This window comes from Nonomuraea salmonea, from assembly GCF_042428605.1.
GTDB lineage: Bacteria > Actinomycetota > Actinomycetes > Streptosporangiales > Streptosporangiaceae > Nonomuraea > Nonomuraea salmonea.
The window spans coordinates 1-112,450 of sequence record NZ_JBHMCF010000034.1; the positions used below are offsets into that span (position 1 = coordinate 1).

The 112,450-nt window shown below is 71.3% G+C and carries 102 protein-coding genes, 3 tRNA genes, 3 pseudogenes and 1 riboswitch (1 of these 109 cut by a window edge); of the genes and pseudogenes, 65 read left to right on the forward strand and 43 right to left on the reverse strand.

Annotated elements, in window-relative coordinates; all coding sequences use genetic code 11:
- Positions 1–297 precede the first annotated feature (297 nt).
- The 6 genes from ACFFR3_RS27760 to ACFFR3_RS27785 all read right to left on the reverse strand — a co-directional run bounded on the left by ACFFR3_RS27760 (position 298) and on the right by ACFFR3_RS27785 (position 6,129).
- A complete protein-coding gene (locus tag ACFFR3_RS27760) occupies positions 298–1,752 on the reverse strand; it encodes a sensor histidine kinase (protein WP_379484099.1) in 1,455 nt (484 codons plus the stop codon).
- Entirely contained in the window at positions 1,749–2,441 is a 693-nt protein-coding gene (locus ACFFR3_RS27765) for a response regulator transcription factor (protein ID WP_345389305.1), read from the reverse strand. Before ACFFR3_RS27765 ends, ACFFR3_RS27760 begins: the two co-directional genes overlap by 4 nt.
- A 28-nt stretch (positions 2,442–2,469) precedes the next feature.
- Positions 2,470–3,234 carry a hypothetical protein gene (locus ACFFR3_RS27770; RefSeq protein WP_364376525.1) on the reverse strand — a complete coding sequence of 255 codons (765 nt, stop codon included), beginning with the start codon at positions 3,232–3,234 and terminating at the stop codon, positions 2,470–2,472.
- Positions 3,231–4,130: an ABC transporter ATP-binding protein gene (locus ACFFR3_RS27775; RefSeq protein ID WP_345389301.1), complete on the reverse strand. Its 900-nt coding sequence runs from the start codon at positions 4,128–4,130 to the stop codon at positions 3,231–3,233. Before ACFFR3_RS27775 ends, ACFFR3_RS27770 begins: the two co-directional genes overlap by 4 nt.
- Before the next feature lie 120 nt (positions 4,131–4,250).
- Positions 4,251–5,450 carry an MFS transporter gene (locus ACFFR3_RS27780; protein WP_364376519.1) on the reverse strand — a complete coding sequence of 400 codons (1,200 nt, stop codon included), beginning with the start codon at positions 5,448–5,450 and terminating at the stop codon, positions 4,251–4,253.
- 169 nt (positions 5,451–5,619) lie between these two features.
- Positions 5,620–6,129, reverse strand: coding sequence for a TetR/AcrR family transcriptional regulator (locus tag ACFFR3_RS27785; protein ID WP_345389297.1), 510 nt, complete (start codon positions 6,127–6,129; stop codon positions 5,620–5,622).
- 53 nt (positions 6,130–6,182) lie between these two features.
- On the opposite strand from ACFFR3_RS27785, the gene ACFFR3_RS27790 reads away from it, so the two are divergent.
- Positions 6,183–7,346: a cysteine desulfurase family protein gene (locus tag ACFFR3_RS27790; protein ID WP_364376516.1), complete on the forward strand. Its 1,164-nt coding sequence runs from the start codon at positions 6,183–6,185 to the stop codon at positions 7,344–7,346.
- A gap of 147 nt (positions 7,347–7,493) precedes the next feature.
- Here the strand turns inward: ACFFR3_RS27790 and ACFFR3_RS27795 are convergent, their stop codons facing one another.
- Positions 7,494–8,546 carry a DUF695 domain-containing protein gene (locus ACFFR3_RS27795; RefSeq protein WP_379484100.1) on the reverse strand — a complete coding sequence of 351 codons (1,053 nt, stop codon included), beginning with the start codon at positions 8,544–8,546 and terminating at the stop codon, positions 7,494–7,496.
- Positions 8,547–8,612: 66 nt separating this feature from the next.
- On the opposite strand from ACFFR3_RS27795, the gene mnmA reads away from it, so the two are divergent.
- Entirely contained in the window at positions 8,613–9,671 is a 1,059-nt protein-coding gene (gene mnmA, locus ACFFR3_RS27800) for a tRNA 2-thiouridine(34) synthase MnmA (protein ID WP_345389291.1), read from the forward strand.
- Here mnmA and ACFFR3_RS27805 read toward each other — a convergent pair.
- Entirely contained in the window at positions 9,664–10,296 is a 633-nt protein-coding gene (locus tag ACFFR3_RS27805) for an MBL fold metallo-hydrolase (RefSeq protein ID WP_345389289.1), read from the reverse strand. The genes mnmA and ACFFR3_RS27805 overlap by 8 nt on opposite strands.
- Positions 10,297–10,320: 24 nt before the next feature.
- Between ACFFR3_RS27805 and ACFFR3_RS27810 the strand changes: the two genes are divergently transcribed.
- From ACFFR3_RS27810 to gatB, 6 genes are all read left to right on the forward strand, one after another.
- Positions 10,321–11,322, forward strand: a complete 1,002-nt coding sequence (locus tag ACFFR3_RS27810; protein ID WP_345389287.1) for a methionine synthase — start codon at positions 10,321–10,323, stop codon at positions 11,320–11,322.
- Positions 11,323–11,387: 65 nt separating this feature from the next.
- On the forward strand, positions 11,388–13,577 hold the full coding sequence (gene ligA, locus ACFFR3_RS27815; protein ID WP_345389285.1) for an NAD-dependent DNA ligase LigA: 2,190 nt from the start codon (positions 11,388–11,390) through the stop codon (positions 13,575–13,577).
- 485 nt (positions 13,578–14,062) lie between these two features.
- Complete coding sequence (locus ACFFR3_RS27820) at positions 14,063–16,126, forward strand: putative bifunctional diguanylate cyclase/phosphodiesterase (protein WP_379484101.1); 2,064 nt, start codon at positions 14,063–14,065, stop codon at positions 16,124–16,126.
- Positions 16,127–16,213: 87 nt separating this feature from the next.
- The gene (gene gatC / locus ACFFR3_RS27825; RefSeq protein WP_101787882.1) at positions 16,214–16,513 is read left to right on the forward strand and encodes an Asp-tRNA(Asn)/Glu-tRNA(Gln) amidotransferase subunit GatC; all 300 of its coding nucleotides are present in this window, start codon (positions 16,214–16,216) and stop codon (positions 16,511–16,513) included.
- Positions 16,510–18,003, forward strand: coding sequence for an Asp-tRNA(Asn)/Glu-tRNA(Gln) amidotransferase subunit GatA (gene gatA / locus ACFFR3_RS27830; RefSeq protein WP_345389279.1), 1,494 nt, complete (start codon positions 16,510–16,512; stop codon positions 18,001–18,003). Before gatC ends, gatA begins: the two co-directional genes overlap by 4 nt.
- A 31-nt stretch (positions 18,004–18,034) precedes the next feature.
- Complete coding sequence (gene gatB / locus ACFFR3_RS27835; protein ID WP_345389277.1) at positions 18,035–19,540, forward strand: Asp-tRNA(Asn)/Glu-tRNA(Gln) amidotransferase subunit GatB; 1,506 nt, start codon at positions 18,035–18,037, stop codon at positions 19,538–19,540.
- Positions 19,541–19,675: 135 nt separating this feature from the next.
- On the opposite strand, the gene ACFFR3_RS27840 is transcribed toward gatB, so the two are convergent.
- The 3 genes from ACFFR3_RS27840 to ACFFR3_RS27850 are packed head-to-tail and all read right to left on the reverse strand — an operon-like array spanning position 19,676 to position 22,633.
- On the reverse strand, positions 19,676–21,175 hold the full coding sequence (locus ACFFR3_RS27840) for a tripartite tricarboxylate transporter permease (protein ID WP_364376496.1): 1,500 nt from the start codon (positions 21,173–21,175) through the stop codon (positions 19,676–19,678).
- 1 nt (position 21,176) lies between these two features.
- Positions 21,177–21,662: a tripartite tricarboxylate transporter TctB family protein gene (locus tag ACFFR3_RS27845; protein ID WP_379484102.1), complete on the reverse strand. Its 486-nt coding sequence runs from the start codon at positions 21,660–21,662 to the stop codon at positions 21,177–21,179.
- Positions 21,662–22,633 carry a tripartite tricarboxylate transporter substrate binding protein gene (locus tag ACFFR3_RS27850; protein WP_379484103.1) on the reverse strand — a complete coding sequence of 324 codons (972 nt, stop codon included), beginning with the start codon at positions 22,631–22,633 and terminating at the stop codon, positions 21,662–21,664. The genes ACFFR3_RS27845 and ACFFR3_RS27850 overlap by 1 nt, the downstream gene beginning before the upstream one ends.
- Positions 22,634–22,770: 137 nt before the next feature.
- On the opposite strand from ACFFR3_RS27850, the gene ACFFR3_RS27855 reads away from it, so the two are divergent.
- The 3 genes from ACFFR3_RS27855 to ACFFR3_RS27865 all read left to right on the forward strand — a co-directional run bounded on the left by ACFFR3_RS27855 (position 22,771) and on the right by ACFFR3_RS27865 (position 27,183).
- The gene (locus tag ACFFR3_RS27855) at positions 22,771–24,345 is read left to right on the forward strand and encodes an ATP-binding protein (RefSeq protein ID WP_345389275.1); all 1,575 of its coding nucleotides are present in this window, start codon (positions 22,771–22,773) and stop codon (positions 24,343–24,345) included.
- Positions 24,346–24,433: 88 nt separating this feature from the next.
- Positions 24,434–25,102, forward strand: a complete 669-nt coding sequence (locus ACFFR3_RS27860; RefSeq protein ID WP_345389273.1) for a response regulator — start codon at positions 24,434–24,436, stop codon at positions 25,100–25,102.
- A 92-nt stretch (positions 25,103–25,194) separates the two neighbouring features.
- Positions 25,195–27,183, forward strand: a complete 1,989-nt coding sequence (locus tag ACFFR3_RS27865; protein ID WP_379484104.1) for a VanW family protein — start codon at positions 25,195–25,197, stop codon at positions 27,181–27,183.
- Positions 27,184–27,627: 444 nt separating this feature from the next.
- Here ACFFR3_RS27865 and ACFFR3_RS27870 read toward each other — a convergent pair whose 3' ends face one another.
- Complete coding sequence (locus ACFFR3_RS27870; RefSeq protein ID WP_379484105.1) at positions 27,628–28,677, reverse strand: PQQ-dependent sugar dehydrogenase; 1,050 nt, start codon at positions 28,675–28,677, stop codon at positions 27,628–27,630.
- Positions 28,678–28,805: 128 nt separating this feature from the next.
- Here ACFFR3_RS27870 and ACFFR3_RS27875 point away from each other — a divergent pair, with 128 nt between their 5' ends.
- From ACFFR3_RS27875 to ACFFR3_RS27920, 10 genes and pseudogenes are all read left to right on the forward strand, one after another.
- Positions 28,806–29,624 carry a 2-hydroxyacid dehydrogenase gene (locus ACFFR3_RS27875; RefSeq protein ID WP_355414478.1) on the forward strand — a complete coding sequence of 273 codons (819 nt, stop codon included), beginning with the start codon at positions 28,806–28,808 and terminating at the stop codon, positions 29,622–29,624.
- A gap of 237 nt (positions 29,625–29,861) precedes the next feature.
- Positions 29,862–32,480, forward strand: a complete 2,619-nt coding sequence (locus ACFFR3_RS27880; RefSeq protein WP_364376478.1) for a putative bifunctional diguanylate cyclase/phosphodiesterase — start codon at positions 29,862–29,864, stop codon at positions 32,478–32,480.
- A gap of 199 nt (positions 32,481–32,679) precedes the next feature.
- Positions 32,680–34,425: pseudogene (locus tag ACFFR3_RS27885) on the forward strand (acetolactate synthase large subunit); the annotation flags it as partial.
- 48 nt (positions 34,426–34,473) lie between these two features.
- The gene (ilvN, locus tag ACFFR3_RS27890; protein ID WP_345389261.1) at positions 34,474–34,998 is read left to right on the forward strand and encodes an acetolactate synthase small subunit; all 525 of its coding nucleotides are present in this window, start codon (positions 34,474–34,476) and stop codon (positions 34,996–34,998) included.
- Between the two features lie 13 nt (positions 34,999–35,011).
- Positions 35,012–36,004 (forward strand): ketol-acid reductoisomerase, encoded by a 993-nt coding sequence (ilvC, locus tag ACFFR3_RS27895; RefSeq protein ID WP_512699781.1) that lies wholly within the window; start codon positions 35,012–35,014, stop codon positions 36,002–36,004.
- Positions 36,005–36,147: 143 nt separating this feature from the next.
- Positions 36,148–37,122, forward strand: coding sequence for an NAD(P)-dependent alcohol dehydrogenase (locus ACFFR3_RS27900; protein WP_364376475.1), 975 nt, complete (start codon positions 36,148–36,150; stop codon positions 37,120–37,122).
- Between the two features lie 44 nt (positions 37,123–37,166).
- On the forward strand, positions 37,167–37,694 hold the full coding sequence (locus ACFFR3_RS27905) for a PadR family transcriptional regulator (protein WP_345389255.1): 528 nt from the start codon (positions 37,167–37,169) through the stop codon (positions 37,692–37,694).
- Complete coding sequence (locus ACFFR3_RS27910; RefSeq protein WP_345389253.1) at positions 37,691–38,407, forward strand: siderophore-interacting protein; 717 nt, start codon at positions 37,691–37,693, stop codon at positions 38,405–38,407. The genes ACFFR3_RS27905 and ACFFR3_RS27910 overlap by 4 nt, the downstream gene beginning before the upstream one ends.
- An 82-nt stretch (positions 38,408–38,489) precedes the next feature.
- Complete coding sequence (map, locus tag ACFFR3_RS27915; RefSeq protein ID WP_364376467.1) at positions 38,490–39,257, forward strand: type I methionyl aminopeptidase; 768 nt, start codon at positions 38,490–38,492, stop codon at positions 39,255–39,257.
- A 245-nt stretch (positions 39,258–39,502) separates the two neighbouring features.
- Positions 39,503–39,748 carry a hypothetical protein gene (locus ACFFR3_RS27920; RefSeq protein ID WP_345389249.1) on the forward strand — a complete coding sequence of 82 codons (246 nt, stop codon included), beginning with the start codon at positions 39,503–39,505 and terminating at the stop codon, positions 39,746–39,748.
- 64 nt (positions 39,749–39,812) lie between these two features.
- On the opposite strand, the gene ACFFR3_RS27925 is transcribed toward ACFFR3_RS27920, so the two are convergent.
- Positions 39,813–40,739, reverse strand: a complete 927-nt coding sequence (locus tag ACFFR3_RS27925; protein WP_364376464.1) for an adenosine deaminase — start codon at positions 40,737–40,739, stop codon at positions 39,813–39,815.
- A gap of 87 nt (positions 40,740–40,826) precedes the next feature.
- Here ACFFR3_RS27925 and ACFFR3_RS27930 point away from each other — a divergent pair, with 87 nt between their 5' ends.
- Positions 40,827–41,984 carry a helix-turn-helix domain-containing protein gene (locus tag ACFFR3_RS27930; RefSeq protein ID WP_345389247.1) on the forward strand — a complete coding sequence of 386 codons (1,158 nt, stop codon included), beginning with the start codon at positions 40,827–40,829 and terminating at the stop codon, positions 41,982–41,984.
- On the opposite strand, the gene ACFFR3_RS27935 is transcribed toward ACFFR3_RS27930, so the two are convergent.
- Positions 41,946–43,136 (reverse strand): metal-dependent hydrolase family protein, encoded by a 1,191-nt coding sequence (locus ACFFR3_RS27935; protein WP_364376458.1) that lies wholly within the window; start codon positions 43,134–43,136, stop codon positions 41,946–41,948. The genes ACFFR3_RS27930 and ACFFR3_RS27935 overlap by 39 nt on opposite strands.
- Before the next feature lie 217 nt (positions 43,137–43,353).
- On the opposite strand from ACFFR3_RS27935, the gene ACFFR3_RS27940 reads away from it, so the two are divergent.
- Genes ACFFR3_RS27940 through ACFFR3_RS27955 form a run of 4 tightly spaced genes read left to right on the forward strand, consistent with a single transcriptional unit; the run spans position 43,354 to position 46,686 of the window.
- On the forward strand, positions 43,354–44,409 hold the full coding sequence (locus ACFFR3_RS27940) for an ABC transporter substrate-binding protein (RefSeq protein ID WP_364376455.1): 1,056 nt from the start codon (positions 43,354–43,356) through the stop codon (positions 44,407–44,409).
- Positions 44,406–45,158, forward strand: coding sequence for an ABC transporter ATP-binding protein (locus ACFFR3_RS27945; RefSeq protein WP_345389239.1), 753 nt, complete (start codon positions 44,406–44,408; stop codon positions 45,156–45,158). Before ACFFR3_RS27940 ends, ACFFR3_RS27945 begins: the two co-directional genes overlap by 4 nt.
- Positions 45,155–45,907 (forward strand): ABC transporter permease, encoded by a 753-nt coding sequence (locus ACFFR3_RS27950; RefSeq protein WP_345389237.1) that lies wholly within the window; start codon positions 45,155–45,157, stop codon positions 45,905–45,907. Before ACFFR3_RS27945 ends, ACFFR3_RS27950 begins: the two co-directional genes overlap by 4 nt.
- A complete protein-coding gene (locus tag ACFFR3_RS27955) occupies positions 45,904–46,686 on the forward strand; it encodes an ABC transporter permease (protein WP_379484106.1) in 783 nt (260 codons plus the stop codon). Before ACFFR3_RS27950 ends, ACFFR3_RS27955 begins: the two co-directional genes overlap by 4 nt.
- A 336-nt stretch (positions 46,687–47,022) precedes the next feature.
- Here the strand turns inward: ACFFR3_RS27955 and dacB are convergent, their stop codons facing one another.
- Together dacB and ACFFR3_RS27965 are read right to left on the reverse strand one after the other, a co-directional pair.
- Positions 47,023–48,567: a D-alanyl-D-alanine carboxypeptidase/D-alanyl-D-alanine endopeptidase gene (dacB, locus tag ACFFR3_RS27960; protein WP_379484107.1), complete on the reverse strand. Its 1,545-nt coding sequence runs from the start codon at positions 48,565–48,567 to the stop codon at positions 47,023–47,025.
- Between the two features lie 286 nt (positions 48,568–48,853).
- Positions 48,854–49,402 carry an FHA domain-containing protein gene (locus tag ACFFR3_RS27965; RefSeq protein ID WP_345389231.1) on the reverse strand — a complete coding sequence of 183 codons (549 nt, stop codon included), beginning with the start codon at positions 49,400–49,402 and terminating at the stop codon, positions 48,854–48,856.
- A gap of 88 nt (positions 49,403–49,490) precedes the next feature.
- Between ACFFR3_RS27965 and ACFFR3_RS27970 the strand changes: the two genes are divergently transcribed.
- A complete protein-coding gene (locus ACFFR3_RS27970) occupies positions 49,491–49,997 on the forward strand; it encodes a PadR family transcriptional regulator (protein ID WP_364376443.1) in 507 nt (168 codons plus the stop codon).
- A 6-nt stretch (positions 49,998–50,003) separates the two neighbouring features.
- On the opposite strand, the gene ACFFR3_RS27975 is transcribed toward ACFFR3_RS27970, so the two are convergent.
- Positions 50,004–51,365, reverse strand: coding sequence for an MFS transporter (locus tag ACFFR3_RS27975; protein ID WP_364376441.1), 1,362 nt, complete (start codon positions 51,363–51,365; stop codon positions 50,004–50,006).
- A gap of 63 nt (positions 51,366–51,428) precedes the next feature.
- The gene (locus ACFFR3_RS27980; protein WP_364376439.1) at positions 51,429–52,283 is read right to left on the reverse strand and encodes a hypothetical protein; all 855 of its coding nucleotides are present in this window, start codon (positions 52,281–52,283) and stop codon (positions 51,429–51,431) included.
- Positions 52,284–52,524: 241 nt separating this feature from the next.
- Here ACFFR3_RS27980 and serA point away from each other — a divergent pair, with 241 nt between their 5' ends.
- Positions 52,525–54,114, forward strand: a complete 1,590-nt coding sequence (gene serA, locus ACFFR3_RS27985; RefSeq protein WP_364376437.1) for a phosphoglycerate dehydrogenase — start codon at positions 52,525–52,527, stop codon at positions 54,112–54,114.
- Between the two features lie 492 nt (positions 54,115–54,606).
- Here the strand turns inward: serA and ACFFR3_RS27990 are convergent, their stop codons facing one another.
- Positions 54,607–55,236 carry a C40 family peptidase gene (locus tag ACFFR3_RS27990; protein ID WP_379484108.1) on the reverse strand — a complete coding sequence of 210 codons (630 nt, stop codon included), beginning with the start codon at positions 55,234–55,236 and terminating at the stop codon, positions 54,607–54,609.
- Positions 55,237–55,287: 51 nt separating this feature from the next.
- Positions 55,288–55,429: riboswitch (cyclic di-AMP (ydaO/yuaA leader) on the reverse strand.
- 99 nt (positions 55,430–55,528) lie between these two features.
- Between ACFFR3_RS27990 and ACFFR3_RS27995 the strand changes: the two genes are divergently transcribed.
- Positions 55,529–56,575: a 3-isopropylmalate dehydrogenase gene (locus ACFFR3_RS27995; protein WP_345389221.1), complete on the forward strand. Its 1,047-nt coding sequence runs from the start codon at positions 55,529–55,531 to the stop codon at positions 56,573–56,575.
- A 244-nt stretch (positions 56,576–56,819) separates the two neighbouring features.
- A complete protein-coding gene (locus ACFFR3_RS28000) occupies positions 56,820–57,917 on the forward strand; it encodes a branched-chain amino acid aminotransferase (protein WP_379484109.1) in 1,098 nt (365 codons plus the stop codon).
- 57 nt (positions 57,918–57,974) lie between these two features.
- Here the strand turns inward: ACFFR3_RS28000 and ACFFR3_RS28005 are convergent, their stop codons facing one another.
- Complete coding sequence (locus ACFFR3_RS28005; protein WP_379484110.1) at positions 57,975–58,958, reverse strand: aldo/keto reductase; 984 nt, start codon at positions 58,956–58,958, stop codon at positions 57,975–57,977.
- 123 nt (positions 58,959–59,081) lie between these two features.
- Here ACFFR3_RS28005 and ACFFR3_RS28010 point away from each other — a divergent pair, with 123 nt between their 5' ends.
- Together ACFFR3_RS28010 and cimA are read left to right on the forward strand one after the other, a co-directional pair.
- On the forward strand, positions 59,082–59,726 hold the full coding sequence (locus tag ACFFR3_RS28010) for a DsbA family protein (protein ID WP_345389219.1): 645 nt from the start codon (positions 59,082–59,084) through the stop codon (positions 59,724–59,726).
- A gap of 235 nt (positions 59,727–59,961) precedes the next feature.
- Positions 59,962–61,536: a citramalate synthase gene (cimA, locus tag ACFFR3_RS28015; RefSeq protein ID WP_364376425.1), complete on the forward strand. Its 1,575-nt coding sequence runs from the start codon at positions 59,962–59,964 to the stop codon at positions 61,534–61,536.
- 35 nt (positions 61,537–61,571) lie between these two features.
- On the opposite strand, the gene ACFFR3_RS28020 is transcribed toward cimA, so the two are convergent.
- Positions 61,572–63,152: a heparinase II/III family protein gene (locus tag ACFFR3_RS28020; protein ID WP_379484111.1), complete on the reverse strand. Its 1,581-nt coding sequence runs from the start codon at positions 63,150–63,152 to the stop codon at positions 61,572–61,574.
- Positions 63,153–63,313: 161 nt separating this feature from the next.
- On the opposite strand from ACFFR3_RS28020, the gene ACFFR3_RS28025 reads away from it, so the two are divergent.
- A complete protein-coding gene (locus tag ACFFR3_RS28025) occupies positions 63,314–63,973 on the forward strand; it encodes an HD domain-containing protein (protein WP_364376419.1) in 660 nt (219 codons plus the stop codon).
- Between the two features lie 65 nt (positions 63,974–64,038).
- Here ACFFR3_RS28025 and ACFFR3_RS28030 read toward each other — a convergent pair whose 3' ends face one another.
- The 7 genes from ACFFR3_RS28030 to ACFFR3_RS28060 all read right to left on the reverse strand — a co-directional run bounded on the left by ACFFR3_RS28030 (position 64,039) and on the right by ACFFR3_RS28060 (position 67,352).
- Positions 64,039–64,434, reverse strand: coding sequence for an antibiotic biosynthesis monooxygenase family protein (locus ACFFR3_RS28030; RefSeq protein ID WP_345389203.1), 396 nt, complete (start codon positions 64,432–64,434; stop codon positions 64,039–64,041).
- A gap of 16 nt (positions 64,435–64,450) precedes the next feature.
- Positions 64,451–65,038: a hypothetical protein gene (locus ACFFR3_RS28035; protein ID WP_345389201.1), complete on the reverse strand. Its 588-nt coding sequence runs from the start codon at positions 65,036–65,038 to the stop codon at positions 64,451–64,453.
- Positions 65,035–65,619, reverse strand: coding sequence for a DUF6286 domain-containing protein (locus ACFFR3_RS28040; RefSeq protein WP_379484112.1), 585 nt, complete (start codon positions 65,617–65,619; stop codon positions 65,035–65,037). The genes ACFFR3_RS28035 and ACFFR3_RS28040 overlap by 4 nt, the downstream gene beginning before the upstream one ends.
- Positions 65,620–65,729: 110 nt before the next feature.
- Positions 65,730–66,092, reverse strand: coding sequence for an Asp23/Gls24 family envelope stress response protein (locus ACFFR3_RS28045; RefSeq protein ID WP_345389197.1), 363 nt, complete (start codon positions 66,090–66,092; stop codon positions 65,730–65,732).
- A complete protein-coding gene (locus ACFFR3_RS28050; protein WP_364376411.1) occupies positions 66,089–66,277 on the reverse strand; it encodes a hypothetical protein in 189 nt (62 codons plus the stop codon). The genes ACFFR3_RS28045 and ACFFR3_RS28050 overlap by 4 nt, the downstream gene beginning before the upstream one ends.
- Positions 66,274–66,492: a hypothetical protein gene (locus ACFFR3_RS28055; protein WP_379484113.1), complete on the reverse strand. Its 219-nt coding sequence runs from the start codon at positions 66,490–66,492 to the stop codon at positions 66,274–66,276. Before ACFFR3_RS28055 ends, ACFFR3_RS28050 begins: the two co-directional genes overlap by 4 nt.
- 347 nt (positions 66,493–66,839) lie before the next feature.
- The gene (locus ACFFR3_RS28060) at positions 66,840–67,352 is read right to left on the reverse strand and encodes an Asp23/Gls24 family envelope stress response protein (RefSeq protein ID WP_379484196.1); all 513 of its coding nucleotides are present in this window, start codon (positions 67,350–67,352) and stop codon (positions 66,840–66,842) included.
- A 187-nt stretch (positions 67,353–67,539) separates the two neighbouring features.
- Between ACFFR3_RS28060 and ACFFR3_RS28065 the strand changes: the two genes are divergently transcribed.
- Together ACFFR3_RS28065 and gltX are read left to right on the forward strand one after the other, a co-directional pair.
- Positions 67,540–68,316, forward strand: coding sequence for a fumarylacetoacetate hydrolase family protein (locus ACFFR3_RS28065; RefSeq protein ID WP_355428339.1), 777 nt, complete (start codon positions 67,540–67,542; stop codon positions 68,314–68,316).
- A complete protein-coding gene (gene gltX / locus ACFFR3_RS28070) occupies positions 68,309–69,682 on the forward strand; it encodes a glutamate--tRNA ligase (RefSeq protein ID WP_379484114.1) in 1,374 nt (457 codons plus the stop codon). Before ACFFR3_RS28065 ends, gltX begins: the two co-directional genes overlap by 8 nt.
- A gap of 132 nt (positions 69,683–69,814) precedes the next feature.
- Here the strand turns inward: gltX and ACFFR3_RS28075 are convergent, their stop codons facing one another.
- Positions 69,815–71,785, reverse strand: a complete 1,971-nt coding sequence (locus ACFFR3_RS28075; protein ID WP_345389191.1) for a M3 family metallopeptidase — start codon at positions 71,783–71,785, stop codon at positions 69,815–69,817.
- A gap of 166 nt (positions 71,786–71,951) precedes the next feature.
- Here ACFFR3_RS28075 and ACFFR3_RS28080 point away from each other — a divergent pair.
- Positions 71,952–72,023, forward strand: a tRNA-Gln gene (locus ACFFR3_RS28080).
- 39 nt (positions 72,024–72,062) lie between these two features.
- Here the strand turns inward: ACFFR3_RS28080 and ACFFR3_RS28085 are convergent.
- The gene (locus ACFFR3_RS28085) at positions 72,063–72,986 is read right to left on the reverse strand and encodes an alpha/beta fold hydrolase (RefSeq protein WP_379484115.1); all 924 of its coding nucleotides are present in this window, start codon (positions 72,984–72,986) and stop codon (positions 72,063–72,065) included.
- 449 nt (positions 72,987–73,435) lie between these two features.
- On the opposite strand from ACFFR3_RS28085, the gene ACFFR3_RS28090 reads away from it, so the two are divergent.
- From ACFFR3_RS28090 to ACFFR3_RS28110, 5 genes are all read left to right on the forward strand, one after another.
- Positions 73,436–74,893, forward strand: a complete 1,458-nt coding sequence (locus ACFFR3_RS28090) for an ATP-binding protein (protein WP_379484116.1) — start codon at positions 73,436–73,438, stop codon at positions 74,891–74,893.
- A gap of 111 nt (positions 74,894–75,004) precedes the next feature.
- Positions 75,005–75,625: a response regulator gene (locus tag ACFFR3_RS28095; protein ID WP_379484117.1), complete on the forward strand. Its 621-nt coding sequence runs from the start codon at positions 75,005–75,007 to the stop codon at positions 75,623–75,625.
- A gap of 315 nt (positions 75,626–75,940) precedes the next feature.
- On the forward strand, positions 75,941–76,522 hold the full coding sequence (locus tag ACFFR3_RS28100) for a hypothetical protein (RefSeq protein ID WP_379484118.1): 582 nt from the start codon (positions 75,941–75,943) through the stop codon (positions 76,520–76,522).
- 80 nt (positions 76,523–76,602) lie between these two features.
- Positions 76,603–76,678: transfer RNA gene (locus ACFFR3_RS28105), tRNA-Glu, on the forward strand.
- Positions 76,679–76,697: 19 nt separating this feature from the next.
- Positions 76,698–76,770: transfer RNA gene (locus ACFFR3_RS28110), tRNA-Glu, on the forward strand.
- Between the two features lie 104 nt (positions 76,771–76,874).
- Here ACFFR3_RS28110 and ACFFR3_RS28115 read toward each other — a convergent pair.
- Positions 76,875–78,587 carry a hypothetical protein gene (locus ACFFR3_RS28115; protein WP_345389183.1) on the reverse strand — a complete coding sequence of 571 codons (1,713 nt, stop codon included), beginning with the start codon at positions 78,585–78,587 and terminating at the stop codon, positions 76,875–76,877.
- Positions 78,588–78,645: 58 nt separating this feature from the next.
- Complete coding sequence (locus ACFFR3_RS28120) at positions 78,646–79,362, reverse strand: IclR family transcriptional regulator (protein ID WP_355428362.1); 717 nt, start codon at positions 79,360–79,362, stop codon at positions 78,646–78,648.
- A gap of 62 nt (positions 79,363–79,424) precedes the next feature.
- Here ACFFR3_RS28120 and leuC point away from each other — a divergent pair, with 62 nt between their 5' ends.
- The 4 genes from leuC to ACFFR3_RS28140 all read left to right on the forward strand — a co-directional run bounded on the left by leuC (position 79,425) and on the right by ACFFR3_RS28140 (position 82,030).
- Positions 79,425–80,810 (forward strand): 3-isopropylmalate dehydratase large subunit, encoded by a 1,386-nt coding sequence (leuC, locus tag ACFFR3_RS28125; protein ID WP_364369696.1) that lies wholly within the window; start codon positions 79,425–79,427, stop codon positions 80,808–80,810.
- A 14-nt stretch (positions 80,811–80,824) separates the two neighbouring features.
- Complete coding sequence (leuD, locus tag ACFFR3_RS28130; protein WP_345409370.1) at positions 80,825–81,412, forward strand: 3-isopropylmalate dehydratase small subunit; 588 nt, start codon at positions 80,825–80,827, stop codon at positions 81,410–81,412.
- Positions 81,391–81,630: an SCO5555 family protein gene (locus ACFFR3_RS28135; RefSeq protein WP_364369702.1), complete on the forward strand. Its 240-nt coding sequence runs from the start codon at positions 81,391–81,393 to the stop codon at positions 81,628–81,630. The genes leuD and ACFFR3_RS28135 overlap by 22 nt, the downstream gene beginning before the upstream one ends.
- 100 nt (positions 81,631–81,730) lie before the next feature.
- Positions 81,731–82,030: an HU family DNA-binding protein gene (locus ACFFR3_RS28140; RefSeq protein WP_355428372.1), complete on the forward strand. Its 300-nt coding sequence runs from the start codon at positions 81,731–81,733 to the stop codon at positions 82,028–82,030.
- Between the two features lie 57 nt (positions 82,031–82,087).
- Here ACFFR3_RS28140 and ACFFR3_RS28145 read toward each other — a convergent pair whose 3' ends face one another.
- Positions 82,088–82,303, reverse strand: coding sequence for a hypothetical protein (locus tag ACFFR3_RS28145; RefSeq protein ID WP_345389181.1), 216 nt, complete (start codon positions 82,301–82,303; stop codon positions 82,088–82,090).
- A gap of 17 nt (positions 82,304–82,320) precedes the next feature.
- Positions 82,321–82,965: a 2-phospho-L-lactate guanylyltransferase gene (gene cofC / locus ACFFR3_RS28150; RefSeq protein WP_364369705.1), complete on the reverse strand. Its 645-nt coding sequence runs from the start codon at positions 82,963–82,965 to the stop codon at positions 82,321–82,323.
- A 79-nt stretch (positions 82,966–83,044) separates the two neighbouring features.
- Between cofC and ACFFR3_RS28155 the strand changes: the two genes are divergently transcribed.
- Positions 83,045–83,755 carry a lysophospholipid acyltransferase family protein gene (locus tag ACFFR3_RS28155; protein WP_379484119.1) on the forward strand — a complete coding sequence of 237 codons (711 nt, stop codon included), beginning with the start codon at positions 83,045–83,047 and terminating at the stop codon, positions 83,753–83,755.
- Between the two features lie 4 nt (positions 83,756–83,759).
- Positions 83,760–84,770 carry an NAD(P)H-dependent glycerol-3-phosphate dehydrogenase gene (locus ACFFR3_RS28160; RefSeq protein WP_345389175.1) on the forward strand — a complete coding sequence of 337 codons (1,011 nt, stop codon included), beginning with the start codon at positions 83,760–83,762 and terminating at the stop codon, positions 84,768–84,770.
- Here ACFFR3_RS28160 and ACFFR3_RS28165 read toward each other — a convergent pair.
- A pseudogene (locus ACFFR3_RS28165) lies at positions 84,667–85,002 on the reverse strand (zinc ribbon domain-containing protein); the annotation flags it as partial. The gene ACFFR3_RS28160 and the pseudogene ACFFR3_RS28165 sit on opposite strands and share 104 nt — an antisense overlap.
- A gap of 54 nt (positions 85,003–85,056) precedes the next feature.
- A pseudogene (locus ACFFR3_RS28170) lies at positions 85,057–85,113 on the reverse strand (helix-turn-helix domain-containing protein); the annotation flags it as partial.
- Between the two features lie 223 nt (positions 85,114–85,336).
- On the opposite strand from ACFFR3_RS28170, the gene ACFFR3_RS28175 reads away from it, so the two are divergent.
- Positions 85,337–86,431 carry a D-alanine--D-alanine ligase family protein gene (locus ACFFR3_RS28175; protein ID WP_364369712.1) on the forward strand — a complete coding sequence of 365 codons (1,095 nt, stop codon included), beginning with the start codon at positions 85,337–85,339 and terminating at the stop codon, positions 86,429–86,431.
- Here the strand turns inward: ACFFR3_RS28175 and ACFFR3_RS28180 are convergent, their stop codons facing one another.
- Positions 86,432–86,863, reverse strand: coding sequence for a DUF3515 family protein (locus tag ACFFR3_RS28180; protein ID WP_345389171.1), 432 nt, complete (start codon positions 86,861–86,863; stop codon positions 86,432–86,434).
- Positions 86,864–86,872: 9 nt separating this feature from the next.
- Positions 86,873–87,106: an Lrp/AsnC family transcriptional regulator gene (locus ACFFR3_RS28185; RefSeq protein WP_345389169.1), complete on the reverse strand. Its 234-nt coding sequence runs from the start codon at positions 87,104–87,106 to the stop codon at positions 86,873–86,875.
- Positions 87,107–87,153: 47 nt separating this feature from the next.
- Between ACFFR3_RS28185 and ACFFR3_RS28190 the strand changes: the two genes are divergently transcribed.
- Both ACFFR3_RS28190 and ACFFR3_RS28195 read left to right on the forward strand, forming a co-directional pair.
- Positions 87,154–88,131 carry a thiamine-phosphate kinase gene (locus ACFFR3_RS28190; RefSeq protein ID WP_364369716.1) on the forward strand — a complete coding sequence of 326 codons (978 nt, stop codon included), beginning with the start codon at positions 87,154–87,156 and terminating at the stop codon, positions 88,129–88,131.
- Positions 88,132–88,398: 267 nt separating this feature from the next.
- On the forward strand, positions 88,399–90,084 hold the full coding sequence (locus ACFFR3_RS28195) for a chromosomal replication initiator protein DnaA (protein WP_379484120.1): 1,686 nt from the start codon (positions 88,399–88,401) through the stop codon (positions 90,082–90,084).
- A gap of 304 nt (positions 90,085–90,388) precedes the next feature.
- Here ACFFR3_RS28195 and rpmB read toward each other — a convergent pair whose 3' ends face one another.
- Positions 90,389–90,574 carry a 50S ribosomal protein L28 gene (gene rpmB / locus ACFFR3_RS28200; RefSeq protein WP_043618345.1) on the reverse strand — a complete coding sequence of 62 codons (186 nt, stop codon included), beginning with the start codon at positions 90,572–90,574 and terminating at the stop codon, positions 90,389–90,391.
- A gap of 302 nt (positions 90,575–90,876) precedes the next feature.
- Between rpmB and ACFFR3_RS28205 the strand changes: the two genes are divergently transcribed.
- The 8 genes from ACFFR3_RS28205 (at position 90,877) to mutM (ending at position 99,329) form a co-directional block, all read left to right on the forward strand.
- Positions 90,877–92,418 (forward strand): fatty acid kinase ATP-binding subunit FakA, encoded by a 1,542-nt coding sequence (locus ACFFR3_RS28205; RefSeq protein WP_379484121.1) that lies wholly within the window; start codon positions 90,877–90,879, stop codon positions 92,416–92,418.
- Positions 92,419–92,547: 129 nt separating this feature from the next.
- On the forward strand, positions 92,548–94,719 hold the full coding sequence (recG, locus tag ACFFR3_RS28210) for an ATP-dependent DNA helicase RecG (RefSeq protein WP_364369725.1): 2,172 nt from the start codon (positions 92,548–92,550) through the stop codon (positions 94,717–94,719).
- Positions 94,720–95,268: 549 nt separating this feature from the next.
- Entirely contained in the window at positions 95,269–95,835 is a 567-nt protein-coding gene (rsmD, locus tag ACFFR3_RS28215) for a 16S rRNA (guanine(966)-N(2))-methyltransferase RsmD (protein WP_364369728.1), read from the forward strand.
- Positions 95,836–95,849: 14 nt separating this feature from the next.
- Positions 95,850–96,326: a pantetheine-phosphate adenylyltransferase gene (gene coaD / locus ACFFR3_RS28220; RefSeq protein WP_345389163.1), complete on the forward strand. Its 477-nt coding sequence runs from the start codon at positions 95,850–95,852 to the stop codon at positions 96,324–96,326.
- Positions 96,327–96,380: 54 nt separating this feature from the next.
- Positions 96,381–96,950: a YceD family protein gene (locus ACFFR3_RS28225; protein ID WP_379484122.1), complete on the forward strand. Its 570-nt coding sequence runs from the start codon at positions 96,381–96,383 to the stop codon at positions 96,948–96,950.
- 1 nt (position 96,951) lies between these two features.
- Complete coding sequence (gene rpmF / locus ACFFR3_RS28230; RefSeq protein ID WP_082535183.1) at positions 96,952–97,131, forward strand: 50S ribosomal protein L32; 180 nt, start codon at positions 96,952–96,954, stop codon at positions 97,129–97,131.
- 216 nt (positions 97,132–97,347) lie between these two features.
- Complete coding sequence (gene rnc / locus ACFFR3_RS28235; protein WP_379484197.1) at positions 97,348–98,067, forward strand: ribonuclease III; 720 nt, start codon at positions 97,348–97,350, stop codon at positions 98,065–98,067.
- Between the two features lie 416 nt (positions 98,068–98,483).
- Positions 98,484–99,329, forward strand: coding sequence for a bifunctional DNA-formamidopyrimidine glycosylase/DNA-(apurinic or apyrimidinic site) lyase (mutM, locus tag ACFFR3_RS28240; protein ID WP_379484123.1), 846 nt, complete (start codon positions 98,484–98,486; stop codon positions 99,327–99,329).
- Here the strand turns inward: mutM and ACFFR3_RS28245 are convergent.
- Positions 99,277–100,452: an MFS transporter gene (locus ACFFR3_RS28245; protein ID WP_379484124.1), complete on the reverse strand. Its 1,176-nt coding sequence runs from the start codon at positions 100,450–100,452 to the stop codon at positions 99,277–99,279. The genes mutM and ACFFR3_RS28245 overlap by 53 nt on opposite strands.
- Before the next feature lie 94 nt (positions 100,453–100,546).
- Here ACFFR3_RS28245 and ACFFR3_RS28250 point away from each other — a divergent pair, with 94 nt between their 5' ends.
- The 6 genes from ACFFR3_RS28250 (at position 100,547) to ACFFR3_RS28275 (ending at position 109,169) form a co-directional block, all read left to right on the forward strand.
- On the forward strand, positions 100,547–101,449 hold the full coding sequence (locus ACFFR3_RS28250; RefSeq protein ID WP_379484125.1) for a LysR family transcriptional regulator: 903 nt from the start codon (positions 100,547–100,549) through the stop codon (positions 101,447–101,449).
- 17 nt (positions 101,450–101,466) lie between these two features.
- Complete coding sequence (locus ACFFR3_RS28255) at positions 101,467–101,754, forward strand: acylphosphatase (RefSeq protein ID WP_355428421.1); 288 nt, start codon at positions 101,467–101,469, stop codon at positions 101,752–101,754.
- Positions 101,755–101,944: 190 nt separating this feature from the next.
- Positions 101,945–102,139 (forward strand): hypothetical protein, encoded by a 195-nt coding sequence (locus ACFFR3_RS28260; protein ID WP_090938435.1) that lies wholly within the window; start codon positions 101,945–101,947, stop codon positions 102,137–102,139.
- 170 nt (positions 102,140–102,309) lie between these two features.
- Positions 102,310–105,990 carry a chromosome segregation protein SMC gene (gene smc, locus ACFFR3_RS28265; RefSeq protein ID WP_345389148.1) on the forward strand — a complete coding sequence of 1,227 codons (3,681 nt, stop codon included), beginning with the start codon at positions 102,310–102,312 and terminating at the stop codon, positions 105,988–105,990.
- Positions 105,991–106,061: 71 nt separating this feature from the next.
- Complete coding sequence (gene ftsY / locus ACFFR3_RS28270; protein WP_417629286.1) at positions 106,062–107,225, forward strand: signal recognition particle-docking protein FtsY; 1,164 nt, start codon at positions 106,062–106,064, stop codon at positions 107,223–107,225.
- Between the two features lie 258 nt (positions 107,226–107,483).
- On the forward strand, positions 107,484–109,169 hold the full coding sequence (locus tag ACFFR3_RS28275; protein WP_345389146.1) for a tetratricopeptide repeat protein: 1,686 nt from the start codon (positions 107,484–107,486) through the stop codon (positions 109,167–109,169).
- 1 nt (position 109,170) lies between these two features.
- On the opposite strand, the gene ACFFR3_RS28280 is transcribed toward ACFFR3_RS28275, so the two are convergent.
- The 3 genes from ACFFR3_RS28280 to ACFFR3_RS28290 are packed head-to-tail and all read right to left on the reverse strand — an operon-like array spanning position 109,171 to position 112,024.
- Complete coding sequence (locus ACFFR3_RS28280; RefSeq protein WP_379484126.1) at positions 109,171–109,950, reverse strand: ABC transporter ATP-binding protein; 780 nt, start codon at positions 109,948–109,950, stop codon at positions 109,171–109,173.
- The gene (locus ACFFR3_RS28285) at positions 109,947–110,990 is read right to left on the reverse strand and encodes a FecCD family ABC transporter permease (protein WP_345389144.1); all 1,044 of its coding nucleotides are present in this window, start codon (positions 110,988–110,990) and stop codon (positions 109,947–109,949) included. The genes ACFFR3_RS28280 and ACFFR3_RS28285 overlap by 4 nt, the downstream gene beginning before the upstream one ends.
- Positions 110,990–112,024: a FecCD family ABC transporter permease gene (locus ACFFR3_RS28290; RefSeq protein ID WP_345389142.1), complete on the reverse strand. Its 1,035-nt coding sequence runs from the start codon at positions 112,022–112,024 to the stop codon at positions 110,990–110,992. Before ACFFR3_RS28290 ends, ACFFR3_RS28285 begins: the two co-directional genes overlap by 1 nt.
- 99 nt (positions 112,025–112,123) lie before the next feature.
- Between ACFFR3_RS28290 and ACFFR3_RS28295 the strand changes: the two genes are divergently transcribed.
- Positions 112,124–112,450, forward strand: partial view of an ABC transporter substrate-binding protein gene (locus ACFFR3_RS28295; protein WP_379484127.1) — the 5' end (the start) only. It continues 639 nt past the right edge of the window; 327 of the gene's 966 nt are visible here — the first part of the coding sequence; the start codon lies at positions 112,124–112,126; the stop codon falls past the right edge of the window.

Here is a 112,450-nt window from a genome sequence, read left to right on the forward strand (position 1 = left end):
TCCGTCGCCCTTCCGCCTCCGCGCGGCTGCGCTCCCGCGCCCCCTCCGGGCCTCCGCGCCTCAGGGCCTCCGCGCTTCTGCGCTTCCGCGTTTTCGCGCTTCCGCGTTTTCGCGCGTCTGCGCTTCCGCGCGTCTGCGCTTCCGCGCGGACTCCGTGTGTCTGCGGTCGTGTGTCTGCGCGCCTTGGGGTTCCTGCGTCTTCCGACCCCGTCCCACGCGCCTGCGCGTCCCGGCCGCTGCGTGGCGGCGCGGGTGTCAGGCGGTCTTGTGGTGGCTCAGCGGGTTGGTGGGGTGCGGTCAGGGTGAGGGGTCTTCGTGGGTGGGGAGGCGGATGCGGAAGGTCGCGCCTTGGGCGGGGGCCGTGTGCAGGTCCACGTGGCCGCCGTGGGCGGTGATGATCGAGCGGACGATCGCCAGGCCCAGGCCGGCGCCGCCCGTTGCGCGGGCGCGGGAGGCGTCGGCGCGGTAGAAGCGGTCGAAGGCCCGGGCGGCCTCCTCCGGGGTGAGGCCGGGTCCCTCGTCCTCGATGACCAGCACCGACTCGCCGCCCTCGGTGCCGACGCCGATTCTGATCGGGGTGCCGGCGGGGGTGTGGGTGATGGCGTTGCCGACGAGGTTGCTGACGACCTGGCGCAGGCGGGCCTCGTCGCCCAGGACCGGTGCGGTGCCGGCGGGGCCGCCGGACGGGCCGGTGAAGGTGATGGGCCGGGTGGGGTCGAGGGCGGTGACGTCGTGGCGGGCGTCGGCGGCCAGCGTACGCAGATCCATGGGCGTCAGCTCCAGCCCAGGCCCGTCGTCCTCGTCGAGCCCGGCGAGCAGCAGCAGGTCGTCCACCAGCTTGGCGAGCCGCCCTGACTCGCTCTCGATGCGGGCCAGCGCGGGCCCGGCCTCGGTGCCGCCCATGCGGTACAGCTCGGAGAAGCCCTTGATGCCGAACAGTGGCGTACGCAGCTCATGGCTGACGTCCGCGACGAACCGCCGCATCCGCGCCTCGGAGTCGACCCTGGCGGTGACGCCCTGCTCGATCTGGGCGAGCATCGCGTTGATCGAGCGGGCCAGCCGCCCGACCTCGGTGGTGGCGGGCCCTGGCGAGGGCACCCGCCTGGACAGGTCGCCTCCGGCGATGGCCGCCGCCGTCTCCTCCACGCGCCGCAGCGGGGCCAGCCCGGCCCGGATGGCCAGCCCGCCGAGCAGGGCGAGCACGGTGAGCAGGATCCCTCCGGCGACGTAACAGACGACCCACATGCGATCGACGGTGGAGTGCAGCCCGTCCAGCGACACCGCCGCCACCACGCCCGTGTGCCCGACCTCGGCACTGGTACGCCGGGCCGGCAGCGCCACCGCCCGCCACTCGGTGCCGTCCGCGTCCCGCACGGTGAACGGCCGCCCGCCCCGTTCGGCGATGGCCGCCGTGTCGAGCCGGGGCAGGTCGATGCCGCTCTCGCCGAACGCGCGCAGCACCCGGCCGTCGGGCGCCAGGTAGGCCGCGTGGATCCGGCTGACGAGGTCGAGATCGGTGAGGACCATCGGAGTGTCGCCTGCCCGGGTGCTGAGCGCGGTGGCCAGCTCCGGCGGCACCGCCGACATCGCCACGCCCATGGGGGCGAGCTGGGCGTCCACGCGGGCCATGAGCTGCGTTTCGAGCTGGCGTACGAGCACCGACCCGATCACCGCCAGCCCCACGACGAGCAGCAGGACCGTGATGGCCAGCAGCCGCGCGCGCAGCGAGAGCCCGCGCAGCCGGGCGATCACGGCTTCGGGCGGCGCAGGACGTAGCCGACGCCGTGCACGGTGTGGATCAGCTTGGGCGAGTCGCCGGAGTCGAGCTTGCGACGCAGGTAGCTGATGTAGGTGTCGACGATGCTGGTGTCGCCCGCGAAGTCGTAACGCCAGACGTGGTCGAGGATGCTCGCCTTGGGCAGGACGCGGCCCGCGTTGAGGACGAGGTGGTGCAGGAGCCTGAACTCGGTGGGCGACAGGCGTACCGGCCGCCCGGCTCTGGTGACCTGGTGGCCGTCGGGATCGACCTCCAGGTCGCCGACCACCAGCGTGTGGTCGCCGGCGCCGGTGCGCCGGAGGATGGCCCGGATCCGCGCCAGCAGCTCCTCCAGGTCGAACGGCTTGGTGACGTAGTCGTCGCCGCCCAGCCGCAACCCGTTGATCTTGTCGGTCTTGGCGTCGCGGGCGGTCAAGAAGAGCACCGGCACCGGCCGGCCGTCGGCCCTGGGCAGGGCGCGCAGCCGGCGCAGCACCTCGAACCCGTCGAGGTCGGGCAGCATGACGTCGAGCAGCACCAGGTCGGGCGGCTCGCGCCGGGCCTCCTCCAGCGCCTGGACGCCGTCGGCCGCCGAGCCCACCTCGAAGCCCGCGAAGCGCAGCGTCGCCGACAGCAGCTCTCTGACGGTGGGCTCGTCGTCGACCACCAGCAGCCGCTCGGCCAAGTGAGCCACCTCCCGAGGTCCAGGGTATTCAGGCGTCCCGGTTCCTGAACCGGGCGAAGGCCACGGCCACCATGACCGCGACGAAGGTCACGACGATCCCGTACGCCACCGGATCCGGCAGCACCGACGACCCGTAGATCGCCTTGAAGGGCGCAGCGTTGGGCCAGAACGATTCGACGAAGCCCCCCACGGCGGCGGGCATCACGTCCGACAGCGCGGGCAGCAGCAGGAAGGCGACGGCGATGTTGACCGCGGCGGCGGTGCCGCGCAGCAGGAAGCCGAGCGCCAGGCCGAACAGCGCGATCAGCGTCAGCACGACCGGCCCGATGAGCAGGAAGCGCATCGCGGCCGGCTCGCCCGGCATCGCGGCCGGCACGCCGTTCGACGCCAGTGTGCTCTGCCCGACCGTGAACATCAGCACGACCGACGCCACGCTCACCGGCAGGGCGGTCAGCACCGTCATGCCCGCCTTGGCGGCCAGCAGCCGGCTGCGCCTGCCGACCGCGGCCATGCTCGCCGCCATGGTGCCGGAGCCGTACTCGGAGGAGACCACCAGCACCCCGATGCCGGCGATGAGCAGCTGGACCAGGAACACCCCCCGCATGCCGCTCTCGACGGGGGAGAAGTCGAGCTGCTCCTGCGGGGTGGAGGTGACGTAGTCGGTGACGCCGGCGTTGCCGAACATCCAGCCCAGGAACGCCGACATGGCGACCGCCGCCACCGCCAGCACCATGGTGGCCCGGACGCTGCTGAACTTGGTCCACTCGGCCTTGAGCACCGGGGTCTCGATCATCGGGCCGCTCCGTACTCGACGGCGTCGCGGGTCAGCTCCATGAACGTCTCCTCCAACGAGGGGCCGCGGGTGCTCAGCTCGTGCAGGGTGACGTTCTCGGCGGCGGCCAGGCGGCCGACGTCGGGCGCGGTCATGCCGGTGACCAGCAGCTCCCCGGAAAGGCCCGGATCGACGCGGGCGCCCGACAGCTCCAGCCGCCGGGCGAAGGAGCCGGCGTCCGGCGTGCGGACCACCACCAGCTGGTCCGACCCGGTGAAGTCGGCGATGTCGCCCTCGGCGAGCAGCCGCCCCTTGCCGACCACCACCAGCCGGTCGGCGGTCATCGCCATCTCACTCATCAGGTGGCTGGAGACCAGCACCGTACGCCCCTCGGCCGCCCATCCCCGCATCAGCGTGCGCGCCCACCGCACGCCCTCCGGGTCGAGCCCGTTGACCGGCTCGTCGAGCAGCAGCACCGGCGGGTCGCCCAGCAGCGCGGCGGCGATGCCCAGCCGCTGGCCCATGCCCAGCGAGAACCGGCCCGCCCGCCGGTCCGCCGCGTCCGCCAGCCCGACCAGGTCGAGCACCTCGCGCACGCGGGTGTCCGGGATGCCGTTCGTCTGGGCGAGGAAGAGCAGGTGCTTGTACGCGGACCTGTTCGGGTGCACGGCGGAGGCGTCCAGCAGCGAGCCGATCGTGTGCAGCGGGTGCCGCAGCTCGCGGTACGGCCGGCCCATGACCGTGGCAGAACCGGACGTGGGCAGGTCGAGGCCCAGGATCATGCGCATGGTCGTGCTCTTGCCGGCGCCGTTGGGGCCGAGGAAGCCGGTGACGAGGCCCGGCCGTACGGTGAAGGTGAGATCATCTACGGCGGCGTGCTCGCCGTAGCGTTTGGTCAGTCCATTGAGCTGGATCATGCGACCCAGCCTGCGGCGGCCGTCTGGGGGCGTTCTGAACGGTTCTGTGAGTTCTCTGTGAGCGCGGACGGCCCCACATGGTGACGTGGTGACCGCCCGCGCGTAACCCACAGAGAATTCTCAGGCGGCGGCCCTGACCGGCTGGGGCTCGGGCTCGGGCTCCGGCAGGTGGGTCACCGTGGCCGGCTCGCGGCCCGGGAGCAGCCGCGACGACAGCGCGATCAGCAGCCCCAGGAGGACGCCGATGCCCAGCGCCGTACGCAGCCCCGCGGCGTCCGACAGGAACCCGATCACCACGGGGCCGAGCAGCAGCCCGGCGTACCCCATGGCGCCGGCCTGCGCGATCGCAGGACCAGGCGTGCCGGTCGCGGTGCCCGCGAGCGACAGCGTCAGCGGCGAGATCGTCGCCACGCCGAGCCCGACGAAGAACATCGCCGCCACGGCCACCACCGCCGCGGGAGCCAGCAGCACGACCGCGAAGAACCCGGCCGTCGCCACCCCCGACACGGTCAGCATGCCGCGCACCCCGAACCTGACCCGCAGCCGGTCACCGGTCAGCCGGGCGATGAGCATGCCCACCTCGAACACCGGGTAGCCGAGCGCCGCCACGGCCTCGGGCGCGCCCAGCTCGTCGCGCAGGTAGAGGCCGTTCCAGTCGGCCACCGTGCCCTCGACCATGAACGCGAAGAACATGATCGCGCCCAGCAGGTAGACGACCGGCGGCAGGCGGCGCCGCCCTTGCGCGGGGGTCTCGACGGCCGGCGGCTCAGGCAGGTACGTGCGGCCGAGCAGCACCATGACCGGCAGCGAGAGCAGGCCGATCAGCGTGACGTGCACGGTGAACGGCAGCCCGGCGGCGATGGCCAGGGCGCCCAGCGCGCCCGCCGAGATGGCGCCCACGCACCAGCCGGCGTGCATGCCGTTCATCAGCGGCCGCCGGTACGCCTGCTCGACGGCCGAGCCCTGGGCGTTCATGGCGACGTCCATGACGCCGAAGGCCATGCCGAACAGCACCACGGCCGTCAGCAGCAGCGGCAGGTCGGGGGCGAGGCCCACGCCGAACAGGCTCAGCGCCGTCAGAGGACCACCTGCCCGCAACACCGCCCTGCTGCCCACGCGCGCCATGACGCGGCGCATGGACTGCATCGTCACCAGGGCGCCCAGGCCCCATGCCAGCAGGATCGTCCCGACCATGGCCTCGGACAGGCCGAGTTTGTCGGTCAGGGCGGGGATGCGCACGGTCATCGTGCCCACCATCAGGCCGGCAAGGACAAAGGTGAGGACCGCCCCGTGACGGGCACTCCTCAGCTCGCGGGTCATAAGGCCACACCTCACTGAAGTCGTACGTGTTCTTGGTCATGCGTCAGAGCGCGCCGGATCGTTCCGGCACGCCGAGCGCCGCACCGGGAGCCGGTGCGGCGCACGTCAAAGGGGCGCCGTCAAGGCGCCCTGCGGGGGGAGGGGGAAGGTGCCCGGAAGGGGCGTCGGCTCAGCCGGGGGTGAGCAGCGCGGACAGGCGGCGTTCGAGAGCCTGGAGGTCCTCTTCGCTGTTGAGCTCGGGGTCGTGGCTCGCGACGTCCCACAGCCCTTCACAGGCCAGCCGGACGATCTGCGCGGCCAGCGGATCGGGCTCGTCGCTCAACCCCTCGCGGTGCCATCGGGCCATCGCCTCGCGCAGCGGAGCGAGCAGGAACAGGTTGCCCGACGCCCCCGTGACGACGGCCCACCGTCGCAGGCGGCCGGAACGTACGGCGGCCAGCGTCGCGCCCAGATAGCGCTCGGTGTAGGTGGCACCCGGCTGGGCGGCCACGAGCTCGTCGAAGTCGTCGATCAGCCGCTCCACCATGCCCCTGATCAGGTCATCCTTGGAGCCATAGTGATAGAGCAGGCCGCCTTTGCTCACGCCCGCCCGTTCGGCCACCGCGGCCAGGGTGAGCGCGGTCGAGCCCTGGTCGCAGAGGAGCTCCTCCGCCGCGTCCAACAGCTCGTCCCTTCGCATGCCTTAACTGTACCGTCCGGACGGTACAGTCGCAAACGAGATACCCTGGGCGGGTGACCAGACCGTCGGCCTATCTTGATCATGCAGCCACCACCCCCATGCTGCCCGAGGCGATCGAGGCCATGACGGATCAACTCAAACGCGTCGGAAATGCTTCCTCGCTGCACGCGGCGGGTCGCCAGGCGCGCAGGGTGGTCGAAGAGGCCCGGGAGACGATAGCCGACGCGCTCGGCGCCCGGCCCAGCGAGGTCGTCTTCACCTCCGGCGGCACCGAGGCCGACAACCTCGCCATCAAGGGCCTCTACTGGGCGCGCCGCCCGCGCCGCCGGGTGCTCATCAGCTCCGTCGAGCACCACGCCGCGCTCGACCCCGCCCACTGGCTGGCCGACAGCCAGGGCGCCGAGCTGGAGCTGCTCGAGGTCGACGAGCTCGGCCGGGTCCACCCCGAGACGCTGCGCGCCGCCATCGAGCGCGACCCCGACGACGTCGCCATGGTCAGCATCATGTGGGCCAACAACGAGGTCGGCACCGTCCAGCCGGTCCACGTGCTGGCCGCCATCGCCCACGACCACGGCATCCCGTTCCACAGCGACGCCGTGCAGGCCGTCGGGCAGCTGCCGGTGTCGTTCTCCGGCTCGGGCGCCGACGCGGTCACCATCAGCGGCCACAAGGTCGGCGGGCCCATCGGGGTCGGGGCGCTGCTGCTGGCCAGGGGGGTCACCCCGGTGTCGGTGCTGCACGGCGGCGGCCAGGAGCGCGACGTGCGCTCAGGCACGCTCGACGCGCCCGCCATCGCCGGGCTCGCCGCCGCCGTCTCCGTCGCCGTACGCGAGCAGGAGACCCTCGCCCGCCGTCTGTCGGCGCTGCGCGACGAGCTCATCCTGCGCGTCCGCGACGCCGTGCCCGACGTGGTGCTCAACGGCGACCCCGACGACCGGCTGCCCGGCAACGCCCACTTCTCCTTCCCCGGCTGCGAGGGCGACGCGCTGCTCATGCTGCTCGACGCCAAGGGCGTCGAGTGCTCCACCGGGTCGGCCTGCTCGGCCGGGGTGGCGCAGCCGTCCCACGTGCTGCTGGCCATGGGCGCCGACGCGGCCACCGCCCGCGGCTCGCTCCGCTTCACCCTCGGCCACACCTCCACCCGCGAAGACGTGGACCGCCTGATCGAGGTGCTGCCCGCCGCCGTCGAACGCGCCCGCCGCGCCGGCCTCAGCTGACTTCCCCGCCTCAACCGGTCCCGCGCCGGCCTCGGCCGACCCCGCGCCGGCCTCAGCCGGCCCCGCCTCAATCAGCCCCGCGCCTGCCTCGGCCGACCCGGTCTCAACCGCTCCCGCGCCTGCCTCGGCCGGCCTCCCGCCCCAGGCTCAGGTCAGGAAGGGGGCGATGGCCGTCCAGGCCGGGTCGTGGGCGACGTCGACCCGCGGCTTGCCCTCGTCCCAGCCGGCGGCCAGCTCCTCGGCGTGGGTGACGGCGTCGCCCGCAGGGTCGGCGTAGACGTGGACGACGCGATGCCCCTCGGCGCTCAGGTGCACCGCGATCACCGCCTCGTCGCGCCGCTTGGCCAGCCGCGCGGCCAGGCGCTCCTCGAAGTCGCGCAGCGCGGTCACCGAGTCGCCCGCGGGCAGGCCGTTGTCGTCGCGGTGCGCGTACGGGAGCGTGATCGCGATGTGCCGGTCGCAGAGCGGATGATCGACGGGGCGCAAGGGATAGCGGACGGTGGCCACCAGCGCGGCGCCGCCGCCGGTCTGACCCTCCATCAGCACCCACTCGTCCTCGCCGGCCCCGCCGGCCACGTCGGCGACGACGGCGGGCAGGTGGACGGCCGCGACGGCGTCGATCGGCTCGAACGTGACCGCCGTGATCTCGCCCACCCACCGGGCGACGTCGTCCTCGCCGAGCAGCCAGTCGAGGGCGAGCAGCGCGCTCTCCAGCCGGGTGTCCTCGTCGAGCTCGCCGAAGATCGGGTGGTAGGCGGCGACGTCGACCCGGGCCTGGTTGCGCGGCACCCGCAGCCCCAGCGTCAGCTTGTCGAGCCCGAACGTCAGCCCGCCCACGTCGAGGGCCAGCTCGCCGGCGCGCGGATTGGCCTGGCGCGACGGGTGGAACTCCCACAGCAGGTCGGCGGGCGGCGCCCCCTTGACCCAGCGGTGGGCCAGCGAGCGCAGCTCGGCGTCGCCGGCCGCGGTCACCACGAGGGCGTGCGCGGCCTCCTTGCCGGGCGCCACCTCCCAGACCAGCCCCGGATCGATCGCGGAGACCGCGGGAGCCAGCAGCTCCTCGAGGTCGCCGGTCTCGCCGGATGCCACCAGTGAGTCGAGCCGCGGCCTGGTCTCCTGCCACCACGTCCAGAATCCGGCGATGGCCTCGCCCTGCCGGCCCGCCCCTTCGTCTGCGTCTTTGCGCCCGAACAGTCGCATGGCCGAATCCTTCCAGACCGAGCCCATGGTCGCGCACTCCCGGCCGGACAGTACGCTGGAAGCGTCATGGGACTGCGAGTGCTTGCCGCCATGTCGGGCGGCGTCGATTCAGCGGTGGCCGCTGCCCGCATCGCGGAGGCAGGTCACGACGTCACGGGTGTGCATCTCGCGTTGTCGGCCAACCCCCAATCCCATCGCACGGGGGCCAGGGGCTGCTGCACGATCGAGGACTCCCGTGACGCGCGCCGCGCGGCCGACGTCATCGGCATCCCGTTCTACATCTGGGACATGGCCGAGCGTTTCCAGCGCGACGTGGTGGAGGACTTCGTCGCCGAATACGCAGCGGGCCGCACGCCCAACCCGTGCCTGCGGTGCAACGAGAAGATCAAGTTCTCGGCGGTCCTCGACCGCGCGCTGGCGCTGGGCTTCGACGCGGTCGCCACGGGCCACCACGCCAGACTGGTCGACGGCGTGCTGTCGCGCAGCGTCGACGAGGGCAAGGACCAGTCCTACGTGCTGGGCGTGCTCACCCGCGAGCAGCTCGGCCACGCGATCTTCCCGCTGGGCGACTCCACCAAGGCCGAGGTGCGCGAAGAGGCCGCCCGGCGCGGCCTGACCGTGGCCGACAAGCCCGACAGTCACGACATCTGCTTCATCGCCGACGGCGACACCCGCGGCTTCCTCGCCGAGCGGCTCGGCTCGGCCGAGGGCCCGATCGTCGACCAGAGCGGCGAGGTGGTGGGCAGCCACCAGGGCGCCCACGGGTTCACCGTCGGCCAGCGCAAGGGCCTGCGCATCGACCGCCCGGCGCCCGACGGCCGGCCCCGCTACGTGCTGTCCATCGAGCCGGTCTCCAACACGGTCACGGTGGGCCCGCGCTCGGCGCTGCAGGTCACCACGATCGTCTGCGGCCGCCCGGTGTGGAACGGCCCGTCCCGCTTCGACGATCTGACCGTGCAGCTCAGGGCGCACGGCGAGGTCTATCCCTGCCGGCTCGACGAGACCGGCGGCGGGCTGACCATCGAGCTCGACCGGCCCGCCACGGGCGTCGCCGCCGGGCAGGCCGCCGTGCTCTACTCCGGGCCGACGGTCATCGGGTCGGCCACGATCATGTCGGCTAGCTGATCGTCACCGACTCGCCGACCGGGATGCGGCGGATGTCGGCCTGCTGCTTGTCGGCCTCCATGCGCAGCCAGTTGTCCACGAGGCCGAGGCCGATCTCGCCGTAGAGGGCGTCGTGCGTCGAGTACGCCCGCGCCGGCCGGAGCTTGCGCAGATATTCCACCACCTCGCCGAGCTTGAGCCACGGAGCACTCGTCGGCACCAGCAGCGTGGGCACCTCGACGCCGGGGTCGGTCAGCGCGTCACCCGGGTAGAACACCTCGTCGTCCAGCAAAAAACCGACATTCTGGACGATCGCCATGTCGGGGTGGTTGAAGGCGTGCCACTCGCCGAACACCTCAACCCTGAACCCGGCCGCCTCGAAGCCGTCACCCGCGCGGACGACCTGGACCTTCCCCGGCACCTCGGTCAGCCCGGCCGCGACGGCCTCGCACGTGTAGATCTCCAGGCCGGGCGATGCCGCCTTGAGCTTGTCGACGTCCACGTGGTCGGCGTGCTCGTGCGTGATGAGCACCGCGTCGGCGCCGTCGAGCACCGGGCCCTTCGTGAACGCGCCCGGGTCGATGACCAGCACCTTGCCGTTCTTCTCCACGCGTACGCAGGCGTGGTCGTGTTTCGTGAGCTTCATGCGACAGAGCCTACGCTTGTGCCCATGTCTACTGAGCCCGTGTCCACATGGGAAGCCTCAGGGGTCGGCTCGCACCCCGGCACTGATCATCTCGAGGCTGTCAGGGTCGTGTTCGGCGAGGTGCCGGGGCTGCCGTACCTCCCCGAGCTGCCCGCCAGGGGCGTCGGCGCCGACATGGTCGGACGGACGGCGGCGCTGCTCGTCGACCTGCCCGTCGAGGTGCAGCCGTCGGGCTGGCGGCTGACCGACCGGCCGGGGCGCGACCACCAGCGGGCCGTCGATCATCTGCGGCGTGACCTCGACGGGCTGGAGGAGGTCGGCCACGACTACGCGGGGCCGCTGAAGCTGCAGGTCTGCGGGCCGTGGACGCTGGCGGCGACGATCGAGCTCAAGCACGGCGACAAGATGCTCTCCGACGCGGGCGCCGTACGCGACCTGACGGCCTCGCTGGCCCAGGGGGTGGCCGAGCACTGCACGGAGGTGCGCAGGCGGCTGCCCGGGGTGACGGACATCGTGCTGCAGCTCGACGAGCCGGGGCTGCCTGGGGTGCTGGCCGGCACGGTGCCGACGGCGTCCGGGTTCGGGCGGCTCGCGGCGGTCGAGGAGTGGCGGGTGGAGGAGTCGCTGCGCTCGTTCGAGGCCGTGGTGGTGCACTGCTGCGCGCCCGGGGTGCCGTACGCGCTGCTGCGGCGGGCCGGGGTGCGCGGCGTGTCGGTGGACGCGTCGCTCATGCGGCGGCGCGATGAGGACGAGCTGGGCGAGCTGTTCGAGGCGGGGATGACGCTGTTCATGGGCGTCGTGCCCGGCAGGGACACCCGGCTGCCCGACGTGGGCGTGGTCGCCAAGCCGGCCGTCGAGCTGTGGCGGCGGCTCGGGTTCGCCGCCGACCGGCTGGCCGGGCAGGTCGTGCTGACCCCGGCGTGCGGGCTCGCGGGCGCGTCTCCCGCGTACGCGCGGGCGGCGCTGGCGGCGTGCAGGAGGGCGGCTCAGGTGCTGCGTGACGATCCCGCGAACCAGGGCGGCTGAGCCATGGTTTTGTCGGTGGTCGGCGGTAGCGTTTGCTCAGGTCGTCGTACGGAAGGAGACGCTGCGTGAGTGAGCCAGGCGCCGAGGTCGAGGGCGTGCCGGTGGCCGCGCTCAAGCGGCATGCCGAGCTGAGTGATCTGGTCGAGGACGCGCGCTGGCGCTACTACGTGCTCGACCAGCCCACGGTGAGCGACGCCCAGTTCGACGAGTGGTTCAGAGAGCTCCTGGCGCTGGAGGAGGCGCACCCCTCGCTGCAGACGCCCAAGTCGCCCACCCAGAAGGTGGGCGCGCCGGTGTCGGGCGACTTCGCGAAGGTCCAGCACCTCAACCGCATGGAGAGCCTCGACAACGCCTTCAACGCCGACGACATGCTCGCCTGGATGCAGCGGGCCGAGCGCCTGGCCGAGGGCGACCCTGGCCCCTATCTCTGCGAGCTCAAGATCGACGGGCTGGCCATCGCGCTGGTCTACCGCGACGGCAAGCTGGAGCGCGGCGCCACCCGCGGCGACGGCCGCACCGGCGACGACGTCACGGCCAACGTCCGCACGATCAAGGGCATCCCCCACCGGCTCAAGGGCGACGACGTGCCGAGCCTGGTCGAGGTGCGCGGCGAGGTCTACATCCCGGTCGAAGACTTCCAGAAGCTCAACGAGCAGCTCGTCGAGCAGGGCAAGCCGCCGTTCGCCAACCCGCGCAACTCCGCGGCCGGCACGCTGCGGCAGAAGGACCCGCGCATCACCGCCCAGCGGCCGCTGCGCATGCTGGTCCACGGCATCGGCGTGTGGGAGGGCGCGGCGGAGCCGCGCGCCCAGTCCGAGGTCTACGACCGGCTGCGCGAGTTCGGGCTGCCGGTCAGCGACCTCTACAGGGTCGTGCCGGGGCTCGACGAGGTCAACGAGTTCATCGAGCACTACCGCGTGCACCGCCACGACCCGCCCTACGAGATCGACGGCGTCGTGGTCAAGGTCGACGACTTCCGCACCCAGCGGGAGCTGGGCTCCACCTCGCGGGCGCCGCGCTGGGCGATGGCGTACAAGTATCCGCCCGAAGAGGTCAACACCAAGCTGCGCGACATCCAGGTCGGGGTCGGGCGCACGGGGCGGGTGACGCCGTTCGGGGTGATGGAGCCGGTGTCGGTGTCCGGCTCGACGGTCGAGCGGGCCACGCTCCACAACGCCGCGATCGTGAAGAAGAAGGGCGTGCTCATCGGCGACACGGTGGTGCTGCGCAAGGCCGGTGACGTCATCCCCGAGATCGTCGGCCCCGTCGTGCCGCTGCGCGACGGGTCGGAGCGCGAGTTCGTGATGCCGACCCACTGTCCCGAGTGCGGCACGCTGCTGGCCTACGAGAAGGAGGGCGACGCCGACCTGCGCTGCCCCAACGCGCGCGGCTGCCCCGCGCAGATCCGCGAGCGGCTGTTCTTCGCCGCCGGGCGGCGCGCCCTCGACATCGACGGGCTCGGCTACGTCGCGGCCACCGCGCTCTCCCAGCCGCTGCCGCCGCAGGAGCCGGTGGTGCGCACCGAGGCCGACCTGTTCGACCTGACCCTCGATCGGCTCATCCCGATCAGGTCGGTGGTGCGCGACCAGGAGACCGGGCTGCCCAAGATCGACCCGAAGACGGGCCAGGAGAAGGTCGTCACGTTCTTCTCCAACATCAACGGCGAGCCCAGCCAGAACGCGCTGCGGCTGATGGAGGAGCTCGAGCGGGCCAAGCAGTCCTCGCTCGCGCAGGTGCTGGTGGCCCTCTCGATCCGGCACATCGGCCCGCCCACCGCCCGCGCGCTGGCCGACGCCATGCGCTCGATCGACGCGATCATGAACGCGTCCGAGGAGGAACTGGCCGCCGTTGAGGGCATCGGGCCCAGGGTGGCGGCCACGATCAAGGAGTGGTTCGAGGTCGACTGGCATCGCGAGATCATCGAGCGGTGGCGGGCGGCCGGGGTCCGCATGGAGGACGAGCCCGCGCCCGAGAAGGGGCCGCAGACCTTGGAAGGCCTGACCTTCGTGGTGACCGGCACTCTCGAGGGCTACACCCGCGACACCGCGGCCGACGAGCTGACCAGGAGGGGCGGCAAGGTGTCCAGCTCGGTGTCGAAGAAGACCTCGTTCCTGATCGCGGGGGAGAACGCGGGCTCGAAATACGACAAGGCGGTCGATCTCGGGGTCCCCATCCTCGACGGCGCCGGCTTCGAGGTGCTGCTGAAGGACGGCCCCGAGGCAGCGGCCGAGGCCGCCACCAAACCCGAGTCCTGACGAGGTAGTGGGAGGGGGTTCGTTCGCGGGCGCGGGCGGGCCCCCCTTCGCTTGCTGGACCCCCTTTTGGCGCGCCGTCTCCAAGACCGACCCCGACACGCGCGTCACCCACGCCGCTCAGGGGGAGTGGGAGGGGGTTTGCTCGCGTCCGCGGGCGACCCCCTTTCGCTTGGCTGATCCCCTTGCGGCACGCCCTCTACAAGACAAACCCAGACCAGTGTGTCGCCCACGCCGCTCGCAGGGCTCGGGGAGCGCGTCCCGAGCGGGTTTTCGGGTTGCTGGGTTGTGCGGTTGGCGGTCTTTTTCGGGGGTGTGGGGTGCCGGGTCGGGTCCGGCTGGTCGTCGTAGTGTGCTCGGCTTGCTACAGAGGGTGCTTTTTGGGTATATGTCGGAAAGGAGAAGTGACGGAACGTACGCGCTTGGTTTCGCGAAGTGGGGTGAAGGTCGTACCCTCCCATAGTGACCTAATGGGGGTTCTGTTACCGATGACTGACCCAACCGACACCCGCGACACCGGACCACGCGTCGGCACGCCGCTGTGGGGCTATCTCGCGGGCGTCACCGTGATCGGCTTCACCGGCCTCGTGGTGGCCATGCTCCGGCTCGACCCGTCCGGCCTGGTGGAGCTCGCCCGCACCCCGCTGTTCTGGGTGCTGGCGGTGCTGGTGATCCTGGGCGAGCTGCGGCCCGTCATGGTGTCGTCAGCGACCGCCGTGGGCGGCACGTACCCGTCCACCATGTTCACCTTCGCGGTGCTGCTGCACCTCGGGCTGCCCGTGGCGGTCCTCATGCAGGCCGTGGCGGTCACCATCAACGGCGTGGTGACGCGCAAGTCGTGGCATCGGGTCATGTTCAACATCGCGCAGTCCTCCCTGGCGCTGATCGCGGCGGCCGTGGTGCTGGGGGCGTTCGGCATCGTGCCGAGCCCGGCCGTGCCGTGGGTGCCGAGGGGCGGTGACCTGCTCGCGATCGCCCTGTCCGGGCTCGCGTACTTCCTGGTCAGAGGCGCCCTCGTGTGCAGTGCCGTCGCGCTGCACGAGCGGCGCTCGCTCGTCCGCGTGCTGAGGGCCAGCGTCGGCCCGCAGGGCCTGGTCTACATCGGCCTGCTGGGCCTGGCGCCGCTGGTGGTGGTCGTGATGAGCCATTCGCCGGGGCTCGTCCCGTTGTTCGTGGCGCCGCTGGCCGCCGTCTACTTCACCGCCACGCTGTCCCTGCGCCGCGACCACCAGGCCATGCACGACGAGCTGACCGGCCTGCCCAACCGCAAGATGCTCGTGGTCAGCACCGAGGAGGCGCTGGCCGAGGTGCGCCACGACGAGCGCGTGGGGCTGTTCCTCCTCGACCTCGACCGGTTCAAGGAGGTCAACGACACGATGGGCCACCCGGTCGGCGACCGGCTGCTGCAGCTCGTCGCGCATCGGCTCACCCATTCGGTACGCCCTGGCGACGTCGTGGCCAGGCTGGGCGGCGACGAGTTCGCCGTGCTGCTGCCCTCGATCAGGGACGCCCACGCGGCCAGGGAGGTCGCGGCCCGGCTGCGCGCCGCCCTGACCGAGCCGGTACGCCTGGAGGGCATGACGTTCGACCTCGACGCCTCGGTCGGCATCGCGCTCTATCCCGACCACGCGCCCGACTTCGAGCTGCTGCTGCAGCGGGCCGACGTGGCAATGTACCTGGCCAAGGAGGGACGTACGGGCGTCGAGCTCTACCAGCCCGACAAAGACCGCAACTCACCCGAACGCCTGACCCTGCTCGGCGACCTGCGCCGCGCCATCGACAACCACGAGCTGCGCCTGCACTACCAGCCCAAGGTGGCGCTCGGCACCGGCGACGTGCAGGGGGTCGAGGCGCTGCTGCGCTGGCGGCACCCCGTGCACGGGCCCGTGTCGCCGGCCGACTTCGTGCCGCTGGCCGAGCAGTCGTACCTGATGCGGCAGCTCACGGCGTACGTCATCGAGGAGGCCCTGCGGCAGGCCGCGGCCTGGTGGCACACCGGGCTGCGGGTGCAGATCTCGGTCAACATCTCGGCCCGCGACCTGCTCGGCTCGGCGCTGCCCGAGCAGCTCGAGGTGGGCCTGGCGAAATACGCGCTGCCGCCGGCCGCCATTCAGCTGGAGGTCACCGAGCGCATCCTGACCGGCGACCAGGCGTACACGCAGGAGACCATCAAGGCGCTGGCCGCGCTCGGCGTGCCGCTGGCGCTCGACGACTTCGGCACCGGCTACTCCTCGCTCATCCGGCTGCAGCGGCTGGCCGTCTCCGAGGTGAAGATCGACGCCTCGTTCGTCCGCCGGATCGCCGAGTCGGAGGACGACTACCGGATCGTCCGCTCGATCGTCGACCTCGTCCGCTCGCTGGGGCTGCGCTCGGTGGCCGAGGGCGTCGAGTCGGACGACGTCGCGATGCGGCTGGTCGAGCTGGGCTGCGACGTGGGGCAGGGCTGGCTGTTCTGCCAGCCGATGCCGGCCGACGAGACCGCCGTCTGGCTGCGCGACAGGACCGGGGGATCGGTGGAGTACGAGTACCAGCCGGAGGTCAGCTCCGCCTGACCGGATAATGCGTTCAGGGCTGCTACGTCAAGACCCCTAGGATGGCAGTGTCCAAAGACTCCATCCACGAAACGGGTTCAACGACTCATGTCCGCCATAACCCGCGACGAGGTCGCACACCTGGCCCGGTTGTCCAGGCTGGCGCTCACCGACGACGAGCTCGATCACTACGCCACCCAGCTCGATGCGATCATCGAGTCGGTCGCGAAGGTGGCCGAGGTCGCCGCCGAGGATGTGCCGCCTTCGTCGCACGCGCTTCCGCTGACCAATGTCTTCCGTGCCGACGAGGTGCGACAGTCCCTCACGCCCGAGCAGGCGCTCTCCGGCGCGCCCGCCGTCGAGGACGACCGCTTCCGGGTGCCGCGCATCCTCGGGGAGGAGGCATGAGTTTGATCCGCAAGACCGCCGCCGAGCTGGGCTCGATGATCGCCGCCGGTGAGGTGTCGGCCGCCGAGGTGGCCGAGGCGCACCTCGACCGCATGGCCGCGGTCGAGCCCAAGGTCCAGGCGTTCCTCCACGTCGATCGGGAGACGACGCTGGAGCAGGCGCGGGCCGTGGACGCCCGGCTGCGCGCGGGCGAGAAGCTGGGGCCGCTGGCCGGCGTGCCGATCGCCCACAAGGACATCTTCACCACGCGCGACATGCCGACGACGGCCGCGTCCAAGATCCTTGAGGGCTGGCAGCCGCCCTACGACGCCACCGTCACCGCCCGCCTGCGCGAGGCCGGCCTGGTCATCCTGGGCAAGACCAACCTCGACGAGTTCGCCATGGGCTCCTCGACGGAGAACTCCGCCTACCAGGTCACCCGCAACCCGTGGGACCTGTCCAAGGTGCCCGGCGGGTCGTCGGGCGGGTCGAGCGCCGCCGTGGCCGCGTACGAGGCGCCGCTGTCCACCGGCACCGACACCGGCGGCTCCATCCGGCAGCCCGCCTCGGTCACCGGCATCGTCGGCATGAAGCCCACCTACGGCGGATCGTCGCGTTACGGCCTGATCGCCTTCGCCAGCTCGCTCGACACGCCGGGCCCGTTCGCCCGTAACGTGCTCGACGCGGCGCTGCTGCACGAGGCGTTCTCCGGCTACGACCCGATGGACTCCACCTCCATCGACGCGCCCGTGCCCTCCGTGGTCGAGGCCGCCAAGCACCCCGACGTCGCGGGCATGCGCATCGGCGTGGTGAAGGAGTTCTCCGGCGAGGGCTACCAGGCGGGCGTGCTGGCCCGCTACCACGAGGCCGTCCAGCTGCTGGAGTCGCTCGGGGCCAAGGTCGTCGAGGTGTCCTGCCCGTCGTTCACGACCGCGCTGCCGGCCTACTATCTGATCGCGCCGTCCGAGTGCTCGTCCAACCTGGCCCGCTTCGACGCCATGCGCTACGGCCTGCGGGTCGGCGACGACGGCACCCGCAGCGCCGAGGAGGTCATGGCGCTGACCAGGGCCGCCGGTTTCGGTCCCGAGGTCAAGCGGCGCATCATGCTCGGCACGTACGCGCTGTCGAGCGGCTACTACGACGCCTACTACGGCCAGGCCCAGAAGGTGCGCACGGTCATCGCGCGTGAGTTCGAGGCCGCCTACCAGCAGGTCGACGTCCTGGTCTCGCCCACCACGCCGACCACGGCCTTCCCGATCGGCGAGCGCGCCGACGACCCGATGGCGATGTACCTCGCCGACCTGTGCACCATCCCGTCCAACCTGGCGGGCAACGCGGCCATGTCCGTGCCGGTCGGCCTGGCCGACGAGGACGACCTGCCGGTGGGCCTGCAGATCATGGCGCCGGTCCTGGCCGACGACCGCTGCTACCGCGTCGGCGCGGCCGTGGAGCAGGCCCTGGAGAGCCGCTGGGGCGGCGGCCTGCTGGCGAAGGCGCCGGAGCTGGCGTGACACGCGACGATCTGAAACTGAGGACCTCACCATGACTGCCGGTACGCTCATGCCGTACGACGAAGCGCTCGAGCGCTTCGAGCCGGTGCTCGGCCTTGAGACGCATGTCGAGCTGGGCACCAGGTCGAAGATGTTCTGCGGCTGCAAGACGACCTTCGGCGCTCCGCCCAACACGCAGGTCTGCCCCACCTGCCTGGCGCTCCCCGGGGCGCTGCCGGTGGCCAACGCGCAGGCCATCGAGTCGACGATCCGCATCGGCCTGGCGCTGAACTGCTCGATCGCCGAGTGGTGCCGCTTCGCCCGGAAGAACTACTTCTATCCGGACATGCCGAAGAACTACCAGATCTCCCAGTACGACGAGCCGCTCTGCTTCGACGGCTACCTCGACGTCGAGGTCGACGGCCAGACGATCAGGATCGGCATCGAGCGGGTGCACCTGGAGGAGGACACCGGCAAGTCCACCCACGTGGGCGGTGCCACCGGGCGCATCCACGGGGCCGACTACTCGATCGTCGACTACAACCGCGCCGGCATCCCGCTGGTCGAGATCGTCACCAAGCCCATCCCCGGCACCGACCGGCTCGCGCCCGAGGTCGCCAAGGCGTACGTCACCGAGCTGCGCGAGATCATGCGCTCGCTGGGCGTCTCCGACGTGCGCATGGAGGAGGGCTCGCTGCGCTGCGACGTCAACGTCTCGCTGATGCCGCGCGGCTCGTCCGAGTGGGGCACCCGTACGGAGACCAAGAACGTCAACTCGCTGCGCAGCGTCGAGCGGGCCGTGCGGAGTGAGATCGAGCGTCAGGCGGCCGTGCTGGCCGACGGCGGGACGATCATTCAGGAGACCCGCCACTTCCACGAGGACACCGGCACCACCACGTCCGGCCGGTCCAAGGAAGAGGCGCAGGACTACCGCTACTTCCCCGAGCCCGACCTGGTGCCGATCGCGCCCGACACGGCGTGGGTGGCCGAGCTCAAGGCCGCGCTGCCCGAGCTGCCGTCGGTCAAGCGCAAGCGGTTGCAGACCGAGTGGGGCCTGTCCGACCTCGACATGCAGGCCATGCACAACGCCGACGCGATCGAGCTGGTCGAGGCCACGGTCGCGGCCGGCGCGCCGGCGGCCGACGCGCGCAAGTGGTGGATGGGCGAGCTGGCGCGGCGGGCCAACGAGAACGCCGTCGCGCTCGCCGACCTGCCGATCACGCCCGAGCAGATCGCCCGGGTGACCGAGCTGGTCGCCTCCGGGGCGCTCAACGACAAGCTGGCGCGTGAGGTGCTCGAAGGCGTCATGGCCGGCGAGGGCGCGCCCGACGAGGTCGTCGAGCGGCGCGGGCTGCGCATCGTCAACGACGAGGGCGAGCTGTCCGCGATCATCGACCAGGTGATCGCCGACAACGCCGACGCGGCCGACAAGGTCCGCTCCGGGAAGGTCGCCGCCGCCGGTGCGCTGGTCGGTGGCGTCATGAAGGCCAGCAGGGGCAAGGCCGACGCGGCCAGGGCCCGGCAGCTCATCCTGGAGAAGCTCGGCGTCCAGGAGTGACCCCTGACAGGAAGGCGCCGCGACGTCGGCGGCGCCTTCCTGTCGTTCACGGTTTCCCACCGTTTGTGGCTTGGCGCGCCTGGGTGGCGCGGGTGGCCGGGCCGGCATGGCCGCCGGCGGCGGCGCAGCCTTCCGTCAGGGGCGGTTGGTGCGGCGGGTGTACCAGGTTCTGAACAGTGGGGTCAGTAGGGCGAGTACGGATAGAAGCAGCAGGGCGACGGCGACCGGGCTGCGGATCAGGACGGTGACGTCACCGGCGCCGATGGCCAGGGCGCGGCGGAGCTGGATCTCGGCCATCGGGCCCAGGATCATCCCGATCACCGCGGGCGCGACCGGCAGGCCGAAGCGGCGCATGGCGTAGCCGAGCAGGCCCAGGACGTACAGGACGAAGAGGTCCACGATCGTGGCGTTCAGGGCGTAGACGCCCAGCGCGGCGAACAGCACGATCCCGGCGTACAGGTACGGCCGGGGGATTCGCAGGATGCGCGCCCACAGCGGCGCCAGTGGCAGGTTGAGCACCAGCAGCATCACGTTGCCGACGAACAGCGACGCGATCATGCCCCACACCAGCGCCGGGTTGTGGTCGAAGAGCTGCGGTCCGGGCTGGAGGCCGTACTGCTGGAAGGCGGCCAGCATGATCGCGGCCGTGGCGGACGTCGGCAGGCCCAGCGTGAGCAGCGGGACCAGGGTGCCGGCCGCGGAGGCGTTGTTGGCCGCCTCGGGCCCGGCGACCCCCTCGATCGCGCCCTTGCCGTACTCCTCCTTGGCGACGCCCTTGGCCAGGCGCTTCTCTGCCGCGTACGACAGGAAGGTCGGGATCTCGGCACCACCGCCGGGCAGCGCGCCGAACGGGAAGCCCAGCGCGGTGCCGCGCAGCCACGGCAGCCACGAGCGCCGCCAGTCGGAGCGTCCCATCCAGGCCCGGCCGACCGGCACCACCTCGGGAGGGGCGTGCCGCAGGCGGGAGGCGACGTACAGGGCCTCGCCCAGGGCGAACAGGCCGACCGCGACGATCACCACGTCGATGCCGTCGAGCAGCTGCGGGATGCCGAGCGTGAGCCGCGCCTGCCCGGTCTGCTGGTCGATGCCGATCAGCCCGATCACCAGGCCGAGGCCGAGCGAGGCGAGGCCGCGCACGATCGAGCGGGACAGTACGGAGGACACGGCCGTGAAGGCGAGGATCGCCAGCGCGAAGTAGTCCTCGGGCCCGAAGGAGATCGCGAAGGCCACCACCGCGGGCGCCGCCACGACGAGCAGCGCCGTGGCGATCGTCCCCGCCACGAAGGAGCCGATGGCCGCGGTGGCGAGGGCCTGCGCCGCCCGCCCGCGCCTGGCCATCTTGTTGCCCTCCAGCGCCGTGATCATCGAGGAGGACTCGCCCGGCGTGTTGAGCAGGATGGAAGTGGTCGAGCCGCCGTACATGCCGCCGTAGTAGATGCCGGCGAACATGATGAACGCGCTGGTCGGCGGCACCGTGAAGGTGATCGGAAGCAACAGCGCCACGGTCATCGCGGGCCCGATGCCGGGCAGCACGCCGACGAGGGTGCCGAGGGTGACGCCGATGAGCGCGTACAGGAGGTTGACGGGGGTGAGGGCGGCGGCGAAGCCGTCGAGCAGGAGCTGGAACGAGGTCACCTCAGATCAGCCCCTCCAGCGGCCCGCCCGGCAGCGACACGCCGAGCCCCTTGACGAACAGCAGGTACGTCGCCACCCCCAAGACCACCGCGATCCCGGCCGCGCGCGGCTTGTGCTCGGCGCCGAGCGCCACGGACAGACCGAAGAACAGCAGGCTCGCGCCGATGATCCAGCCGAGCACGTTCAGCAGTGCGGCGAAGGCCAGGAAGATGCCGCTGACCAGGCCGAGGCTGCGCCAGTCGGTGGGCGCGTCGGCGTCCACGTCCTCGCTCTCCTCGGGGTCGGCGCGGCCGCCGCGCAGCACGTCGGCCACGTAGAACAGGCCGATGAGCACCATCGCGCCGCCCACCAGCATGGGGAAGAAACGCGGCCCGATGCCGAGCTGGGAGGCCGCGGCCGACACGTCGAGCGTGCCGACCACGACGAGCACGCCCAGCACCAGCACCACGACCGCCAGCCCGAGCTCGGGCCGCCACCGGTGAGCCATCAGGAGACGAGCCCCATCTCGGCGATGATGGCCTTGACCCGGGTCTGCTCGGCGGCGAGGTAGTCGGCGAACTGCTGCCCGGTCTGGAAGGAGTCGATCCAGCCGTTCTTGGCCACCGCGTCCTTCCACGGTTGCGCGTCGTGCATCTTGGTGACCAGGTCGGTCAGGGCCTGCTTGTCGGCGTCGGAGAGCCCGGCGGGGGCCACGAAGCCGCGCCAGTTGGACAGCTCGACGTCGAGGCCGGCCTCCTTCAGCGTGGGGGCGTCCAGGTCGGGCAGCCGCTCGCCCGCGGTGACGCCCAGCGCCCGGAGCTTGCCGGACTTCACGTGCTCGGCGAACTCGCCCACGCCCGAGATGCCGGCGCTGACCTTGTTGCCGAGCAGCTCGTTCAGCGCCTCGCCGCCGCCGGAGTGCGCGATGTAGTTGACCTGCTTGGGATCGACGCCGGCGGCCTTGGCCATCAGGCCGGCCACGATGTGGTCGGTGCCGCCCGCCGAGCCGCCCGAGATCGACACCTTCGCCGGGTCGGCCTTCCAGGCCGCGACCATGTCGGCCAGCGACTTGAACGGGGACTCGGCCGGGACGACGACGATCTCGTACTCCTCGGTCAGCTTGGCGATGGGCGTGGTCTCGGCCAGCGAGACCTTCGACTTGTTCTGCTCGATGGCGCCCACCATGACCAGGCCCATCGTCATCAGCAGGTTGCCGTTGCCCTTCTCACCGGCGAGCTGGGCCAGGCCGATCGTGCCGCCGGCGCCCGGCACGTTGTACACCTCGACCTTGCGCTGCGGGTCGGCGGCCTTGAGCGCCTGCTCGGCCACGCGGGAGGTCTGGTCCCAGCCTCCGCCCGGCGCGGCGGGGGCCATGATGCGCAGCGTGGCGTTCGCGGACGTGCCGCCGCCCGTGTCGCCGCAGGCCGTCAGCGCGCCGAGGGAGAGTGCCGCGAGGGCGGCGAATACGCGCAAGCGCATGATCACTCCAAGGGGGATCTCACAGTCGTCAGGACTGGCATGGTGAGGTCCGTTCCCCGCCCCCGTCGAGCCTTTGCGTGGTTGCCGTCGTAGTGGTCGTATTGGTCGCGACCCGGACGTGACCTCCGTTTGTTTCCATGTGCAGGGTGAGACGGGTTCGTGACGCCTCCCTCGGGACCCAGCTGTTCGCGCTCCAGATGGTGATCGTGCTGCTCGCCGTCGGGGGCACGGCAGGCGTGTGGGCGGAGCACACCCGCGACCAGCTCGACGCGCTGCACGAGCAGCGCGCCCTGGCGATCGCGCAGTCGGTGGCCGCGCTGCCGCAGGTACGCGAGGCGTTCGAGCTGGAGCACCCCGAGAGCGTGCTGCAGCCGCTGGCGATGAGCGTGCAGCAGGAGACCGGCGCCGACTACGTGGTGATCGCCAACACCGCCCAGCGGCGCTACGCCCATCCCAACGCCTCGCTGATCGGCAAGCGGTTGTCGACCGACGGCAGCACGGTCCTGCGTACCGGCAGGAGCTGGGTCGGCACCGAGACGGGCACGATCGGCACCACGGTCAGGGGCAAGACACCCATCAGGGACGAGTACGGCGAGATCATCGGCCTGGTCTCCGTCGGCGTGCTGGAGACCACGGTCATCAGCCAGCTCTCCGACGCCCTGCCGCCGCTCATCTGGACCGCGCTGGCGGTGCTGCTCGCGGGGCTGGCGCTGGCGGCGTTCATCACGGCGCGGGTGCGCAGGCAGACGTTCGGGCTGGAGCCGCGCGAGATCGGCGCGCTGCTCGAGCAGCGCGAGGGCGTGCTGCACGGCGTCAAGGAGGGCGTGCTCGCCCTCGACATGGACGGGCGCGTCACGCTGGTCAACGACGCCGCCCGCGAGCTGCTCGGCGACGTCGGAGAGGACCTCACCAGGATGGCCGTCTCGGACCGCATGCGGGACGTGCTCGGCGGCGCCGACCCCGGCGCGGACCGTGTCGTGCTGCACGGCGAGCGGGTGCTCGTGCTCAACCGCACTCCCGTCTGGGTACGCGGCCGCCAGCTCGGCTGGGTGGTCACCCTGCGCGACCGTACGGAGCTGGTCCGCCTGGCCCGCGAGCTGGACGACACCAGCAGCGCCACGGACGCGCTGCGGGCGCAGGCGCACGAGTTCGCCAACCGCATGCACACCGTGGTCGGCCTCCTCGAACTCGGCGAGCACGAGGCCGCAGTCGGTTTCATCACCCGCAGCACTCACCACACCAACGCCATCGACCTGCGCGAACGCGTCCAGGACCCGACGCTCGCGGCCCTGCTCATGGCCAAGTCGGCCGAGGCGGCCGAGCGCGGGGCCAGGCTCGTGCTCTCCGACGACTCCTCGGTGCCCGAGGGCGTGCTCGGCGACCCGCGCGACGCGGTCCTGGTGGTCGGCAACCTGGTCGCCAACGCCATCGACGCGCTCGACGGCGCGGAGGGCACGATCGAGGTCTCGGTGCGGGCCGAGGCGGACGGCTTGCACGTGCGGGTCGGCGACTCGGGGCCGGGCATCGCCCCCGAGCTGGTGGGGGAGGTCTTCAGGGAGGGCTTCACCACCAAGGCCGCCCACTCGGGGCCGCGCGGGCTGGGGCTGGCGCTCACCAGGCAGGCCTGCCTGCGCAGGGGCGGATGGGTGCGGGTACGCAACAGCGGCGGCGCGGTCTTCACCGCCCTGCTCCCTGCGAGGGCCGCCTCGTGAGCGGCTGCACGGGCGAGGGCCGCCTCGTGAGCGGCTGCACGCTGGTCACGGCGAGGGCCGCCGCGCTGCTTCCTGAGAGGGCCGTCTCATGACCGGCCGGGACCTCCGCGTCCTCGTGGTGGACGACGACTTCATGGTGGCCCGCATCCACAGCGGCTACGTGCGCCGGGTGCCCGGCTTCGACGTGGTCTCGGTCGCCCACAGCGGCGCCGACGCGCTCGCCGCCGCGAAGGAGCTGCGGCCCGACCTGGTGCTGCTCGACATCTACCTGCCCGACATGTCGGGCCTGGAGGTGCTCAAGGCGCTGCACGACGTGGACGTCCTCATGATCAGCGCGGCCCGTGACGTGCCGACGGTCAGGGAGGCCATGCGGGGCGGGGCGGTCAACTACCTCATCAAGCCGTTCACCGCCGCCGCACTGACCGAGCGCCTGCGTCAGTACGCCGCCACCCGCGAACGCCTGACCGCCATCGGCCCCGAGGCCCGCCAGGACGACGTGGACCGGCTCTTCGGCGTCCTGCCGTCCGCCGCCCCCATGCCGAAGGGGCTGTCGCCGGCCACTTGCGCGCTGGTCGCCGACACGCTGCGGGAGGCCGGCGGTGATCTGTCCGCGGCCGAGGCCGCCGAGCTCACGGGCCTGTCGCGGGTCAGCGCCCGGCGCTATCTGGAGCACCTGTGCGGGGTCGGCCAGGCCGAGTTGCGGCCCCGTTACGGCACCGCTGGACGGCCCGAACATCGCTACCGGTGGCTAGGTTGACACACTTCCGTAGCCATTTCCCGTGACATATGCGGATCTGCGTGCCTTACTGTTGCCTGAGACTTGGCTGCGGACCGGGAGGAGATTGAGGCGTGCGAAACGCCGGACCGATCGAATCACCGACCGACCCGTTCGCCTCGGTGCCCTTACCCACGTCGGGCGTCTCCAGGAAGCCGCGGATCGAAGGGCTGCCCCCCGGGGTCTCCCGCGACATCTTCGGCCCGCAGGAGCGTCAGGAGTCCCGACCGGCCCAAGGCCCGAGCGCCGCGGGCGGTACGCCGGGCAAGGGCGGGCTGCCACCGGCCGCTCCGCCGGCCCAGCCCTGGCCCATGGCCTCCGAGAAGGAGCCCGCGCAGCCCGCGCCAGTCTTCGGGACGCCGCAGCGCCCGTCGTCGTACGAGCCCGAGCCGCCCCGCCGCCGCCGGCTGCTGCCCGCGATCATCTCGCTGGTCGTGATCCTGGCCGCGCTCGCTTATGTGGTGCCGGCCGTGCTCATGTCCGGCTCCGTGCTGCGCGGCACCCGGGTGGCCGGGGTCGACATCGGCGGGCTGACGGTGACCAAGGCCGCCGACAAGCTGCGTGCCGAGCTGGCCAGCAAGCTCAGCAAACCCGTCATCGCCGACATCGGCGGGCAGAAGGAGACGATCCAGCCCGACGAGGCAGGGCTCGAACTCGACGTCGTCGGCACCATCGGGCAGGCGCCCAGCGGGTTCCCCACGCCTGAGGAGGTCTGGCGGGGGCTCACCGGCACCACCGACCTCCCGCCGAAGATCACCCTGGACGCCGCCCAGCTCACGCGGACCGTCGAAGGGCTCGCCGGGTCCGTCGACAAGCCCGCTCGCGAGGGGCGCATCACGTACTCGGGGCTGGAGCCCCAGGCGCGGACGCCGGCGAACGGGGTGCTGCTCGACCGCGAGGACGCCGTACGCAGGATCGGCGCCGCCTTCCTCAGCGGCGGCGGGTCCGTCGTGCTCACCGTCCGGCCGGCCAAGCCCGTCACCAGCTCGGGGGCCGTCGAAGAGGCGCTGACCAAGGCCAGGGCCGCCGTCGCGGCGCCGCTGACGCTCACGCTCGGGCCCAAGCAGGTGCAGATCCCGCCGGCCATGATCGCCGCCAACCTCACGTACGGCGTGGACGGCGAAGGGCGGCTCGTGCCCCGGTTCAACGCCAAGGCCGTGCTCGAACAGGTCGAGGGCAACCTGGTGGACGCGGCGCAGCAGCCGCGTGACGCCACGTACGAGATCGTCAACGGCAGGCCCGTCCTCGTGCCGTCGCGGCCCGGGCGGGGCGTCAACGACAAGCTGCTCGCCAGGGACGCGGAGAAGGTCTTCGACCAGGGCGGCAGCCGGGTCGTCGCGGTCCGGCTCGGCACCGTCGCGCCGACCGTCGAGACCTCCCGCATCGAAGGGCTCGGCATCAAGGAGATCGCGGCGTCGTTCACCACGACGTTCGACTGCTGCCAGCCGCCCGTCACGAACATCCAGCGCATGGCGCAGAAGCTCGACGGGTACGTGGTCAGGCCGGGCGAGACGTTCTCGCTCAACGACGCGCTCGGGGAGCGGACCGTCGAGGACGGGTACGTCCAGGCCGGGCAGGTCGTCGGCGGGCGCACGGTCAACGTCGTCGGCGGGGGCGGGGCGCAGTTCGCCACCACCATGTACAACGCGGCGTACTTCGCCGGGTTCGACGACGTCGAGCACCAGCCCCTGGACTACTTCTCCTCGCGCTTCCCCGCCGGCCGCGACGCGACCCTGCTCTACCCGGAGCCCGACCTGAAGTGGCGCAACGACTCGGAGAACGGGGTCCTCATCAAGACCGCGTCCACGCCGACGTCGGTGACCATCACGCTGTGGGGCGTCAAGCGCTACGACAAGATCGAGGCCGTGGAGTCGGAACAGCGTGCCTTCACCCCGTTCCGCCGCGAGGTGAGCTCCGCCCCGGACTGCGTCCCGACGACCGGCGAACAGGGCTTCACCATCGACGTGACCCGCGTCTTCCACAAGGACGGCAAAATCCTCAAGAAGGACAAGAAGGTCACCACCAAGTACCGCCCCCGCCCTCAAACCGTCTGCACCCGCTGACGGCGTGCGGGAGGACCTCAGCTCTCAAGGGGCTGAGGTCCTTCCGGCATGCGGGTGGGCTGCGGCACCCCTCGGTTCGCCGGCCCGTGGCGCGGGCTGAGCTCCTCTTGGGGTGGGATGCGCAGCACCTGGGCCAGCGGGCCATGACAGGGACCTGGGGTTCTCCGCGCGGAATCGGCCCTGCGCGGAGGTGGTGTGCGGCCGCTTGGGTGGAGGATTGCAACCCGCCTCGCGCTTGAAGACCTGGTGCCACGCCCATCAAAGGGACCTCGGCCCGCACATTGGTCCACACCTGACCTGTGAAGGACCTCGGCCCTTGCGATGGGGAGACAAGGATGGTCCCCCAGTGCGTGAAATGGGGGGATTGGCGGGTTCAGGGGGTGTTTGTGGGGGAAGGGGCGGGGACCGGCCGTTCCAAGGGTGTGGAGGTTAGGGGTGCTCGGGTCAGGTGGGGGGCAGGGTCATGAGCCGGTCGTCGCCGGGGTTCGGGGAGCCGCGGCCGTCCTTGTTGCTGGTGCCTATCCACAGGGTGCCGTCCGGGGCGGACGCTACCGCGCGAAGGCGGCCATAACGGTCGGTGAAGTGGGCGGTCGGGGTGCCGGCGGAGCCGTCCTGGCTCAAGGGGATCTGCCACAGACGCGCGCCGCGCAGGGCGCCGACCCACAGCGAGCCGTTCGCGTAGGCCATGCCAGAGGGGGAGGCGTCCGAGGTGGGCCAGGTCAGGATCGGGTTGATGTAGCGCTGGTCGGAGCCCCGGCCCTCGACCTCGGGCCAGCCGTAGTTGCCGCCGGGCCTGATCAGATTGACCTCGTCCCACGTGTTCGCGCCGAACTCCGAGGCGTAGAGCCGCCCGGACGGGTCCCAGGCGAGGCCCTGGACGTTGCGGTGACCGTAGCTGTAGACGAGGGTGCCGAACGGGTTGCCGGGCGCGGGAGCCCCGTCCACGGTCATGCGCAGGATCTTGCCCCCGAGCGAGTCGCGCTGCTGCGCGAGGTCGTCGTCCCCGATCTCGCCGGTGGTGGCGTACAGGTGGCCGTCGGGTCCGAAGGCGAGCCGGCCGCCGTTGTGGATGCCGCCCTTCGGGATGTCGCGGACGAGCAGGTGCTCGTCGGTGAGCGCGTCGCCGGCGAGGCGGTAGCGCACGATGCGGTTGTCGGTCTCGGCGGTGTAGTACAGGAAGACCTGGTCGTCCTTGACGGCGACGCCCATCAGCCCGCCCTCGCCGTCGGGCCGCGCCTCCCGGACGGTGGCCAGCTCGGTGACCCGGCCGGCGGGCGTGACACGGAGCAGCCGGGCGGTGTCGCGCTCGGTGACGAGCGCGTCGCCACCCGGCAGGTACGCGATCCCCCACGGCACGGACAGCCCGGTCGCGACGTCCTTCGGCTCGCCGGGAGCGGCGGCGGCGGACACCGCGGCCGTGGGCAGCACCTCCCCGTCACCCGCGGAGCACGCGGTCAGGACGGCCAGCAGCATGATCGTCCAGAGCTTCCTCATGTGTTCCATCCTGCCCCCGGAGTCGTAAGGTTCTCGGCATGAAGACCTGGGTTCCGTCCGATTCGGTGGCAACTGCGCTTTCCGACCTCCCCGGCGTCGAATGCGCCGTTTATAACAGCAAAGTCCCGATGCCGGATGGCGTGGAGGACGTCGAGGTGTGGGTGCCGCCCCTGGTGACCGTGCCCGACGTGCCGGGGACGCTGGCGAGGATGACGTCGTTGCGGCTGGTGCAGACGGTGACGGCGGGCGTGGAGCCGTACCGTCCGCACATGCCGGAGGGCGCGGTGCTGTGCAACGCGCGCGGCGTGCACGACGCGGGCACCGCCGAGTGGGCGGTGGGCGCGATGATCGCGGTGCTCAGGGAGTTTCCCGGTTTCGTGGACGCGCAGCGCAGGGGCGAGTGGACTTATCACCACACCGGCGTGCTGGCCGACTCGCGCGTGCTGATCGTCGGCTACGGCTCGATCGGGTCGGCGCTGGAGCGGCGGCTGGAGGGGTTCGAGGTGGAGGTCGTCAGGGTGGCGAGGAGGGCGCGCGACGGCGTGCACGCCATGGACGAGCTGCCCGCCCTGCTGCCCGAGGCGGACGTGGTGGTGCTGCTGGTGCCGGCCACCCCCGACACCGCCGGCATGGTCGACTCCTCGTTCCTCGCACGCATGAAGGACGGCGCAGTGCTGGTCAACGCGGCCAGGGGCGGGATCGTCGACACCGACGCCCTCCTCGCGGAGCTGAAGACGGGCCGGCTGCGCGCCGCGCTCGACGTGACCGCGCCCGAGCCGCTGCCCGAGGGTCACCCCCTCTGGAGCGCGCCCGGCGTGTTGATCACGCCGCACGTCGCGGGCAGCACCCCCGCGTCCGAGCGGCGGACACTGCGTCTCATCCGGGCTCAGCTGGAGCGCTACCTCGCCGGCGAAGACCTGGTCAACGTCATAACCGACGCGTACTGAGAGGATCCCGGAACGTGGCTGGTCCGTGACCTTCGGTGCGTACGGTTACGTTTGCAGGGAGTTCCTGACTCACTGTCAAGGAACTCTTGGCGGCAATTGGTCTGTCTGGTTATCAGATCGGTGACGACATCGGCGTTGTCACCACCCGCGCACCTTCGACCGCACACACTGGCAAAGGTGATCGGCCGGGCTTCGGCGGTCGCGGGTGCAGAGTTCGAGACGGGATGGGCAACGACTGTGATCCGCTGGCGTGATCCACGGGTGCCGCCGGCCGCCGCGGCGGTGGCAGGCGCGGTGGCGTTCGCCGCCGTCCTCCTGGCGCAGACCCCTGCCACGATCACCGGCGCGATCGCCGGTGGGCTCGCGGCGCTGATCGCCGCCGCCTCCCTGCTGATCGCCTCGGTACGACAGGCCGCCACGCACCGCCCCTCGGCGGCGGGCGCCCGCTGGATGGGCGGCGGCGCGGTCATCTGGGCCGCGGGCGTCATCCTGCGGCCGTTCACCGACGGCTTCGTCGTCAACTTCGCGGACCTGTTCGTCCTGCTCGGCACCGTGATCACGGCCGGTGGCGCGCTGATCGCCGCCGACCGCAGGTTCCCGGCCAGGACGGCTTTACGGCAGCTCACGGACTCCTACCTGTGCGCCGTCGCGCTCTTCCTCATCGGCTGGGTGATGGCGCTGCGGCACGTCTACGCCGACTCCGCCGACCCCGTCGGGTTCACCCTGGCCCTGCTGCCGCCGATGATCGCGCTGCTGGTGACCTGCTCCATGATCCCGTCGGTGGTCACCAGCAAGTCGCCGTCCTGGCTGCTCGGCCTGGCGGGGCTGGGCGTGCTGGCCACCATGACGGTGGCGGGGGTGGGCTCCGCCGTGGGCCGGCTGCTCGAAGGCGAGCCGCAACTGTGGAGCGTCATGCTCGCGCCGGTCGCGTTCCTGCTGCTCGCCGCGGTGCCGTGGGGCCCGAAGGGCAGGGCGGCGACCCGGCCGGCCATCGGCCACGCGGTCAGCCTGGCGCCGCTCGCGCTGGTCGCGGTGGCGGTCTTCACGATGCTGATCCACCAGATGGGCAGCCGTCCGGAGCCGCCGGTCGCGGGCGTCGCGGCGCTTGAGGCGTCGGTCGTGCTGCTCCTGCTGGTCCGCCTGTTCGTGCTCGCGGCCACCAACGTACGCCTGCGCGGCCAGGTCAAGCTGGGCCGCCGCCAGCTCATGGACCTCGCGGAGAGCACCGGCGACGTGGTGTTCACCTGCGACTACGAGGGCGTCGTCCGCGAGATCGGCGCCGGCGTCGAGGTGACGTACGGCTACGCGCCCGCCGACGTCGTGGGCGGCTCGATCTTCGACTACATCCACCCGGAGGACGTGCCGGGCATCCAGGTCGCCATGCGCGCCCTGACCCTCGACGACGAGCCGGCGGCGCCGGGCGCCTGCCTGATCGCCTGCCGTGTCCGCGCGGCCGACGGCACCTGGCGGCCCACCGAGTCGGTGGCCACCCGTCAGGTCGGCGGCGACGACCTGCTGCTGGTCACCACGCGCGACGTGAGCGACGAGGAGGCGCTGCGCAACCAGGTGGCCCACCTGACCTTCCACGACGGCGTGACGGGGCTGCCCAACCGCGCCTACTTCGAGGAGCGCACCAGGGAGGTGCTGTCGGGGCGCACGTCGGGCAACGTCGCGGTGATCTTCCTCGATCTCGACGGGTTCACCTCGGTCAACGACTCGGTCGGGCACGCCAGCGGCGACTACCTGCTCGGCCAGGCGGCCAGGCGGCTGCGCGGCGCCGTACGCGCGGACGACACGCTGGCCCGGTGGGGCGGCGACGAGTTCGCGGTGCTGGTGGAGACCGGGGGAGACGCGCAGGTGGCGGTCGATCTGGCCGAGCGGCTGGTCGGGGCGGTCTCGCAGGAGCCGTTCCGCGTCGCCGACCGCGACGTGGCGCTGACGGCGAGCGTCGGGGTGGCCTTCACCGAGGACGGCATGCCGGCCGGCGACCTGATGCGCAACGCGGATGTGGCCATGGCGCGCTCCAAAGAGCTGGGCGGTCGCCGGGTCGAGGTGTTCGCCGCGCAGATGCACGCCGACGTCGTACGCCGCCTCGAGCTGGCGGCCGACCTGCAGCGGGCGCTGATCGAGCAGCAGTTCGCCATCGAGTACCAGCCGGTGGTCGATCTGGCCACGTCGCGGGTGACCGCGGTGGAGGCCCTGGTGCGGTGGTGGCGCGGCTCGGTGTTCGTGCCGCCGGAGCAGTTCCTGGGCCCGGCCGAGGACACCGGGCTGATCGTGCCGCTGAGCGAGTGGATCCTGCGCGAGTCGTGCAGGGAGGTGGCGGCCTGGCGGGCCTCGTCGTGGGACATCGGGCTGTCGCTGAACCTGTCGGCCCGGCAGATCATGGCGCCCAGGTTCGTCGAGACGGTGGAGGAGGCGCTGCGCGAGAGCGGGCTGCCCGCCTCGTCGCTCACGCTCGAAGTCATCGAGGAGATGCTGGTCGAGGACGCCGAGGAGACGATCAAGCGATTGTCGGAGCTGCGCTCGCTGGGCGTGCGGCTGGCCATCGACGACTTCGGCACCGGCTACGCCTCGCTGGCCTTCCTGCGCCAGCTCCCCGTCGACATGATCAAGATCGACCCGTCGTTCGTGTCGGGGCTCGGCAAGGACGACACGCTGACGCTGCTCACCCGCACGATCGTGCGGCTGGGGCACGACCTGGGGCTTATCGTGGTGGCCGAGGGGATCGAGCGTCCTGAGCAGCTCGAGCTGCTGAAGCAGATGGGCTGCACGCGGGGACAGGGCTTCCTGGTGGCCCGGCCGATGGCGGCGCGCGGGGTCGACTCGCTGATGCGGACGAGTCTCACGGTTTGAGACATGTGTCCACCAAGTTGACACTGGGGCGTTCGGAGCGGCTATGGTGTAAGCCATGCTTCGCAGTGAGATTCTCGTAGTACTTCGCCGGCGCGCAGGCCGATAGCGAAGCACGACGACCTGCGCGCCGCCCCAGACCCGCCGTTCCGGCGGAGAGGGGCATTTTTTATGTCCTTAAGCGAGTAGCCACGCAAGGAACGAGCCGATGACCGAACGGATGACAGGTGCACAGGCCCTGGTCAGGGCGCTGGAGCACGTCGGAGTCGACACAGTGTTCGGGATCCCGGGCGGTGCCATTCTTCCGGCCTACGATCCTCTCTACGACTCGACCAAGGTCCGGCACGTGCTCGTACGCCACGAGCAGGGTGCGGGTCATGCGGCCGAGGGCTACGCGCAGGCCACCGGCAGGGTCGGGGTGTGCATGGCGACCAGCGGTCCTGGCGCAACGAACCTGGTGACACCGATCGCCGACGCGTTCATGGACTCGGTGCCGATCGTGGCGATCACCGGACAGGTGGCCGCGCCGATGATCGGCACCGACGCCTTTCAGGAAGCCGACATCTCCGGCATCACCATGCCGATCACGAAGCACAACTTCCTGATCACCGATCCCGCGGACATCGCCCGTACGATCATGGAGGCCTTCCACATCGCCTCGACGGGGCGGCCCGGCCCGGTGCTGGTGGACATCTCGAAGGACGCGCTGCAGGCCGAGACCACGTTCAGCTGGCCGCCCACCATGCAGCTGCCCGGCTACCGCCCGGTCACCAGGCCCCACTCCAAGCAGATCCGCGAGGCCGCCAAGCTCATCGCGGAGGCCCGCAGGCCCGTCCTGTACGTCGGCGGCGGCGTCCACAAGGCCGGCGCGGCGGCCGAGCTGCGTCAGCTCGCCGAGCTGACGCACATCCCGGTCATCACCACCCTGATGGCCCGCGGCACGTTCCCCGACAGCCACCCGCAGCACATGGGCATGCCCGGCATGCACGGCAGCGTCGCGGCGGTCGGCGCGCTGCAGAAGTCCGACCTGATCATCGGCCTGGGCGTGCGGTTCGACGACCGGGTCACCGGCAACCTGTCGTCGTTCGCGCCGCACGCGAAGGTCGTGCACGCCGACATCGACCCGGCGGAGATCTCGAAGAACCGCCACGCCGACGTGCCGATCGTGGGCGACTGCAAGGAGGTCATCAGCGACCTCGTCTCGGTGATCCAGGCGTCCGGCCAGCAGGGCGACTACGACGAGTGGTGGACGCTGCTCAACGGCTACAAGGAGACCTACCCGCTGGGTTACGAGCAGTTCGAGGACGGCTCGCTGGCCCCGCAGTACGTCATGGAGCGCCTGAGCGCCATCGCGGGCCCCGACACCTACTACATCGCCGGCGTCGGCCAGCACCAGATGTGGGCCTCGCAGTTCATCCACTACGAGAACCCCGGCACGTTCATCAACTCCGGCGGCCTCGGCACGATGGGCTTCGCCGTCCCGGCGGCGATGGGCGCGAAGATGGGCCGCCCCGACGCCACGGTGTGGGCCATCGACGGCGACGGCTGCTTCCAGATGACGAACCAGGAGCTGGCCACCTGCGCCCTGGAGGGTGTGCCGATCAAGATCGCGGTCATCAACAACGGTAATCTCGGCATGGTTCGTCAGTGGCAGACCCTGTTCTACGACGAGCGCTACTCCAACACCGACCTGCAGACGGTCCGGCGGATCCCGGACTTCGTCAAGCTGGCCGAGGCCTATGGCTGTGTGGGCCTGCGATGCGAGCGTCCCGAAGACGTGGACGCCGTGATCAAGAAGGCCATGGAGATCAACGACGTGCCCGTCGTGGTCGACTTCGTCGTCCACCAGGACGCCATGGTCTGGCCCATGGTGGCCGCGGGCACGAGCAACGACGACATCAAGATCGCCCGTGACATGGCGCCGAAGTGGGAGAACGAGGATGACTAGGAGCGCGACGCGGTGCCCGCGCGGCGCACGAAGGAGAGGGAGCGAGCGATGAGCCGTCACACGCTGTCCGTGCTGGTCGAGAACCGGCCGGGTGTCCTCGCGCGCGTCTCCGCGCTGTTCAGCCGCAGGGGGTTCAACATCGACTCCCTCGCCGTCGGGCCGACCGAGCACGACGACATCTCCCGCATCACGATCGTGGTGAGCGTCGAGGAGCTGCCCCTTGAGCAGGTCACGAAGCAGCTCAACAAGCTGGTGAACGTGCTCAAGATCGTCGAGCTGGATCCGTCGCAGTCCGTGCAGCGCGAGCTGATGCTGATCAAGGTCAAGGCCGACGCGGAGAACCGCTCCCACGTGCTGGAGCTCGTCCAGCTCTTCAGGGCCCGCTGCGTGGACGTGGCGGCCGACGCCGTGACCATCGAGGTCACCGGCACCCCCGACAAGCTCGAGGCGTTCGTGAAGGTCCTCGAGCCGTTCGGGATCAAAGAACTCGTCCAATCGGGCATGGTGGCCATCGGCCGCGGCGCCCGCTCCATCACCGACCGGTCCCTCAGGGCACTGGACCGTACCGCCTGAAAGGTTTTAGCAAGTGACCGAGATCTACTACGACGACCAGGCCGACCTCTCGATCATCCAGGGACGTCACGTGGCCGTGCTGGGGTACGGCAGCCAGGGCCACGCCCACGCGCTCTCCCTGCGTGACTCGGGTGTCGACGTGCGCGTCGGCCTGCCCGAGGGCTCCAAGAGCCGCGAGAAGGCGGAGAACGACGGCCTGCGGGTGCTCACCCCGTCCGAGGCGGTCGAAGAGGCCAACCTCACGATGATCCTCGCGCCCGACCACATCCAGCGCGACCTCTACACCCAGCACGTCGCCCCCAACCTGGTGGAGGGCGACGCGCTGTTCTTCGGCCACGGCCTGAACATCCGCTACGGCCTCATCGAGGCGCCCGAGGGCGTCGACGTCTGCATGGTGGCCCCCAAGGGCCCCGGTCACCTCGTGCGCCGCCAGTTCGAGGCCGGGCGCGGTGTCCCGGTGCTCGTGGCCGTCGAGAAGGACGCCTCGGGCAAGGCGCTCGACCTCGCGCTGTCGTACGCCAAGGGCATCGGCGGCACCCGCGCCGGCGCGCTGCGCACGACGTTCAAGGAGGAGACCGAGACCGACCTGTTCGGCGAGCAGGCCGTGCTGTGCGGCGGCGTCTCCGAGCTGATCAAGGCCGGCTTCGACACCCTCATCGAGGCGGGCTACCAGCCCGAGGTCGCCTACTTCGAGTGCCTGCACGAGATGAAGCTGATCGTCGACCTCATGTACGAGGGCGGCATCTCCAAGATGTACTGGTCGGTCTCCGACACGGCCGAGTACGGCGGCTACACCCGCGGCCCGCGCGTGATCAACGACGAGACCCGGCAGGAGATGCGCCGCATCCTGGGCGAGATCCAGGACGGCACCTTCGCCCAGCAGCTCGTCAACGAGTTCGACAGCGGCCAGAAGGAGTTCAAGCGCTACCGCGAGGAGCTCTCCGAGGACGCCATCGAGAAGACCGGCGCCACGCTGCGCCCGATGATGAGCTGGCTCAAGGGCTGAGCCGGGCCGCGTCCGGCTGAGCGCGGCGGGCGAGGGGGAGCACCCCTCGCCCGCCGCGCTTTTTCGTGCCCGCCCACAGGAGGCCATGGAGAGGTAAAGTCGTCATGTGTCAGAAATTCCTTTCAGGTGTAAGAGAGGGCGCTATGACGATGCAAGCCATCCGTTACCGGGCTTACGGCCCGCCTGAGGTCGTCGAGCTGCACGAGGTGCCCGCGCCGGTGCCGGGCGAGGGCGAGGTGCTGGTCAGGGTGCGGGCCGCCGCGGTCAACCCGGGCGACTGGCACTTCATGCGCGGCAGCCCGTACGCCTTCCGCGCCGTCGCGGGGCTCACCCGGCCGAAGGCCCCCGAGCTGGGCAACGACTTCGCGGGGGACGTAGAGGCCGTGGGCAAGGGGGCCGGCGGGTTCCAGCCGGGCGACCGGGTCTACGGCTGCCGCAGGGGAGCGTTCGCCGAGTACGTCACCGTGCCCTCCGACGGGCCCCTGAGCGCCATGCCGGGCGGGCTGGCGTACGAGGAGGCGGCGGCCATCCCCACGTCGGGCCTGACGGCCTTACAGGCGCTGCGCGACAAGGGCGGCGTGCGGGAGGGGCACCGGGTGCTGGTCAACGGGGCGTCGGGCGGGATCGGCACGTTCGCCGTACGGCTGGCGAAGGCGTACGGGGCCGAGGTGACCGGGGTGTGCAGCACCCGCAACGTCGAGCTGGTCCGCTCGCTGGGCGCCGACCACGTCATCGACTACACCCGGCAGGACTTCACCACGTCAGGCCGGCGCTACGACCTCGTCCTCGACAACGTCGGCAACCACTCCCTGCGCGCATTGCGGCGCGTGCTGGCCCCGGGCGGGACGCTGGTCCCCAACAGCGGCGACGGCGACCGCTGGTTCGGCCCGATAGGCCGCCTGATCGTCGGACATCTCACGTCGCGGTTCGCGGGCCACCGCTTCGCCACGTTCCTCACCAGCGAGAACGCCGCCGACCTCGCCACCCTGCGCGAGCTGGCCGAGTCGGGCGCGCTCACCCCGGTCATCGGCCGCACGTACCCGCTGAGGGAGGCCGCCGCCGCGATCGCCCACCTGGAGGGCGGGCACGCGAGGGGCAAGATCGTCCTCCTCCTCTGAGACGGTATGCGCGCCGATATATCGTTCGATATAGCATCCGAGCCATGATGAACGCACGCCGCACCCCGGGCGGGCTCGGCCCGACAGGCCGTTTCTTCGGGCCGGGCGAGCTCCGCCTGGCCGTGCTCGCCCTGATCGCCGAGCAGCCCGGCCACGGCTACCAGCTCATGACCCGCCTCGCCGACCGTTTCAACGGCACCTACGAGCCCAGCGCCGGCTCCATCTACCCCACGCTCCAGCTCCTGGAGGACGAGGGCCTCGTCCGCGCCGAGCCCGCCGAGGGCGGGCGCAAGGTGCACCACGCCACCGAGGACGGCCTGCGGCTGGTCGAGGAGCAGTGGGAGGAGATCGAGCGGCTGTGGGGCCGCGCCGCCAGCAGGAGCCAGTGGGGGATGTTCGGCGAGCCTGAGGCCGCCGAGATCGTCGGCCCGGCCCTGCGCCTGGTCAAGGCGGCGGTGAAGACGCTCGCCCGCGCCCACGGCGACCCGCGCGTGGCCGAGGGCGTGCTGGAGGTCTTCGTGGACGCCCGCCGCCGCATCGAGCGGATCGACGCCGAGCGGAGGTCGTCGTGAGCAGGCCGTTGGCACGCAGGCTGATCGACCGGTGGCTGGTCACCGGGCAGGTGGCCGAGACCGAGCAGGTCACGCCGCGCATGCGGCGGATCAGGATCGCGGTCGCGGCCGAGCTGAGCTGGACGCCGGGCCAGCACGTACGGCTGCTCGTCGGCCAAGGGGGCCCGCTGGGCGGCGTGCTGCGGACGTACTCGATCTGGGCGCACGACCCCGACCAGCGGTCGATCGATCTGGTCGGCTACGACCACGGCGGTGACGCGCCGGGGACCGCCTGGATCAGGAACGCGGAGCCGGGGTGGGAGATCTCCTTCATGCGTCCCGAGGGGAGCTTCGTGCTGCGTCCCGAGGCGCCCTACCACCTGTTCGCGGGGGAGGAGACGGCCTCGGTGGCGTTCGGGGCGATGCTGCGGGCGCTGCCCGGGGAGGCCACGGCGTACGGCGTGGTGGAGGCCGAGAGCCCGGGCGACCATCTCCGGCTGCCCCGCGACCTGGCCGAGGTGTGCAGGAACGGCGCACCGGCGGCCTCGTCCCCGACCCTGCTGGAGGCGGTCAGCAAGCTGGACCTGCCGGACGAGCCCGGCGTCGCCTACCTCGCGGGGGAGGCCCGCACGATCCAGGCCGTCCGCGCCCACCTGGTGAACGAGCGCGGCTGGCAGCGCAGGGACGTGCGGACGAAACCCTTCTGGACGCCCGGCAGGAAGGGGCTGGACTGATCGGCACGTGACTTCTCCCCGGTGTCGCCATGCCCATGAGGCGTGATAATAATACCGGTATAGTTATCGCTTAGGAGGAGTCGTGATCGAGCTCAAGTCAGCCGGGGAGATCGCCGCCATGCGTGCGGCGGGCCGGGTCGTGGCCGCCGTGCACGCCGCCACGCGGGCGGAGGCCGGCATCGGGGTGACGCTGAAACACCTCGACGACGTGGCGCGGACCGTCATCGAGGAGGCGAAGGCGGGGGCGTCGTTCCTCGGCTACCACCCGTCCTTCGGCGCCACCCCCTACCCGGGCGTCATCTGCACCTCCGTCAACGGGGTGATGCTGCACGGGCTGCCGACGCAGTACCGGCTGCGCGACGGCGACCTCATCAGCGTGGACTGCGCGGCGTACGTGGACGGCTGGCACGCCGACGGCACGGTCAGCTTCACCGTCGGCACACCGCGCGCCGAGGACCTCAAGCTGATCAAGGTCGCCGAGGAGACGCTCGGCGCGGGCATCGAGGCGGCGCGGCCGGGCGGCAAGATGGGCGACATCGGCCACGCGATGTCCACGGTCGGCCGCGGCGCCGGCTACGGCATGCAGAACGACTTCGGCGGCCACGGCATCGGCCGGGCCATGCACGAGTCGCCGTGGGTGCCCAACGAGGCCCGTCCCGGGCGCGGCCTGCGGCTGCGGCCAGGGCTGGTGATCGCGATCGAGCCCAGCCTGATGGCCGGGGGTGGCAACGACTACTACATGGCGGACGACGGCTGGTCGGTCTGTTCGGGCGACGGCAGCAGGAGCGTGCACGTCGAGCACACGGTCGCCATCACCGAGGACGGGCCGGTCGTTCTGACATGTCCGTGAAAGCCCGCTTGTACGATCTCCGCGGCCCCCGCCGCGCGGTCACGAACCGGCAAGGGTGAAGGCCGCTCGGGTTCATCGGGGCACACCTGCTCGTCAAGTGAGGTGATCTCCGGTATTCGTTCGGCCAGACGCCGTATTCGTCCTGGTCAACAGCGAAAATATGGGTGTTTGTCGAACTTGGGCGAGGGGCAGATCTTCCTCCGATAGCTACGGAGAGTAGTCGAGAGGTATCAGGGGGAAACACTATGTATCGCAAGGGACTCGTCCTGGCCGGGCTCGTCGGCGGGATGGTCATGTTCGGAGGTACCGCGCTCGCCGCGTCGCCCGTCGTCACGGCCGAGTCTTCTCAGACTCGCATCCTTCCTGGCCCGAACCACGGCAAGGACGATGCCAAGTGGGACTTCGGCGAGTGGAACAACTTCGGTGAGGACAACGACATCCTCGACCTGGACCTCCTGAACCAGCTCCTCTCCCGCGTGCTGAGCGGCTGACGGGACACGTACGAGGGGGCTCGCCCACTGAGGGCGGGCCCCTTCGCCATGCTCAGCCCCATGCTCACCCTTCGTACACGAAGGAAGCCTCGAACGAGTTGCGGGCGATCCTGTCGAGTTGGTCGTCGCTCATCCCCAGCTCCCTGCTCAGCGCCGCGTAGTTGTCCTCCACATAGCCGCCGAAGTAGGCGGGGTCGTCGGAGTTGACGGTGACGAGCAGGCCCTCGTCCAGCATCGCGGGCAGGATGTGGTCACGCAGCGACGGCACCACCCGCAGCCGCACGTTCGACAGCGGGCACACCGTCAGCGGGATGCGCTCGGCCCGGAGCCTGGCCACGAGCTGCGGATCCTCCATCGCCCTGATGCCGTGGTCGACCCGCTCGACGCGCAGCACGTCCAGCGCCTCCCACACGTAGTCGGGCCCGCCCTCCTCGCCCGCGTGCGCCACCCGGTGCAGCCCCTCGGCGGCGGCGATCTCGAACACCTTGCGAAACAACGACGGCGGATGGCCCACCTCCGCCGAGTCCAGCCCCACCCCGATGAACCGCTCACGGAACGGCAGCGCCGCCCGCAGCACCCGCTCGGCCTCCTCCGGCCCCCGATCGCGGAGGAAGCACAGGATGAGCGCGGCCGGCACGCCGCCGTCCTTCAGCGCCGCCGACAGCCCGCCGAACACCACCTCAAACGGCACGCCCCTGCTCAGATGCGCCTGCGGGTCGAAGAAGATCTCCGCGTGCCGCACCCCCTGAGCCGCCGCCCTGCGCAGGTAGGCGGCGGCCAGGTCGTAGAAGTCCTGCTCCGTGCGGAGCACGGCCAGGTTCTCGTAGTACACGTCCAGGAACGACTGCAGGCTCGTGAAGGAGTACCGCGCGCGGATGGCCGCCACGTCGTACGTCGGCAGCTCGATCCGGTTACGCCTGGCCAGCTCGACGACGAGATCGGGTTCGAGGGTGCCCTCGATGTGCAGGTGGAGTTCCGCTTTGGGACGCATGACACGAGTAAACCGGACCCGTCGGAGCGGAGGTATCGTGCGAACCTCTGAACTCTCACCCCTTGAGCTGGCATAACATCAGATTTCATGAGGCTGAGGGATCTGCTGGCACGCGAGGACCTCAGGCTGACGCTGGTGACCGGTGCCGACGCCCTCGACAGAGAGATCCTGCGCGCCTACCCGACCGACCTGCCCGATCCCCGCCGCTACCTGCGTACCGGCGACCTCGTCCTGACCAGCGGCGTCTGGTACGCCGAGCCGTCCGACTGCGAGCGCTTCGCCGACGCGCTGTGGGCGAGCGACGCCGCCGGCCTGGTCGTCGGCCTGATCGTGCTGGGCGAGCTGCCTGCCGAGCTGGTCAAGGCGTGCGAGCTGCGCCGCCTGCCGCTCCTGCTGGCCGCGCCCGACCAGGCGTTCGGCGCGATCACGGAGGTGGTGACCGCCGAGGGGTTCGCCGCCGAGCAGCGCAGGGCCGAGCGGGTCAGGGCGCAGACCCTGCTCGACGTGCTCGGCCGCATCCCGCCCGGCGAGGTCTCCGCCCACCTGCGGCTGCTCGGCGCCGACCCGGGCCTGCCCACGGCGGCCATGGCGGTCACCCTGACCGGCGGGCCCGAGCTGGACCTGCCCGAGCTGCTGCACGAAGGGCTGGCCAGGAAGGGCCGTCACCTCGTCGTCGGCGGCACCCCGTACGAGGCGGTGGTGCTGGTCAACGGCCGGGCGTCACGCAAGAGCCTGGCCGACGAGCTGCGCGCCCTCATCGCCGCCCGTCCCGGCACCAGCATCGCGGCCGGCATCAGCGAGATGGCGGCCAGCGTCTCGCAGCTCGGCGAGGCGCTGGAGACGGCCAGGCGCGGCATGGAGTCGGCACGCAGCGGCCCAGGACCGGTCTCGATCATGTCGCTGGCCGACATCGACAGCTTCGACCTGCTGCTGGCCGCGCTGCCGGCGACCACCCGCCGCTCGTTCCGCGACCACCTGCTCGGCCCCGTCGAGGAGTACGACGCCCGGCACGGCTCGGAGCTGCTGCGCACGCTGGACACGTTCCTGGAGACGTGCGGCTCCTGGCAGCGCACCGCGGACGAGCTGTACGTGCACGTCAACACCCTGCGCTACCGGATGCAGCGCATCGAGGAGCTGACCGGGCGGCGCATGTCGTCGATGCGCGACCGTACGGACCTGTACCTGGCCCTGCGTTCAGGGCAGGGCTCAGGAGGGCAGGCGGCCCGCGACGACGCGGCCCCGTGACACGACGGCCACGATGTTCTCCGTGGCGAGGTCCTCGATGGTCTCCCAGGGCCGCCCGCGCAGCACGACCAGGTCGGCGCCCAGGCCCTCCTTGATCCGGCCCACCGGCATGCCGAGCGCGTCGGCCGCGTCGGAGGTGGCCGCGCGCAGCGCCGACTCCGCGTCCATGCCGAGGATGCGCGTCATGTGTACGACCTCGGCGAGCTGGTCGCCGAACTGCACGTGGTGGCCGTTGGCGTCGGTGCCGAGCACGAACCGCACGCCCAGCGCGGCGGCCTGGGCCAGCAGCACGTCGCGGGTGGCGACCAGCTCGGCGGCCTTGGCCCTGGCCTCCGGCGTCACCGGGACGCGGCCCTCGGCGATGGCCTCGTTGATCAGCAGCGTCGGCGCCACGGGAGTGCCCCTGGCGGCCAGCGTCTCGGCCAGGTCGCGGCTGAGCAGCGTGCCGTGCTCGATCGAGTCGACGCCCTCCTCGACCGCGACGCGGATGCCCTCCTCGGAGTGGGCGTGCGAGGCGACCGGCATGCCGAGCGCGTGGGCCTCGTCCACGACCGCCCTGATCTCGGCACGGGTGTAGTTGCGCCAGGCGTTCTTGTCGCCCATGGACAGCACGCCGCCGCTGGTCGTGAGCTTGATGCCGTCCATGCCCGCCCTGGCCCAGGTGCGGACGAGCTTGCGGCACTCGTCGGGGCCGTCGGCGACCGGCTTCCTCAGCGGCGACGGCACGGCCGGCGGCACGAACAGGTCGTTGTGCCCGGCGGTCATCCCCACCACGCCGTGCACCTGGATGCGCGGCCCCGGCAGCACCCCTGCGTCGAAGACCCGCCGCAGCGCGATCTGCGCCTCGTCGCCGGCCAGGTCGCGCAGCGTCGTGACGCCGTGGCGCATGGCCCGCTGGGCGTGCGCGACGCCGTGCAGCACCTGCTCGTCGCGGGTGGTGGTGAGCGGCCACGTCGCGAAGTCGGGCGGCGTGCCGTCGCCGGCGTAGCCGACGAGGTGGACGTGCGTGTCGACCAGGCCGGGCAGCACGCACAGGTCGGTATGCCCGCCCTGGGCGGGGCCGACGCCGGTGATCCGGTCGGGCTCCCACGTCAGGTCGACAGGGCCGCGGTATTCGGTACCGTCCCAAAGGGGGATTCCGTCGAGTCTCATCTCCCGCTCGACGCTACCGGAGCCGCCGGGCGGCTGGAGGGATCTACGGTCCTCACCGGGCGCTCTCGTAGGGACCTACAGGGGCCGCCAGCGGTTTTCCCACCTTGCGGGTACGCGGCCCGCGCTTCCGTCCGCTGTCCGAAATGACCGTCACACGATGGTAATAATCGATGGATACCGTCCTGACCTGCTGGTTCACCGCCGTTCAAGGAGAATTATGGCTACCCTCGACCGTCGCGCGTTCCTGCGGACGACAGGTCTGGCCGGTCTTGCGCTCGGTCTGGCCGCCTGCGGCGACAACGGCACCGCCACGTCCGGCTCCTCCTCCGGCGGCGACGGCTTCGGGGCGGTCAAGCTGCAGCTCTCCTGGAAGAAGAACGTCGAGTTCGCCGGCGAGTACTTCGCCGACACCAACGGCTACTACAAGGCGGCCGGGTTCACGCAGGTCGAGCTGCTGTCCGGCGGCGGCTCCGGCACCTCCGTCGAGTCGGGCCTGGCCACCGGCCGCTGCTGGGCGGGCCTGTCGGCGCCCACGATCACCGCACCCGCCATCCTCCAGGGCGCCCCGCTGAAGATCGTCGGCGCGACCTTCCAGAAGAACCCGTTCGCGATCATCTCGCTGAGCAAGAACCCGATCAAGGACGCCAAGGACCTCGCCGGCAAGCGGATCGGCGTCCAGGACTCCAACGAGCTGGTCTGGAACGCGCTGCTCAAGGCCAACGGCCTCGACGACTCCAGTGTCACCAGGGTGCCGTTCCAGTCGGACCCGTCGATGCTCACCTCGGGCCAGCTCGACGGCTACGTCGGCTTCGTCACCAGCGGCCCGGTGAACCTGCGCCTGCAGGGCCACGACCCCGAGTACCTGCTGCTCGCCGACGCGGGCCTGCCCCTGGTCGCCGAGACGTTCACGGTCACCCAGGAGACCATCGACAACGAGCGCGACAAGCTCAAGGCGTTCCTGACCGCCGAGATCAAGGGCTGGAAGGACGCCGTCGCCGACCCGGCCAAGTCCGCCGAGCTGGCCGCCACCGTCTACGGCAAGGACCAGAACCTCGACGTCAAGGAGCAGACGGAGGAGGCCAAGATGCAGAACGACCTGGTCGTGACCCCCGACGCCAGGAAGAACGGCCTGTTCACGATGACGCCTGAGCTGATCGAGGAGAACATCTCCTCACTGGCCAAGGCGGGCCTCACCATCAAGGCCGAGCAGCTCTTCGACCTGTCGATCCTCGACGAGGTCTACCAGGCGGACCCGAGCCTGAAGCTGTCATGAGCGGCATCAGCATCACCGGGCTGAGCAAGACGTTCGGCAAGGGGCTGACCGCCGTCCAGGACGTCGATCTCCAGACGCCGAAGGGCTCGTTCCTGTCGTTGCTCGGCCCGTCCGGCTGCGGCAAGTCCACGGTGCTGCGCATCCTCGCCGGCCTGGAGGAGCCCACCACGGGCGAGATCCTGGTGAACGGCGAGACACCGCAGCAGCTGCGCAAGGGCCACCACCTCGGCATCGCCTTCCAGGACTCCGCGCTGCTGGCCTGGCGCAGCGTCGCCGCCAACATCCGGTTGCCGCTCGAGGTCGCCGGCCTCAAGCCCGAGCCGGGCGTGATCGAGGACCTCATCAAGCTCGTCGGTCTGGAGGGCTTCGAGAAGGCGCGGCCGTCGGAGCTGTCCGGCGGCATGCGCCAGCGGGTCTCCATCGCCCGCGCGCTGGTGGTCAAGCCCAGCGTGCTGCTGCTCGACGAGCCGTTCGGCGCCTTGGACGACATGACCCGCCAGCGCCTCAACCTGGAGCTGCTGCGCATCTGGACGGAGAAGCCCGCCACCACGCTCATGGTCACCCACGGCATCGGCGAGGCCGTCTTCCTGTCGGACGTGGTCGCCGTCATGAGCCCGCGTCCCGGCCGGGTCATCGAGCTGGTGGAGATCGACCTGCCCCGCCCGCGCACGCCCGAGATGATGCGCACACCCGAGTTCCACGCCCTGCACGACCACCTCAGCGACCTGCTGTTCGGGCACGGCTCATGAGGCGGGTCCAGGGCCTGATCGGCGTCGTCCTCCTGGTGGCGCTGTGGTGGCTGCTGGCCGCCACCGTGTTCGCCGACGGCGGCGCGGTGCCCACCCCGCCCGCGGTGCTGGCCTCCATGGCCGGCGACGGCTGGTCCTTCTACGGCCCCAACGCCACCGCCACCCTCTCGGCCGCCTTCCAGGGCTTCCTGTGGGGCAACGGGCTGGCCATCGCCGTGGCCCTGCTGGTGCTGCTCGTGCCCCGGCTTGAGGCCGTCGCCACGCAGCTCGCGGTGATCAGCTACTGCATCCCGCTGCTCGCCATCGGGCCGATCGTGCTCGTCGTCTTCGGCGGCGACGCGACCGTGGTGTTCCTCGCCGCCATCTCCGTCTTCTTCACCACGCTCATCGGCGCGCTGCTCGGGCTGCGCTCGGCCGACCGGGCGAGCCTCGACCTCGTCACCGTGTACGGCGGCGGCCGGCTGGCCAGGCTGCGCTACGTCCAGATCATCGCGGCGCTGCCCAGCACGTTCGCCGGGCTGAAGATCTCGGCGCCGTCCGCGCTGCTCGGCGCCATCATCGGCGAGTACCTCGGCAGCAACGACCAGGGGCTCGGCGTCTCCCTGATGATCTCGCAGCAGCAGTTCCAGGTGCCGCGCACGTGGGGGCTCGCGCTGGTCGCCGGCCTCATCGCGGGCCTCGGCTACGCGATCGTCGCGCTGGTCGCCAGGGTCGTCACGCCGTGGTCGCGAGGGGAGGCCGCCCAGTGATCGGGCGTACCGTGCTGCGCATCGTGGGCCCGCTCGCGCCCTCGGTCGTCATCGTCGTGGCCGGGTGGTGGCTGGCGCTGGAGGCGTTCGGCATCAGCCCGCTGGTGGGCAAGCGGCCCCCGCAGGTCTGGGAGTACCTGACCTCCGCGCAGGAGCACCGGGACGCGGTGTTCGGCGCGCTGGGCATCACGGTCAGGGACGCCGCTGTCGGCTTCGTCTCCGGCATGGTCGCCGCGACCGTGGTGGCCGTGCTGTTCGTGCTGTTCAGGACCGTCGAGCAGACGTTCATGCCGGTCGCGATGCTGCTGCGCTCGGTGCCGCTGGTCGTGATGACGCCGCTGATCACGCTGATCTTCGGGCGCGAGCTGCTCGGGGTGGCGGTCATCGGCGGCATCGTGGTGTTCTTCCCCGCGCTGGTGAACATCGCCTTCGGCCTGCGCTCCGCCTCGCCGCAGGCGACCGACCTGATCATGGCGTACGGCGGCACGCGGATGACCGTGCTGCGCAAGGTGGCGGTGCCGACCGCGATGCCCTCGGTCTTCGCCTCGGCCCGGATCTCCGTGCCCGCCTCGATCATCGGCGCCCTCATCGCCGAGTGGCTGGCCACCGGCGAGGGCATCGGGGCCGAGATCCTGCGGGCGATCGGCGGGTTCCGCTACGACGAGGTGTGGGCGGACATCGTCGTGGTCACGGGGGTGTCGATCGTGGCGTACGCGGTGGTCGGCGTCGTCGAGTCGCTGGTCCTCGCCCGCTTCTCCGACCGTCCGCAAGGGTCATGAGCCTGGCTCGTGTTATGCGGACCCGGCCGCGGTCCTGTGTGCGGGGGGAGGCGCGGCCGGGTCCGCCCGAAGGGGAGCGCTTGGGCGTGCGGTGGGATACCGGCTCGGGGTGGGGCCGGTGAAAGCCCGTTCGCTCCCATGGTCTGCGTGAGCGTCGGCGGGCGGGCCAGAAGGACGCTCAATGTCGAATTCTGTCCTGGCTGGGTCGCGTTTGTAGGGAAATGGCCGACTAACCTGGAGCTCCAAGTAGCCGAATCGTGATGACAGCCGTCCTCACCTCGGTAAACCCCGGCGGCCTGCCGCGCGTCCGCGGTCGGCCGCCGGGGTTCTCTCCGGTCAGCAGGAGGCCGGCTTCATCCAGGAGCACTCGAGGTCGCCCGCCGGGGCGCCCTCCGCCGCACGGAGCCGCGTGGTGTCGGCGACCGCCGCCGTCCGCGAGAACTGGGCCAGCCGGACCGCGATCTTGTCCTCGATGTCCTTCGGCGAGCCCGACAGGTACTGGTTCAGCATGATCGAGAAGATCAGCGGCTCGCCGTCCGCGCTCGTCACGTAACCGGACAGCGCGGTGACCCCGGTCAGCGAGCCGGTCTTGGCGTGCACGTTGTTCGCCGCGGGCGTGCCCTGCATGCGGCTGCGCAGCGTGCCGCCGGTGAACCTGTCGCTGTTGCCGGCGATGGGCAGCGACTCGTACCAGGTGGAGAACCAGGGCTTGCCGCGTACGGACGACAGGAGCTGCACGATCGAGGCCGGCGAGAAGCCGTCACGCCGCGACAGCCCAGAGCCGTCCCGCATGTTGAGCAGCTCGACGCCGTTCGCCTTGGCGAAGTCGGTGGTGACCTTGAGGCCCGCCGACCACGTGCCCTGGTCCGACACCTCGCGGCCCATCGCCTTGGTGAGGATCTCGGCGTGGATGTTGTTGCTCAGCTTCATGAACGGCACCAGCAGCTCGCCCAGCGGCATCGACTCGTGCTCGGCCAGCTTCTTCGCGCTCGCCGGCGCCGCGCCCGCCTCGGTCGGGCCGAGCACCTTGACGCCGTGCTTGCTCAGGCCCTTGCGAAAGAGCGAGGCGGCGTAGGCGGTGGGGTCGTCGACCGCCACCCACTCCTGGTACGAGCCCGCGACCGTGCCGGTGATGACCACCGTACGGGTGCCGTGCTGCCGCTCGATGAGCACGTTCGTCTGGTCGCCGACCGTGGCCTTGTTGACGATCTTCAGGTAGTCGGTCTCCGGCGTGGTGGTCACCTTCACCTTGCCGCCGCTCGCCGAGACCGACACGACCACCGAGCCCGCGTCGTAGTCGCGGTCGGGGGAGGCGGTCAGCGCCGAGATCGGGGCGGCGTAGTAGGCGGTCTCGTCGTCCCACGCCCAGTCGTTGCCGAGCCGCTGACCGTCGAACCACGTGTCGTCGGCCACCAGCTTGCCGGTGACGACCTTGACGCCCGCCTTCGCGACCTGGGCGGCCAGCGCCTCGTAGTCCTCGGCCAGCATGGTCGGGTCGCCGGTGCCGCGCAGCACCAGGTCACCGGTCAGCACGGCGCCCGCCTTGCGGCCGGTGCTCAGCACGGTGGTGGGGAAGCGGTAGTCGAGTCCGAGCGTCTCCGCGGCGGCGGCCGAGGTGAACAGCTTGGTGTTGGACGCGGGGATGAGGAGCTTGCCCGCGTCGGTGGCGTACAGCTCCTCGCCGGTCTCGGCGCTCTTGACCACGACGCCCGCGCGGGCGATCGTCAGCCGGGAGTCGCTGAGGATCTGGTTGATGTCCTGGGTGAGGTCCGCCACGCCCACGGAGGGGTCGAGCGCGACGGCGGGGGATGAGGGGCCTGACGCCCACGCGAGGGCCGCGACGAGCGCGCCCGCGACGAGGGATGCTGAGGTGCGCCGCATGGGGTCTCCAAGTGACTGGGGGATCGCAGAAGAGCATGATTCAGCGCAGGCGGCCTGTAATCCGCAAATATCCGTATTTATCCGCAACCCCACCGTTGTGAGACCCGCCGACCCCCACCCGCCCGGCCCGCCCACTCGCCCGACGCGCCCATTCGCCCGGCCCGCCCATTCGCCCGGCCTGCCTCCCCAGCCGGCTTGCGGCCGAACGGTGTGCGCCGGGGTGGTGAGACCCGGTGTCCCTCGCCCGGCCCGTGCCCGGTCGGCCGGCGGGCGGCTGCGTGGCGCGTCAGGTGGGTTGCTGGGCGGTGATGAGGAAGCCGCAGTCGCCGAAGGCGACCTCGTCGCCTGACTTCACGCGTGCGGGCCCCACGAGGCGCCAGCCGTTGAGCCGGGTGCCGTTGAGCGAGCCGAGGTCGACCAGCATCCACTCGCCGTCCTCCTCGCGCCGCAGCTCGGCGTGTACGCGGGAGACGGTCAGATCGGAAAGGACGAGGTCGCACGCGGACCCGCGCCCGACCACGTACCGCAGCCGGTCGTCGTCGGGCAGCGCGAGCCGGGGCAGCCTGGGCCGCCGCCAGGCGGCCTGGAGGCGGGTGGTGAACTCCGAAACGGACGCGACGGCGTCGGTCAGCCGCTGCCGGAGGGTGGGCCGCCGGGGCAGGTCGGCCACGAGCTCGTCGAGCTCGTGCCTGCTGCGCGCCCGCAGCGCCTGGTCGACCCGGCCCACGAAGGTGTCATGGGAGATGCGGCCCTCGACGGCGCGGTCTCTGAGCTCATCGATCGCACGGTCACGTTCCCCATCTGAGGCGCGAGAGGGCGGATGAGTGGAGCTCATAGAGCGAGTATCGGCCTGAACCTCGGTCGCTGTCCAGAATACGGGGATCAGTTGCGATAAGCATACTCAGTATGCATAGTCAGTATCCATGTCGATCAGGCACGGACTGCTCGCCCTGCTCAGTGGCGGCCCCCGCTACGGCTACCAGCTCAGGGTGGAGTTCGAGGCGTCCACAGGAGGCACGTGGCCGCTCAACATCGGCCAGGTCTACACGACGCTGGCCCGGCTGGAGCGCGACGGGCTGGTCGCCCCCGGCGGCTCCGACGAGCAGGGCCGCGCGATCTACACGATCACCGAGCCGGGCCGGCGCGAGCTGGAGCACTGGTACGGCACCCCGGTCGCCCCGACCGACCGCCCCAGGGACGAGCTGACCATCAAGATCGCCATGGCGGTGGCAGGCGGCGTGGACGTCGCCGCCGTCCTCCAGACCCAGCGGGAGGCCACCATGCGCGCCCTGCAGGAGCACACGAGGGCCAAGCACAGGGCGGGCGAGGGCCTCGCGCAGCGCCTGGTCCTCGACTCGCTGATCTTCAAGGCCGAGGCGGAGCTGCGCTGGCTCGACCACTGCGAGGCCATGGCGAAGGGGAGGACCTGACGGCGGTCACTCGGCGCCGGCAGGGGCCGGCGCGGCGGGCGCCTTGAGCCGGTACTTCATGACCATCAGCACCGAGGAGAAGATGATCAGCGCGGGGATCACGGTCTGCCCGATGAGGACGGCGGTCACCGCGCTCTCCGGCTGCTCGACCGGCCGGCTCGGCTCCGACTCGATGAACCCGCCGATCGACAGCACCACGCCGAAGATCAGCGCGCCGAACGCGCTCACCCCGCTCTCGATGGCCGTCCACAACCCGGTCAGCACACCGGCCCGCCGCTTGCCGGTCTCCGCCGCGTCGGCCGCGATGACGTCCGCCAGCATCGAGAACTGCAGGAGCTGCACACCGGCGTAGCCGACGCCGACCAGCAGGATCCACAGGTGCGCCCACACCGAGCCGAACAGCGGCGTGGCGATCGCGGCCGTGGTGCCACCGCCGAACATCACCGTGGCCAGCACCATCGCGCCGCGCTTGTCGAGGCGCCTGGCCAGCCGCACCCACAGCGGCATGGTCAGCAGGATCGGCCCGACGAGGGCGGCGAAGAGCGTCTGGGTGGCCCCCGCCGAGCCGAGCGTGTACGTCGCGAAGTAGGGCGCGGCGGCCAGCATCATGCTGACGGCCAGCATCTGCGTGCAGGCCAGCACGGTCAGCCAGATGAACGCCGGGTTTCCCTTGATCGCCGCGAACTGCTCGCGCCACCCGCCGCGGTCCGGCTCCGGCGCTCCCGTCATGGGGGCGCGGGCGGTGCCGAGGAACGAGGCGAGCATGGCGACGAGCAGGATGACGGCGATCGTCAGGCCCATCGTCCGGTAGCTGCTCAGCGTGCCGTGCGCGCCGTCGCCGGTGGCGATGGCCGGCGCCAGCACGCCGCTGATCGCGGTGGCCGCGCCGATGAAGACCATCCGCCACTGCAGCAGCGCCGTGCGCTCGTGGTAGTCGTGCGTCATCTCACTGGGCATCGCCTTGTACGGCACCTCGAACAGCGCGTACGCGGTCGCCGTGGCCATGAAGCAGGCGCCGACGTACAGCGCGGCGGGCACCCCGGTCAGCGGCGGCCCGGCGAACACCAGGAAGAAGGCGACCGGCAGCGTGCACGCCCCGGCGAGCAGCCAGGGCCGGCGCGGCCCCCAGCGCGAGACCGTCCGGTCAGACCAGCGCCCGACCAGCGGGTTGATGATCAGGTCCCAGATCTTGGGCGCGGTCACCACCACACCGGCCAGCCACGCGGGCACGGCGAGGAAGTTCGTCATGTAGAACAGCAGCAGCAGGCCGGGCACCGCGTTGACGGTCGAGGTGCAGAACGACCCGATCCCATAGCCGAACCGCACGCCTTTCGGGACGGTGGCCGTGCCCACCCCCGGTGTGATCATTACCTCATTGAAACCGAGTGAGGGCTCGTTGGGGAGGGCCCACTTTCGCGGGCCCTCCGCCGGTCAGTCGTTCACGCTGGCGCAGACCACGTGCGCGCCGATCTCGATCATCCGGCGCTCGCTGCGCGCGTCGGCGACCCTGGCCATCAGGATCGGCGCCCCTGAGGCGGCGAACTGCGGCAGCCGGGCGCGTACGAGGCGGTGCAGGTCGCGTACGACGTCCTCGGCCGCGGACATGTGCACCTTGACGTGCAGCATGATCCCGGGGGCACCGGACGCCGTGCGCGCCTCGCTGATCCAGACGTGGTGCACGAGCGGGAAGTCCATCAGCAGGTACGCGATGGCCTGCCGCAGCGCGGGCAGGATCGGATGCGTGCACCGCCGGTAGCCGGGGTCCACCTGCTGCATCGGCCCCGACAGGTGCGGCCGCGGCGCGGGCACCCACGGCAGCGCGGGGGCCTCGGGCGACGGGGGAGCCACCTGCGCGAGCGCGGCGCCGCGTGACACGGTGGCCATCGCGCCCGTGGCGTAGGCGGCGGGCGCCGCCCCCGACAGCACGGGTGTGGGCCCCGTGCGCGTCGTGGTGAGGAAGCGTTGGAGATCGTCGATGGGCACGGCCGCGGCGGCCGGGCCTGCCGCGTCGATCACGATCTCGCGTACTCCGGTGACGCGCTGGATGTCCAGGATGGTGTCGGCGTCGCAGGCCGACAGCGAATGGCTTCCGCGGTGCCGGGCGTAGGTGGCGGCGCTGGTGTAGCCCAGCAGCACCCGGTCACCTACTTGAGTGGTCCCGAGGACCACGGAACGATCTGGTCGCACTGCCACCAGGACTCCACCGTCGGCAAGAGCGCCCAGCAGGCGGTGCGGAGTGCCATGCTGGGCGAGCACGTCGGCAAGCGCAGGATTCCCGATGCTCATATGACGAACCATAGGTAGTCGGCCACGGCTTATCAGGCTAATGGCGAATAAATCTCCCGATCAAGACAAAGATGGGAGCGGCGTGGATGACTTTCCACTCTGCTGGGTACAGGGCCTCCCGTCTCACATCGTGAGTCCCTCGTGAACGCGTTCACAAGCGCCCGATAGACTCTGTGGGACCGCCGGGGGGATCCGTGGACGTGTCCCTCCCAAGCCCGCCCTGCCTTAAGGATCCACACCAGTGAACAAGCCCGTCGTTCTGGTCGCAGAGGAGCTGTCCGAGGCCGGTCTCGCCGTACTCGGCGCTGATTTCGAGGTCCGCCACACCGACGGCGCCGACCGTTCCCAGCTGCTGCCCGCCCTCGCCGACGTTGACGCGCTCATCGTCCGCTCCGCCACGCAGGTCGACGCCGAGGCCATCGCCGCCGCGCCCAAGCTGCGGGTGGTCGCCCGCGCGGGGGTCGGCCTCGACAACGTCGACGTCGAGGCGGCCACCAAGGCCGGCGTCATGGTCGTCAACGCTCCGACCTCCAACATCACCAGCGCCGCCGAGCAGACCATCGCGCTCATCCTGGCCAGCGCGCGCAACACGGCCCAGGCCCACGCCGCGCTGAAGAACGGTGAGTGGAAGCGCTCGAAGTACACCGGTGTCGAGCTCGACGAGAAGGTCGTCGGCATCCTCGGCCTCGGCAAGATCGGCCAGCTCGTGGCCCAGCGGCTGGCGCCGTTCGGGGTCGAGCTGATCGCCTACGACCCCTACCTGCCGCCGGCCCGCGCCGCGCAGATGGGCGTCCGGCTGGTCAGCCTCGACGAGGTGCTCAAGCAGGCCGACTTCATCACCGTCCACCTGCCCAAGTCCAAGGAGACGGTCGGGCTCATCGGCGACCGCGAGCTGCACCAGGTCAAGCCCAACGTGCGGATCGTCAACGTCGCGCGCGGCGGCATCGTCGACGAGGGCGCCCTCTACGCGGCGATCAAGGAGGGCCGGGTCGCGGGAGCCGGCCTGGACGTCTTCGCCAAGGAGCCGTGCACCGACAGCCCGCTGTTCGAGCTCGACCAGGTCGTCGTCACGCCCCACCTCGGCGCCTCCACCCACGAGGCCCAGGAGAAGGCCGGCACCCAGGTCGCGCGCAGCGTGAAGCTGGCCCTCGCGGGCGAGTTCGTGCCCGACGCGGTCAACGTCCAGGGCGGCGCCGTGGCCGAGGACGTCAAGCCGGGCCTGCCGCTGGCCGAGAAGCTGGGCCGGGTCTTCACCGCGCTGGCCGGCGAGGTGGCCACCAAGCTCGACGTCGAGGTGCGCGGCGAGATCGCCGCCCAGGACGTGCGGGTGATCGAGCTGGCCGCGCTCAAGGGCGTCTTCGCCGACGTGGTCGAGGAGCAGGTCACCTACGTCAACGCGCCGCTGCTGGCCAAGGACCGCGGCATCGCGGTCGAGCTGGTCACCAGCTCCGAGAGCCCCGACTGGCGCAACCTGGTGACCGTGCGCGGCGTGCTGGCCGACGGCCGCACGGTCTCGGTGTCGGGCACGCTGTCCGGGCCGCGCCAGATCACCAAGATCGTCGAGGTCAACGGCTTCGAGATGGAGATCGAGCCGACGGCCCACCTGTGCTTCTACACCTACACCGACCGCCCCGGCGTCGTCGGCGTGGTCGGCCGGCTGCTCGGCGAGCACGGCATCAACATCGCCTCGATGCAGGTGGCCCGTGACGTCAAGGGCGGCAAGGCGCTCATCGCGCTGACCGTCGACTCGGCGATCCCGGCCGAGGTGGTCGAGCAGATCGGCGCCGAGATCGGCGCCGAGAGCGGCCGCTCGGTCGACCTGGAGGACTGACCCTCTGACCTGCGCAGGGCCGTCACCCGTTTCGGGTGGCGGCCCTTTTGCGTCTCAGGATGCGAGATAGTAGGACATCCAAGCACTGTCCTCGGGTACTGTAGCCGGTGATGCGCCAGGTTCTCGTACTCATTACCTGCCGCGGCGGGGCCTGTTAGGGCAGGTCGACGACCCGCCGCGGTGCGCGGCGTATGCGTCGGCCGTCAAGTCCCTTCGTCCGGTCCGTGACCCGGACCACGAGATTCAGGCCCGGTCGGGCTCGCGACCGGAGTCCGGCTTCCCCCCTTTCTCAGGAACACGTCCGCGAAGCGAGATGAGCCACATGTACGAGATGTATGCCTACAACCGTGCCGAGGACCAAGAGGACGAGGCGGCCGAGGCCGTCCAGATGGCCCTCGACCGGCGTGACAACGGCGGAGCCCCCCAAAGCAGGTGAGCCCAGAACGGCCCCGCGCTCGTTCGCACGGGGCCGCTCGTCCGGGTGGTGCAAGGTCAGAGGGTCGCGGTCAGCATCGACGGGGCGGGGTCATCGCGCCGTTTCTGCAGCTCGCGCCACTGACGGACGCCCTCGCGGTCGGGCCTGACCGCTCCGACGAACGCCTGCCGGCGCCAGTCGGAGAGCTTCTCCTCCTTCACCACGTCGCCCGAGTGCGGCGCGTGCACCATGTAGCCGGGCTTGGAGATCATGCCCACGTGACCGAGTCCGCTGAAGAAGACCAGGTCACCGGGCTTGAGATGGTTCCAGCTGATTTTCCGGGAGAACGCGTTGTACTGCTCGGCGGCGGTGCGCGGCAGGTGGATCCCCGCCTTCTGGTACGCCCTGAGCATGAGCCCGGAGCAGTCGTACCCGCTGCGGCTCGTGCCGCCCCACACGTACGGGATGCCGCGCTGGTGCATCGCGAACCTGAGGGCGGTCTTCCAGGCCGGCTTGGGCGCGCGCTGCTGCTGGATGCGCTTGACCTCGGGGCCGGTCAGAGTGATCGAGCCGGCCGCGTTCGTACCGGAGCCGGATTTCGTGCCGGGGCCGGATTTCGTGTCGGGGTCGGAGTTCGTGTCGGGGGAGTGACGGCTTTCACCGGGGCCGGCGGGCGTCGGCGCGGCGGAGGCCGGAGGGGGGCACACGATGAGCCCGGCGGCGACACCCGCCAGGGCGATGGCAATGCGAGACAGGGGTCTGTCCTTCCATGCGGCCGGCCGGGTTAGCTGACGGGCTCGGGCCTGGAAGACAGCCCTACGGCGAAGCCGATTCGCCCCTGGGGGAGAGGTGGGTCCCCGGCTCCACGCACCTGCTGCGTGGATTAGGCCTGACGGACTCTAACGAATCGGTCAAAAGGTCGCAATACATGCAAAATCGGACGTCCGGAAAATGAGATGATGTGTTCGTCAGTCGAGACGAGCCGGTAAGGTACCGCCCATGGAGTCGCGTAACATCCGCCTGGCTGTCATCCCCGGTGACGGCATCGGCACCGAGGTCGTCGCAGAAGGGCTCAAGGTCCTGGATGCCGTGGGCACCAAGATCGAGCCCACCCACTACGACCTGGGCGCCGCGCGCTATCACCGCACCGGCGAGACGTTGCCCGACTCGGTGCTCCACGAGCTGCGCGGCTACGACGCCATCCTGCTCGGCGCCGTCGGAGACCCCAGCGTGCCGCCCGGCGTCCTGGAGCGCGACCTGCTGCTGCGGCTGCGGTTCGAGTTCGACCACTACGTCAACCTGCGCCCGGTCAAGCTGTTCCCCGGCGTGCGCACCCCGCTGGCCGACACCCCGCCCGAGAAGATCGACATGATCGTCGTCCGCGAGGGCACCGAGGGCCTCTACGCCGGCACCGGCGGCGCCATGCGGCGCGGCACCCCGCACGAGATCGCCACGCAGGAGTCGCTCAACACCGCACACGGCGTCGAGCGCGTGGTCCGCTACGCCTTCGAGAAAGCTCAGTCGCGCCCGCGCAAGAAGCTCACGCTCGTCCACAAGACGAACGTCCTCACCTTCGCGGGCGACCTGTGGCAGCGCACCGTCAACCGGGTCGCCGCCGACTACCCCGAGATCGCCGTCGACTACTCCCACATCGACGCGGCCTCGATGTTCTTCGTCACCCAGCCCGAGCGCTTCGACGTGGTGGTCACCGACAACCTCTTCGGCGACATCATCACCGACCTCGGCGCCGCCATCGCGGGCGGCATCGGCCTGGCCGCCAGCGGCAACATCAACCCCGACGGCGCCGCGCCCAGCATGTTCGAGCCGGTCCACGGCAGCGCGCCCGACATCGCGGGCCAGGGCAAGGCCGACCCGACCGCGACCATCCTCTCCGTCGCCATGCTTCTCGACCACCTCGGCCTGAGCGCCGAGGCGGCCAGGGTGGAGCAGGCCGTCGCCGACGACATCGCGGCGCGCGTCGCGGGCTCCGCCCCGCGCGGCACGCAGCAGATCGGCGACGACATCACCGCGCGAGTATCCGGCTAGGACCGCCTAGCCCGATCACGAGCGCCCGGCGGCCCTGAGGGGACTGCCGGGCGCTTTTTCGTGTCCCTGTACGGAGAAATGGGGGCTATATCCCCCATTGACCCCTTGCCATCCCATATAGCGAGACAATAGGAAGTACGGACTGCCTCCCGGCGCGGCCGCCTCTCGCGGCCGTCGCAGAAACCGCAGACAGCGGGCAGCTTCCGGTAGGTTTCGGTAGATCGCAGAGAGAAGGACCGACGTCATGACCATCGCTCAGAAGCTCAGCTTCGACGTGCAGCTCTCCGACCATGCTCGCACCGCGGCCGAGCGGGAGCAGGTACTGGCGAACCCGGGGTGGGGGCAGGTCTTCACCGACCACATGGTCTCGATCGACTTCACCGAGGGTAAGGGCTGGCACGACGCGCGCCTCGAGGCGTACGGGCCGCTCGTCCTCGACCCGGCCACCGCGGTCTTCCACTACGCCCAGGAGCTGTTCGAGGGGCTGAAGGCGTACCGGCAGGCCAACGGCTCGATCGTGATGTTCCGCCCGTACGCCAACGCCACCCGCTTCAACCGCTCGGCCCAGCGCATGGCGATGCCCGAGCTGCCCGAGGAGACGTTCGTCGAGTCGCTGGACCTGCTCGTCAACACCGACAAGGAGTGGGTGCCCACCGCCGAGGGGCACAGCCTCTACCTGCGGCCCTTCATGATCGCCACGCAGCCGGCGCTCGGGGTCAACTACCCGTCGAAGACGTACCGGTACATGGTGATCGCCTCCCCGGCGGCCTCCTACTTCACCGGCGGCATCAAGCCCGTCTCCGTCTGGCTGTCCACCGAGTACACGCGGGCCGCGCCCGGCGGCACCGGGTTCGCCAAGTGCGGCGGCAACTACGCCGCGGCCTTCGTCGCGCAGCGGCAGGCCGTCGAGAACGGCTGCGACCAGGTCGTCTGGCTCGACGCGCACGAGCACCGCTACGTCGAGGAGATGGGCGGGATGAACCTGTTCTTCGTCATCGGCGGCAAGCTCGTCACCCCCGCGCTCACCGGCACGCTGCTGCCCGGCATCACCCGCGACTCGATCCTGGAGCTGGCCGGCGACCTCGGCCTGGAGACCGAGGAGCGGCTGGTCAGCGTGGAGGAGTGGCAGGCCGGCTGCGAGAGCGGCGAGCTGACCGAGGTGTTCGCGTGCGGCACCGCGGCCGTGGTGACGCCGGTCGGCACGGTCAAGGGCGCCGACCGCTCATGGACGATCGGCGACGGCACGCCCGGCCCGATCACCATGCGGGTGCGCGAGGAACTGGTCGGCATCCAGTACGGCGCCCGCCCCGACACCCACAACTGGGTCCACAAGATCGCCTGACGCCCGCATCCCAGGGGGCGCGGGGCCGCCTGAGCCCGCCCCGGCCCCCGTGCCCGCTCAGGTGTCGAGGTTGGCCAGGTAGGCGGCGTTGCCGCGCTCGCCGGCCACCGCGCCGGGCGGCACCAGCGCCTCGAGCCGCCGTACCGTCTCCTCGTCGAGGGTGACGTCGGCGGCCGCGGCGTTGGCCCGCGCGTTCTCGGCCCGGCGCGTCCCCGGGATCGGCACGGCGCCGCGGTGCACGAGCCAGGCCAGCGCGAGCTGCGCCACCGGCAGCCCCACCTCGCCGGCCAGGCCCGCCACGGCGTCGGCCAGCTCCACGTTGCGGTCCAGGTTGCCCTCCTGAAAGCGCGGGTTGCCCCGGCGCCAGTCGCCCTCCTCCAGCGACCCCCTGCCCCTGATCGTGCCGCCGAGCAGGCCGCGCCCGAGCGGGCTGTAGGCCACGAACCCGACGCCCAGCTCGTCGCAGGCCGGGCGCACGTCCTGCTCGGGGTAGCGGTGGAACAGCGAGTACTCGGTCTGCAGGGCGGTCACCGGGTGGACCGCGCAGGCCCGCCGCAGCGTCGCCGCCGACACCTCCGACAGGCCGACATACCGGATGTCCCCGGCCTGGACCAGCTCGGCCAGCGCGCCCATCGTCTCCTCGACGGGCGTCGTGGGGTCGAGCCTGTGCAGGTAGTAGAGGTCCACCCGGTCCGTACGCAGGCGGTCGAGGCTGGCCTCCAGAGCCCTGCGGACGTACTCGGGCCGGCCCATGCCCGGCACCAGCCTGCCCTGATCGTCGGAGTTCCCGCCGAACTTCGTGGCCAGCACCACCTCGTCCCTGTGGCCCCGCAGCACCCGCCCGATCAGGGTCTCGCTGTGCCCGGCGCCGTAGATGTCGGCGGTGTCGACGAACGTGACGCCCGCGTCCAGCGCCGCCAGGAGCGCCTGCGTCGCCTCCGGTTCGCTCACGTCGCCGTACACCCTGGGCGCCAGCGTCATCGCGCCGAACCCCAGGGCCGAGACCGTCGGGCCCTCGCGACCCAGTGTCACGTATCGCATGGCTGATCCCCCTTCATCCCCCGCAGACGAACCTGCCCGGCGCGCCGGGGCCGTACGCGCGTGATGGCCGTTGTCCGCGCTTCCGATAGGGTCTGCGCGATCGACAAAGGTGAGAGTGGGCTCATGAAGAAGCGGTTGATGGCGGTCGTGGCGGCCTTCGCGGCGATCACCGTACTCGGGGTGCTGGCGTTCTCCCAGCCCGGCGCGTCGTCCGACGGGGTGCAGCTGAGCAGGCAGGCGGACGGGTCGATGATCCTGGCCGACCTGGGCAGCGACGCTCCGGTGCTCGACGTGTTCGAGGACTTCGACTGTCCGGTGTGCAAGGACATGCACACCAAGGTCGATGCGACGATCCAGCGCCTGGCCAAGGAGGGCAAGGTGAAGGTCGTCTTCCACACCGTCACGATCTTCCGGGACGAGCCCATGCGCTCCAACTCCGTCCGCGCCGCCGCGGCCGCGCGCTGCGTACCGGAGGAGAACTGGCTGGCCTTCAGGGACGCCGTGTACGCCATGCAGCCCGCCCCGCACGGCGTGGCCTCGGGCTTCACGGTCGAGGAGCTGTCGGCGGCGGCCAGGAAGGCCGGCGCGTCGGTGGACGACTGCGTGAAGTCGCAGACGTACGCGGAGGCGCACCTGGCGCAGACGGCCAGGGTCCCGCTGGAGGGCACGCCGACCGTGCTGCTCGACGGCCAGATGCTGGGCGGCGAGGTGTTCGACGCCGCCGCGATCGAGCGCCTGATCACCGGAGGCATCGGCGTCCAGGTGTGACCGCCCCCACCGTGCCGTGTCCCAGGGAGTGAGACCGGTGTGCCAGATGGTGAATCCGTGTGGCAGACTGGGCGGCACCATGTTCTACGGTCTGCTCATTATCGGCAGGCGCGCTGGCTGATACCGGGACACCGCCAGCGCGCAGACCTCTCACGTCCGTGAGGGGTCTTTTTGTTTTCCCGGGTTTTCCCGAGAACGTCCTTCGCAGAGAAGCTTCCGCAGAGAAGAGAGACTCATGGCCGACGACCGCTTCCACGTCTACGACACGACGCTACGCGACGGCGCGCAACAGGAGGGGCTCAACCTCACCGTCGCCGACAAGCTCGCCGTCGCTCGTCACCTGGACGGCCTGGGCGTCGGCTTCATCGAGGGGGGCTGGCCCGGCGCCAACCCCAAGGACACCGAGTTCTTCAGGCTGGCCCGAACAGAGCTCGACCTGAAGCACGCGCAACTCGCCGCGTTCGGCGCGACCCGCCGGGCAGGTGTGCAGGCCGCCGACGACCCCCTGGTGGCCGCCTTGCGCGAATCCGGCGCGCCGGTCGTGACCCTTGTCGCCAAGAGTCACGACCGGCACGTGGAGCTGGCTCTCCGCACGACGCTCCAGGAGAACCTCGCGATGATCCGCGACACGGTCTCCCACCTGCGTGCGGAGGGCCAGCGCGTCTTCCTCGACGCCGAGCACTTCTTCGACGGCTACCGGTCCAACCCGGCGTACGCGCTGGAGGTCGTCAGGACCGCCGCCGAGGCGGGGGCCGACGTCATCGCCCTGTGCGACACCAACGGCGGCATGCTGCCCGACGAGCTGGCCGAGATCGTCCAGGAGGCCGTCCGTACGAGCGCCCGCGTCGGCATCCACTGCCACGACGACACCGGCTGCGCCGTCGCCAACACCCTGGCCGCGGTCAAGGCCGGCGCCACCCATGTGCAGGGCTGCGCCAACGGCTACGGCGAGCGCTCGGGCAACGCCAACCTCTTCACCGTCGTCGCCAACCTCCAGCTCAAGCGCGGCTTCGACCTCGTGCCCGAGCAGTCGCTGGCCGACATGACGCGCATCGCGCACGCGATCACCGAGGTCACCAACGTCACCCCCAACTCCCACGCCCCCTACGTCGGCGCCTCCGCCTTCGCCCACAAGGCCGGCCTGCACGCCAGCGCCATCAAGGTCGACCCCAACCTCTACCAGCACATCGACCCCGCCCAGGTCGGCAACGACATGCGCATGCTCGTCTCCGACATGGCCGGCCGCGCCTCCGTCGAGCTCAAGGGCCGCGAGCTGGGCTACGAGCTGACCCCCGAGCACACCAAGGCGCTCGTCGAGCGGGTCAAGGACCTCGAGTCGCAGGGCTTCACCTTCGAGGCCGCCGACGCCTCCTTCGAGCTGCTGCTGCGCGACACCGTCGAAGGCGAGCGCAAGCGCCACTTCGAGGTCGAGTCGTGGCGGGTCATCGTCGAACGCACCAAGGGCGGCGAGCTGGTCAGCGAGGCCACCGTCAAGCTGCACGCCAAGGGCGAGCGCATCGTCGCCACCGGCGAGGGCAACGGCCCCGTCAACGCCCTCGACAAGGCCGTCCGGCTCGCGCTGGAGCGGCTCTACCCCGAGCTGGCCAAGCTCGCCCTGGTCGACTACAAGGTCCGCATCCTGGAGGGCGCCCACGGCACCGACGCCGTCACCCGCGTGCTCATCACCTCCAGCGACGACACCGCCGACTGGGCCACGGTCGGGGTGGCGGAGAACATCATCGACGCCTCCTGGCAGGCGCTTGAGCAGGCGGTCACGTACGGCCTGCTGCGGGCCGGCCACGACTGCTGACGGAGGCCCGGGCCCCTGCGGAAGGGGCCCGACGCTCAGAGCACCTTGGCCGCGAACGACACCCCGTTCACCTTGACCTTGCCGCCCGAGCACGACACCTTCGGCGAGTCGGTGCCCGGCACGATCACCGTCAGCAGCGACTTCGCGGCCGGCGAGACGACGACGTTGGTCCGCTGCTTCGACAGGTACGCCGGCGACACCCAGCCGAGCTTGCCGCCCCGCTCGACCTTCTGCCCCCCGACCCGGGAGCACGACGAGTCGAGCTGCAGCAGCGTCACCCTGAACTTGCCGTCACCCAGCACCACCTTGCCGCCGCCCTTCGAGATGAGCTTGAGCGAGGGCGCGAAGCGCCAGATGTTGCGCACCTTCTTGCCGCCCGAAGCCGCGTCGTACACCGCCATCAGGTCGTCCCCGTGGTCGACCAGCACCGACCTGGTACGGCTCACCCCGTACGCCTTGTCGGTCAGCCGGAACGCCTGGCGGTCCTTGCCGTACGACGTCTTGGCGAGTTTGCTGGCCGTGCGCGGCCGGAAGCGGGCGCCCACCACCGTCGGGACGTTGTGCGCCTCGGGGGAGAGCGTCCAATAGCGGTAGGAGCTCTTCTCGTAGGAGTGGAAGCCGCCGTCCATGAGGATGTCGCGGCCCTGCGCGTAATAGGTGACGCCCAGGTGGTCCTCGTGGCCGTGGAACTTCATGCCGGGGCCGAACCTGATCGAGTAGTACGCCGACTCGGGGTCGTCCCACTTCGTGCGGCCGAAGACGTACCCGGCCCTGTAGGTCTTGACCTCCTGCTTCGGCGTGCCCGTCTCCATCTTGGGCTCGGTCTCCGCGCTGCCGTCGCCGAGCGGGGCCATGTAGCCGTTGGGCATCGTGGCGTGGGCGATGAAGTCCTTCAGCGCCTCGGTCCGCCGGGAGATCTCGCCCGGCACCTTGCGCTTGCACGCCTTCATGTTCGTCATCGCGACCTGGAGGCGGCCGTAGACGTAGACGGCGTAGCGCGGCGCCTGCTCCATCAGCGCGCCCTGCGCGTCCACGTCGAGCTTCACGGTGCCGGTCAGGCGCTTGGCGGCCAGGTTCGCCCAGTCCTTGCGGCCGAAGCGGCAGCCGATGCCCATGAGCGCGATGTCCTGGTCGATGCCGTGGTTGTGGCCCTTCTTGTACAGCCGCGGGTTCGCCAGGAGCTTGGCGTGCACGGCCAGGCTGTCCTTGAGCCACTTCTCGTTCACGTGCCGGCTCAGGCAGAGCAGCGGCTGGGTGCGCAGCGAGACCGGGTGGTCCTTCCACACGTACGAGGGGGTGCCGCGGGCGCCGTACTTGTTGTGTGCCACCCAGTCCTTGGTGATCTCGACGGCGCGGTCGAGGTAGCGCTGCTCGCCGGTGTTCTCGTACTGGACGACGAGGGAACCCATCCAGCGCAGCGACTGGAAGACGTACTCCCATGAGCGGTTGCGGTACGGGCTCGCCGTCCACTTGATCTTCTTGCCCAGCTGGTACGCCGGCAGGCCGACCAGCGAGATCTCGCCCTTCATGACGTCCTCGGCGGTCGGCGTGGCGGGCAGCCAGTCGCCCTGGCACTCGGCCGTCCGAGTCACCTTGTCCTTCACGGTGTCCTTCACCGTGTCCTTCACCGTCTCGGCGGCTTGGGCAGGGCCCGCCGAGGCTCCTAATGCGAGCGTGAGGGCAAGGGGTATCGCGAGCCGGCGCACGCCAGTTCCTTCCGGACAAAACGATGAGGGCGGGACATGCTTTCGAACCCACGATCATAGGGTCAAGCCGAATGCCCCATTTGTTAGCCGCCCGATGCTCCACCGGCATCGCCCGGCACGGCATGCTGGTGCATGTGAAACTCGACGACCTGGTGATACCCGACACGCCCGCCTGCCGGGGCGCGCTCGAAGTGGCCACCCGCTACCACTCGCCCTCCCTGCTCAACCACTCCATCCGGGCCTACCTGTGGGCGGCGGCGTACGCGCAGGACAACGGCATCGCCTTCGACGCGGAGCTGCTGTACGTGGCCGCCATGCTGCACGACATCGGCCTGGTCGCCGAGTACGACAGCCACACCGTCCCGTACGAGGAGGCCGGCGGCCACGTGGCCTGGGCGTTCTGCGCGGGGGCCGGCTGGTCGCCCGAGCGGCGCGACCGGGCCGCCGAGGTGATCGTCCGGCACATGTGGGACGAGGTACCCGTGGAGGAGGACCCTGAGGGGCACCTGCTCGAACTGTCCACCGGCATGGACATCTCGGGTCGCAACACCTCCGACATCCCCGCCCTCGTGCGGCAGGAGGTGCTGGAGCGCTATCCGCGGCTGGAGATCGCCAAGGAGTTCAGCGTGTGCGTCGCCGACCAGGGCGCCCGCAAGCCGTCCAGCTTCGCGGCCCGCTTCGTCCGCAACGGCATCGTCGACCGCATCATCCACAACCCGTTGGACGGCTGACCGCCCAGGCCCGCGCCACACGGAGCGGGCCTTCCCGCGGGGGTCTTCGTGAGGTGGCGCGGGCGCTAAGCCTTGGGGCCGGCGCTTTCGGCCACCTCGAAGGTCCACACCTCGGAGCCGGTCGCGGCCGGGCCGCCGTGGCCGTGCCCATGACCGTGGCCCTGTGCCTGGGCGGACGCCTGGGCGGACGCCTGGGCGGCGGGGCCGGTGGGGCGTTCGCCGGCGGCCTGGGCGTGGCCGCGCTGGAACGCCTCACCCTGCTGCCACTTCTCGAAGTCCTCCTCGCTGCGCCAGCGGGTGTAGACCAGGTAGCGCTCGGTCCCGTCCACAGGACGCAGCAGCTCGAACCACTCGAACCCGTCGGCAGCCTCCACCATCCCGGCGCGGCCGGCGAAGCGGCGTTCGAGCTCCTCGCGCATCTCGGCCGGCACGGTCAGCACGTTGATCTTCACGATGGACATCGCAGGACCCCTCTCGTCAGCGCACGTCACGGTGTGGCGCGGGTGAGGGCTCCAGGCTAACGCGGGCCACCGCCGGCACCCGGTCTCGGTCCAGCGCGTCGCGCATGTGCGGCAGCGCCACGGCCGACAGGTGCCGGCTCAGCTCGGCGATCGGCACCGACTCGTCGGCGACGACCCGCAGGCGTACCTCGGGCCTGGCGGGCGGGCCCACCAGGTTCGCGTCGGCGCTCAGCACGGCGGGGCTGGACGCCACGTCCGCCGCCACCGCCTGCGCCATCCCGCCCGCCGAGATCTCGGTGACGCCGCTGGGGCCGTCCTCGATGCGCAGCGTACGGTGGGTCTGCCTGCGACCCTGTACGAGCAGCCAGCGCACCGCCAGCACCGCCACGACCAGCGACGCCAGCGCGGCCAGCCACCACAGCGCCGGGCCGCCACGGGCGAAGAACCCCGTCACGTAGCCGTCCACGATCGGGGTCCGCGCCGGGGCCCAGTCCTGCGGGAACATGCCCAGCCCACGGGCCAGCGCCGCGCCGCCGAGCAGCGTCAGCACCAGCCCCACCAGGCCGAGGCCGAGCCGGTTGCCGCGCCGGGTCCGCGCGTTCATCGTCGCCCCCTGACCGCGACCCGGTAGGGATGAACCAGGTCGTATCCGGCGAGCCTGCTCAGCACGGCGCCGCGTACGTCCTGATCGACGTTCCCGCCGTACGTGGTGGGCGTGACCGCGAACGTCTGCCCGCGCAGCTTCCCCCGCGCCGACCGCACCCCAGGCACCTGCTCAGCCGCATGCGCCAGAGCCCGGGCCACGCTCCTGGGCCGCAGCCCGATGATCAGATCAGGGTCACCGCTGCGCACCGGCACCATCCGAGGCCGCCCCGGCACCAGCGCCAACAGCAGCAGCGCGACGCCGATCAACGTCACGACCGCCGCACCGAGCAGAGCCAGCGGATCCGACCAAGAGGTGGTGGACGCCCAGGCCAGCATCCTGTCGTACGGAATCCACCGCAACGGCCTGCCGACCAGCCCAGAGACGATCTCCAGCAACGCGAGCAGGCTGAGCACCGCGAGCAGCACCGCCACCACAATGGCGGGAACCCTCCGAGCCGGCCGGAACGCCCGCACCGCCGCCCGATCAGCGGCCTTCGACGGCGGCACCTCGACCCCCGCCCGATGCGCCCCCGCCGGCACGGCGCTTGACTCCCCATCGCCAAGGTGTCCCTGCTCGCTGGGCTGTCCGGAAATGTTGCCCTTTCCGGGTGGGTCGGGTGGGATGGCGCAGATCTCCGGGTCTGAGCCGCTCATGGCAGGTCACCGCCCAGGTCGGTCATCGTGATGTCGAGGCGGGTGACGTTCAGGCCGGTCTGGGCGGCGACGCGGCGGGTCACGTGCTCCCTGAGCCGGGCCGCCACCGCGTGCAGCGGCGCCGGGTAGGCGACGCTGACCGAGAGCCGCAGCGTGGTCTGTCCCTTGTGCACCTCGCCGCCGGACGGGCGCGCCCACGGCAGGGTACGGAGCTGCACGTCACGCACCTCGGGCACCTCCCTAGCCGCCAGGCAGGCGATCTTGGTGACCACCCGGTCGGAGATCTCCGTGCGCCCGCGCAGCTCGGGAGCCGGCGGGGGAGCGGGACGCTGCGCGGGAACGGTGGACAGTACGGTCATTTCCGCTTCACCGTCAGACCCGACAGGTTGATCTCGCCGGTCTCGATGATCCGGCCGACCAGGAACCCGATCGCGCCGAGCACCAGGACGAGCAGGAACGCGCCCAGCCCCCCGAACGCCCCCGCGAACCCGAGCGCGATGCCGACCGCCATGCCGACGAGCGGCGTCAACTGACTGTTGTTCATGTTCCCTCCACGACGATGTCGTCCACCCGCACGTGCACGGGACGGTCACCGGCCAGGTCCGCGACGGCCCGCCGCACCTCGTCGGCGGTCTCGGGCAGCGGTCTGCCGAGCGTGGCGACGATGGCGACCTCGACCGCCCGATCCCGCACCGACACGCCGACGAGCCGCTCGCCCGGCAGATACGTCGCCACCGTCCCGAACAACCCCCCGGACAACCGGACCACCCCGTCACAGGCACGAACCCGCTCCGCGAGGTCCCGCGCGACCTCCTCCTCACCGGCCCCAGGCGCCGCCCCCGCAGCCGCAGCCCCAGACGGGGAGGGAGGGTTCGTCCCGCCACTCCCCGCCGTCCCCACGGCACCGGAGGCCCCGGCCGGGTCCGGCGTGGAGCCGGCCGCGCCCGTAGGACCGGCCGTTCCCGCCGAGCCGGACGCGGGGTCGGCCGCGCCCGTGGAACCGGCCGTCCCGGCCGAGCCGGACGCGGGGTCGGCCGCGGGGTCGGCCGCGCCTGTGGGATCGGCCGTCCCTGGCGGGTCCGATGCCGAGCCGGGTGGGGACGGGGTCATCGGACGCGGGGTTCCTGGTCCGCGTCGCTGCCACGGTCCTGGGAGCGGTCGGTGTCTCTGCCTCGGTCCTGGTCGGGAAGGTGGACGTCGTCCACCCTGATGTTCACCTCCGTCACCTCGAGGCCGCACATCCGCTCGACGGCCCCGATCACGTTCTTGCGGACGGCCGCCGCCAGCTCGGGGATCGCGGTCCCGTACTCGGCGACCAGATCGAGGTCGACGGCCGCCTGGCGCTCGCCCACCTCGACCGACACGCCCTGGGAGACGTTCGGGTCCCCGCCGACCATCCCCCGTACGCTGCCGAACGCCCGTGCCGCGCCCGCACCCATGGCGTGCACGCCCGACACCTCCCGGGCGGCGAGCCCGGCGATCTTGGCGACGACCCCGTCGTCGATGCTCGTGGTGCCCTTCTCCGTGACCAGCGAGGTCGCGCCGCCCGGCACGCTCTCCTGCGTCCTGGCCCGCGGAACCGTCGCCGCGCCGCCGGCCGTACCCGGCCGGCCGGACATCGTGTCAGACACGATCCGTCACCCCCCACACAAGGTGTTATCTCTCATAAGGCGACATAACCCCCTCTGTACGACCGAAGCCTGATAAGACGGACTTGGGGCCTATAAATGGACAGTTCGTGACCCGTCGTGGGCAGCCGATCCCGAGGTGGGCGGACCCCGCCGGCGGCGGCGATAGCCTTGACGGGTGCGTATAGCGAGGTTCTCCACAGGCGAAGGCGTCTCGTTCGGCGTGGTCGAGGGCGGTCCCGGCGAGGAGTTCGTCTCCGCGATCTCCGGTCACCCGTTCGGTCAGGTGCAGTTCACCGGCGAGCGGTTCCCGCTGTCCCAGGTGAAACTGCTGGCCCCGATGCTGCCGAGCAAGGTGGTCGCCATCGGCAGAAACTACGCCGAGCACGCGGCCGAGCTGGGCAACGAGGTGCCGGAAGAGCCGCTCATCTTCATCAAGCCGTCCACCACGGTCATCGGCCACGGCGAGAACATCGCCTACCCCACGTCGCTGTCCGACCGCGTCGACTACGAAGGCGAGCTGGCCGTCGTCATCGGCCGCCTCTGCCGCGAGGTCCCGGTCGAGCGGGTCAAGGACGTCATCTTCGGCTACACCTGCGCCAACGACGTCACCGCCCGCGACCTGCAGAAGAAGGACGTGCAGTTCACCCGGGCCAAGGGGTTCGACACGTTCTGCCCGCTCGGGCCGTGGATCCAGACCGATCTCGACGCGAGCGACCTGGCGCTGACCACCACGGTCAACGGCGAGATCCGGCAGAGCGGCCGTACGAGCCAGCTCATCAACGACATCCCGGCGCTGGTCGCCTACGTCAGCGCGGTCATGACGCTGATCCCCGGCGACGTCATCCTGACCGGCACCCCGGCGGGCGTCGGCCCCCTCGAGATCGGCGACGAGGTCAGCGTCGGCATCGAAGGCATCGGCACACTCACGAACAAGGTGGTCTCCCGTGACTGAAGTACGGGTGCGGTTCGCCCCGTCCCCAACCGGCATGTTTCACGTGGGCGGCGCCCGCACCGCGCTGTTCAACTGGGCGCTGGCCGTGCAGTCGGGCGGCCGTTTCGTGCTGCGCATCGAGGACACCGACGCGTCGAGGAACCGCCCCGAGTGGACCGAGGGCATCATCTCCGCCCTCGACTGGATCGGCATCAACGGCACCAACCCCGTCTTCGAAGGCCCCTACTTCCAGTCGGCCTACGAGCCGCAGCACCGCGAGGCGGTGGCCAAGCTGCTGGCCGACGGCCGGGCCTACTACTGCGACTGCACCCGCGAGACGCTGGTCGCCCGCACCGGCTCCGAGCACCGCGGCTACGACGGCTTCTGCCGTGAGCGCGGCCTGACGCAGGGCGCCGTCCGCTTCCGCACGCCCGACGAGGGTGTCACGGTGGTGGCCGACCGCATCCGCGGCAACGTCGAGTTCCCCAACGAGGCGCAGGAAGACTTCGTCATCGCCCGCACCGACGGCTCGCCCCTCTACGTGCTGGCCAACGCGGTCGACGACATCACCCAGAACATCACCCACGTCGTACGCGGCGAGGAGCACCTCGGCAACGCCGCCAAGCAGATGCTGCTCTGGCCCGCCCTGGGCGCCAACCCGCCGGTCTGGGCCCACCTGCCGGTCATCGTCAACGAGCAGCGGAAAAAACTGTCCAAGCGCCGCGACAAGGTCGCCCTGGAGAGCTACCGCGACGAGGGCTACCTCGCCGAGGCGATGGTCAACTACCTCATGCTGCTCGGCTGGGGCCCCGGCGAAGACCGCGAGATCATGCCGTGGTCGGAGATGGCCCCGCTGTTCCGGCTGGAGGACGTCAACTCCGCCAGCGCGTTCTTCGACGAGAAGAAGCTGCGCGCGTTCAACGGCGAGTACATCCGGGCGCTGCCGATGGAGACGTTCGAGGAGCGCTGCGCCCCCTACCTCGACCCCTCGTGGGACCGCGAGCTGTTCAGCAAGGTCGCCGGGCTGGCCCAGACCCGCATCGCGGTGCTGTCGGAGATCCGGCAGAACGTCGACTTCCTCTTCCTCGACGAGCCCGTCTTCGACCAGGCGTCGTGGGACAAGGCGATGAAGAACTCCCCTGAAGAGATCCTCACCGGCTACCTCGACCGCCTCGAGAGCGTGAGCTGGGACCCCGAGTCGCTCAAGCAGGCGCTCGAAGAGGTCGGCACGGCCCACGGGCTCAAGCTGGGCAAGGCGCAGGCCCCGGTCCGGGTGGCCGTCACCGGCCGTACGGTCGGACTTCCGCTGTTCGAGTCGATCGAGGTGCTGGGCCGCGAGCGCACGCAGGAGCGCCTGCGCGCCGCCCTGGCCCGCCTGCGCGGCTGAGGGCTTTGAGCGCAGGCCGCTCACGCGGCTGAACGTCACCGCCGCCCGGGCCACTTCGACCCGGGCGGCGGTTTCGCATGCGCGACGTCAGACGAGGCCGTGTCGAACGAGGCCGTGTCAGACGAGGCCGTGTCAGACTAGGCCGCGGCGGGCCAGCAGCGGCCCGATGCCGGCCTCGCGCCCCCTGAAGTTCCTGAACGCCGTCAGCGGGTCGATGCTGCCGCCCCGCGACAGCAGCTCACGGCGGAAGTGGTCACCGTTCGCCCTGGTGAGCCCGCCGTTCTCCTTGAACCACTCCACGCTCTCCGCGTCCAGCACCTCGCTCCAGATGTAGGAGTAATAGCCGGCCGCGTAGCCGCCCGAGAAGATGTGCGCGAAGTAGTTGGTCCGGTAACGCGGCCGGACCAGCGGGAACGCGATCCCCGCCGCCTCCAGCGCGGCGGCCTCGAACGCCTCAGGGTCGTCCACGGTCTCGCCGGGCGCCAGCTTGTGCCAGGCCCAGTCGAGCAGCGTGGCGGCCAGATATTCGACGGTCTGGAAGCCCTGGTTGAACTTCTCGGCCGCCTCCAGCTTCGCCACCAGCTCCGCCGGCATCGGCTCGCCCGTCTCGTAGTGCTTGGCGTAGTTGGCCAGCACCTCGGGCCAGGTCACCCACATCTCGTTGACCTGCGACGGATACTCCACGAAGTCACGCGGCACACTCGTGCCCGACACGCGGGGAAAGCGCACCTGCGAGAACAACCCGTGCAGCGCGTGGCCGAACTCGTGGAAGGCGGTGCTGACCTCGTCGTACGTCAGCAGCGTCGGCCCAGAGGCCGGCTTGGTGACGTTGAGGTTGTTGATGACGACCGGCTTCAGCCCGAACAGGAACGACTGGTCGACCAGGTTGTTCATCCACGCGCCGCCACGCTTGTTCGGCCGCGCGTACGGGTCGAGCACGAACAGCCCGAGCGGGCCGCCGTCCTCGTCCGACACCTCGAACACGCTCACGTCCTCGTGGTAGCCGCCCAGGTCGGGCCGCTCGGCGAAGGTGATGCCGTACAGCTTGGTCGCCGCGAAGAACACGCCGTCGCGGTAGACCCTGTTGAGCTCGAAGTACGGCCGCATGGCCGCGCCGTCGAACTCGTAGCGCGCCTGGCGCACCTTCTCGGAGTAGTAGGGCCAGTCCCACGGCTCGATCGGGAACCCGGCCTGCTCCGCCAGCGCCTCGGCCTCCTTCTTCGCGTTGCGCACGGCGGGGCCGACGAGCTGGCCGAGCATCTCCTCGACCGCCTCGACGGTCTTGGCGGTCTGGTCGGCCACCGTGTACGCGGCGTGCGTCGGGAACCCGAGCAGCTGCGCCCGCTCCGCCCGCAGCGCCGCCATCCTGGCCGCCAGCTTGAAGTTTCCGGGGGCGCGGCCGACGCTCAGCTCGTACAGGCGGCGGCGCACGTCACGGTCGGTCAGCTGGGACAGGCTCGGCTGGGCGGTGAAGTTCAGCAGCGGCAGGACGTACGTGCCGTCGTCCTGGCGCAGCGACGCGATCTTGGCCTCGTCGAACCCGTCGAGCTCCTTCGGGTCCGTCACGACCAGCGCCGACTCCGTGGTCGCCTTGAGCAGGCTCTGCGCGAACTCGGTGGACAGCCGCGACAGCTCCTCGTTGAGCGCGCGCAGGCGCTCCTGCTCGGGCTCGGACAGGTCGGCGCCGGCCCTGATGAAGTCTTGGCGGTATTTCTCCAGCAGCCACGACTCCTCGGGGTCCTCCGTGGCGACCTGCTTGATGCGGGCCCACAGCGGCCGGTTCAGCCGGATGGCGTCACTGTGCCGGGTCAGTTGCGGGGAGATCTGCTTCTCGATCTCCATGATGCCGTCCGTGGTGTTGGACGCGGCGACGCTGAAGAAGACCGTGGCCGAACGGTCGAGGATCCTGCCCGACCGTTCGAGAGCGGCGATCGTGTTGTCGAACGTCGGCGGCTCGCTGCTGCCGGCGATGGCTTCGACCTCCGCGAGCTGCTCGGCCATGCCGCGCTCGAACGCGGGCAGGTAGTGCTCTTCCCGGATCGCGGCGAAGGGCGGCAGCTCGTACGGCAGATCGCTAGGGGCGAAGAACGGATTCTCGGCCAACGCTTGGGCTCCTCCACGTGGTGTTTTGTCCCCTTCAGCTTGGCACGGACGGGGACCCGGTGGGAGCAGTGGAGGAGGGCCGGGACATTCGTTTTGGTCTTAGCCCCGGAGCTGGGCTATTCTTTCGGACGTCGCCAAAGCGCGCTCCGCGAGGAGATCGCAGCGGTGGGGTATGGTGTAATTGGCAGCACGACTGATTCTGGTTCAGTTAGTCTAGGTTCGAGTCCTGGTACCCCAGCATATGAACGGATGTCTCCCTGGTGAGGCGTCCGTTTTTTCATTTCGCCAGCCGATGCAGAATTTCCGAGATCTCCTTGTACGCCCGAGCCGTCGGCGCGTGCGCGGCGGCCACCGAGAAAACCTCGAACCGGTTGCCCGGCGTGGCCGCGTCCGCCTCCCTGATCATCCGGTCCTGCAGCGCGAGCGGGATCATCCGGTCCTTCGTGTGCCTGATGTACACCCGGCGCACCCTGCCCCACCGCTCCTTGCGGCCCCGGGCGTCGGCGGACGACACCTGCATGCTCTCGTCCGGCAGCAGGGCGTTCAGCAGGGCCAGGAACTCGCCCTCGGTGCCGTCCGCCATGAACGTCTTCCTGGCCGCGGCCAGGAACTCCGGGTCGTTGGTGCGCCAGTTGACGCGCAGCGCCCCGATCACCGCGGGGTCGGCCACGATGCCGCTCACCAGGCTGCCCGCCAGGCTGGTCTTCCCCTCAGGGGTGGCGACGTAGTCGTTGGGGGAGCGCAGGCGGGTGCAGCAGTACGCGGCGTCGTACACGAGGGTGTCGATCAGGTGCGGCACCGCGTCGGCCACCTTCGTGATCGTCGCGCCGCCGAGGCTGCCGCCCACCAGGATCACCCGCCCGTGCTCCGCCACCTGGCGCACCACCTTGACCGTCGCCTCCACGTAGTCGTCGAGCGTCACCCCGGCGACCGGCGACTTGAGCGTGGCCAGCGCCGCCAGGTCCTGCGGCGCCTGGTAGGCGCGGACGAACTGCTCCTCGGGGCCGTGCCCCGGCAGCCCCACCCCGATGGAGCGGTGCCCGCGCAACGTCAGCTCGGGGTCGGCCGTGGCCACCCCGTTCGAGCCGGAGACGAAGACGTACGTGGTGACGTCCTTCCTGGGTTTGACCACCGCCGTGGAGGCGAGGGCGCCGGCACCGGCGGCGGCGAGCTGAAGAGCGGTTCTGCGGGTCGTGTTCATGCCTTCGATGCTCGCGCCGGCGCCGGTGTCCCCACATCGCCCACCCGGCCCGAGAACCGGTGGACGCCGGCCATCAACCGATCGGTCGATGCCATGCCAAGCTCAACCCCTTGACCTCCTCCCCCTCGTGAACGAGGGAGATTCCCACGGTCGCCCGTGAGGCTTCCTGCTTCACCGCCGGTCGCCCGCCCGAGAAAGGAACTCTCGTTGAGGTCTTACACCAGCTCCACAGGCGTTTCACCTCTCCGCCGGCCCGGCGGCGAGGATGTTTTCGATCGTTCGTCCGGTGGCTTGGTCATCGCCACCGTCGAACACACTACCGAACCCTGCGGTGCCGCACGGCGTTTTGACGCCGGTTCGCCTGACGGCGAACCGGCTGCCCCTGTCCTGCTCCGCAGGGGTCCGATTCCTCTCCCGCCTGAAGGCGGGAGTTTCCTCGGAGGTATCTGATGACCGGCCCCGACACCCCCGCCCCACGAACTGCCGCCGGCGACCGCGACCCGCGAACCCCGCCCATCGGTGAGGGCGCCAGGTCGCCTGCGCCACCCGCTGGGGGCGGCGCCGGGTCGCGGAGGCTGCCCGCCGGTGGGCAGGGGCGTGAGCGGTGGGTGTTCGCCGTGCTGGCCTATGCGCTGCTCGCCGTCAGCTCACTGGTGACCGCCCTCGCCGAACCAGGGGGAACTCCCGACGCCGACGCTGGCACCCTCGGCCTTCCTTCCTGGCTGGCCGGTCCCCTCGCGGCCGGGACGGCTCAGGGGCCGCTGAGCGTGGAGGCGGTGTGGGGGAGTGTGCCGTGGCCGTTCCTGGCAGTGGTGGCGGCGGTGTGGCTGGTGCCGGTCGCGTGGCTCCATCCCGTACGGGAGCGGCAGCGGGCGCTCGTCGTCGGCCACACCCTCGTCCTCCTGGCGATCGCCGCCGGTCTGACGCTCAAGGCACCGGCGTTCATCGTGTTCGCCTCGATCGGCTACCCGCTGGCGATCGCCATGTTCCCGGCCCGGCTGGTCATGGCGGGCGTCACGCTGACGGCCCTGGTCAACGTCGCCGTACAGGCCGGGCCAGGCGCGCGCGACACCCTGCTCGCGGTGCTCGCCGGCGTGGCCCTGCCGCTGGTGGCCGCCGGCTGGTACGTCTCCGCCGAGCACGACAAGCGCCGCCGTCTCGTCCAGCGCCTGCGCGCCGCCATGGAGGAGAACGCCGAGCTGAACGCTCGCCTCCTCGACCAGGCCAGGCGGGCGGGCGTCCTGAACGAGCGGCACCGCGTGGCAGGTGAGATCCACGACACGCTCGCCCAGGACCTAGTAGCCCTCATCGGTCAGCTCGACGCCGCCGGTCACGCCGCCGGTCACGCCGCCGGTCACGCCGCCGGTCACGCTGCCGGTCTCGCTGCCGACGGGCCGGCCCGCGAGCACCTCGACAGGGCCGCCGCGCTGGCCCGGCGCGGCCTGGCCGAGACCCGCCGCTCGATCAGCGCCCTGCGCCCCGAGCCGCTCGAACACACCGACCTGCCCCAGGCCCTGCACCACATGGCCAGGTCGTGGGCCGAGACGGCGGGCGTCGACCTGCGCTTCGAGGTCACCGGCACGCCGGTCGCCCTGGCCGCCGACGTGGAGTCCGCCCTGTTCCGCATCGCCCAGGAGGCCCTGGCCAACGTCGCCAAGCACGCGAACGCCACCAGGACGGGCCTCACCCTGACGTACACCGACGAACTCATCCTCCTGGACATACGAGACGACGGCCTCGGTTTCCCGCCGCAGCGGCCGACTGACGGCTTCGGCCTGGACAGCATGCGCCAGCGCGCCGGCGCCCTGGGCGGCACCCTGACCGTCGAATCCGAGCCGGGCCACGGCACCGCCGTCGCCGCCGCCGTCCCCGCCATCCCACCCACGACGTCAGACGGGCGCCGATGAGACGCTGTACCGCGACAGAGGGAGCGGCCATGCCCGAGCGAGTGCCGGCAGCCGACGAGAGGGAGCGGCCATGTCCGTACGGGTGCTGATAGCCGACGAGGGGGAGCGGCCATGTCCGTGCGGGTGCTGATAGCCGACGATCACCCGATCGTGCGCGACGGCCTGCGCGCCGCCCTCACTCGTGACCCCGAGAGCGGGATCGTGGTGGTGGGGGAGGCGGGCGACGGCGAGGAGGCCGTACGCCTGGCCGGGGAGCTGACGCCGGACGTCATCCTGATGGACCTGCGCATGCCCGGCATGGACGGCATGGCCGCCATCCGCCGCCTGGCCGGGACGGGCCCCCGGGTGCTGGTGCTGACCACGTTCGACACCGACGTCCTGCCCGCGCTGGAAGCGGGCGCCACCGGCTACCTCCTGAAAGACGCCCCGCCCGCCGACCTGGCCCGCGCCGTCCTCGCCACCAGCCGCGGCGAGACCGTCCTGGCCCCCGCCGTGGCCGGCCGCCTCGCCGACCAGGTCCGCCGCCCCGCACGGGGGCAACTGAGCCCGCGAGAGCTGGAGGTCTTGCGCCTGGTGGCCGCAGGCGCCACGAACAAGGAAGCAGCGGCGAGCCTGTTCATCAGCGAGGCCAGCATCAAAACGCACCTGCTGCACATCTACGCCAAACTCGACGTCCGCGACCGCGCCGCCGCAGTCGGCGAAGCCTACCGCCGCGGCCTCCTGCCCCACTGACACCGCCGCAGGGGAACGGCCGGTGAACCACGCCCACCGATGCCCAAGCTCCAACCTCTCGCCGGGCGGTCGCCTGCCCGCTTCGGATGGGGTGCGGTCCGTGATCCACGTCCGCCGACGGCCTTGCGCCGGGCGGTCGCCTGCCCGCTTCGGATGGGGTGCGGTCCGTGATCCACGCCCGCTGGCGGCCTTGCGCCGGGCGGTCGTCCACCCCCCTCTCGGAGGGACGGTTGGTGAACTACGGCGGGGTCGCCGGATGGGGGTTGGTTGCAGGTTGTGATCATGCGGTGGCGGTTCGGTAGGGTCGGGCGTCTTATGGTTGAGTTTCGACCCCGCGCGGGGGGTTTCCCGCGTTTCCTCGCTCCGTTCATCGCCCCGCTCATCCTCTTCTTCTTCGTCCTGCTCCTCCTGGGCGCGATCCTCACCAGCAGCACCCCGCTGGGCGTCCTGATCGGCGCAATCGCGACCGGCGTGCTGGTGGGCGTCCTGGCCGTCAAGCATCGCCGTCTCACCCAGGGCACCGTGGCCCGCTTCTCGCCCGAGGGCGTCGAGCTGGTCGACCGGATGGGGTTCAGGGTGTGGCTGCGCTGGCGCGACGTCACCCGCATCGACGTCGTGGACACCCAGCTCGCCAACCCCCGCAGGATGGGACGGCCGGGGGGAGCGAGGGCCAGGGTGCAGGCGCTGCGCTCGGTCGGGCTCATCGGCTGGGGCGAGCGCGCGGTGCCGCCGCGCATCCCCGCCTGGATGCGGGACCGCCTGGCGCGCGTCCCGGTGGACCCGGCGACGGGCAGGCCGGAGGTGACGATCCCGCTGGGCGAGTTCGACCCGGTGTGGCAGCGCGGCCCGATGGGGGACTGGGTCCGGCGCTACAGGCCCGATCTGATGGGCCCTTAAGCGGTTTGGTGTGGTCTTCCAGGTGCGGTAGAGTTACCTGCGTCGCCGGGGAAGCCCCCGGCACAGCAGCTTGTGGACAGGGTCCCGTCGTCTAGTGGCCCAGGACGCCGCCCTCTCAAGGCGGTAGCGCCGGTTCGAATCCGGTCGGGACTACCACTTGTCACAAGCCCGCGAAGGTCCCGTCGTCTAGTGGCCCAGGACGCCGCCCTCTCAAGGCGGTAGCGCCGGTTCGAATCCGGTCGGGACTACGTCTGCAACATCAGCTCCGGTGCTCAAAGCCCGGAGCTTTTGTGTTTTCCGTACGCGAGAAGAAGAACCGGGTGCCGCCTCGCGGCGGCACCCGGTCCGGAACCTACTTCGAGCGGGCCTTGAAGAGCGCGCGCCGCGCGGCCTTGGCCACCTGTTTGTCGGGGTGCACCTGGGAGATCAGGTCGAGCAGCTCCTCCACGTGCGCGTGCGGGATCTTCCAGATCACCTCGAGCAGGTCGTTGACCATGTCGGGCCCGATGTCGCGCAGGCTGCTGACGAACTCGGAGCGGCCGAGACCGGCCGAGATCGTCCACATGTCGAGGATGAGCCAGTGGGTGTCGTCGGGCGTCGGCTCCGGCGCGTCCTCGACCTCCAGCTGGCTGAGGTGGGTGGCCGCGTAGGGGCGCAGCGAGGGGTGGTCGAGCGCCGCCTGCCAGGCCGGCACGGCGGCCTCGCCCAGCGTGCCGACCACGCTCGCGGCCTGCACCCTGATGAGCGCGTCGCTGTCGTCCTCGGCCGCGGCGGCCAGCAGCTCCTCGGCGGCCTTGGCGGGCTCGCGCAGCCGCATCCAGGCCGCGAACTCGGCGTCGGCCTCCTCCTCGGGCAGCTCGGCGCTGAGCGCGAGCAGCTCGTGGGCGCTCATGGAGTCGATGGCCGGGCGGGCGTCGACCTCGATGTCGGCGTCGTCGATGAGGTGGACGACGCCTTCGGTGCCGAGCGGGGTGAGACGCAGCACGTCGCCGTCGCGCTCGACCATGCCGTAGCCGGTCAGCCACTCGATGGAGGACGCCAGCGGGTCGTCGCCGGCCGCCTCCCAGGCGTCGCCGCCCAGCTCGTCGAGGTCGGCGGCGGCCTCGCCCAGCTCGCGGGCGAGCCCGTCGACCTCGCGCGAGCCGCCGGCCAGCAGCAGCCGGACGAGCACGCCCCTGGTCAGGCCGGCCAGCGCCATGGTGAGGTCGTCGTCGTCGAGCTCCGGGTCGCCGTAGTCGACGGAGTGGAGGCCGAGCATCCACGCGTCGAGCACGTCCTCGTCGTCGTCGAAGGGCCACTCGGCGGTGTCGTCCTGGACGGTGACGGTGCCGCCCTCGCCCGGCTCGAGGAACTCGAGGTCGACGGCGAGGTTCCAGACGTTCCACAGCTGGGGCACGGCCTCGGAGACGGGCCCTTCGGTCTCGGGCCTGGGCAGCCCGACGGCCTCCAGCGCCTCCTCGACCTCCGCGTCCGTGAGCAAGGTCTCCTCGCCCACCTTGCGCCCTGTGCCCACCCACACGGCCAGATCGCGGGCCTTGGCGACCAGGGGCGCCTGGCGGGCGGCGGCGGCCAGCTCGGAGTCGGGACGCAGCCTGACCGTGTCGAGCTCGGACAACTCATCGGCGAACGGCTCGAAGTCGCCGAGGTCGCCGGCGTCGTCGTCGTCCTCCTCGCCCTCGCTCTCGTCGAGCAGCTCTTCCATCAGGTCGACGAACTCGTCCTCGACGTCGTCGAGCTCGGCCTGCAGATCGGCGAGGGAGTCGGAGCCCTTGCCCAGCCGGCCGGTGCTGTCGAGGAAGGTCAGGTAGGCGTCGACGGCCGGGAGCATCCCGTCGGCGGCGGCGTCGGGATCCTCCACGACCTTCGGCATGCGGTCGAGCAGCAGGTTACGCAGGTCGGCGCGCTTCCACGTGCCGAGGTCCTGCGAGAAGGCGAGACGGTGCCACAGCGCGGCGGGCCCCACGAGCTCGGGGTCGCTCCCGGGGGCGTTCGCACGCGCCCACATGATGAACTCTTCGAGCAGGGGTCGCAGCTCAGTGGCGGCTACCTCGATGCGATCTGTCACGCACTCAGGCTAGTGTGCCCGCGAGGCTGTCGGCTCCCGAAATAACGCCTTTCGCTGATCATGATGTCCGGCGCATGGCCTCGGTGATCCGCTCGGCGGCGGCCATGACCGGCACCGCGTGGAGCCGTCCAGGCGCTCTCGTGAGGCGCTCGATGGGGCCGGAGACCGACACCGCCGCGATCACCTTGCCGCCGCTGCCCCTTATGGGAGCCGAGACGCTGGCCACCCCCTGCTCGCGCTCGCCGACGCTGTGGGCCCACCCACGGCGGCGTACGGAGGCCAGCGTGGCGGCGGTGAACTTGGCCCCGCGCAGCCCCCTGTGCAGCCGGTCGGGCTCCTCCCAGGCCAGCAGAATCTGCGCTGCGGAGCCTGCCGTCATGGGCAGCGCGGACCCCACGGGCACGGTGTCGCGCAGGCCGCTGGCGCGCTCGGCGGCGGCCACGCACACGCGTTCGTCGCCCTGGCGGCGATAAAGCTGCGCGCTCTCCCCTGTCAGGTCACGAAGGTGCATCAAAACGGGCGCGGCGACCGCCAGCAGCCGGTCCTCGCCGGCGGCGGTGGACAACTCCGACAGCCTGGGGCCGAGGACGAAACGGCCCTGTGTGTCGCGGCTCACGATGCGGTGGTGCTCAAGGGCGACCGCCAGCCGGTGGGCGGTGGGGCGGGCCAGGCCGGTGGCCTGGACGAGCTGGGCCAGGGAAGCGGGTCCCGCTTCGAGGGCATTGAGTACAAGAACCGCCTTGTCGAGTACTCCGACTCCGCTAGAGTTGTCCATACACCGATACTGCAGTCTCGACATATGAGAAAGCAAGTCGGATGATTCTCAAGGAGGAGATCATGGGCCGCACACTGGCCGAGAAGGTCTGGGAGCAACACGTAGTCCGTCGCGCGGAGGGCGAACCGGACCTGCTCTATATCGACCTGCACCTCATCCACGAGGTGACCAGCCCGCAGGCGTTCGACGGGCTCAGGCTCGCCGGCCGCAAGGTGCGGCGGCCCGATCTCACCATCGCCACCGAGGACCACAACGTGCCGACCGTGCTCGGCCCCATCGCCGACCCGGTCTCCAAGACCCAGGTCGAGACGCTGCGCAAGAACGCCGCCGAGTTCGGCATCCGCCTGCATCCGATGGGCGACGCCGGGCAGGGCGTGGTGCACATCATCGGCCCGCAGTTCGGTCTCACCCAGCCCGGCATGACCATCGTGTGTGGCGACTCCCACACCTCCACGCACGGCGCGTTCGGCGGCATCGCGTTCGGCATCGGCACCTCCGAGGTCGAGCACGTGCTGGCCACGCAGACGCTGCCCGCCTACCGCCCGAAGACGATGGCCATCGAGGTCAGCGGCGAGCTGCCGGCCGGCGTCACCGCCAAGGACCTGATCCTGGCCATCATCGCCAAGATCGGCACCGGCGGCGGCCAGGGCTACATCGTCGAATACCGCGGCGAGGCCGTGCGCAAGCTCTCCATGGAGGGCCGCATGACGATCTGCAACATGTCGATCGAGGCGGGCGCGCGGGCCGGCATGATCGCCCCCGACGAGACCACGTTCGCGTACCTGAAAGGCCGCCCCCACGCGCCGAAGGGCGAGGCGTGGGACCAGGCGGTCGCATACTGGAAGTCGCTGCGCACCGACGACGACGCCGTCTTCGACAAGGTCGTGGAGATCGACGCCGCCACGCTGACCCCCTACGTCACGTGGGGCACCAACCCGGGCCAGGGCCTGCCGCTGGGCGAGTCCGTGCCCGCGCCGGAGAGCTTCGACGACCCGGTGGCGCGCTCGGCCGCCGAGCGGGCGCTGGAGTACATGGGGCTGACCGCCGGCACGCCGCTGCGCGAGATCGAGGTCGACACCGTGTTCGTCGGCTCGTGCACCAACGGCCGCATCGAGGACCTCCGCTCGGCCGCCGAGATCCTGCGCGGCCGCCAGGTCAAGACCCGCACGCTCATCGTGCCCGGCTCGATGATGGTCAAGAAGCAGGCCGAGGAGGAGGGCCTGCACGAGGTGTTCAAGGCCGCGGGCGCCGAGTGGCGCGAGGCCGGCTGCTCGATGTGCCTCGGCATGAACCCCGACACGCTCAAGCCGGGCGAGCGCAGCGCCTCCACCTCCAACCGCAACTTCGAGGGCCGCCAGGGCAAGGGTGGCCGCACCCACCTGGTGTCGCCGCAGGTCGCCGCCGCGACCGCCGTCACCGGCCGCCTCACCGCCCCCGCCGACCTGTAAGGGAGACACGTTCGATGGAAGCCTTCACCACCCACACCGGTACGGCGGTGCCGCTGCGCCGCAGCAACGTCGACACCGACCAGATCATCCCGGCCGTCTGGCTCAAGCAGGTCAGCCGCACCGGCTTCGAGAAGGGCCTGTTCGCCGCCTGGCGCGAGGACCCGACGTTCGTGCTCAACGACCCCTCCTACGAGGGCGGCTCGATCCTGGTCTCCGGCCCCGACTTCGGCACCGGCTCCTCCCGCGAGCACGCCGTCTGGGCGCTGCAGCAGTACGGGTTCCGCGCCGTGATCGCCGCCCGCTTCGGCGACATCTTCCGCAACAACTCCACCAAGATGGGCCTGCTCCCCGTCGTCCTGCCGGGCGAGAAGGTCGAGGAGCTGCAGGCCGCCGTCGAGGCGGAGCCCACGCTCGAAGTGACCGTCGACCTGGTCGAACGCCAGGTCCGCTGGGCCGGCGAGGCCGTCCCGTTCGAGATCGACGACTACACCCGCTGGCGGCTGATGGAGGGGCTCGACGACATCGGGCTGACCCTGCGTCACGAGGGCGAAGTGGCGGCGTACGAGAATGGTCGGCAGCCATGGCTGCCGACGACCGTCTAGAAGACGACGAACTGGCGCGGCGGTTGCGCGAGGCGCACCGCCGCGTCCGCATGCTGCCCGCCGACCGCAGGGAACGCCTCGGGCGCCGCTATCTCGCGATCTGCGACCTGGCGAAGCACGACAGGGAAAGAGCGGCGCTGCGCCTCGGGGCGTTTCTCCGGGCCCTTGACGAGGCTTTCGACACGCCACGTAGTGAAGAAAACCCGCTAGGTGATTGAGTTCATCGGCGATCCCGCCTACTTTCAGAGCCCGTAAGGGGTTTCTACGTCGAACTCGTGAGCTGGAGCCCCGAGCCGTAACTGGGGGAGCAGGACTTTCATGAACAAGCGAGAACTCGTCGAGGCCATCGCGGATCGGGTGGGCGACAGGAAGACGGCCACGGAGGCCGTCAACGCGGTCATCGACGCCATTCAGAAGGCCGTGGCCGGCGGCGACAAGGTCTCGATCACGGGCTTCGGCGCGTTCGAGATGGTGAACAAGCCCGCCCGCACGGCGCGCAATCCGTCCACCGGCGCGGAAATCAACGTGGCCGAGAGCTGGGCGCCCAAGTTCCGTCCCGGTTCTGATTTCAAAGAACTGGTGAACGAGGGCGGCAAGAAAATCGGCAAGAAGAAGTAAACACAGCGGACCGCCGAACGCCCGGGCCATCTCGGCCCGGGCGTCCGCGTGTCCGGATCAGGGCTTGTAGGCGTCGGGCACCGGGAACGTGGACAGCGTGATGTAGCCGATCTCGCCGCCGCTCATGCCGAGATTGACCCGCTGGCCTGAGCGGAGCAGCCGCAGCGGGCCCGCGTCGAAGGCGGCGGCGCCGAAGGGGAGCACGGCACCGTCGTCGAGGAAGACCGTGCCGGAACGGGTGGCCTCGTCGAAACTGCGTACGGTCGCCTGCACGCCACCAGCTTAAGCGTTCACCCTTCCCGATCAACCGGCCACAGCTCGGCCACCACCGCCGCCGTGTGCCTGCCCAGGCCGAGCTCGATCGCCGCGCGCAGGTCGTCGGGGGTGTCCACGTCGCGTCTGACCGAGTCGATGCCGGGCACGCACAGCTCCTTGGCGCCGCCGGCCAGGTGCTTGGCCCGCGACTCGCCGCCGAACCGCGGCGTGAAGGGCCGGCCTGGGCGCACCCCGTAGAAGGTGGTGCCGACGTCGAGCGCGTCGGGCACGAACGCCTGGTCGAACTCGGCCGCCGCCCCCAGCGCCACCGCCAGCTCGGCGGGACGCAGCGCGGGCAGGTCGGCCTGCAGGGCGCCCACCGCGTCATCGGGCGCGACGCGTACGGCGTGGGCGGCGCCCGTGCGCAGCGCCGTGTTCAGCCCCCGATCGGGGTCGTGCACCACGTCGGCGCCCAGCGCGGCGAGCGGCCCGGCGGCGGCGGGATCGGCCGTCACCACGATGACCCGGGCGACGGGCGGGCAGGACAGCGCGGCGGCCACGGTGTCGCAGGCCACGGCCACGGCCAGCCGCGTACGGTGCGGCCCCGTCGCGGCCGCCAGCCGGGTCTTCGCCGCGACCAGCGTCTTCACCGGAATGACCAGGGACCAGCGGATGCTCATAGGGTAAGCATCGCGCCTCGACATCCCACGCGGCCAACCGGGAGACTTGGGGCGCATCCCGTACGTCTTGGAGGAGACCATGAGCCGCCCCACGAGACCATCGCGTTTCTGGGAAACCCTGGCAGTCGTCGTGGTGAAACCGCTGTCCTGGCTTTTGGTCAAGAAAGACTGGCGTAACGGCGATCGCATGCCGAGGACGGGCGGCGTGATCATCGCGGCAAATCACCTGTCGTGGGCCGACCCGGTGCTGCTGTCGCACTTCCTGTACAACCACGGCCGCTGGCCGGTCATCCTGGCCAAGTCGGGATTGTTCAAGGTGCCGTTCCTGGGTCACGCCGTCGCCGCGCTGCGGGCCATCCCGGTCGAGCGGGGCAGCAGCGAGGCCGCGAGGTCGCTGCGCATCTCGGAGGAGCGGCTGGCCGACGGCTGCGCGATCCTGTTCTACCCCGAGGGCACCTGCACCCGCGACCCTGGTTTGTGGCCGATGACCGGCAAGACGGGCGCGGCCCGGCTGGCGCTGGAGAGCGGCGCCCCCGTGATCCCCGTGGCCCACTGGGGGGCGCACGAGCTGCTGCCGTACGGCGCTAAGAAGCCCAGGCTGTTCCCCCGCAAGACGTTCCGCGTGACGGTGGGCCCGCCGGTCGACCTGTCGAAGTACGCGGGCGGGCCGATGCACGCCGACGTGCTGCGCGAGGCCACGGCCGACATCATGGCCGCGGTCACCGCCCAGCTCGCCGAGCTGCGCGGCGAGCAGGCACCGGAGACCCCCTACGATCCGACCAGGCGGTGAGCGCATGACGAAGGCAGCCGTGTTCGGCACGGGTTCGTGGGGCACCACGTTCGCGATGCTCCTCGCCGAGGCGGGCAACGAGGTGATGCTCTGGGGCCGCAGGCAGGAGCTGGTCGACGCGATCGACCGCGACCACGTCAACCCCGACTACCTGCCGGGCGTGCCGCTCCCGCCCTCGCTGCGGGCCACCACCGACCCCGGGCGGGCGCTCGCGGGGGCCGACTTCGTGGTGCTCGCGGTGCCGTCCCAGCGGCTGCGGGCCAACCTGGCGGCCTGGAAGCCGTCCATCCCGCCGCACGCCGTGCTGGTGAGCCTGATGAAGGGCGTCGAGCTGGGCACCACCAAGCGGATGAGCGAGGTGATCCGCGAGGTCGCCGAGGTGCCCGACGAGCGGGTGGCGGTCGTCTCAGGGCCCAACCTGGCCATGGAGATCGCCCACCGCCAGCCCGCCGCGACCGTGGTGGCCTGCACCGACGAGAGCGTGGCCGAGCGGCTGCAGGCGATCTGCCACCTGCCGCCGTGGTTCCGCCCCTACACCAACCCCGACGTCGTGGGCGTCGAGCTGGGCGGCGCGGTGAAGAACGTCATCGCCCTCGCCGTCGGCGTCTCCGCCGGCATGGGCATGGGCGACAACGTCAGCGCCATGCTCATCACGCGCGGCCTGGCCGAGATCTCCCGGCTCGGGGCCGCGCTCGGCGCCGACCCGCACACCTTCGCCGGGCTCGCCGGCATGGGCGACCTGGTCGCCACCTGCACCTCGCCGCTGTCGCGCAACCGCACGTTCGGCGAGAACCTCGGCCGCGGCATGACGCTGGATGAGGTCGTCGCCGCCACCAGGCAGACCGCCGAGGGCGTCAAGTCGTGCGAGTCCGTGCTGGAGCTGGCGAGGAAGCACGACGTGGAGATGCCGATCACCGAGGTCGTCGTCGGCGTCGTGCACGACGGCATGTCGCCGGCCGAGGCTGGAATGCTGCTGATGTCCCGCTCGCCGAAACCTGAACGGTACGGGTTGTGAGATTGACATCCTCCCCCTCGTCAATGCTCTCCGCCAGCCCGGCGGCGAACACGTTCCTGGCCGCGTTGACGTCCCGGTCGTGGACCGTGCCGCAGGCACAAGTCCACTCCCGGACGTTCAGCGGCATCTTCTTCTGCAGGGTCCCGCACTGCGAGCACAGTTTGGAGGAGGGGAACCAGCGGTCGACCGCCACCACGGTTCGCCCGTACCATGCGGCCTTGTACTCCGGCATGCCGCCTTCGAGTGCCTTGTTGTAGACGAGGCGGACGCAGCCGAACGTCCGGGCAAGCTCACCGGCCTGCTCGAGGGTCGGGTGGAAGCGGTACTTGTAGGCCCGCTTCACGATCTGCGCCGCGCCTCACATGCTACCGAACGATCAGCCAAAGCTCGCTCATGTGTTCGATACGCCGGTTCGCCTGACGGCGAACCGGCTGTCCCTGTCCTGCTCCGCAGGGGTCCGATTCCTTCCCCGCCTGAAGGCGGGGGTTGCCACGGAGGTATCTGATGACCTGAATACGGCGTGCTCGGCTCGCTGTGACCGGGACACCCCGGTAGATTCGGACACCATGAGCAAGCCACGCGTCGCCGTCGTTTTCGGAGGTCGCAATTCCGAGCACGCCGTTTCCCTGATGGGGGCGGGCAGTGTGCTGGAGGCGATCGACAGGACCAAATACGAGGTGATCCCGATCGGGATCGCCCAGGACGGCAGGTGGGTGCTGGCCGCTTCCGACCAGCGGTTCGCCATCGAATCCGGCGAGCTGCCGGTCGTCGACACCTCGGGCGCGGCGCTCGCGCTGCCCTCAGGGAGCGGCGGCCTCGTGGCGTACGACCCCGGCGCGATCCCCGTCGAGCTCGGCACCGTCGACGTGGTCTTCCCCGTGATGCACGGCCCGTTCGCCGAGGACGGCACCATCCAGGGCCTGCTGGAGATGGCCGGCGTCCGCTACGTCGGCTCCGGCGTGCTGGCCAGCGCGGTCGGCATGGACAAGGCCCACATGAAGACCGTCATGGCCGCGGCCGGGCTGCCGATCGGCCGCTACGTCGTCGTACGCGAGCGCGACTGGCGGCTCGACCGCGAGACCGTGCTCAAGGAGGCCGAGGAGCTCGGCTACCCGGTCTTCGTCAAGCCGGCGAGGGCGGGCTCGTCCCAGGGCATCTCCAAGGCGGACGACCGCGCGGAGCTGGCCGCGGCCATCGAGCTGGCCAGGGAGCACGACCCCAAGGTCCTCATCGAGGCGGCCATCGTCGGCCGCGAGATCGAGTGCGCGGTGCTGCAGTCGCCCGGCGACGAGCGGGCCGCCGCGTCGATGCCGGGCGAGGTGAAGGTCGAGGGCGGGCAGGAGTTCTTCGACTTCGCGGCGAAGTACTACCCCGACCAGATGTCGCTCACGGTGCCCGCCGACATCCCGCAGGAGACGGCCGAGGAGCTGCGCGAGATGGCGGTGCGGGCGTTCGAGGCGCTCGACTGCGAGGGGCTCGCGAGGGTCGACTTCTTCTACACCCCCGACGGCAAGCTGATCTTCAACGAGATCAACACCATGCCCGGGTTCACCTCGCTGTCGGTGGCGCCGCAGCTCTGGGCCGCCTCGGGGCTGTCCTATCCTGAGCTGGTCGAGCGGCTCGTCCAGCTCGCCCTGCAGCGCAGGCCAGGACTGCGCTGATCAGGCCCTGGGCGTGGTGGCCTGGGCGATCGGCCCCGACAGGTCGGCGAGCACCTCGGCCGCCACGTGCTCGCCGCCGACCGTGACCTCGACGTACGCGGTGCCGGTCACGGCGGTGAACAACGCCGGCTTCTCGGGGTCGGCGAACCAGCCCACGCCCTCGATCTCCTGCAGCTGGTCGGTCGGCGCCATCCTGACCGGCCGCGGCACGCCGCAGCGCAGCGCGATGACGCCCGAGCCCCAGACGGCGACGTAGGGGGACGCGGGCTCGGACGTGCCGCGCTCCTCGCCGTCGAGCGTCTTGGGCAGCAGCGGGGCCAGCCGGTCGCAGGCCGTCGCCGCCTCGCCCTCAGGACGCGGCGGCTCGACCTGAACGGCGCCGCCGCAGCCGGCGAGTGTCAGGAGAACGAGCAGGACGGCGGCGACACGCATCTAGGGACCTCAGATATGGACGATCGGACACGTCAGCGTACGCGTGATGCCCTCCACCGCCTGAATCTGGGCGACGACGAGCTTGCCCAGCTCATCGACGTTGTTGGCCTCCGCGCGCACGATCACGTCGTAGGGGCCCGTCACGTCCTCGGCCCGGGTGACCCCCGGGATCCCGGAGATCTCGCGAGCCACGGCGGCGGCCTTGCCGACTTCGGTCTGGATAAGGATGTAGGCCTGCACCATCACGTCCTCCCGGGCGATTGGATCACGCCGAAGGGCCACCGTACCCTGTGTGCGTCAGGAGGTGCGTCATCACAGTCGGAGATCTCGGCGAATTCGGTGTGGTAAATCGCATTACCGCACAACTGCCCCAGGGTGACGCGGTGATGCTCGGCCCGGGTGACGACGCCGCCGTCATCGGCGCCCCCGACGGGCGTGTCGCGGTCTCGACGGACCTGCTGATCGAGGGCCGCCACTTCAGGCGCGACTGGTCGCGCGGCTACGACGTGGGCCGTAAGGCCGCCGCCCAGAACCTCGCCGACGTGGCCGCCATGGGCGCCCGTCCCACCGCGCTCGTGGTCGGCCTGGGCCTGCCCGCCGACCTGCCGGTGAGCTGGCTCGACGAGCTGACCGCCGGGTTCGCCGACGAGTGCGGGGTCGTGGGGGCGAGCGTGGCGGGCGGCGACGTGACCCGCTGCGACCTGGTCGTCCTCGGGGTGACCGCGCTGGGCGACCTCGGCGGGCGCGCTCCCGTCCTGCGGTCGGGGGCCAGGCCAGGGCACGTGGTGGCGGTGGCCGGGCGGCTCGGCCACGCCGCCGCCGGGTGGGCGCTGCTGGAGGCGGGCGTCTCCGTGGACACCCCCGGGTTGCGGGCGGCCGTGGCGGGGCATCGGCGGCCGTGCCCGCCGTACGCGAGCGGGGCCGAGGCGGCCGAGCTGGGCGCGAGCGCCATGCTGGACGTCAGCGACGGGCTGCTGCAGGATCTGGGGCACGTCGCCAGGGCCAGTGGCGTACGGATCGAGCTCGATCCGGCGGCCTTCACCGTGTTCACCACGGCGGAGCCGGTGGCGGCGGCGGCCAAGGAGCTGGGGGCCGATCCGCTGGAGTGGGTGCTGTCGGGTGGCGAGGATCACGCGCTGGCGGCGGTGTTCCCCGCCGAGGTGTCGTTGCCGGAGTCGTGGCAGGTCGTGGGCCGGGTGGCCGAGGGTTCTGACGTGGTGGTGCGCGGGCGGGAGATCGGGCATCGCGGGTGGGATCACTTTCGGTGATGAGATGTCCCGATTTACGTGAAATTTTCCTGTTTTGGGGTATGACTAGCGGGATTGCTGTGACAACGGTGTAGCAAAGGTGTTATGAAGATTGGCGGCCACTGTAACCGGGAAGAAAGGGCAGCCATGGGCCGCCACGGCACAGGTGGATCCGAAGACGGGGACGAACGGGGGCACAGCGCTTTTTGGGGTCCTGACGAGCAGGCCGAGCCGCCGGGCTGGCCGTCGCTCCCGGACCAGCCCGAGGTGACGGGGCAGTGGGCCCCGATGCCGAGGCGCGCCGACGGGCCGCCTCCGCGCGCGCCGCAGTCGGAGCCGTTCGAGACCACCGGGGCCTTCGCCGTGCCCACCAACGACCCCGCGGGCGCCTACCCGCAGCAGCCTAGGCGTGACCCCAGGATGGACCCGGGCCTGGACCCGGGCATGGATGACGCAGGGCCGTTCGAGACGACGGGGGCGTTCGCCCGCCCGCAGGAGTGGAACCAGCCCCCCGACCAGACGGCCGTCTTCGGCGGTCCCGGGGGCACGCAGCAGTTCCCAGGGCAGGGTGACGCGCTGTTCGACCCGCCCGCTGAGCAGCGCGGGCTCTTCGACCCGCCGGCGGGCCGGAGAGGGTCCTTCGACGACCACCCGGGCGCCTTCGACGATCAGCGTGAGCCCTTCGACGGCCGGCGGATGCAGTTCGAGGATGAGCGGGATCGGTTCGACGCTCCCGCAGGCCCTCAGGGGCCTTTCAACGGGCCCGAGCAGCGTGGCCCGTTCGACGGGCCAGGGGACCAGCGTGGGCCGTTCAACGATCAGCCCGGTCCCTTCGACGGGCCGGCCGATCCCCACGACCCCTTCGGCTCTTCGCCCTTCGACGACGCCCCCGACAGCCGTACCGCGCGGTTCGACCCGCCCCCCGGCTCCGGTGTCCCGCCCGAGCCGGGCGACGTCAAGGTGGCCGGCGAGCCGACCGCCATGCTGGCCCCCGCGTGGGCGAACGCCGAGACCGGCTTCCTCGGCCCCGACAACGGCTCGGGCTGGCCGGACGACGCCGACGAGCCGCGCACCCGCCGCGGACGCCGCAAGGGCCGCGGTGGCGGTGGCGGCGGTGACGACGACGTGCTCGCCGCGGCTCCGTCCGGCGCCGGCAAGGGCCGCGTGGCGCTGCTGTCGGTGGCGGCCGTGGCCGTCGTGCTCGGCGGCACGGTGGCGGGCGTCAAGTTCATGAGCTCCAGCGGCGACCCGGCCAAGTGCGAGGGTACGTCCTGCGCCGCCGTACAGGCTCCGAGCCAGAAGCCCGCGCCCGCCGGGTCGGGACCCGTGGACGAGGAGAGCGAGCCCGAGCCCGAGGACGAGCCGGTGGAGGAGGAGACGGCGGCCGACGAGGAGCCGTCGAGCAGGCCGACGCCGACGGCCACCTCCAACGTGGGAGCGCCGCGCCGCACCGCCACTCCCACGCCGACGCCCACCAAGACGAGGGTGAAGAAGCAGGAGAAGCCGGTGGACGAGCCGGCCGCCGACCCCTCGGCCGAGGCCGAGGAGACCGTCTCCGAGGCGCCGAGCGAGCAGCCGTCCACGCTGGACGACGCCGACACCGGCACCGGGGTCGTCCCCGACGAGTCCACCCCGCCGGCGAACGACTCGGGGATCGACTCGCCGCTGACGAACACCGGCGCGCTCAACGTCCGGCAGACGATCAAGCAGCGGCTGACCACGTACCAGGCGAACCTGACCCTCTCCAACGACTCCGTGCAGCCCCTCAGGAGCCCGACGGTCTCCGTCCCGGTGGACGGCAAGGTCGTGAAGGTGGAGGGCGCCACGTGGACGCAGGACGGCGACCTGCTGATCCTCGACGTCTCCACGACGCTCGCCTCCGGCGACTCGGTCGAGGTCTCCTTCACCGCCACCGGCCGCGGCAGCAAGGCCAAGAACTGCGGCGTGGTCGCCGGCCAGTGCGCCATCAGCTGACCCCTGCCTAGCCACCCGCCCCCGGGCGGGCCCCGGCGTCCTGGAGCCACCGATCTCACCACCTGGTGGGCCGGTGGCTCCATCGCTGTGATGACCTCTCCGCGGGGGCAGGACCTGTCCGCGCGTCCCTGAGCGGCGTTCTCCTCGGCGCGTGCGGGCGACGAGGGTTCCTGAACCGACGACGCCGCCTCCAGCTCTTGGAGGCGGCGCTGAGGGCTCTTCCGGTGGCACGCCGGGAAAAGGGGCCGGACATGACGAAGGCCCGCGGCTCCCTGAACGGGAGGCGGGCCCTTCGAAAGATGAACTAGCGGGTGACCTTGCCCGCCTTGATGCACGAGGTGCACACGTTCAGCTTCTTCGGCGTGCCGCCGACGACCGCGCGGACCGTCTGGATGTTGGGGTTCCAGCGACGGCGGGTGCGGCGGTGGGAGTGGGAAACGTTGTTGCCGAAGGTCGGGCCCTTGCGGCAGACATCGCAGACGGAAGCCACGGTATCGCTCCTTAAAACAGTCGATGTAGCCCTGTCCGCTGATGCTTTCCGGGCGGAGGGCATGCCGGGACGACCGGCCAGCCAGAAGAGAATATCCGATCCACGCCGATGGGCGCGAACCAGAGCATCTGGGCCGGATCCCGGGCGGCGATATTCTCCTCGCACAACCGTAGCGCATCCAGGCGGTTCGCTCGGCCGGTGCCGGACCATCGGTGCCGGTCATCGGTGCCGGACCATCGGTGCCGGTCATCGGGGCCGAGCCGTCGGGGCAGTAGGTCGGGGGACGTAGCCGGAGGCACCAGATGAAGATCCTCGACCCGCCCGCCGTACGCCGCTGGGCCCGCCTGGCCGCCGACGCGCTGGGCCAGGCCAGGACGGAGATCGACGCGCTCAACGTCTTCCCGGTGGCCGACGGCGACACCGGCACCAACCTCCACCTCACCATGCTGTCGGCGGCCGAGGCCGTCGAGTCGCTGCCCGAGGACGTGGACGCCGCCGTCGTGTGGCAGACCCTCTCCTACGGCGCGCTGATGGGGGCGCGCGGCAACTCGGGGGTGATCGTCAGCCAGGCGCTGCGCGGCCTCGCCGAGGTGCTGAAGGACGGCTCCGACCTGCGGGCGGGGCTGCTCAGAGCGGCCGTGCTCGCCAGGGAGGCGGTGGCCAGGCCGGTCGAGGGCACGGTGCTCAGCGTGCTGGAGTCGGCGGCGCGGGCCGTCCAGGAGGTGGAGGGCGACCTGCCCGAAGTGGCGCGGCAGGCGGCGGGCGAGGCGCGGGCGGCGCTCGGCCGTACGCCTGAGCAGCTCGACGTGCTGGCGCGCAGCGGCGTGGTGGACGCGGGCGGCGCGGGGGCGGCGATCGTGCTGGAGACGCTGGCCACGGTGGTCACGGGTGGCGCCGCCGAGCACTACGAGGTGCCCGCGCCGACCTCCCGGGTGACGCCGATGACGGAGGCGGGCGCGGGTTACGAGGTCATGTACCTGCTGGACGCCGGCGACCGGGCGGTGGCCGCGCTGCGGGGAGAACTCGACGCCATGGGCGACTCGCTGGTCGTGGTGGGCGGCGACGGGCTGTGGAACGTGCACGTCCACGTCCCAGAAGCCGGTCCCGCGGTGGAGGCGGGGATCAGGGCGGGACGGCCGTACCGGATCAGGATCACGTACCTGGCCGAACGCACTCACAAGGGCGGCAGCGGCAGCGGCGTGGTGGCGGTCGCGGCGGGCGACGGCATCGCGGCGCTGTTCGAGGAGTGCGGCGCGATCGTCGTACGCCGTGCGCCCGGCACCTGCCCTGCCCTGCCCGCGCTGCTGGCCGCGATCCGGCAGGCCGGTGACGAGGTCGCCGTGCTGCCGAACGACGACGGCGTACGCGCGGTCGCCGCCGCTGCCGCCGAGATCGCCCGCGAGGAGGGCGTGACGGTCAGCGTGCTGCCCACGGAGGCGACCGTGCAGGGGCTGGCCGCGCTGGCCGTGCACGATCCGCTGCGGCGCTTCGACGACGACGTGGTGGCGATGACCGACGCCGCGGGGCACACCCGCAGCGGGCACGTGACGGTGGCGGACAAGGAGGCGTTCACGAGCGCCGGGGTGTGCCGGCCCGGCGACGTCCTGGGCCTGATCGGCGGCGACGTGGCGGTGATCGGCGAGTCGGTCGCCGGCGTGGCGGTCACGGTGGTGGACCGCATGCTGGCGGGCGGCGGCGAACTGGTCACGCTGGTCACCGGCGAGGGCGCGGGGGAGGCGGCGTCCGAGGTGGAGCGGCACGTCGCGGGCACACGGCCCGACGTGGACCTCGTCGTGTACGACGGCGAGCAGGGCGGCTACCCGCTCCTCATCGGCGTGGAGTGACCCCCGGCCCCCGCCACGACGGTATGGAGTGATCGCGTGCCCTTCGCGCGGTCCCCGCCGTGACGGCGTGGGGTGATACCCGGCGTCGCTGGGGATTCCTGTCGGCCGCAAGCGGTAGAACTTATTGCCGTGAGCCGTTTCGACGAGCCTCTGACGAAGGCGCTCGACCCGAAGACCGCCAAGCTGCTGCACAGCGTGCTCGACCTGGAGACGGTCGGCGACCTGCTGCGCCACTATCCGCGACGCTACGCCGAGCGCGGCGAGCTGACCTCGCTCGACGCGCTGGAGGTCGACGAGCACGTCACCGTGGTGGGCGAGGTGACCAGGCTCATGCGCAAGCCGATGCGCAACCGCGGCGGCACCTGGCTGGAGGTCGAGGTCGTCGACGGCAACGGCAACAGGATCTATCTGTCGTTCTTCGGCAAGGGCTCCCACGTGGCCGAGTCGCGGCTCAAGCCGGGCAGGCGCGGCATGTTCGCCGGCAAGGTGGGATTGTTCGGCGCGCGGTCGAAGCCGCGCTGGCAGCTCGCGCACCCGGAGTTCGAGCTGTTCGAGGAGGGCGAGGCGAGCGCCGAGGAGTTCGCGGCGGCGCCGGTGCCGATCTATCCGGCGGGCAAGGACCTCACGCCGTGGGCGATCAGGCGGGCCGTCGGCGTCGTGCTCGACACGCTGGGCCCGCTCGACGACCCGCTGCCCGCCGCGCTGCGGGCCCGCCACGGCCTGCAGGACCTCGGCGACGCGCTGGTGGCGATCCACCGGCCGAAGGACTTCGCGGAGGTCGGGCGGGCGCGTAACAGGCTGAAGTTCGACGAGGCGTTCGTACTGCAGGCCGTGCTGCTCCAGCGGCGCCAGGCGGCGACCGCGTGGCCGGCCAAGCCGCGGCCCCGGCGCTCCGACGGCATGCTCGCCGACTTCGACGGGCGGCTGCCGTTCGCGCTGACCGAGGGGCAGGCCCAGGTGGGCGAGGAGATCGCCGCCGACCTGGCGACCGCGCACCCGATGCACCGGCTGCTGCAGGGCGAGGTCGGCGCGGGCAAGACGGTGGTGGCGCTGCGGGCGATGCTGCAGGTGGTCGACGCGGGCGGGCAGGCGGCGCTGCTGGCGCCCACCGAGGTGCTGGCCCAGCAGCACCACCGCTCGATCACCACGATGCTGGGCGATCTGGCGCAGGGCGGCATGTTCGGCGGCACCGCGGTCACGCTGCTGACCGGGTCCATGGGGGCCGCGGCGCGGCGCTCCGCGCTGCTCGACGCGGCCTCGGGCACGGCCGGCATCGTCGTCGGCACCCACGCGCTGCTGCAGGAGCACGTGCAGTTCGCCGACCTGGGGCTGGTCGTGGTGGACGAGCAGCATCGGTTCGGGGTGGAGCAGCGTGACGCGCTGCGCGAGAAGGCGGGTGACGCCAGGCCGCACGTGCTGGTCATGACCGCCACCCCGATCCCGCGTACGGTCGCCATGACCGTCTTCGGCGACCTGGAGGTCTCGACGCTGTCGCAGCTCCCGTCCGGTCGCGCGCCGATCACCACCCACGTCGTGCCGGCCGCCGAGAAGCCCCACTACCTCGAGCGCACCTGGCAGCGGGTCAAGGAGGAGGTGGGGCTGGGGCGGCAGGCGTACATCGTGTGCCCGCGCATCGGCGACCTCGAAGGCGACGAGGGCGACATGGCGGCGTCCGACGACGAGCGGCGGCCGCCGCTGGCGGTCCTCGACGTGGCCGAGATGCTCACCGAGGGTCCCTTCCACGACCTGCGGGTGGGCACGCTGCACGGCAAGCTCCCGCCCGAGGAGAAGGACGCGATCATGCGCGCCTTCACGCGGGGCGAGCTCGACGTGCTGGTGGCGACGACGGTCATCGAGGTCGGCGTCGACGTGCCCAACTCGTCCGTCATGATCATCATGGACGCCGACCGCTTCGGCGTCTCGCAGCTCCACCAGCTCAGAGGCCGGGTCGGCCGGGGCGGGCTGCCCGGGCTCTGCCTGCTGGTCACCGACTTCCCCGAGGGCACTCCGGCCCGCGCCCGCCTCGACGCGGTGGCGGCCACGCTCGACGGGTTCGAGTTGTCGCGGGTCGACCTGGAGCAGCGGCGTGAGGGCGACGTGCTGGGCGCGGCGCAGTCGGGCAAGCGGACGTCGCTGAAGCTGCTGCAGTTGCTCCGCGACGAGGACGTCATCGCCACCGCCCGCGACGAGGCCGCCGCCCTGCTGGCCGACGACCCCGATCTGACCAGGCACGCCGGCCTGCGCGCGGAGATCGAGCGGCTGCTGGCCGATGAGAAGGCCGAATACCTGGAGAAGACCTGACGGCCCGATGAACCCGTCCGACTGTTGAGGTGCGCCACCAAGGGCCTGGTGGTGGGCGGGTGCGGGGCCAGGCGGTTGGCGGAGGCGCCCGTTGGGGGCCTGCCCGTGGGCGGCGGCCGTGAAGACCGGTCGGTCGGAGGGCACGTGAGCTTGGCAGCCGGCGGCCGTGAAGGCCGGTCGGTCGGAGGGCACGTGAGCTTGGCAGCCGGCGGTTGTGGAGGGCGGGCGGCCGAGTCGTGGGAGCGGCCGGTGTGCCGGGGGTGCAGAGGGGCCGGCGGCCGGGTGCTGGTGAGGCGAGTTCTGGCCCAGCCGCCGGGGACGGCCTCCCCCCGAATGCCGTCCCCGGCTGGGCCCACCCTCGGGTCAGGTGCCGAGGGAACCGGCGTGCGGAAGGGCTCACGATCACGCCGGTCGGCCTTCATGTGGGTCACCTTGAAGGCCGCAGAATCATCATGCGGGCCGCCCGGCCCGATGTGAATCACCCTTGCGCAGTCGAGGCCGACACTTGTCCACTCTTGACCTGCGTGAACATGCGGGACAATGGGTGACATGACGCGGATCATCGCAGGCACGGCGGGTGGGCGGCGGCTGGCGGTGCCGCCGGGGCGCGGCACGCGACCGACCAGCGACAGGGCCAGAGAAGGCATCCTCTTGACGCTCGACTCCCTCTACGGCCTGCGCGACGCCCGCGTACTCGATCTCTACGCCGGCTCGGGCGCGGTCGGGCTGGAGGCGCTGTCGCGGGGGGCGGCCGAGGCGGTGCTGGTGGAGTCCGACCCCAAGGCGGTGCGCACGATCAAGGCCAACGTCGCCTCGCTGGGCCTCGCCGGGGCGCGGGTGGTGGCCGACAAGGTGCAGCGGGTGCTCGGCAGGCAAGCCGACACGCCGTACGACATCGTCTTCGCCGATCCCCCCTACGCGGTGCCGGACGACGAGGTGCGGACGGTGCTTGAGCTGCTGCGGGACAACGGCTGGCTGGTCGAAGAGGGATTGGTGGCTTTCGAGAGGGAAAGCCGGGGAGGGCCGCTGATGTGGCCAAAGGGGTACGTTGAGGAGAGGGTCCGTAGATATGGCGAAGCGTCCGTTTGGTACGGTCGCGCCGCCGGGAACCCGTAGACCTGGGAGGCGTCTTGCGCCGCGTAGTCTGCCCGGGGTCGTTCGACCCCATCACCAATGGCCACCTCGACATCATCGGCCGCTCCGCGCGGTTGTACGACGAGGTGACCGTGGCAGTCCTCATCAACGTCGAGAAATCCAGCCTGTTCACGGTGGACGAACGCATCGAGATCCTGCAGACCGTCACCAAGGAATATCCGAACGTCAAGGTGCGCAAGTTCCACGGCCTGCTCGTCGACTTCTGCAAGCAGAACGACATCCCCGCCATCGTCAAGGGCATCAGGGTGGTCAGCGACTTCGACTACGAGCTGCAGATGGCTCAGCTCAACTACCGGCTGTCCGGGGTCGAGACGCTGTTCATGCCCACCAACCCCGAGTACTCGTTCCTGTCATCGTCCCGGGTGAAGGAGATCGCCCGGTATGGTGGTGACGTCTCGGGTCTCGTGCCCGACCTGGTCCACCAGCTGCTCATTGAGCGGCTCAGAGGCTAGTCGCAAGCTGCTATCCTTACTTTTCGGCCTTGTACGACGGCGATGCCTTTCGCCATGCCTAGCGAGAGCAGGATGACTCAGCACCTCGACCCCCGCTCCCCGTGGGTGATCTCCACACATGACCTGGGGAAGCGGCCGGGCACGATGCGGCAGATGACCCTGACCCTCCCGGCACCGGTGGATCTCGGCGTCGACATGATCGGCGTTCCCAAGGACGCCGAAGTCGAGCTGGATCTCCGGCTCGAAGCAGTGATGGAAGGCGTGCTCGTGTCAGGCACGGCGCAGGCCCCGCTCGCCGGGGAGTGCGCGCGGTGTCTCGACCCGGTCTCCTCGGAGATCCAGGTCGATCTGCAGGAGCTGTTCTTCTACTCCGACGAGGACGCCTCGGAGGAGGACTCACTGCTCGACGGTGAGCTGCTCGACCTCGAGCCGACGTTCCGCGACGCGGTGGTGCTCGCACTGCCGCTGAGCCCGGTGTGCCGCGAGGACTGCGCGGGGCTCTGTGCGGAGTGCGGGGTCAAGCTGGCCGAGGCCGGCGATGACCACGGGCACGAGAAGATCGACGCCCGCTGGGCGTCGTTGCAGGGTCTGATTACCGACAAAGATAACGATCAGGAGAAGTGACGTGGCCGTCCCGAAGCGAAAGATGTCGCGGAGCAACACCCGCGCCCGTCGCTCCCAGTGGAAGACGACTGCTGTCGCCCTGGTGAGCTGCCCGCAGTGCCGTTCGCCGAAGCAGCCGCACATCGCGTGCCCCACCTGCGGCACCTACAACCGCCGTCAGGTCGTCGAGCCGTCCGCCTGATCCGCCAGCAGTTGACGTGATGCCGACCGAGTGCCATTGTGCCTCGGTCGGCGTTACCGTCTCAGATGCGTGCGGCGGCGGTTCGCCCGCGGCCGTGGTGGACGCCGGGGCTAACGCGTTACCCCGACGCCCACCACGTTTTCGGGCATCTTCCGCAGTCGGCGCGCCATGTGAAGATGTCCGAGGAGGAAGCACGTGGGCGCAGGTCCTAAGCCGGTGGCCGTGGAGGTCGCCAGAGACGAGCTGGAGCGGGTCCTTTTCGTCGCGCTGGACACCGGCATTCTCGAGCGGGCGCTGACGCACCGCTCCTACGCTTACGAGAACGGTGGCCTGCCCACCAACGAGCGCCTGGAGTTCCTGGGCGACTCCGTGCTGGGCCTGGTCGTCACCGACACGCTCTACCGCAACCACCCCGATCTGCCCGAGGGCCAGCTGGCCAAGCTGCGGGCCGCTGTGGTCAACATGCGCGCGCTGGCCGACGTCGCGAGGGGGCTCGGCCTCGGCCGGTTCCTGCGGCTCGGCAGGGGCGAGGAGGGCACCGGCGGGCGCGACAAGTCCTCGATCCTGGCCGACACCCTTGAGGCGCTGATCGGCGCCATCTACGTCGACAAGGGCCTCGACGAGGCGTTCCGGGTGGTCCACCTGCTGTTCGACCCGCTGATCGTGCGCTCTGCCTCGCTCGGAGCCGGGCTCGACTGGAAGACCTCCCTGCAGGAGCTGACCGCCTCCGAGGCGCTCGGCGTGCCCGAATACCACGTCGAGGAGAGCGGGCCCGACCACGCCAAGTCGTTCACGGCCATGGTGCGGGTCGGCGGCGAGTCCTACGGCTCGGGCACCGGCCGCAGCAAGAAGGAGGCCGAGCAGCAGGCCGCCGAGGCGGCCTGGACCCGCATCCGCGCCCGCCGCGAACAACGCGAAAGCCAGCCCACCGGCTGACCCCGCCTCTCGCGATCTGCTGCTACCCCGCTCGACCGGCCCCAGGCGGGCGGCGCGGAGGTCGCGCAGAGCCGGGGCTTGGGTCGGCGAGCAGCGCGAAAGCCAGCCCGCCGGCTGATCCCGTCCCGCTTGTCGGGTTAGGGCGCCTTCAAGTACAGGGTGGTCGTTTCGCTGGGGTTTCGGCGACTGCCGTGGAGGGTTCTGGGTGGCTGGAAAGCGGGATTCGGGTCGTGGCTGGGGTTTCGGTCGGAGGCTTCGGGGCTGGAGGGCTTTCGGCGGAGAGCCGGTGTGGCGGACGACGGCGGGTCCGGTGCGGGTGGCCGGGAGCAGGGCGCCGGGAAGGGCCGGGGAGGCGTCCGATGTTGTCCGGAAGGTGAGACTTACGTTCCCCCTGATGTCGAAGGACGAGGTTCGAGGTGCCTGAGCTGCCGGAGGTCGAGGTCGTCAGGCGCGGCCTCGCGCAATGGGTGATCGGGCGCGAGATCGCCGCCGCTGAGGTGCTGCATCCGCGCGCGATCAGGCGGCACGTGCCGGGCGCCGACGAGTTCGCCCCCCGGCTCAAGGGCCGCACGCTGCTGTCGGCCGAGCGCCGTGGCAAATACCTGTGGCTGCCGCTGTCGGGAGCCGGGGAGGCGCTGCTCGCTCACCTGGGGATGAGCGGCCAGCTCCTCGTCGTCGATCCCGAGTCGCCGCCTGAGAAGCACCTGCGGGTCCGCCTGCGCTTCGAGGACGGCGGGCCCGACCTGCGCTTCGTCGACCAGCGCACGTTCGGCCACGTGATGCTGACGCCGCTGGTGGACGGGGTGCCCGCGCCGATCGCGCACATCGCCCCCGACCCGTTCGAGCCGGCGTTCGACGAGGCCGAGTTCGCGCGCAGGCTGCGGGCCAGGCGCACCGAGATCAAGCGGGCCCTGCTCGACCAGTCGCTGATCAGCGGCGTCGGCAACATCTACGCCGACGAGGCCCTGTGGATCGCCAGGCTGCACTGGGCCAGGCCCACCGAGACGCTCACCCGGCCCAAGATCGCCGAGCTGGTGTCCGCCGTACGCACCGTGATGGGCGCGGCGCTGGAGCAGGGCGGCACCTCGTTCGACAGCCTGTACGTCAACGTCAACGGCGAGAGCGGCTACTTCGAGCGCTCGCTGGAGGTGTACGGCCGCCGCGACCTGCCCTGCTCCCGCTGCGGCACGGCCATCAGGCGCGAGGCGTTCATGAACCGGTCGTCCTATTCCTGCCCCAGATGCCAGCGACGACCACGCTGACCACGGTGAGCGCGGCGCCCGCCCCCATCACGGCGGGCACTGACGCCGCGTCCGTGATCCGGCCGCCGGCCAGGGCGCCGAGGGCGATGGAGACGTTGAACGAGCTGACGAAAAGGGCCGTGCCGAGCTCGCCGCCGCCCTCGCGCATGAGCCAGAGCTGCAGGGCGACGCCGACGCCGCCGTAGCCGAGCCCCCAGACGACCAGCGCGGCCAGCGGCGGCACGCCGGTCAGCAGGAGCGCCGGCATGGCCACGGCCATCAGGACGACCAGCACGATGAAGGTGGACCTGGGGTTCCTGGCCGCGCGGGCGCCCGAGGCGAAGTTGCCCGCCACGCCGGCGGCGCCGTACAGGAGGAGCGCGGTGCCGACGAGGGCGGGGCCGGCGCCTGAGACCTGCTCCAGGAACGGGCGTACGTAGGTGTAGGCCGCGAAGTGCCCCGAGATGGTCAGCGCGGTGAGCACCAGGACGAGGATGAGCGGCCCTGAGAGCCACGAGGAGCGCTTTTCCCGCGTCGCGGGCCCCGATTCCTCGGCCGGGGGACGCAACGGCGGCAGCGTCGCGGCGAGGACCGCGAGCAACCCGAGCGCGAGCACGCCGGCGGCGACGAACGCGCTGCGCCACCCCGCGAACGACGACACGAACGTCGCCGCCGGAACTCCCAGCACCGACGCCACCGACACCCCGCCCAGGATGATCGAGGTGGCCCGCCCGACCGAGCGTTCGGGCACCAGCCGCGATCCCAGAGCGGCGGCGAACGCCCAGAACCCGCCGATGCTCACTCCCGTCAGCACCCTGGCGGCCAGCATGACGGCGTTGTCGGGTGCGGCGGCGGCCATCAGGTTCGCCACCCCGAGCAGCGCCATCAGCCCGATGAGGAGCAGCCGCCGGTCCATGCGGCGCGTGGTGAACGCCAGCGCGGGCGCGGCGACGGCGGCCACCAGCCCGGGAGCCGTCATCGCCAGGCCCGCCGTGCCCGCCGAGACCCCGAGGTCGGCGGCGATCGAGGTCAGCAGCCCGACGGGCAGCATCTCGCTGGTCACCACGGTGAAGGTGCCCACCGCGACCGAGGTCACGGCGAGCCAGTGCGCGCGTACGGCGCTCGGAACATCGGTCATCGTCATGCCGCTCAGCCTCGTGCGGCCCGGGAGCGGGAACAATGACGAAGCTCGAAGGCTTGGTTTAGGCAGGCTAAGCGATCCGGGCGCGGAGGTGCCGATGGAGTTCAGGGAGCTGGAGTGCTTCGTCGTCCTCAGCGAGGAGTTGCACTTCGCGCGTACGGCCGAGCGGCTCTACCTGTCGCCGGGCCGGGTGAGCCAGCTCGTGCGCTCGCTGGAGACCAGGATCGGCGGCCGGCTGTTCGAGCGGACGAGCCGGCGCGTCCGCCTGACACCGCTCGGCGAGCGGTTCCTGGCCGACCTGCGGCCCTCCTACGACGGCCTCTCCCAGGCCGTGCGGCGGGCGAGGGCGGCGGCCAGGGGCGTGACGGGGGTGCTCAGGGTGGGGTTCCTGGCCACGCCGACCGACGTGGTGACGGGCAGCGTGCGCGCGTTCGAGCGGGGCAACCCGGGCAGCGAGGTCGAGCTGATCGAGATCCCGCTGTCCGACCCCTTCGGCAGGCTGCGGGCCGGCGAGGTGGACATCGCGTTCACGCTGCTGCCCGTGGACGAGCCCGACCTGGTCACCGGCGAGCCGCTCAACCGGGTCTCCTACCGGCTCGGCCTGTCCGTACGCCACCCGATGGCGGGCAGGACGGTCATCGAGGCGGAGGAGCTGGCCTCGGTGCCGCTGATCGGGGTGGACGGCCCCGCCCCGCGCTCCTGGCGGGAGCGGATCGCGCCGCCGAGGACCCCTTCAGGCCGGACGATTTCGCAGGCCGGTAAGGTGGCGACCACGCAGGAGGGCCTGACCCAGGTGGCGCTCAACCGGGGCGGCATGCTCTTCTGCACGCCCACGGCTGCCCAGCACGCCAGGCCCGACATCGCTTTCGTGCCGGTCACCGGGCTGCCCGCCTCGGTGCTCGGCCTGGCCTGGCCGAAGTCGGGTGAGACGGCGGCCGTCAGGGCGTTCAACGAGTCCGCGGTCGCGAACGCGAACGCGGCGCCCGCCCTGGTGGCCTGATCCACGAAGGAGTCCGGATGCCTGACAGCGGTGCCGATGCCCGGCTGACCGCCTGGGTGCGCGGCCGGGTGCAGGGTGTGGGCTTTCGCTGGTGGACGCGTTCGCGTGCGCTGGAGCTCGGTCTGACCGGCTGGGCGCGCAACACCGACGACGGCCGCGTGGAGGTGGTCGCGGAGGGGCCGCGCGAGGCGTGCGTCAAGCTCTTGGAGCTGCTCAGAGGTTGCGACACGCCGGGCAGAGTGGATGGAGTAGTGGAACGCTGGAGCGAACCCCGAGGTAGTTTGGGGGGGTTTGTGGAAAGGTAGCTCGTTTCGCTAAACCGCCCAAATAGGGTATAGTTGTATGTCGGGAGTGCCCATCAGTAGGGCTCAGCGGTTCGATCGACTTGACCGCCCACACTGCCGGTGCGACTCTTGTTAGGTACCACGCGCACCCCTCCCGCGGAATAGAAGTGCGCGAACCAGTCTGGTCACTCAGCGTGGAGGACCCTTTACCATGGCGAAGGCTCTACTCGGCCACGTCGGCGGTCCTGACCCTCGAATGGTCTCGGAGATGCGCCGCCTGCAGCAGCGTATCCGGGATCTGGAGGCAGAACTCATCCGACTTCAGGCCACGAATGACGCTCTTGCGGCGCAAACCCGCGACGAGGCACTCAGCCGCATGCAGGAGCGCGAGCCGGCACTCACCTGAGAGTGATCGGAGCGCAAGACCCAGGGACGTCTCGAAGAGGCGTCCCTTGTTATTTGCCCTGAACCCACGGCTGCGAGGTCAAGCGCGGTCCCTGCGGCAGATGCCCACTCGCGGCGGCCGGGACCAGTAGGCTTTTCCGAAGTCCGTTCCGGGGAGAGGGGGTCGCGCTCGTGTACCTGAAGACCCTCACCCTGCGCGGCTTCAAGTCCTTCGCCTCGGCGACCGCCCTGCGCTTCGAGCCGGGCATCACCTGCGTGGTCGGCCCCAACGGCTCGGGCAAGTCCAACGTCGTCGACGCCCTGGCCTGGGTCATGGGCGAGCACAGCGCCAAGTCGCTGCGCGGCGGCAAGATGGAGGACGTCATCTTCGCCGGCACGGCCAACCGGCCGCCGCTCGGCCGCGCCGAGGTCACGCTGACCATCGACAACAGCGACGGCGCCCTGCCGATCGACTACACCGAGGTCACGATCAGCCGGCTGATGTTCAGGTCGGGGCAGAGCGAATACGCGATCAACGGCGACACCTGCCGCCTGCTCGACATCCAGGAGCTGCTGTCCGACTCCGGCATCGGCCGCGAGATGCACGTCATCGTCGGCCAGGGCCAGCTCGACGCCGTGCTGCACGCGGGTCCCGAAGACCGCCGGGCGTTCATCGAAGAGGCCGCGGGGGTGCTCAAGCACCGCAAGCGCAAAGAGAAGGCGCTGCGCAAGCTCGACGCGATGCAGGCCAACCTGACGCGCGTCCAAGACCTCGCCACCGAGCTGCGCCGCCAGCTCAAGCCGCTGGGCCGGCAGGCCGAGATCGCCCGCAAGGCCGCCGTCATCCAGGCCGACCTGCGCGACGCCAGGCTCCGGCTGCTGGCCGACGACGTCTGCATCCTGCGCGCCACGCTTGAGCGCGAGGCCGCCGACGAGGCCGCGATCACGGCCAGGCGGCGGCAGGTCGAGACCGAGCTGGCCGAGGCGCAGCAGCGCGAGGCGGCGCTGGAGGCGGCCGAGGCCGAGACCCAGCCGCGGCTGTCCGCCGCCCAGGAGACCTACTTCAGGCTCTCCTCGCTGCGCGAGCGCACCACCGGCCTTGAGCAGCTGGCCGCCGAGCGCCACCGCCACGCGCTCGACGCCGCCGCCATCGAGCGGCGCGGGCGCGACCCCGAAGACCTGGAGCGCGAGGCCGCCGAGGTGCGCGAGCGCGAGCAGCTGCTGCGGGCCGAGCTGGAGCAGGCCCAGGAGCTGCTCGACGACGCCGTCCAGCGGCGGGCCGCGGCCGAGGCCGAGCTGGGCGCCGAGGAGCAGCGGCTCGCGCTGGCCGCCAGGGCCGCCGCCGACCGCCGCGAGGGCCTGGCCAAGCTGCGCGGCCAGGTCGACTCCGTACGCAGCCGCGCGCGGGCCGCCGAGGAGGAGATCGGCCGCCTGCGCCAGGCCGTGGCCGACGCCGCCGAGCGCGAGCGCCGCGCCAGGGAGGACCTGGAGGCGCAGCGGCTGGAGGAGCCCGCCGTCGATCCCGGGCTGGCCGACGAGCTGGCCGCGGCGCAGGCCGCCGTCGAGGAGGCCAAGGCGGTGGCCGACGAGGCCCGCGCGGCGGCCGACGAGGCGCGCTCCGGTCTCGACGCGCCGCGTGCCGCCGTACAGGCCGCCAAGGCGGGCGTGGGCACCGCCCGCGCCGCCGACCAGGAGGCGCAGCGCGCGGTGGCGGCGCTGGCCGCCCGCCGCGACGCGCTGGAGATGAGCCTGGCCAAGGGCGACGGCGGGGCCGCGCTGCTCGACGCCGACCTCGGCGGGGTGCTGGGACCGCTGGCCGCCTCGATGCAGGTGACGCCGGGAGCCGAGCAGGCGGTCGCCGCCGTGCTCGGGCCGGTCGCCGAGGCCGTCACGGTCAAGTCGCTCGACACCGCCGTGGAGGCCCTTGAGCTGCTGCGCACCCAGGGCACCGGCCAGGCGACGCTCCTGGTGGCGCTCGCGAACGGCCACGGAGGAGACCCGCGTGGCGCGGCGCCGGGCGGTGGCCGGTGGGTGGCCGACCTGGTGACGGTGCCCGAGCATCTGCGGCCCGCGCTCGACCACGTGCTGGCGGGCGTCGTGCTCACCGACGATCTCGACGGCGCGCGGGCGCTGGTCGAGCGGCATCCCGAGCTGCGGGCGGTCACCAAAGACGGCGATCTCGTCGGCGCCCACCTGGCGACCGGCGGGTCCAGCGGCGGCACCTCCGTGCTGCAGGTGCGGGCCGCGCTCGACGAGGCCGTCGCCGACCTCGAGGCGGCCGAGTCCAGGGCCGAGCAGAGCGCCGTGGCGCTGGATGAGGCGATGGCCGCGGAGCAGGCCGCCCAGTCCGCTCTGGAGGCCGCCCAGGCCCGCGTCAACGAGGCGCAGACGGCCGTCACCACCGCCCAGGCCGGGGTGAGCGCCGCGCAAGGCGCGCTCGACCAGATCAGGGGTCGTCAGCGCGAGGCCGACCAGGCCAACGCGGCCGCGGCCAGGCGGCTGGCACAGATCGAGGCCGCCGCGGGCGCCGCCCGCGACGAGGCCGAGCGGCTGACCGCGAGCGTGGCCAGGGCCGAGGAGGCCCGCACCGAGCGGCTTGAGGAGCTGGCCGAGCTGGAGGTCCGGCTGGCCGAGGCCGAATACGCCCAGGAGCTGGAGTCCGAGCCCACCACCGACCTGCGCGACGAGCTGGCGAGCGCCTGTGAGGCGGCCAGGCAGCGCGAGATGGACACCCGTCTCCAGGTGCGCACCGCGGAGGAGCGCGTCAAGGGCATCGAGGGCCGCGCCGACGGCCTGCTGCGGGCCGCGCGGCGCGAGCGCGAGGAACGCGCCCAGGCGGCCGCTCAGCGGGCCAGGCGCAGGCGTCAGGCGGCGCTGGCCGAGGCCGTCAGCAAGGGCGCGAGGAAGGTGCTCGCGGCGCTGGCCCGGTCGATCGCGCTGGCCGAGCGCGAGCGCGACGAGGCCGAGCTGGCCAGGGTCGCGGTCGACGCCGAGCTCAAGCAGGTCAGGGTCCGCGTCCGCGAGCTGGGCCAGGAGCTCGACAAGCTGGTCAACCGGGTCCACGGCAACGAGATGGCCCGCACCGAGCAGCGGCTGCGCCTGGAGCAGATGGAGCAGCGGGCGCTGGAGGAGTTCGGCGTCGAGGCCGAGGCGCTGGTCGCCGAATACGGGCCCGACGCGCCGGTGCCGGGCGAGCCGCCGGTCCCCTACGTACGCGAGGAGCAGGAGAAGCGGGCCAGGGCGGCCGAGCGGCAGATGAACCAGCTCGGCAAGGTCAACCCGCTCGCGCTGGAGGAGTTCGCGGCCCTGGAGGAGCGCCACGCGTTCCTCAACTCCCAGCTCGAAGACCTCAAGAAGACCAGGCGCGACCTGCTGACCGTGGTCAAGGAGGTCGACGACCGGGTGGAGCAGATGTTCGCCTCGGCCTACGAGGACGTCGCCCGCGAGTTCGAGCAGATCTTCACCAGGGTCTTCCCCGGCGGCGAGGGCCGGCTGGTGCTGACCGAGCCGTCCGACATGCTGACCACGGGCATCGAGGTCGAGGCGCGGCCGCCGGGCAAGAAGGTCAAGCGGCTGTCGCTGCTGTCGGGCGGCGAGCGCTCGCTGACGGCGGTGGCGTTCCTCATCTCGATCTTCAAGGCGCGGCCGTCGCCGTTCTACGTCATGGACGAGGTCGAGGCAGCCCTCGACGACACCAACACGCAGCGGCTGCTGACCCTGTTCGAGGAATTGCGGCAGAGCTCACAGCTCATCGTCATCACCCACAACAAGCGCACGATGGAGATCGCCGACGCCCTCTACGGCGTGTCGATGCGCGGTGACGGCGTGACACAGGTGGTCAGCCAGCGGCTCAGGGAGCGAGAGTCCGCCTGATCGGTGTGGCCTTGTGCGTGACCATGCCGGACGATCTGGAAAACTGACATCTTGTGGATGGTTACCTCGGTGTGATCGTGATCGTGGCCGTCGTCGCCGTGCTGGCGGTCGGCGGTCTGTTCCTGCTGTTCAGGCCGGGCCGTAAGGCGGCCCCGCCGGTCAAGCCGCCGGAGACCCCGGTGCTGCCGGAGGAGGAGGCGAAGCGGCCCGCCGGCGCCGGTGAGGAGGCCGAGGGCGCGACCACCACGCTGCCGCCGCCTGAGGTCAAGCCGGCCGAGCCGCTCATCAAGGAGCCCGAGGTCGAGACGCCGCCGCCGTCGGCGGGCCGCATGGTGCGGCTGCGCTCGCGGCTGGCCCGCTCGCAGAACGCGCTCGGCCGTGGCCTGCTCGAGCTGCTCTCGCGCGACCGCCTCGACGACGAGGTGTGGGACGAGATCGAGGAGAGCCTGATCAGCGCCGACGTGGGCGTCGCGCCGACCCAGGTCATGGTGGAGGAGCTGCGCACCCGGGTGAAGGTGCTCGGCAGCCGCAGCCAGGATGAGGTGCGCGGCCTGCTGCGCGAGCAGCTGCTCGCCCAGGTCAACCCCGACCTCGACCGTACGCTGCGGGTGCAGAAGCACGGTGAGCGGCCGGCGGTCGTGCTGGTCGTGGGCGTCAACGGCACCGGCAAGACCACCACCACCGGCAAGCTGGCCCGTTCGCTCATCGGCGACGGGAAGAAGGTCGTGCTGGGCGCGGCCGACACGTTCCGCGCCGCCGCCGCCGACCAGCTCCAGACGTGGGGCGAGCGGGTGGGGGCCGACACCGTGCGCGGGCCCGAGGGCGGAGACCCGGCGTCGGTGGCGTTCGACGCGGTGGCCAAGGGCATCGAGGAGAAGGTCGACACGGTCATCGTCGACACCGCGGGCCGCCTGCACACCAAGACCGGCCTCATGGACGAGCTGGGCAAGGTCAAGCGGGTCATCGAGAAGAAGGCCACGGTCGACGAGGTGCTGCTCGTCCTCGACGCCACCACCGGCCAGAACGGCATGCGCCAGGCGCAGGTGTTCGCCGAGGTGGTCAACATCACCGGCATCGCGCTGACCAAGCTCGACGGCACCGCCAAGGGCGGCATCGTGATCTCCGTGCAGCGGGAGCTGGGCGTGCCGGTGAAGCTCGTGGGGCTGGGCGAGGGGCCTGATGATCTGGCGCCCTTCGACCCCGAAGTATTCGTGGACGCGATTTTGGGGGAGTGAGTTACGGTTGCGCCGTAATTCAAGGTGAAGGAGCCCTTACCAGATAAGCCTTGATCGACCGGTTTTTCTTGTGTTGACATATATCGTCATCAAAGATCGTTCGGTCCCATTGGAACGTGAAAGGCCGCTCATGAAGAAGATCGTCGTCCACCGGCCAGGAACTGTGAAGCCGACCGCCGCGGCGGCTCCGAGGCACAGCGCCTGAGCTGCGCGGGCCGGCGTCTCCGCGGGGGCGCCGGCCGAAGCAGAACCACCCCTGTGGAGACGATCCTCATCGACGCGGACCGCCGGATCGGCGGCCCGTACACGCTGGCCTCGGCCCTGCTCGCGCGGCTCGTTCCCGCCGCGCTGGAAAGCGCGCCTGAGCTGGTCGCCGCGCACGACATCGAGATCAGGGCCGCCGCGCCCTCATTGCGGGACGTCGTGCCCGCACGCCGGCACTCGCTGGCCGACGACCTGCCGAGAGCGCAGCGCGTGCTGGTGCCGGGCGCGCGGCGCAGCCTGCGGATGGCCAACGGGCTGGCGGAGTTCGTCCGTGATCACCTGACCCGCACCGGGCCGCTCACCCTGCGCGTGACGAACCTGGGCGAGGCCGACCACACCGACACCGAGCTGGTGGCCGTGCTGCGGCGCCGGCTCGACCCCGCCCTGCTGCGCGTCGAGGAGGGACCGTCGGCGCCTGGCTCGGGGCCGCTGCGGGCCGACTTCGACCGCTACCGCGACGAGGGCTTCCACCACGCCATGGCCGAGTCGGGCCTCGAGGTGCTGCGCGGGCTGGCGTACGAGGACGATCCGGAGCGCTGGCAGGTCCTCGTGCAGCGGGTCGCCGCCGCGCTGGAGGCGATCGAGCGCGAGGACGAGGCCCGCGACCTGTACGACCGGGCCAGGCGGCTGAGCACCGACCCCAAGCACCGTGCGACGATCGCGTACGCCACGGCCATGATCCTCGTCCGTCACCACGACCCGGCGGCCCGCGACCCCGAACAGGCGCTGGCCTGGATCAACGAGGCCGTCACCATCACCTCGCTGCTGCCCGACCCCCGCGAGCGCGCCTTCCACCTCGGCTTCGACCTCAACGGCAAGGCCCTGGTCGAGCTGCGCAGGGGCCGCCGCGAGTCGGCCATGGACCTGGTGGCGCAGGCGATCGAGCTGGCCGAGACGCACCTGCGCGACGAGCACCCGATCCACAAGCTCATCCTGTACGCCAACAGGGCCCAGCTGCTGGCACTCGGCGGGCGCAGGGAGGAGGCGCTGGCCGGCTACGACCGGGCGATCGCCGCCGACCCCGGCTACCCCGACTATTACCTCGACCGGGGCAACCTGCTGCACGCCATGGGCCGCTCGGCCGAGGCGCTGGCCGACTACGAGAGCGTGATGCGGCTCAGCCCGCCCTTCCCCGAGGCGTACTACAACCGCTCCGAGGTCCGCTACGCGGCCGGCGACCTGGGAGGCGCGCTCGCCGACCTCGACCACACGCTGGAGCTCGACCCCGACTTCGGCCCCGCGTACGTCAACCGCTGCGGCCTGCACGTCGCCGCCGGAGACTACGCACGGGCGAGGCAGGACGTCGAGCGCGGGCTGTCCCTGGCCCCGCACGACCCCTACCTGCTGTGCGTGCTGGGACAGGTCGAGCTGGCCGAGGAGCGCTACCCAGAGTCGCGGCTGGCCTTCGACCGGGCGCTTGAGCTCGATCCCGAGCTGGTGGCGGCCTGGGCGGGGCGGGCGGAGCTGGCGTACGAGCGGGGCGACAACGAGCTGGCGGTGGCCGACCTGACGCGGGCGCTGAAGCTGGGGGAGACGGCGGAGCTGCTGTTCAACAGGTCGCTGGCGTACCGCGCGGCGGGACTGACCGGGCAGGCCCGCCAGGACCTGCTCAGGGCCGCGGAGCTGGCTCCTGACGACGCGGACGTCCGGGCCGCGCTGGCCGAGCCGGCCGACGGCTGAATCAGAGCGGGCGGATCGGGACGACCAGCGGGGTGCCGGCCACCGGGTCGGGGATGACCTTGGCGTCCAGCTCGAACACCTCGCGCAGCAGCTCCTCGGTGAGCACCTCGTGCGGGTTGCCCGAGGCGATCACCCGGCCGGAGCGCATGGCGACCAGGCGGTCGGCGTAGCGGGCGGCGAGGTTGAGGTCGTGCAGGACCATGACGACCGTGCGCCCGCCCTCCTCGTGCAGGTGCCGGACCAGCTCCAGCACCTCCACCTGGTGCGCCAGGTCGAGGAACGTGGTCGGCTCGTCGAGCAGCAGCAGGTCGGTGCCCTGGGCGAGGGCCATGGAGATCCACGCCCGCTGCCGCTGCCCGCCGGACAGCTCGTCGAGCGGACGTTCCGCGAGGTCGGCGAGGCCCGTCATGTCGAGGGCCGCCGCGACCGCGCCCTCGTCGTCGGACGACCACTGGCGGTACCAGGTCTGGTGCGGATGACGTCCTCTGGCGACCAGGTCGGCGACGGTCAGCCCTTCGGGGGCGGTGGGCGACTGGGGGAGCACGCCGAGGACCTTGGCCACCTCGCGGGTGGGGATCTTGTCGATGCGCTTGCCGTCCAGCAGCACCTCGCCGCCCTGCGGCTTGAGCAGCCGGCCCAGCGCGCGCAGCAGCGTCGACTTGCCGCAGCCGTTCGGGCCGATGATGGTGGTCACCGTGCCCGCCTCGATGCCGAGGTCGAGCCCGTCCACGATGAGGCGGTCGCCATACCCGAGCTTGACGTCGGCGGCCTGCAGTCTCACTTTCGCGACCTCCAGATCAGGTGGATCAGGTAGGGGGCGCCCAGCACGGCGGTGACGATGCCGACGGGCAGCTCGATGGGGGAGAACAGGGACCTGGCGAGCAGGTCGGCGCCCGTGGTGAGCACCCCGCCGACGACCGCCGAGCACAGCAGCGGCGGCTGCCCGGAGCGGACCAGGCGCAGCGCGATCTGCGGCGAGGCCAGCGCCACGAACGCGATCGGCCCGGCCGACGCGGTCGCCACGGCGGCCAGCAGCACGGCGGCCAGGATCATCAGGGCCCTGGCCAGGTTCGTCCGGACGCCGAGCGCGGTGATCGTGTCGTCGCCGAAGCGCAGGGCGTCGAGCGAGCGGGTGCCGAGCAGGGTGAGCGGCACCAGCACGACCAGGGCCAGCGCGGTCGGGACGACGTGCTCCCAGCCGCGGCCGTTGAGCGAGCCGCTGATCCACACCATGGCGCGGCCGGTGTCGTTGACGTCGCCGACGGTCAGCAGCCAGAACTTGACGTTGGTGAAGACCGCGGCCACGCCGATGCCGACCAGCACCAGGCGGTAGCCGTCCAGGCCGCGCCGCCAGGCCAGGCCGTACACGATGGCCGCGCCGATCAGGCCGCCCAGCAGCGCGAGCGCCGGGATGCCGAGGCCGGCCAGCAGGCCGCTGACGCCGCCGTACACGCTGCCGCTGAAGACCACGCCGGCCACCACCGTGACCGAGGCGCCGGTGGTGACGCCGAGGATCTCGGGGCTGGCGAGCGGGTTGCGGGCGATCGACTGGATGATGGCGCCGGACAGCGCGAGCGCGGCGCCGACGAGGGCGCCGGTGAGCGCGCGCGGCAGGCGCAGCTCCATGATGACGAAGTGGGCGGGGCTGCCCGCGTCGAACGTGCCGGCGAGCACCTCGGGCAGCGTCATGTCGATGTCGCCGATGCGCATGTTCAGGGCCATGAGCAGGGCGAGCAGCAGGGCGCCCGTGACGGTGACGGCGACGCCGCGCAGCCGCAGCCGCCAGGACAGGCCGCCGAGTCGCAGGGGGAGGGTGGTCATCACAGGCGTACGGGCTTTCTGCGGCGTACCAGGGCGACGAAGAAGGGCGCGCCGAGCAGCGCGAGCACGACGCCCACCTCCAGCTCGCCGGGCGGCGCGACGACGCGGCCGATGACGTCGGCGACCAGCAGCAGGGCGGCGCCGATCAGCCCCGAGTACGGCAGCAGCCACCGGTGGTCGGTGCCGGACAGCGGCCTGGCCAGGTGGGGCACGATGAGCCCGACGAAGGCGAGCGAGCCGCAGGCGGCCACCGCCGCGCCCGACAGCAGGGTGACGGCGGCGACGCCGACCGTGCGGGTCATGGCGATGTTCTGGCCGAGGCTGCGGGCGACGTCCTCGCCGAGGGAGAGCGCGTTGAGACCGGGCGCGTTGATCATCGCGAGCACTAACCCGGCCAGGATGAACGGCAGCACCTGCCAGGCCACGTCGGCGCCCCTGGCGGCGATGGAGCCGGCCTGCCAGAAGCGGAAGACGTCCATCGCCTGCTCGTCGAGGAGCACGATGGCCGAGGTCAGCGCGTAGAGCAGGGCGCTCACGGCGGTGCCGGCGAGGGCCAGCGTGACCGGCGTGGGCCCGCCCCTGCCGCCCACCATGCCGAGCGCGAAGACCGCGACGCTGGCCACGAGCGCGCCGGCGAGGCCGAACCAGATGTAGGCGAGCAGGCTCGACGTGCCGAGCAGGATGATCGACGACACCATGGCGAACGCGGCGCCCTGCGTGACGCCGAGCAGGCCGGGGTCGGCGAGCGGGTTGCGGGTGTGGCCCTGCATGAGGGCGCCCGCCACGCCGAGCGCGACGCCGGCCATGACGCCGAGCGCGGTCCTGGGCAGCCGCAGGGAGCGGATGACGATGTCGTTCTCGGTGCCGGTCGGGGCGGTGATCGCGTGCCAGGCGTCGGTGAGCGGCACGGACTTGGACCCGATCGTGATGCTCAGCAGCACACCGATGGCGACGGCCGCGAGCAGGGCGGCCAGCAGGCCGAACCGGCGCCGCTGGATGCCGTGGAGGCGCGGGGCGACGGCGGTTGCGCTCACCCGATGCCCTCCTGACGTTTGCCCGATCCCGCTGAAGTATGCCAGCTTAGGCAGGGCTAACCTAATTTAGGCTTACCTTACTTCGGGGAAAGGGATCCGATGAAACCGTTGCGCGTGCTGGTCGGCGCCGTTCTGCTGGTGGGACTGGCCGCCTGCGGTGGTTCGGCGGACCCCGGCCCCGCCCCTTCGCAGAGCGCGGCGCCGTTCAGGACCGTGCGGCACGCGATGGGGGAGACGGTCATCCCCGCGCAGCCCAAGCGGGTGGTCGCGCTCGACCAGAGCTTCGTGGACGCGGTGCTGACGCTGGAGACGCCGGTCGTGGGGTACACGACGTACCGGTCGATCGACACGAAGCTGCCCGACTACCTCGGCCCGGTCGTCCAGAGCCATGGGCAGGAGGCCACCGCGGTCGGCACGCTGGAGCAG

Excerpts from the sequence above, each read along its gene's own strand:
- ACFFR3_RS27770 (WP_364376525.1), bottom strand. The coding sequence starts at position 3,234 with ATGATCGAGACCCCGGTGCTCAAGGCCGAGTGGACCAAGTTCAGCAGC.
- ACFFR3_RS27775 (WP_345389301.1), bottom strand. The coding sequence starts at position 4,130 with ATGATCCAGCTCAATGGACTGACCAAACGCTACGGCGAGCACGCCGCC.
- ACFFR3_RS27780 (WP_364376519.1), bottom strand. The coding sequence starts at position 5,450 with ATGACCCGCGAGCTGAGGAGTGCCCGTCACGGGGCGGTCCTCACCTTT.
- ACFFR3_RS27785 (WP_345389297.1), bottom strand. The coding sequence starts at position 6,129 with ATGCGAAGGGACGAGCTGTTGGACGCGGCGGAGGAGCTCCTCTGCGAC.
- ACFFR3_RS27795 (WP_379484100.1), bottom strand. The coding sequence starts at position 8,546 with ATGCGACTGTTCGGGCGCAAAGACGCAGACGAAGGGGCGGGCCGGCAG.
- mnmA (WP_345389291.1), top strand. The coding sequence starts at position 8,613 with ATGGGACTGCGAGTGCTTGCCGCCATGTCGGGCGGCGTCGATTCAGCG.
- ACFFR3_RS27805 (WP_345389289.1), bottom strand. The coding sequence starts at position 10,296 with ATGAAGCTCACGAAACACGACCACGCCTGCGTACGCGTGGAGAAGAAC.
- ACFFR3_RS27810 (WP_345389287.1), top strand. The coding sequence starts at position 10,321 with ATGTCTACTGAGCCCGTGTCCACATGGGAAGCCTCAGGGGTCGGCTCG.
- ACFFR3_RS27820 (WP_379484101.1), top strand. The coding sequence starts at position 14,063 with ATGACTGACCCAACCGACACCCGCGACACCGGACCACGCGTCGGCACG.
- gatC (WP_101787882.1), top strand. The coding sequence starts at position 16,214 with ATGTCCGCCATAACCCGCGACGAGGTCGCACACCTGGCCCGGTTGTCC.
- gatA (WP_345389279.1), top strand. The coding sequence starts at position 16,510 with ATGAGTTTGATCCGCAAGACCGCCGCCGAGCTGGGCTCGATGATCGCC.
- gatB (WP_345389277.1), top strand. The coding sequence starts at position 18,035 with ATGACTGCCGGTACGCTCATGCCGTACGACGAAGCGCTCGAGCGCTTC.
- ACFFR3_RS27845 (WP_379484102.1), bottom strand. The coding sequence starts at position 21,662 with ATGGCTCACCGGTGGCGGCCCGAGCTCGGGCTGGCGGTCGTGGTGCTG.
- ACFFR3_RS27850 (WP_379484103.1), bottom strand. The coding sequence starts at position 22,633 with ATGCGCTTGCGCGTATTCGCCGCCCTCGCGGCACTCTCCCTCGGCGCG.
- ACFFR3_RS27855 (WP_345389275.1), top strand. The coding sequence starts at position 22,771 with ATGTGCAGGGTGAGACGGGTTCGTGACGCCTCCCTCGGGACCCAGCTG.
- ACFFR3_RS27860 (WP_345389273.1), top strand. The coding sequence starts at position 24,434 with ATGACCGGCCGGGACCTCCGCGTCCTCGTGGTGGACGACGACTTCATG.
- ACFFR3_RS27870 (WP_379484105.1), bottom strand. The coding sequence starts at position 28,677 with ATGAGGAAGCTCTGGACGATCATGCTGCTGGCCGTCCTGACCGCGTGC.
- ACFFR3_RS27875 (WP_355414478.1), top strand. The coding sequence starts at position 28,806 with ATGCCGGATGGCGTGGAGGACGTCGAGGTGTGGGTGCCGCCCCTGGTG.
- ilvN (WP_345389261.1), top strand. The coding sequence starts at position 34,474 with ATGAGCCGTCACACGCTGTCCGTGCTGGTCGAGAACCGGCCGGGTGTC.
- ACFFR3_RS27900 (WP_364376475.1), top strand. The coding sequence starts at position 36,148 with ATGACGATGCAAGCCATCCGTTACCGGGCTTACGGCCCGCCTGAGGTC.
- ACFFR3_RS27905 (WP_345389255.1), top strand. The coding sequence starts at position 37,167 with ATGATGAACGCACGCCGCACCCCGGGCGGGCTCGGCCCGACAGGCCGT.
- ACFFR3_RS27920 (WP_345389249.1), top strand. The coding sequence starts at position 39,503 with ATGTATCGCAAGGGACTCGTCCTGGCCGGGCTCGTCGGCGGGATGGTC.
- ACFFR3_RS27925 (WP_364376464.1), bottom strand. The coding sequence starts at position 40,739 with ATGCGTCCCAAAGCGGAACTCCACCTGCACATCGAGGGCACCCTCGAA.
- ACFFR3_RS27930 (WP_345389247.1), top strand. The coding sequence starts at position 40,827 with ATGAGGCTGAGGGATCTGCTGGCACGCGAGGACCTCAGGCTGACGCTG.
- ACFFR3_RS27935 (WP_364376458.1), bottom strand. The coding sequence starts at position 43,136 with ATGAGACTCGACGGAATCCCCCTTTGGGACGGTACCGAATACCGCGGC.
- ACFFR3_RS27940 (WP_364376455.1), top strand. The coding sequence starts at position 43,354 with ATGGCTACCCTCGACCGTCGCGCGTTCCTGCGGACGACAGGTCTGGCC.
- ACFFR3_RS27945 (WP_345389239.1), top strand. The coding sequence starts at position 44,406 with ATGAGCGGCATCAGCATCACCGGGCTGAGCAAGACGTTCGGCAAGGGG.
- ACFFR3_RS27950 (WP_345389237.1), top strand. The coding sequence starts at position 45,155 with ATGAGGCGGGTCCAGGGCCTGATCGGCGTCGTCCTCCTGGTGGCGCTG.
- dacB (WP_379484107.1), bottom strand. The coding sequence starts at position 48,567 with ATGCGGCGCACCTCAGCATCCCTCGTCGCGGGCGCGCTCGTCGCGGCC.
- ACFFR3_RS27965 (WP_345389231.1), bottom strand. The coding sequence starts at position 49,402 with ATGAGCTCCACTCATCCGCCCTCTCGCGCCTCAGATGGGGAACGTGAC.
- ACFFR3_RS27970 (WP_364376443.1), top strand. The coding sequence starts at position 49,491 with ATGTCGATCAGGCACGGACTGCTCGCCCTGCTCAGTGGCGGCCCCCGC.
- ACFFR3_RS27975 (WP_364376441.1), bottom strand. The coding sequence starts at position 51,365 with ATGATCACACCGGGGGTGGGCACGGCCACCGTCCCGAAAGGCGTGCGG.
- ACFFR3_RS27980 (WP_364376439.1), bottom strand. The coding sequence starts at position 52,283 with ATGAGCATCGGGAATCCTGCGCTTGCCGACGTGCTCGCCCAGCATGGC.
- ACFFR3_RS27995 (WP_345389221.1), top strand. The coding sequence starts at position 55,529 with ATGGAGTCGCGTAACATCCGCCTGGCTGTCATCCCCGGTGACGGCATC.
- ACFFR3_RS28000 (WP_379484109.1), top strand. The coding sequence starts at position 56,820 with ATGACCATCGCTCAGAAGCTCAGCTTCGACGTGCAGCTCTCCGACCAT.
- ACFFR3_RS28005 (WP_379484110.1), bottom strand. The coding sequence starts at position 58,958 with ATGCGATACGTGACACTGGGTCGCGAGGGCCCGACGGTCTCGGCCCTG.
- ACFFR3_RS28010 (WP_345389219.1), top strand. The coding sequence starts at position 59,082 with ATGAAGAAGCGGTTGATGGCGGTCGTGGCGGCCTTCGCGGCGATCACC.
- cimA (WP_364376425.1), top strand. The coding sequence starts at position 59,962 with ATGGCCGACGACCGCTTCCACGTCTACGACACGACGCTACGCGACGGC.
- ACFFR3_RS28025 (WP_364376419.1), top strand. The coding sequence starts at position 63,314 with ATGCCCCATTTGTTAGCCGCCCGATGCTCCACCGGCATCGCCCGGCAC.
- ACFFR3_RS28030 (WP_345389203.1), bottom strand. The coding sequence starts at position 64,434 with ATGTCCATCGTGAAGATCAACGTGCTGACCGTGCCGGCCGAGATGCGC.
- ACFFR3_RS28035 (WP_345389201.1), bottom strand. The coding sequence starts at position 65,038 with ATGAACGCGCGGACCCGGCGCGGCAACCGGCTCGGCCTCGGCCTGGTG.
- ACFFR3_RS28045 (WP_345389197.1), bottom strand. The coding sequence starts at position 66,092 with ATGACCGTACTGTCCACCGTTCCCGCGCAGCGTCCCGCTCCCCCGCCG.
- ACFFR3_RS28050 (WP_364376411.1), bottom strand. The coding sequence starts at position 66,277 with ATGAACAACAGTCAGTTGACGCCGCTCGTCGGCATGGCGGTCGGCATC.
- ACFFR3_RS28060 (WP_379484196.1), bottom strand. The coding sequence starts at position 67,352 with ATGTCCGGCCGGCCGGGTACGGCCGGCGGCGCGGCGACGGTTCCGCGG.
- ACFFR3_RS28085 (WP_379484115.1), bottom strand. The coding sequence starts at position 72,986 with ATGAACACGACCCGCAGAACCGCTCTTCAGCTCGCCGCCGCCGGTGCC.
- ACFFR3_RS28090 (WP_379484116.1), top strand. The coding sequence starts at position 73,436 with ATGACCGGCCCCGACACCCCCGCCCCACGAACTGCCGCCGGCGACCGC.
- ACFFR3_RS28095 (WP_379484117.1), top strand. The coding sequence starts at position 75,005 with ATGTCCGTGCGGGTGCTGATAGCCGACGATCACCCGATCGTGCGCGAC.
- ACFFR3_RS28100 (WP_379484118.1), top strand. The coding sequence starts at position 75,941 with ATGGTTGAGTTTCGACCCCGCGCGGGGGGTTTCCCGCGTTTCCTCGCT.
- ACFFR3_RS28120 (WP_355428362.1), bottom strand. The coding sequence starts at position 79,362 with ATGGACAACTCTAGCGGAGTCGGAGTACTCGACAAGGCGGTTCTTGTA.
- leuC (WP_364369696.1), top strand. The coding sequence starts at position 79,425 with ATGGGCCGCACACTGGCCGAGAAGGTCTGGGAGCAACACGTAGTCCGT.
- leuD (WP_345409370.1), top strand. The coding sequence starts at position 80,825 with ATGGAAGCCTTCACCACCCACACCGGTACGGCGGTGCCGCTGCGCCGC.
- ACFFR3_RS28135 (WP_364369702.1), top strand. The coding sequence starts at position 81,391 with ATGGCTGCCGACGACCGTCTAGAAGACGACGAACTGGCGCGGCGGTTG.
- ACFFR3_RS28140 (WP_355428372.1), top strand. The coding sequence starts at position 81,731 with ATGAACAAGCGAGAACTCGTCGAGGCCATCGCGGATCGGGTGGGCGAC.
- cofC (WP_364369705.1), bottom strand. The coding sequence starts at position 82,965 with ATGAGCATCCGCTGGTCCCTGGTCATTCCGGTGAAGACGCTGGTCGCG.
- ACFFR3_RS28155 (WP_379484119.1), top strand. The coding sequence starts at position 83,045 with ATGAGCCGCCCCACGAGACCATCGCGTTTCTGGGAAACCCTGGCAGTC.
- ACFFR3_RS28160 (WP_345389175.1), top strand. The coding sequence starts at position 83,760 with ATGACGAAGGCAGCCGTGTTCGGCACGGGTTCGTGGGGCACCACGTTC.
- ACFFR3_RS28175 (WP_364369712.1), top strand. The coding sequence starts at position 85,337 with ATGAGCAAGCCACGCGTCGCCGTCGTTTTCGGAGGTCGCAATTCCGAG.
- ACFFR3_RS28180 (WP_345389171.1), bottom strand. The coding sequence starts at position 86,863 with ATGCGTGTCGCCGCCGTCCTGCTCGTTCTCCTGACACTCGCCGGCTGC.
- ACFFR3_RS28185 (WP_345389169.1), bottom strand. The coding sequence starts at position 87,106 with ATGGTGCAGGCCTACATCCTTATCCAGACCGAAGTCGGCAAGGCCGCC.
- ACFFR3_RS28195 (WP_379484120.1), top strand. The coding sequence starts at position 88,399 with ATGCCGAGGCGCGCCGACGGGCCGCCTCCGCGCGCGCCGCAGTCGGAG.
- ACFFR3_RS28205 (WP_379484121.1), top strand. The coding sequence starts at position 90,877 with ATGAAGATCCTCGACCCGCCCGCCGTACGCCGCTGGGCCCGCCTGGCC.
- rsmD (WP_364369728.1), top strand. The coding sequence starts at position 95,269 with ATGACGCGGATCATCGCAGGCACGGCGGGTGGGCGGCGGCTGGCGGTG.
- ACFFR3_RS28225 (WP_379484122.1), top strand. The coding sequence starts at position 96,381 with ATGCCTAGCGAGAGCAGGATGACTCAGCACCTCGACCCCCGCTCCCCG.
- ACFFR3_RS28245 (WP_379484124.1), bottom strand. The coding sequence starts at position 100,452 with ATGACGATGACCGATGTTCCGAGCGCCGTACGCGCGCACTGGCTCGCC.
- ACFFR3_RS28250 (WP_379484125.1), top strand. The coding sequence starts at position 100,547 with ATGGAGTTCAGGGAGCTGGAGTGCTTCGTCGTCCTCAGCGAGGAGTTG.
- ACFFR3_RS28255 (WP_355428421.1), top strand. The coding sequence starts at position 101,467 with ATGCCTGACAGCGGTGCCGATGCCCGGCTGACCGCCTGGGTGCGCGGC.
- ACFFR3_RS28260 (WP_090938435.1), top strand. The coding sequence starts at position 101,945 with ATGGCGAAGGCTCTACTCGGCCACGTCGGCGGTCCTGACCCTCGAATG.
- ACFFR3_RS28285 (WP_345389144.1), bottom strand. The coding sequence starts at position 110,990 with ATGACCACCCTCCCCCTGCGACTCGGCGGCCTGTCCTGGCGGCTGCGG.